This is a genomic window from Vibrio nigripulchritudo (genome assembly GCF_027924785.1).
Lineage (GTDB): Bacteria > Pseudomonadota > Gammaproteobacteria > Enterobacterales > Vibrionaceae > Vibrio > Vibrio nigripulchritudo.
Genome location: NZ_AP027050.1, coordinates 1,382,276 through 1,497,618, shown reverse-complemented (window position 1 = coordinate 1,497,618; position 115,343 = coordinate 1,382,276). Strand labels below are relative to the sequence as shown.

At 45.0% G+C, this 115,343-nt stretch carries 109 protein-coding genes (2 of these 109 running past the window's edge); 58 read left to right on the top strand and 51 right to left on the bottom strand.

The annotated features are described in order from the left end of the window. The 11 genes from QMG91_RS25100 to QMG91_RS25050 all read left to right on the top strand — a co-directional run. Positions 1 to 356: the 3' portion of a penicillin-insensitive murein endopeptidase gene (locus QMG91_RS25100; protein WP_281830726.1), read on the top strand. It extends 337 nt beyond the left edge of the window; the window shows 356 of its 693 coding nt (coding positions 338-693); its start codon lies off the left edge, out of view; it ends in the stop codon at positions 354 to 356. A 391-nt stretch (positions 357 to 747) separates the two neighbouring features. Continuing rightward, positions 748 to 1,095, top strand: coding sequence for a hypothetical protein (locus QMG91_RS25095; RefSeq protein WP_004398010.1), 348 nt, complete (start codon positions 748 to 750; stop codon positions 1,093 to 1,095). A 449-nt stretch (positions 1,096 to 1,544) separates the two neighbouring features. After that, positions 1,545 to 2,675, top strand: coding sequence for an efflux RND transporter periplasmic adaptor subunit (locus tag QMG91_RS25090; RefSeq protein ID WP_281830724.1), 1,131 nt, complete (start codon positions 1,545 to 1,547; stop codon positions 2,673 to 2,675). Further along, the gene (locus QMG91_RS25085; RefSeq protein ID WP_281830723.1) at positions 2,665 to 3,927 is read left to right on the top strand and encodes a TolC family protein; all 1,263 of its coding nucleotides are present in this window, start codon (positions 2,665 to 2,667) and stop codon (positions 3,925 to 3,927) included. Before QMG91_RS25090 ends, QMG91_RS25085 begins: the two co-directional genes overlap by 11 nt. Then, on the top strand, positions 3,924 to 5,144 hold the full coding sequence (locus tag QMG91_RS25080) for an ABC transporter permease (protein ID WP_281830722.1): 1,221 nt from the start codon (positions 3,924 to 3,926) through the stop codon (positions 5,142 to 5,144). The genes QMG91_RS25085 and QMG91_RS25080 overlap by 4 nt, the downstream gene beginning before the upstream one ends. A 2-nt stretch (positions 5,145 to 5,146) precedes the next feature. Next, positions 5,147 to 6,430, top strand: a complete 1,284-nt coding sequence (locus QMG91_RS25075; protein ID WP_281830721.1) for an ABC transporter permease — start codon at positions 5,147 to 5,149, stop codon at positions 6,428 to 6,430. 22 nt (positions 6,431 to 6,452) lie between these two features. Beyond that, on the top strand, positions 6,453 to 7,166 hold the full coding sequence (locus QMG91_RS25070) for an ABC transporter ATP-binding protein (protein WP_409351270.1): 714 nt from the start codon (positions 6,453 to 6,455) through the stop codon (positions 7,164 to 7,166). 211 nt (positions 7,167 to 7,377) lie between these two features. Beyond that, complete coding sequence (locus tag QMG91_RS25065; RefSeq protein WP_281830719.1) at positions 7,378 to 8,310, top strand: hypothetical protein; 933 nt, start codon at positions 7,378 to 7,380, stop codon at positions 8,308 to 8,310. Between the two features lie 123 nt (positions 8,311 to 8,433). Then, a complete protein-coding gene (locus QMG91_RS25060; protein WP_281830718.1) occupies positions 8,434 to 8,892 on the top strand; it encodes a hypothetical protein in 459 nt (152 codons plus the stop codon). 34 nt (positions 8,893 to 8,926) lie between these two features. Continuing rightward, a complete protein-coding gene (locus QMG91_RS25055; RefSeq protein ID WP_281830717.1) occupies positions 8,927 to 9,466 on the top strand; it encodes a GNAT family N-acetyltransferase in 540 nt (179 codons plus the stop codon). A 274-nt stretch (positions 9,467 to 9,740) separates the two neighbouring features. Beyond that, positions 9,741 to 10,250 (top strand): hypothetical protein, encoded by a 510-nt coding sequence (locus QMG91_RS25050; RefSeq protein ID WP_281830716.1) that lies wholly within the window; start codon positions 9,741 to 9,743, stop codon positions 10,248 to 10,250. 74 nt (positions 10,251 to 10,324) lie between these two features. On the opposite strand, the gene QMG91_RS25045 is transcribed toward QMG91_RS25050, so the two are convergent. The 3 genes from QMG91_RS25045 to QMG91_RS25035 form a co-directional block, all read right to left on the bottom strand. Next, on the bottom strand, positions 10,325 to 10,780 hold the full coding sequence (locus QMG91_RS25045) for an ABA4-like family protein (RefSeq protein ID WP_281830715.1): 456 nt from the start codon (positions 10,778 to 10,780) through the stop codon (positions 10,325 to 10,327). Then, positions 10,777 to 11,253, bottom strand: a complete 477-nt coding sequence (locus QMG91_RS25040; RefSeq protein WP_281830714.1) for a hypothetical protein — start codon at positions 11,251 to 11,253, stop codon at positions 10,777 to 10,779. The genes QMG91_RS25045 and QMG91_RS25040 overlap by 4 nt, the downstream gene beginning before the upstream one ends. A 188-nt stretch (positions 11,254 to 11,441) precedes the next feature. After that, the gene (locus tag QMG91_RS25035; protein WP_281830713.1) at positions 11,442 to 12,824 is read right to left on the bottom strand and encodes an aminotransferase-like domain-containing protein; all 1,383 of its coding nucleotides are present in this window, start codon (positions 12,822 to 12,824) and stop codon (positions 11,442 to 11,444) included. Positions 12,825 to 12,917: 93 nt separating this feature from the next. Here QMG91_RS25035 and QMG91_RS25030 point away from each other — a divergent pair, with 93 nt between their 5' ends. Continuing rightward, positions 12,918 to 13,808 carry an EamA family transporter gene (locus QMG91_RS25030; RefSeq protein ID WP_281870266.1) on the top strand — a complete coding sequence of 297 codons (891 nt, stop codon included), beginning with the start codon at positions 12,918 to 12,920 and terminating at the stop codon, positions 13,806 to 13,808. 99 nt (positions 13,809 to 13,907) lie between these two features. Here the strand turns inward: QMG91_RS25030 and QMG91_RS25025 are convergent, their stop codons facing one another. Further along, positions 13,908 to 14,777, bottom strand: a complete 870-nt coding sequence (locus tag QMG91_RS25025; protein WP_022591333.1) for a patatin-like phospholipase family protein — start codon at positions 14,775 to 14,777, stop codon at positions 13,908 to 13,910. 531 nt (positions 14,778 to 15,308) lie between these two features. On the opposite strand from QMG91_RS25025, the gene QMG91_RS25020 reads away from it, so the two are divergent. After that, positions 15,309 to 17,450, top strand: a complete 2,142-nt coding sequence (locus QMG91_RS25020; RefSeq protein WP_345739841.1) for an ATP-dependent nuclease — start codon at positions 15,309 to 15,311, stop codon at positions 17,448 to 17,450. A gap of 1 nt (position 17,451) precedes the next feature. Next, positions 17,452 to 19,296 carry a UvrD-helicase domain-containing protein gene (locus tag QMG91_RS25015; RefSeq protein WP_281830711.1) on the top strand — a complete coding sequence of 615 codons (1,845 nt, stop codon included), beginning with the start codon at positions 17,452 to 17,454 and terminating at the stop codon, positions 19,294 to 19,296. A 235-nt stretch (positions 19,297 to 19,531) separates the two neighbouring features. Here the strand turns inward: QMG91_RS25015 and QMG91_RS25010 are convergent, their stop codons facing one another. Then, positions 19,532 to 20,227, bottom strand: a complete 696-nt coding sequence (locus QMG91_RS25010) for a VC0807 family protein (RefSeq protein WP_004398052.1) — start codon at positions 20,225 to 20,227, stop codon at positions 19,532 to 19,534. Between the two features lie 883 nt (positions 20,228 to 21,110). On the opposite strand from QMG91_RS25010, the gene QMG91_RS25005 reads away from it, so the two are divergent. Together QMG91_RS25005 and QMG91_RS25000 are read left to right on the top strand one after the other, a co-directional pair. Then, on the top strand, positions 21,111 to 21,458 hold the full coding sequence (locus QMG91_RS25005) for a hypothetical protein (RefSeq protein WP_004398054.1): 348 nt from the start codon (positions 21,111 to 21,113) through the stop codon (positions 21,456 to 21,458). A 353-nt stretch (positions 21,459 to 21,811) separates the two neighbouring features. Further along, the gene (locus tag QMG91_RS25000; protein WP_281830710.1) at positions 21,812 to 22,696 is read left to right on the top strand and encodes an ecotin family protein; all 885 of its coding nucleotides are present in this window, start codon (positions 21,812 to 21,814) and stop codon (positions 22,694 to 22,696) included. Here QMG91_RS25000 and QMG91_RS24995 read toward each other — a convergent pair whose 3' ends face one another. Then, complete coding sequence (locus QMG91_RS24995) at positions 22,697 to 23,431, bottom strand: GntR family transcriptional regulator (protein WP_281830709.1); 735 nt, start codon at positions 23,429 to 23,431, stop codon at positions 22,697 to 22,699. Positions 23,432 to 23,535: 104 nt separating this feature from the next. Further along, the gene (gene aceB / locus QMG91_RS24990) at positions 23,536 to 25,134 is read right to left on the bottom strand and encodes a malate synthase A (protein WP_281830708.1); all 1,599 of its coding nucleotides are present in this window, start codon (positions 25,132 to 25,134) and stop codon (positions 23,536 to 23,538) included. A gap of 189 nt (positions 25,135 to 25,323) precedes the next feature. Here aceB and QMG91_RS24985 point away from each other — a divergent pair, with 189 nt between their 5' ends. Continuing rightward, complete coding sequence (locus QMG91_RS24985; RefSeq protein ID WP_281830707.1) at positions 25,324 to 25,947, top strand: TetR/AcrR family transcriptional regulator; 624 nt, start codon at positions 25,324 to 25,326, stop codon at positions 25,945 to 25,947. On the opposite strand, the gene uraH is transcribed toward QMG91_RS24985, so the two are convergent. Beyond that, complete coding sequence (uraH, locus tag QMG91_RS24980; protein WP_022592749.1) at positions 25,927 to 26,280, bottom strand: hydroxyisourate hydrolase; 354 nt, start codon at positions 26,278 to 26,280, stop codon at positions 25,927 to 25,929. The two genes, QMG91_RS24985 and uraH, sit on opposite strands and share 21 nt — an antisense overlap. Positions 26,281 to 26,529: 249 nt before the next feature. Between uraH and puuE the strand changes: the two genes are divergently transcribed. From puuE to QMG91_RS24950, 6 genes are all read left to right on the top strand, one after another. Beyond that, positions 26,530 to 27,456 carry an allantoinase PuuE gene (gene puuE, locus QMG91_RS24975; protein ID WP_281830706.1) on the top strand — a complete coding sequence of 309 codons (927 nt, stop codon included), beginning with the start codon at positions 26,530 to 26,532 and terminating at the stop codon, positions 27,454 to 27,456. An 8-nt stretch (positions 27,457 to 27,464) separates the two neighbouring features. Continuing rightward, positions 27,465 to 27,980: a 2-oxo-4-hydroxy-4-carboxy-5-ureidoimidazoline decarboxylase gene (uraD, locus tag QMG91_RS24970; protein WP_281830705.1), complete on the top strand. Its 516-nt coding sequence runs from the start codon at positions 27,465 to 27,467 to the stop codon at positions 27,978 to 27,980. Between the two features lie 48 nt (positions 27,981 to 28,028). Beyond that, positions 28,029 to 29,069, top strand: coding sequence for an allantoicase (gene alc, locus QMG91_RS24965; protein ID WP_281830704.1), 1,041 nt, complete (start codon positions 28,029 to 28,031; stop codon positions 29,067 to 29,069). Further along, positions 29,066 to 29,590 (top strand): ureidoglycolate lyase, encoded by a 525-nt coding sequence (locus tag QMG91_RS24960; RefSeq protein WP_281830703.1) that lies wholly within the window; start codon positions 29,066 to 29,068, stop codon positions 29,588 to 29,590. The genes alc and QMG91_RS24960 overlap by 4 nt, the downstream gene beginning before the upstream one ends. Before the next feature lie 71 nt (positions 29,591 to 29,661). Continuing rightward, positions 29,662 to 30,891: a urate hydroxylase PuuD gene (locus tag QMG91_RS24955; protein WP_281830702.1), complete on the top strand. Its 1,230-nt coding sequence runs from the start codon at positions 29,662 to 29,664 to the stop codon at positions 30,889 to 30,891. Between the two features lie 127 nt (positions 30,892 to 31,018). Beyond that, positions 31,019 to 31,474, top strand: coding sequence for a dCMP deaminase family protein (locus QMG91_RS24950; RefSeq protein WP_004398068.1), 456 nt, complete (start codon positions 31,019 to 31,021; stop codon positions 31,472 to 31,474). A 64-nt stretch (positions 31,475 to 31,538) separates the two neighbouring features. On the opposite strand, the gene QMG91_RS24945 is transcribed toward QMG91_RS24950, so the two are convergent. Then, the gene (locus tag QMG91_RS24945; RefSeq protein WP_281830701.1) at positions 31,539 to 32,846 is read right to left on the bottom strand and encodes a YjiH family protein; all 1,308 of its coding nucleotides are present in this window, start codon (positions 32,844 to 32,846) and stop codon (positions 31,539 to 31,541) included. A 298-nt stretch (positions 32,847 to 33,144) separates the two neighbouring features. Continuing rightward, positions 33,145 to 33,735: a TetR/AcrR family transcriptional regulator gene (locus QMG91_RS24940; RefSeq protein ID WP_045965084.1), complete on the bottom strand. Its 591-nt coding sequence runs from the start codon at positions 33,733 to 33,735 to the stop codon at positions 33,145 to 33,147. Between the two features lie 126 nt (positions 33,736 to 33,861). Between QMG91_RS24940 and QMG91_RS24935 the strand changes: the two genes are divergently transcribed. Together QMG91_RS24935 and QMG91_RS24930 are read left to right on the top strand one after the other, a co-directional pair. Beyond that, positions 33,862 to 34,905 carry an alkene reductase gene (locus QMG91_RS24935; protein ID WP_022592758.1) on the top strand — a complete coding sequence of 348 codons (1,044 nt, stop codon included), beginning with the start codon at positions 33,862 to 33,864 and terminating at the stop codon, positions 34,903 to 34,905. A gap of 136 nt (positions 34,906 to 35,041) precedes the next feature. Further along, positions 35,042 to 35,620 (top strand): DUF6151 family protein, encoded by a 579-nt coding sequence (locus QMG91_RS24930; RefSeq protein WP_281830700.1) that lies wholly within the window; start codon positions 35,042 to 35,044, stop codon positions 35,618 to 35,620. A gap of 24 nt (positions 35,621 to 35,644) precedes the next feature. Here the strand turns inward: QMG91_RS24930 and QMG91_RS24925 are convergent, their stop codons facing one another. Together QMG91_RS24925 and QMG91_RS24920 are read right to left on the bottom strand one after the other, a co-directional pair. After that, a complete protein-coding gene (locus QMG91_RS24925; RefSeq protein WP_281830699.1) occupies positions 35,645 to 36,067 on the bottom strand; it encodes a Crp/Fnr family transcriptional regulator in 423 nt (140 codons plus the stop codon). Between the two features lie 130 nt (positions 36,068 to 36,197). Then, entirely contained in the window at positions 36,198 to 36,809 is a 612-nt protein-coding gene (locus QMG91_RS24920; protein ID WP_022592761.1) for a TetR/AcrR family transcriptional regulator C-terminal domain-containing protein, read from the bottom strand. A gap of 108 nt (positions 36,810 to 36,917) precedes the next feature. Between QMG91_RS24920 and QMG91_RS24915 the strand changes: the two genes are divergently transcribed. Together QMG91_RS24915 and QMG91_RS24910 are read left to right on the top strand one after the other, a co-directional pair. Continuing rightward, positions 36,918 to 38,015, top strand: a complete 1,098-nt coding sequence (locus QMG91_RS24915; RefSeq protein ID WP_281830698.1) for an MBL fold metallo-hydrolase — start codon at positions 36,918 to 36,920, stop codon at positions 38,013 to 38,015. Positions 38,016 to 38,095: 80 nt separating this feature from the next. Beyond that, positions 38,096 to 38,344 (top strand): hypothetical protein, encoded by a 249-nt coding sequence (locus QMG91_RS24910; protein ID WP_004398082.1) that lies wholly within the window; start codon positions 38,096 to 38,098, stop codon positions 38,342 to 38,344. Positions 38,345 to 38,350: 6 nt separating this feature from the next. Here QMG91_RS24910 and QMG91_RS24905 read toward each other — a convergent pair whose 3' ends face one another. Beyond that, on the bottom strand, positions 38,351 to 38,659 hold the full coding sequence (locus tag QMG91_RS24905) for a DUF1289 domain-containing protein (protein ID WP_038124871.1): 309 nt from the start codon (positions 38,657 to 38,659) through the stop codon (positions 38,351 to 38,353). A gap of 519 nt (positions 38,660 to 39,178) precedes the next feature. Here QMG91_RS24905 and QMG91_RS24900 point away from each other — a divergent pair. Next, a complete protein-coding gene (locus QMG91_RS24900) occupies positions 39,179 to 40,132 on the top strand; it encodes a diguanylate cyclase domain-containing protein (RefSeq protein WP_022561647.1) in 954 nt (317 codons plus the stop codon). Positions 40,133 to 40,210: 78 nt separating this feature from the next. Here the strand turns inward: QMG91_RS24900 and QMG91_RS24895 are convergent, their stop codons facing one another. From QMG91_RS24895 to QMG91_RS24865, 7 genes are all read right to left on the bottom strand, one after another. Then, entirely contained in the window at positions 40,211 to 41,071 is an 861-nt protein-coding gene (locus QMG91_RS24895) for a lipase secretion chaperone (protein WP_281830697.1), read from the bottom strand. Between the two features lie 12 nt (positions 41,072 to 41,083). After that, positions 41,084 to 42,025 (bottom strand): lipase family alpha/beta hydrolase, encoded by a 942-nt coding sequence (locus tag QMG91_RS24890; protein WP_004398086.1) that lies wholly within the window; start codon positions 42,023 to 42,025, stop codon positions 41,084 to 41,086. Positions 42,026 to 42,360: 335 nt separating this feature from the next. Further along, complete coding sequence (locus QMG91_RS24885) at positions 42,361 to 43,137, bottom strand: glutathione S-transferase family protein (protein ID WP_281830696.1); 777 nt, start codon at positions 43,135 to 43,137, stop codon at positions 42,361 to 42,363. Between the two features lie 97 nt (positions 43,138 to 43,234). Beyond that, complete coding sequence (gene sigZ, locus QMG91_RS24880) at positions 43,235 to 43,780, bottom strand: RNA polymerase sigma factor SigZ (RefSeq protein ID WP_004398088.1); 546 nt, start codon at positions 43,778 to 43,780, stop codon at positions 43,235 to 43,237. Between the two features lie 102 nt (positions 43,781 to 43,882). After that, entirely contained in the window at positions 43,883 to 44,182 is a 300-nt protein-coding gene (locus QMG91_RS24875; protein ID WP_004398089.1) for a hypothetical protein, read from the bottom strand. A gap of 220 nt (positions 44,183 to 44,402) precedes the next feature. Further along, positions 44,403 to 45,428, bottom strand: coding sequence for an ACR3 family arsenite efflux transporter (gene arsB, locus QMG91_RS24870; RefSeq protein ID WP_281830695.1), 1,026 nt, complete (start codon positions 45,426 to 45,428; stop codon positions 44,403 to 44,405). 635 nt (positions 45,429 to 46,063) lie between these two features. Further along, complete coding sequence (locus QMG91_RS24865; RefSeq protein ID WP_281830694.1) at positions 46,064 to 46,750, bottom strand: aspartate/glutamate racemase family protein; 687 nt, start codon at positions 46,748 to 46,750, stop codon at positions 46,064 to 46,066. Between the two features lie 125 nt (positions 46,751 to 46,875). Here QMG91_RS24865 and QMG91_RS24860 point away from each other — a divergent pair, with 125 nt between their 5' ends. Then, positions 46,876 to 47,262 (top strand): VOC family protein, encoded by a 387-nt coding sequence (locus tag QMG91_RS24860; protein ID WP_022602522.1) that lies wholly within the window; start codon positions 46,876 to 46,878, stop codon positions 47,260 to 47,262. Positions 47,263 to 47,371: 109 nt separating this feature from the next. Further along, positions 47,372 to 47,518 (top strand): hypothetical protein, encoded by a 147-nt coding sequence (locus tag QMG91_RS24855; protein ID WP_022561639.1) that lies wholly within the window; start codon positions 47,372 to 47,374, stop codon positions 47,516 to 47,518. Here the strand turns inward: QMG91_RS24855 and QMG91_RS24850 are convergent. Further along, the gene (locus tag QMG91_RS24850) at positions 47,515 to 48,153 is read right to left on the bottom strand and encodes a helix-turn-helix domain-containing protein (RefSeq protein ID WP_281830693.1); all 639 of its coding nucleotides are present in this window, start codon (positions 48,151 to 48,153) and stop codon (positions 47,515 to 47,517) included. The two genes, QMG91_RS24855 and QMG91_RS24850, sit on opposite strands and share 4 nt — an antisense overlap. Before the next feature lie 76 nt (positions 48,154 to 48,229). Here QMG91_RS24850 and QMG91_RS24845 point away from each other — a divergent pair, with 76 nt between their 5' ends. After that, a complete protein-coding gene (locus QMG91_RS24845) occupies positions 48,230 to 48,514 on the top strand; it encodes a GNAT family N-acetyltransferase (protein ID WP_004398100.1) in 285 nt (94 codons plus the stop codon). A gap of 76 nt (positions 48,515 to 48,590) precedes the next feature. On the opposite strand, the gene QMG91_RS24840 is transcribed toward QMG91_RS24845, so the two are convergent. From QMG91_RS24840 to QMG91_RS24810, 7 genes are all read right to left on the bottom strand, one after another. After that, positions 48,591 to 49,508, bottom strand: a complete 918-nt coding sequence (locus QMG91_RS24840; RefSeq protein WP_281830692.1) for a M14 family metallopeptidase — start codon at positions 49,506 to 49,508, stop codon at positions 48,591 to 48,593. Between the two features lie 46 nt (positions 49,509 to 49,554). After that, positions 49,555 to 50,226: a hypothetical protein gene (locus tag QMG91_RS24835; protein ID WP_281830691.1), complete on the bottom strand. Its 672-nt coding sequence runs from the start codon at positions 50,224 to 50,226 to the stop codon at positions 49,555 to 49,557. Between the two features lie 124 nt (positions 50,227 to 50,350). Beyond that, on the bottom strand, positions 50,351 to 51,562 hold the full coding sequence (locus QMG91_RS24830) for an HD-GYP domain-containing protein (RefSeq protein ID WP_281830690.1): 1,212 nt from the start codon (positions 51,560 to 51,562) through the stop codon (positions 50,351 to 50,353). 346 nt (positions 51,563 to 51,908) lie between these two features. Further along, positions 51,909 to 52,310, bottom strand: a complete 402-nt coding sequence (locus QMG91_RS24825; RefSeq protein WP_022561634.1) for a hypothetical protein — start codon at positions 52,308 to 52,310, stop codon at positions 51,909 to 51,911. A 1-nt stretch (position 52,311) separates the two neighbouring features. Beyond that, the gene (locus tag QMG91_RS24820) at positions 52,312 to 52,974 is read right to left on the bottom strand and encodes an HAD family hydrolase (RefSeq protein WP_281830689.1); all 663 of its coding nucleotides are present in this window, start codon (positions 52,972 to 52,974) and stop codon (positions 52,312 to 52,314) included. A 172-nt stretch (positions 52,975 to 53,146) separates the two neighbouring features. Further along, positions 53,147 to 54,565 carry a tyrosinase family protein gene (locus QMG91_RS24815; RefSeq protein WP_045965111.1) on the bottom strand — a complete coding sequence of 473 codons (1,419 nt, stop codon included), beginning with the start codon at positions 54,563 to 54,565 and terminating at the stop codon, positions 53,147 to 53,149. Positions 54,566 to 54,711: 146 nt separating this feature from the next. Next, complete coding sequence (locus QMG91_RS24810) at positions 54,712 to 55,413, bottom strand: GntR family transcriptional regulator (RefSeq protein WP_022592778.1); 702 nt, start codon at positions 55,411 to 55,413, stop codon at positions 54,712 to 54,714. 263 nt (positions 55,414 to 55,676) lie between these two features. Here QMG91_RS24810 and QMG91_RS24805 point away from each other — a divergent pair, with 263 nt between their 5' ends. The 8 genes from QMG91_RS24805 to QMG91_RS24770 all read left to right on the top strand — a co-directional run bounded on the left by QMG91_RS24805 (position 55,677) and on the right by QMG91_RS24770 (position 63,040). After that, the gene (locus QMG91_RS24805) at positions 55,677 to 56,993 is read left to right on the top strand and encodes an extracellular solute-binding protein (RefSeq protein ID WP_281830688.1); all 1,317 of its coding nucleotides are present in this window, start codon (positions 55,677 to 55,679) and stop codon (positions 56,991 to 56,993) included. Between the two features lie 83 nt (positions 56,994 to 57,076). Continuing rightward, positions 57,077 to 57,955 carry a carbohydrate ABC transporter permease gene (locus QMG91_RS24800; RefSeq protein WP_004398113.1) on the top strand — a complete coding sequence of 293 codons (879 nt, stop codon included), beginning with the start codon at positions 57,077 to 57,079 and terminating at the stop codon, positions 57,953 to 57,955. Then, positions 57,952 to 58,767, top strand: coding sequence for a carbohydrate ABC transporter permease (locus QMG91_RS24795; RefSeq protein WP_004398114.1), 816 nt, complete (start codon positions 57,952 to 57,954; stop codon positions 58,765 to 58,767). Before QMG91_RS24800 ends, QMG91_RS24795 begins: the two co-directional genes overlap by 4 nt. A gap of 4 nt (positions 58,768 to 58,771) precedes the next feature. Continuing rightward, on the top strand, positions 58,772 to 59,497 hold the full coding sequence (locus QMG91_RS24790; protein WP_281830687.1) for an N-acetylmannosamine-6-phosphate 2-epimerase: 726 nt from the start codon (positions 58,772 to 58,774) through the stop codon (positions 59,495 to 59,497). Between the two features lie 13 nt (positions 59,498 to 59,510). Further along, positions 59,511 to 60,614 (top strand): ABC transporter ATP-binding protein, encoded by a 1,104-nt coding sequence (locus QMG91_RS24785; RefSeq protein ID WP_281830686.1) that lies wholly within the window; start codon positions 59,511 to 59,513, stop codon positions 60,612 to 60,614. Positions 60,615 to 60,850: 236 nt separating this feature from the next. After that, positions 60,851 to 61,222: a hypothetical protein gene (locus tag QMG91_RS24780; RefSeq protein WP_022561629.1), complete on the top strand. Its 372-nt coding sequence runs from the start codon at positions 60,851 to 60,853 to the stop codon at positions 61,220 to 61,222. Positions 61,223 to 61,340: 118 nt separating this feature from the next. Then, positions 61,341 to 61,817: a DM13 domain-containing protein gene (locus QMG91_RS24775; protein ID WP_281830685.1), complete on the top strand. Its 477-nt coding sequence runs from the start codon at positions 61,341 to 61,343 to the stop codon at positions 61,815 to 61,817. A 161-nt stretch (positions 61,818 to 61,978) separates the two neighbouring features. Further along, the gene (locus QMG91_RS24770) at positions 61,979 to 63,040 is read left to right on the top strand and encodes a polysaccharide deacetylase family protein (RefSeq protein WP_281830684.1); all 1,062 of its coding nucleotides are present in this window, start codon (positions 61,979 to 61,981) and stop codon (positions 63,038 to 63,040) included. Between the two features lie 26 nt (positions 63,041 to 63,066). On the opposite strand, the gene QMG91_RS24765 is transcribed toward QMG91_RS24770, so the two are convergent. The 9 genes from QMG91_RS24765 to QMG91_RS24725 all read right to left on the bottom strand — a co-directional run bounded on the left by QMG91_RS24765 (position 63,067) and on the right by QMG91_RS24725 (position 72,455). Then, the gene (locus QMG91_RS24765) at positions 63,067 to 64,254 is read right to left on the bottom strand and encodes an HAD-IA family hydrolase (RefSeq protein ID WP_281830683.1); all 1,188 of its coding nucleotides are present in this window, start codon (positions 64,252 to 64,254) and stop codon (positions 63,067 to 63,069) included. Positions 64,255 to 64,278: 24 nt separating this feature from the next. Continuing rightward, positions 64,279 to 64,962: a hypothetical protein gene (locus QMG91_RS24760; RefSeq protein ID WP_281830682.1), complete on the bottom strand. Its 684-nt coding sequence runs from the start codon at positions 64,960 to 64,962 to the stop codon at positions 64,279 to 64,281. 150 nt (positions 64,963 to 65,112) lie between these two features. Then, complete coding sequence (locus tag QMG91_RS24755) at positions 65,113 to 65,868, bottom strand: DUF3047 domain-containing protein (RefSeq protein WP_281830681.1); 756 nt, start codon at positions 65,866 to 65,868, stop codon at positions 65,113 to 65,115. Then, entirely contained in the window at positions 65,831 to 66,265 is a 435-nt protein-coding gene (locus QMG91_RS24750; protein ID WP_281830680.1) for a hypothetical protein, read from the bottom strand. The genes QMG91_RS24755 and QMG91_RS24750 overlap by 38 nt, the downstream gene beginning before the upstream one ends. Further along, positions 66,262 to 66,693: a hypothetical protein gene (locus QMG91_RS24745; RefSeq protein ID WP_281830679.1), complete on the bottom strand. Its 432-nt coding sequence runs from the start codon at positions 66,691 to 66,693 to the stop codon at positions 66,262 to 66,264. Before QMG91_RS24745 ends, QMG91_RS24750 begins: the two co-directional genes overlap by 4 nt. A gap of 105 nt (positions 66,694 to 66,798) precedes the next feature. Further along, positions 66,799 to 67,179, bottom strand: coding sequence for a cytochrome b562 (locus QMG91_RS24740; protein ID WP_281830678.1), 381 nt, complete (start codon positions 67,177 to 67,179; stop codon positions 66,799 to 66,801). Between the two features lie 134 nt (positions 67,180 to 67,313). Next, a complete protein-coding gene (locus QMG91_RS24735; RefSeq protein ID WP_022592790.1) occupies positions 67,314 to 69,020 on the bottom strand; it encodes a pyridoxal phosphate-dependent decarboxylase family protein in 1,707 nt (568 codons plus the stop codon). Positions 69,021 to 69,105: 85 nt separating this feature from the next. Next, positions 69,106 to 71,010 carry a methyl-accepting chemotaxis protein gene (locus QMG91_RS24730; protein WP_223097610.1) on the bottom strand — a complete coding sequence of 635 codons (1,905 nt, stop codon included), beginning with the start codon at positions 71,008 to 71,010 and terminating at the stop codon, positions 69,106 to 69,108. A 353-nt stretch (positions 71,011 to 71,363) separates the two neighbouring features. Continuing rightward, complete coding sequence (locus QMG91_RS24725; RefSeq protein ID WP_004398130.1) at positions 71,364 to 72,455, bottom strand: ABC transporter ATP-binding protein; 1,092 nt, start codon at positions 72,453 to 72,455, stop codon at positions 71,364 to 71,366. 286 nt (positions 72,456 to 72,741) lie between these two features. Here QMG91_RS24725 and QMG91_RS24720 point away from each other — a divergent pair, with 286 nt between their 5' ends. The 14 genes from QMG91_RS24720 to QMG91_RS24655 all read left to right on the top strand — a co-directional run bounded on the left by QMG91_RS24720 (position 72,742) and on the right by QMG91_RS24655 (position 88,674). Continuing rightward, a complete protein-coding gene (locus QMG91_RS24720) occupies positions 72,742 to 73,662 on the top strand; it encodes a carbohydrate ABC transporter permease (RefSeq protein ID WP_022561618.1) in 921 nt (306 codons plus the stop codon). Then, positions 73,662 to 74,513 carry a carbohydrate ABC transporter permease gene (locus QMG91_RS24715; protein ID WP_022561617.1) on the top strand — a complete coding sequence of 284 codons (852 nt, stop codon included), beginning with the start codon at positions 73,662 to 73,664 and terminating at the stop codon, positions 74,511 to 74,513. Before QMG91_RS24720 ends, QMG91_RS24715 begins: the two co-directional genes overlap by 1 nt. Positions 74,514 to 74,662: 149 nt before the next feature. After that, entirely contained in the window at positions 74,663 to 75,889 is a 1,227-nt protein-coding gene (locus tag QMG91_RS24710) for an ABC transporter substrate-binding protein (protein ID WP_004404376.1), read from the top strand. A 90-nt stretch (positions 75,890 to 75,979) separates the two neighbouring features. Then, positions 75,980 to 79,099 carry a beta-galactosidase gene (locus QMG91_RS24705; RefSeq protein ID WP_281830677.1) on the top strand — a complete coding sequence of 1,040 codons (3,120 nt, stop codon included), beginning with the start codon at positions 75,980 to 75,982 and terminating at the stop codon, positions 79,097 to 79,099. Between the two features lie 65 nt (positions 79,100 to 79,164). Then, complete coding sequence (locus QMG91_RS24700; protein WP_281830676.1) at positions 79,165 to 80,217, top strand: UDP-glucose--hexose-1-phosphate uridylyltransferase; 1,053 nt, start codon at positions 79,165 to 79,167, stop codon at positions 80,215 to 80,217. Between the two features lie 33 nt (positions 80,218 to 80,250). Beyond that, positions 80,251 to 81,408, top strand: a complete 1,158-nt coding sequence (galK, locus tag QMG91_RS24695) for a galactokinase (RefSeq protein ID WP_281830675.1) — start codon at positions 80,251 to 80,253, stop codon at positions 81,406 to 81,408. After that, complete coding sequence (gene galM / locus QMG91_RS24690; protein ID WP_281830674.1) at positions 81,405 to 82,418, top strand: galactose-1-epimerase; 1,014 nt, start codon at positions 81,405 to 81,407, stop codon at positions 82,416 to 82,418. Before galK ends, galM begins: the two co-directional genes overlap by 4 nt. Before the next feature lie 185 nt (positions 82,419 to 82,603). Further along, a complete protein-coding gene (locus QMG91_RS24685) occupies positions 82,604 to 84,319 on the top strand; it encodes a hypothetical protein (RefSeq protein WP_281830673.1) in 1,716 nt (571 codons plus the stop codon). Between the two features lie 259 nt (positions 84,320 to 84,578). Beyond that, positions 84,579 to 85,574, top strand: coding sequence for an Imm49 family immunity protein (locus QMG91_RS24680; RefSeq protein WP_281830672.1), 996 nt, complete (start codon positions 84,579 to 84,581; stop codon positions 85,572 to 85,574). A gap of 206 nt (positions 85,575 to 85,780) precedes the next feature. Then, on the top strand, positions 85,781 to 86,821 hold the full coding sequence (locus tag QMG91_RS24675) for an Imm49 family immunity protein (protein WP_281830671.1): 1,041 nt from the start codon (positions 85,781 to 85,783) through the stop codon (positions 86,819 to 86,821). Between the two features lie 50 nt (positions 86,822 to 86,871). Beyond that, on the top strand, positions 86,872 to 87,213 hold the full coding sequence (locus QMG91_RS24670) for a hypothetical protein (RefSeq protein ID WP_281830670.1): 342 nt from the start codon (positions 86,872 to 86,874) through the stop codon (positions 87,211 to 87,213). A gap of 66 nt (positions 87,214 to 87,279) precedes the next feature. Then, the gene (locus QMG91_RS24665) at positions 87,280 to 87,615 is read left to right on the top strand and encodes a hypothetical protein (RefSeq protein WP_281830669.1); all 336 of its coding nucleotides are present in this window, start codon (positions 87,280 to 87,282) and stop codon (positions 87,613 to 87,615) included. A gap of 382 nt (positions 87,616 to 87,997) precedes the next feature. Then, entirely contained in the window at positions 87,998 to 88,312 is a 315-nt protein-coding gene (locus QMG91_RS24660) for a hypothetical protein (protein WP_004404350.1), read from the top strand. Between the two features lie 26 nt (positions 88,313 to 88,338). Beyond that, the gene (locus QMG91_RS24655; RefSeq protein ID WP_281830668.1) at positions 88,339 to 88,674 is read left to right on the top strand and encodes a hypothetical protein; all 336 of its coding nucleotides are present in this window, start codon (positions 88,339 to 88,341) and stop codon (positions 88,672 to 88,674) included. Between the two features lie 146 nt (positions 88,675 to 88,820). Here QMG91_RS24655 and QMG91_RS24650 read toward each other — a convergent pair whose 3' ends face one another. Continuing rightward, entirely contained in the window at positions 88,821 to 89,678 is an 858-nt protein-coding gene (locus tag QMG91_RS24650) for an alpha/beta hydrolase (protein WP_281830667.1), read from the bottom strand. 448 nt (positions 89,679 to 90,126) lie between these two features. Between QMG91_RS24650 and QMG91_RS24645 the strand changes: the two genes are divergently transcribed. Next, complete coding sequence (locus tag QMG91_RS24645; protein WP_281830666.1) at positions 90,127 to 91,137, top strand: hypothetical protein; 1,011 nt, start codon at positions 90,127 to 90,129, stop codon at positions 91,135 to 91,137. A 69-nt stretch (positions 91,138 to 91,206) separates the two neighbouring features. Here QMG91_RS24645 and QMG91_RS24640 read toward each other — a convergent pair whose 3' ends face one another. From QMG91_RS24640 to nhaD, 6 genes are all read right to left on the bottom strand, one after another. Then, on the bottom strand, positions 91,207 to 93,378 hold the full coding sequence (locus tag QMG91_RS24640; protein WP_022612484.1) for a sensor domain-containing protein: 2,172 nt from the start codon (positions 93,376 to 93,378) through the stop codon (positions 91,207 to 91,209). 15 nt (positions 93,379 to 93,393) lie between these two features. After that, complete coding sequence (locus QMG91_RS24635; protein WP_004404336.1) at positions 93,394 to 93,894, bottom strand: Rab family GTPase; 501 nt, start codon at positions 93,892 to 93,894, stop codon at positions 93,394 to 93,396. 17 nt (positions 93,895 to 93,911) lie between these two features. Further along, positions 93,912 to 95,876: an OmpA family protein gene (locus QMG91_RS24630; RefSeq protein WP_281830663.1), complete on the bottom strand. Its 1,965-nt coding sequence runs from the start codon at positions 95,874 to 95,876 to the stop codon at positions 93,912 to 93,914. Further along, on the bottom strand, positions 95,877 to 96,311 hold the full coding sequence (locus QMG91_RS24625; RefSeq protein ID WP_004404332.1) for a hypothetical protein: 435 nt from the start codon (positions 96,309 to 96,311) through the stop codon (positions 95,877 to 95,879). Positions 96,312 to 96,571: 260 nt separating this feature from the next. Next, positions 96,572 to 97,576: a substrate-binding domain-containing protein gene (locus QMG91_RS24620; RefSeq protein ID WP_004404330.1), complete on the bottom strand. Its 1,005-nt coding sequence runs from the start codon at positions 97,574 to 97,576 to the stop codon at positions 96,572 to 96,574. Between the two features lie 174 nt (positions 97,577 to 97,750). Beyond that, positions 97,751 to 99,178 carry a sodium:proton antiporter NhaD gene (gene nhaD, locus QMG91_RS24615; RefSeq protein WP_004404329.1) on the bottom strand — a complete coding sequence of 476 codons (1,428 nt, stop codon included), beginning with the start codon at positions 99,176 to 99,178 and terminating at the stop codon, positions 97,751 to 97,753. 602 nt (positions 99,179 to 99,780) lie between these two features. On the opposite strand from nhaD, the gene QMG91_RS24610 reads away from it, so the two are divergent. Both QMG91_RS24610 and QMG91_RS24605 read left to right on the top strand, forming a co-directional pair. Beyond that, a complete protein-coding gene (locus QMG91_RS24610; protein ID WP_281830660.1) occupies positions 99,781 to 100,362 on the top strand; it encodes a class I SAM-dependent DNA methyltransferase in 582 nt (193 codons plus the stop codon). A gap of 92 nt (positions 100,363 to 100,454) precedes the next feature. Then, positions 100,455 to 100,835: a hypothetical protein gene (locus tag QMG91_RS24605; protein WP_004404326.1), complete on the top strand. Its 381-nt coding sequence runs from the start codon at positions 100,455 to 100,457 to the stop codon at positions 100,833 to 100,835. Here the strand turns inward: QMG91_RS24605 and QMG91_RS24600 are convergent. After that, positions 100,832 to 101,800, bottom strand: a complete 969-nt coding sequence (locus QMG91_RS24600; RefSeq protein ID WP_281830657.1) for an NAD-dependent epimerase/dehydratase family protein — start codon at positions 101,798 to 101,800, stop codon at positions 100,832 to 100,834. The genes QMG91_RS24605 and QMG91_RS24600 overlap by 4 nt on opposite strands. Before the next feature lie 98 nt (positions 101,801 to 101,898). Between QMG91_RS24600 and QMG91_RS24595 the strand changes: the two genes are divergently transcribed. Beyond that, positions 101,899 to 102,792: a LysR family transcriptional regulator gene (locus QMG91_RS24595; RefSeq protein ID WP_281830656.1), complete on the top strand. Its 894-nt coding sequence runs from the start codon at positions 101,899 to 101,901 to the stop codon at positions 102,790 to 102,792. A 21-nt stretch (positions 102,793 to 102,813) separates the two neighbouring features. On the opposite strand, the gene QMG91_RS24590 is transcribed toward QMG91_RS24595, so the two are convergent. The 6 genes from QMG91_RS24590 to QMG91_RS24565 all read right to left on the bottom strand — a co-directional run bounded on the left by QMG91_RS24590 (position 102,814) and on the right by QMG91_RS24565 (position 112,900). Continuing rightward, positions 102,814 to 104,406 (bottom strand): ABC transporter ATP-binding protein, encoded by a 1,593-nt coding sequence (locus QMG91_RS24590; protein ID WP_281830654.1) that lies wholly within the window; start codon positions 104,404 to 104,406, stop codon positions 102,814 to 102,816. 2 nt (positions 104,407 to 104,408) lie between these two features. Further along, positions 104,409 to 105,425, bottom strand: a complete 1,017-nt coding sequence (locus QMG91_RS24585; RefSeq protein ID WP_281830653.1) for an ABC transporter permease — start codon at positions 105,423 to 105,425, stop codon at positions 104,409 to 104,411. Between the two features lie 2 nt (positions 105,426 to 105,427). Further along, complete coding sequence (locus QMG91_RS24580) at positions 105,428 to 106,516, bottom strand: microcin C ABC transporter permease YejB (protein ID WP_223097566.1); 1,089 nt, start codon at positions 106,514 to 106,516, stop codon at positions 105,428 to 105,430. A gap of 64 nt (positions 106,517 to 106,580) precedes the next feature. After that, a complete protein-coding gene (locus QMG91_RS24575; RefSeq protein ID WP_281830650.1) occupies positions 106,581 to 108,395 on the bottom strand; it encodes an extracellular solute-binding protein in 1,815 nt (604 codons plus the stop codon). A 187-nt stretch (positions 108,396 to 108,582) separates the two neighbouring features. Further along, positions 108,583 to 111,735, bottom strand: coding sequence for an efflux RND transporter permease subunit (locus QMG91_RS24570; protein ID WP_022561595.1), 3,153 nt, complete (start codon positions 111,733 to 111,735; stop codon positions 108,583 to 108,585). Positions 111,736 to 111,745: 10 nt separating this feature from the next. Next, positions 111,746 to 112,900 (bottom strand): efflux RND transporter periplasmic adaptor subunit, encoded by a 1,155-nt coding sequence (locus QMG91_RS24565; RefSeq protein ID WP_004407266.1) that lies wholly within the window; start codon positions 112,898 to 112,900, stop codon positions 111,746 to 111,748. Between the two features lie 1,284 nt (positions 112,901 to 114,184). Between QMG91_RS24565 and QMG91_RS24560 the strand changes: the two genes are divergently transcribed. Beyond that, positions 114,185 to 115,343, top strand: partial view of a methyl-accepting chemotaxis protein gene (locus tag QMG91_RS24560; protein WP_022599211.1) — the 5' portion only. 470 nt of this gene lie beyond the right edge of the window; the window shows 1,159 of its 1,629 coding nt (coding positions 1-1,159); the start codon lies at positions 114,185 to 114,187; its stop codon lies beyond the right edge, outside the window.

The window sequence follows — 115,343 nt, the reverse complement described above, 5'->3', positions numbered from 1 at the left end:
TGTCGGTTGACTTCATGACACCCATGATCAACGAAGATGGGGAGTCTGTACACTTGCCGACACACCCCTTTAATAAGCTAGGTTACGACATAGAATTAGACAAAAAAGGGCGATACGACGGATTGGAAATCGACTACACCGCTTTAGCGGCACATCTGGTTGAACTCCATAAAGAATCGAAGAAACGCGGTCACGACCTATGGCGAGTTATTTTCGACCCTAAACTGCAAGCAGGGTTGTTCAAAACCACCTATGGCACCTACATTAAGGACAACATCCGGCTTTCTAAAAGACGTTCTTGGGTTCGACACGATGAACACTATCACGTTGATTTTATCGTCCCGTGCAAAGAGTAATGTGCTGTTCCCTTGTGGTTAGTACAAAGATATAGCCAAAGATAATTAAATGGGCTGTTGTGCTATTAATGTTTGTGACGGTTTGTGACTTATTACTGTAAACACTTCACTATATGTGTTTTTTGCTTTATACCTTCTTCTTTAATATTTATATCAAATAAAATTGGTGTTTATTATTACCCGATGATTTTCGCCATTACCTGACCTTATACATTACTTGATCTTTGTTCATGTTCTTATTTTTAAGACAGAAGGTAATGTTTAAATTCAGAGTCTTTTGTGTTTTATGTCTTAGATGATGAATATTCCCGTAAAATAACCACAGTATTCAACAGTGGAACAGTATCGGGATTAGACGATTTTCTCATCTTTAAACTCAGGAATTTTGACTATGCTAAAAACGGTTGTTGCTTTTACTCTTTCTATTTTCTCGATATCCAGTTATGCAGCGTCGTGGACAAATGGTGATCAAACCGTTAAAGATATTGTTTGGGCACCTGACCAGCATGGATTTTACGTTGAAAACGCACAGTTTCACGACCCTGACCGCTGCCGATGGTCTTCAAAAGAGAGCATGTACTTGTTTTCCTCCAACTTTGAAGTAACACAACCTCACACCGTCGAGCGCCTTTTCGCAATGATTTTAGACTCACAGTCCACAGGAAAATCACTTTCAGTGTTAGTGGATGGTTGCGTGGGACAACACCCTAAAATTATTGGATTGAAGCTTAACAAGTAGATACTGTTTAAATTTCATTCCAGAAAATAGGGGGGCATACCTATGCTCTCCCAATTGAATTTTTCACAGTGTGTAGATATATACAAATATAACACTTTTTAACTGAGATAAATTAAGTGTCGATTTCGACCACTTAAGCCTAAATTTCTCAAGTTAAAATTGTTGGATTTATTTCGTTTGCATTTTAGAACGTAACCTTAAATTTAAAGGGTTTCGTCTTTAAAAGCACTTTATTGGTGATTTTTAACTCTATTTTATTGAAATCTCCTTTGTAGAAAACAAGGGAAATAATTAAAGTTTGAATTATAAATCGAATTTTTATGATTTTTATTCATATAATTCGCTATTTCTTCATTCCTTGAGGATTTATTTTTCGTTTGGGAACTTAATCATTCGATTTTAGGTCGGATGAGCATCTTAATTTGTTAATTTTTCGGAAGTCATAAACAGTGAAGTATTGGATCGTATCCATCAGTGTGATTGCCCTTTTAGGGTACGGGGCACACACCTATCTCAATTCAAATCAAGATACACAAACTCTGCCTATTCTCACCGTAGAAACAGGGACCATTGAGAAAAATGCTGTGGCGGTAGGAAGCATCGTCCCCGCGCATTCTGTTTCAATCAAGTCTCAGATCAACGGCATTGTGGGGGAGTTGTATGTTCAGGTGGGAGACAAGGTCTCGGAGGGGCAACCACTGCTCAAAGTCAGACCTAACCCGACGCCTCAGGCACTAACCGATGCCTCAACAACGCTGATGCAGGCAGAAGCAGAAATGGAATCCGCCAGGCAAAGGCACGCCAACTTAAAGAGTCTGGTTGAGCAGAAGGTGATCCCTTCAAACTACGACGACTATGTGAATGCGAAATCGAATTTGAAGTCCGTCGAAGCGAAAGTACTTCAGGCCAGACAGAATCTGGCATTGATCCGCAGCGGAGAAGCGTCGGTAGGCAGTGCGCAGCTGACCTCCATTATTTATTCCCCCATTGATGGCACGGTGCTGAACAAAAAAGTGGAAGTGGGCGCGCCTATTATCTCTACCGAAGCCAGTCAGGCGGCAACGGAGATGATGTCCATTGCAGACTTACAGCAGATGGTATTCAAAGGGAGTGTAAGCGAACATGATGCCGCAATACTGCTTCCGGGAATGCCTGTCACACTGACCGTTGCTCCGTTTCCAGATACTGCCATTCAGGGTGTGCTCTCAAAGGTGGCAATACAGTCGGAGAAGCTGAATGCTCACTCAGAAAGTAAATCCAGCGGTTTTGATAACGGGTTTGAAGTGGAAGTCGGCGAGCTGACCATCCCCGACACCATAAAGCTTCGTTCTGGCTTTTCTTCTACTGCTACTATCACGTTAAAAAAAGCAGAGAACGTGCTGGTGGTGCCGGAGCGAGCATTGCAGTTCGAAGGCGAGACACCTCATGTGTTGATAGCGGATGCATCTGAGCTGGGGTATCGAACTCAGGTTGTGGAACTGGGTATGTCCGATGGCATTGTGGTTGAAGTGCTAAGCGGAGTCAGTGAAGCCGATGAGATCATCGACGCGAGCATAATGGGAGCCCCGCATGGTGAGTAGAACACTGTGGCTATTGAGCTGCATTGCGGTATTTGGTCCGGCGCATGCCCTTTCTATTGAAGACGCGTGGCAGGCGGCGAAAGCCAACAACCCTGAGCTTGAACAAGCCACGCTTAATATTGAAAAGCAGGAAAATGCCCTCGACTTAAACCGTAGTGAAAGATTGCCTTCATTGAGTGCGTCGGCTAATGCAAACTGGAATCAAAACGGGTCAAACAGCAATAGCTTAGGCGCGACGCTCAGTTGGAATATCTGGGACAGCAGTCTTTGGACTCAATTAGACAGCGCTGAAGCGAGCGTTGTGGTCTCGAAGCTTGAGTTGTCGAAAACCCGAAATGAACTCGCTAAAAAACTGATCCTGGCTTATCTCGATGTCGCCAGTGCGCAGGGTGATTTGCAACTCGCCGAAAACAAGCGGCAGGAAACACGTAAACAACGAACCATTGCAGAGCAGCGATTCCAAGCCGGAAAAGTCAAATCCATCGATGTGGAGCAAATGCTGGCTAATGAAGTGGCAGATCAGAGCCATATCCTGAATAGCCAGTCAAAACTTGCTCAGGCACAACTGGAGTTGCATGCCCTGATACTTCGTGACGTTGACACGGTGGATCAGATCCGAAATGACCCGTTGACTGAGCCTAAAAAACAGGTGGAATCTGAGTCTGACTGGATCAAGCTTGCAAAAGACAACAGCCCGGAACTGTTGGTTGCGGCTCAGACGATTCAGGTACGGGAGTTTGAGAAAGAGACCGCGAGAAGTGGCTACTACCCCAAACTGACCGGTAATCTCAGTTACAATCAGCACGGAACAGACTTATCCGACAATGACGTCACTGCTGGCTTGAGCTTAAGTATTCCGATTGATCTCAATGGCACCATTCAGAACAAAGTAGACACCGCGTCGCTCAACATCCGTGAGGCTCAGTTAGCCATGCAAATGGTGGAAATCAACATTCGCAAAATGGTGCAGCGCGCGTATTCTCAGGTCGATATTAACTGGCAACAGGTAATGGCTACTCAGGCACTGATTGATTCCCGTGAAAAGGTGCTGAAAACACAGCAGACCTTGTACAGCGCAGGAATGATTGACGCGTCACAACTTATTGATGCGCACAACGAGCTTTACACTGCCAGACACCAGCTAAAGAATAATCTGTATGAGTACTGGCGACAGAGGGTCGAGCTGCTTGCCGTTGCGGGGCAACTGGACGACGATACCATGACTCTGATCTCTCAAGCGCTAGAATCATGAGTGCGCTGTTGACTCAGACCTGGCAGACTCTGAGCGCCCACAAAATCAAAAGCCTGTTAGCCATTCTTGCCATCGCCTGGGGCGTCATCGCGGTGGTAGTGCTGATCGCGTTGGGGGAAGGGTTTTACCGACAGCAAAGCCAGATGTTTTCACAATTGGCGGATGAGACTCAGACTGTCTTTCCCGGCAGAACCAGTAAGTCATGGAATGGATTGCCTTCTGGTCGCGACATGCACTTTCAGGAAAGCGCCCTTAAGCAACTGTCAAAAGCCGCCTATGTGGAGCGGTTAGCGGTGGTGTACGATCAGTGGGAAGCGAGCATCTCCAATATGCAGGGACACCAGTTAACCCATATGCTTGTTGGCGTGGATGAGGCTTATTTTCCCTTGTCCTACCTGAAGCTTCAGCCGGGTTCTCGTAACTTCTCTCCTTTGGATCAGGCGCACCACCGCCGGGTCGCCATTATTGGGGAGACCGTTGCCATGATGGGCGGTGTCGGACTGGGCGAATTTGTCAAAGTGTCGGGCATTCTGTTTAAAGTGGTGGGGATTTTAAGCCGCGAAGACGCCACCCAGTCTTTTGGTGCTCAACGCATGGTGATGATCCCGCGCTCAACGTATCTGGATATTTGGTCCGGAAGTCCCAGCCGTGTGCTGGTTAAGCCTATCCCCCAAATCAGTGCAGGTCAGCTTCGTCAGCAACTGCTGAATTTCTTCTCTCATAGCATGAAGTTTGATCCGACGGACCATGACGCACTCCACATGCCGGATTACAGCGACAACGTTGCCACAATCAAAGGTATTCTGCGCGCCATTCAGGCTTTTCTGGGCATCAGTGGTGCGATGACTCTGGCTGTCGGGGCATTGGGCGTCGCCAACATCATGTTCTTATCCGTGACAGAGCGCACCAGAGAAATTGGCGTGCGATTAGCCATTGGAGCCACTCAGAGCGCCATTCTGATCCAATTTCTGTTTGAAGGTCTGATACTGGTGCTCACTGGTGCGCTGGTCGGTCTGCTGTTTTCGTTTGGAGCAGTGAACTTACTGGAAGTGAATCATAGCCTGTTACCTGAGTGGATTGGCATTCCTGTCATCACACCAGACTCAGTGGCGCTGTCGTCTGGCGTGGTTATAGGGATGGCTTTGCTGGCTGCGTATTTCCCGGCAAGAAAAGCGTCGAGCCTGACGCCCGTTATTGCGCTGAGTTCGAGGGGGTAGACATGCAGTTACCAATGAGACAAATCTTTCAGGAAATGGCGGCTCAAAAGTTGCGGCTCGGACTGACCATACTTGCGGTGGCGTGGGCGACACTCTGTATTGGTGTCATGCTGTCGGTAGGAGAAGGTATCCGGCAAGGCGTGATCAGCACAGCAGAGCGTGGAAACGGTCAGCTGATTTATGTGACCGGAGGAATAGCCACCGTTAGCAACAGCCAGTTCTTTCAGGGGAAGGCATTGGAGTTGGGAGAAGATGATGCCGATGTCATTGCGGCACTGCCCAGTGTTGAGCGAGCTCTGCCCACAAGCAATTGGCAGGACAAACTGAAAACGGATACACAAATGAGCTGGACTGAGCCTTTCGCGGTAAGGCCAGAGTACGCCAGCCTTGCGGGGCTTGAGGTGCTGCCGGGTGGTCGCTGGCTTAACCCCAGAGATGAAAACGAACAGCGCAATGTGATTGTCTTGGGTTACCTGACAGCGGTTGAGTTGTTTAATGAGTATGAGGAAATGAACTGGTTTGCCTCGGTGGAACTCAACACCGATCCTGTGGGCAAGACCGTTAAGGTTGGGGCACGCACTTTCACGGTGGTCGGGGTACTGGCGAAAAACAGCGCCAACGTTGAGCGGGGCGATTCGATCAATTACGCCGCCTTTGTTCCCTTGAACACCTGGAAGCGCTTTCACCCCAATGAGCCTGTTCAGGCCATCAATGTGCAACCGAAAAAATCAGCAGACAGGGTTCAGCTTGCCAGTGTGATTCGGCAGGTACTGGTTCGAAAACACGGCGCGTCTTTACTGGATGAGCAAGTGGTTCAGGTGGACGACATGTATCTGAACCAGAAGACCATGCGCCAGTTTTTAATGGGTTTGCAAAGCTTTCTGGGGTTGGTGGGGCTGATAACCCTGCTCGTGGCGGGAATAGGTATCGCCAACATTATGTACGCCATGGTCAAAGGGTCGACCCGTGACATTGGCGTGCGAATGGCGGTGGGTGCGACCCCGTTGGCAATCCGGATGCACTACCTGACTCAATCCATCATGACCATGTTGATGGGCGGTGGGCTTGGGCTGTTACTGACCTTCGGTGTGGTGACGCTATTTCGCGTGCTGGATCTGGAAGGTAATGCGTTGTACGAAAATCTGGGCAAACCCGTACCGGAACTGTCGATTGTTGTCGTGACCGTTGTCGTCACCGCTTTGATGGTGATTGGCGTGCTGGCGGCTTGGTTGCCAGCTAACCGCGCTGCCAGCGTATCGCCGTTGGAGGCATTACACAGTGAATAATAACGAGAACTTTGAGAACAAGATGTCTGATTCCCCCTTGGTAACACTGAACCGTATCTGTAAATACTATGCCAGCGGAGAAGAGACAGAAGTCAGAGCGCTGGATGGCGTGGATCTTCGCATAGAAAAAGGCGAGTACCTGTCTATTCTGGGTCCCTCTGGCTCAGGAAAATCCACTCTGATGAACGTGCTGGGGTGTTTAGACACGCCGACAAGCGGAGAATATCAGTTAGGTGCAGATGACGTGTCTTCCCTATCGCCCAATACGCTGGCAGCCATTCGCAACCAGAAGATTGGTTTTGTCTTTCAGAGCTTTAATTTGCTTGAATACGCGACGGCGTTAGATAACGTCGCGCTGCCCTTAGTGTACTCGGGGATCAGCGCGAAAGAGCGAAAGAAAAAAGCAATACACCTACTGGAGCAAGTCGGACTAGGTGAGCGTTTACATCATAAGCCGAACCAGCTTTCGGGCGGACAGAAACAGCGGGTCGCTATTGCTCGTGCACTGGTCAACGACCCTCAGATCTTACTTGCAGATGAACCGACGGGGGCTCTGGATTCCAACTCCGGAGCGGAAATCGAAAAGCTGTTTAAACAACTGCATTCTCAAGGGCGCACCATTGTGGTGGTAACCCACGATCAGGCACTGGCTCAACGGACAGAAAGGATCATCACAATAAAGGACGGACAGGTGATTTCAGATCGAGCTCCCGAAAGCAGTAAAGAGCTTGCTTAAGGGGATAAAGCGGAGAGAGTGCTGAACGATATCGACAACTGCCTGATCCGGCTCTGTTATTTCCCACCCAAAATCACAGAGTTGTTTCAGGCGTTAATATCAAGCTTTAGTCCGAGATCGCATAAGTATAATTTTCTTATTTTTGTGAGTTATTCTAGTGGGTTAGTTGTGATAGCTTCTTCTGTTCAGTTTTATAGATAGGTTAGGAACAATGCTTAAAACGAACATTCTGCTTTTTGTATCGCTAGTCATGTTGCCATTTTTCTCATGGGCGACAAAGGATTTGGTTCAGATTCCAGGTACGTCCGTGAGTATGCCGAAACCTGACGGATTTGAACTTTCAGATACCTTTGCTGGTTATCTGAATGCCAAAAACAGTTCTAGTGTCGTCGTTATGGAGCTGCCTTTAGAAGCGTTTGGTCAGTTATCTGCTCTTTTTGGTAACCTGGAAACCGTGCAGCAGAGCTTTGCCAAGCAAGGGGTCAAGGTGAATGACGTCACTTTGCTGGAAATGGACGGATACAAAGCGCCCGTTGTGATTGGTGAACAGGCGGTATCTGGTGTAAGTGTTGATAAGTACATTGCTCTTTTCAAAGGGCAGAAAACGGTGATGGTGACTTACAACCTAATGGACACCAAAACGTTCGATCACGAAAAAGTGATGGCTTCAATCAAGAGTATTGAAATTGGCAAGGCTGCTTCATTGTCCGATAAATTGGCTTTGCTTTCTTTTACATTCCAGCCAGAAAAGCCTTTCAATGTTGCTGATGTCATGGGTAATTCCACCGTATCTCTCACGACATTCGAAGGTATTGATAAGTCAGGCGAAAAGCCTGTTCTGATGATTGGAAGCTCCATGTCCAAAACCCGTTTCCCAGAGCCAGCGAAACACGCCACTGCGCTGATTAAGTCACTCGTTGGGTTTGAAAATCTAACAATCACATCTGAAAGCAAAGTTAAGTTTGCAGAGAGTGAAGGCTACAAGATAGTCGCAGAAGCAGAAGGTAAAACGGCGATTCAATTTGTCGGTTACACTAAAACGGGCACTTACATACGTTTGGTTTCTGTCGGCAATTCTGAGGAAATGTCCAAAGTAGAAGAAAAAGTTAATGCTATTGCAAAGTCAGTAGTGCCGAAATCATAATTGGGAACAAACACCGAACCTGAGTTGGCTTGGTGCAATTAGCCGAAAATATTTAGAACACAGGTTTTTGAATGTTCGTATTCACAACTTGTGTTCTTTTGTAGTTACTACACAGTTTAAGTTATGCCTTTAAAAAACAAATCCAGCACTCTCTATTTATTTGTTATCTCAAATGTATTGGCAATTTTAGGAACAGTGATCTACCTGTTCATCATTTGGTTAGGGCTGGGTGACAAGACCAGTACGTTATCCGGCTATGAAGTCTCTATATATGGGGTTCTTCTACTGGAAGCCACTCCCTCCATCGTTATATCTACGCTAATACTGCTTATTTTAAGAAACAAGGCTTCGGAGACTCCTGCCAAGATACGAAAGTTAATAGGTTACGACATGACTCTTCGAGTGGTGACCTTTCTGATTTCTTACGCGTACTTCAACCTTAAGGGCGCTTATGACCCAAGCCCGTTCTTCAATATTTTCCTTTCCTGGATTTATTATGCGTTTTGGGTTCAATACTTTACGAGCTCGAAGAAAGTCTTCGCAATCTATGGAGCGAACTCACCCAAAACTTTGCCACATTAGTGTTTAAGGCGTTTATCAGAGCGAGAAGCAAATTATGTTTTACCACCAGTGGGAGTCTGATAACCTTGTCTATTCAGAGTTTAAAGACGATGAAGTGCCTTTAGCAAAGTCTCTGTTTGATAAGAATGCCTGTTGCCAGAATGTAGACCCTACATTCCAAGTTTGGCCCGAATCAGAATACTTGGCACTTATTCAGAAAAGTGCCGCGACAAAAACAGCAAAGGACGTTGAAGCTTTCTACTTAAGAAAAATATCCACCAAAAGTGGAGAGGTGATTGGCTACATCCAGTTTGAGTTTAATGCGCCTAAGCACGGCACATTGTGGATCCCAATGTTAACCATTAGTCCAGAATTTCAGGCAAAGGGATATGGTGCTGAAATCGTAGAAAGCGCAATAGCACAAGCATGTAGGTATATGCCTATCAAAGAAGTGGGGCTCAACGTTTACGCTGAAAATGTACGTGCATTTCGGTTTTGGTATAAGCAGGGCTTTAAAGAGATTCGAGCCTTTGAACACGAAATGGAATTGGGAAAAGAGTATCACTGTCTGGTGCTTTACCGCACAACGCTATAAAAGAAAAAAGCCAGTCGCAAACTAGGGTGCGGCTGGCTATACAATTGTGAACAAATTCATTCACTAACAACGTCAGTTGGCTAGGTGACCCTCGGCTTAAAAGGGTCAAGTACTACAATACAATTCGCGTGCCAGTTTTAAACCCTTGAAAATGGAGGTTGGCAAACGTTTGCTATTTGTTTTGTTGCATATTTGCAATTTTAAATCGCAGTTTTTCGCAAATTGCATTAAGCAAGTGTGGTTTTATCAAACGTTGTTTTGGTTAGGGAGGACAATGAGAATCAGAAAAGCAGTAACAATAGTGCTGGGATTTGCACTTACAACCAGTCTTTTTAGTGCGAAAGCACTTTCTGGAAAAACAATCACCACAGACACCGTCAAAGCGAGTCATGTTCAGCAGATCTTGTCTGGTGACGTGGTATCCGGTAGTTCTGTAGACATTATTTACGCAGACATATCAAAAGTGGCTATACCTGAAGGGGGTCAGCTTCAATACAGCCCTTGGGATGATTTGTACAAATGCACCAAAGGTGGCCGCTTAAAGAGCGAGTCGATCATCATCCCTGTAGAAAATAACGTACACGTCTTACAAGCCTGCGATGCACTGGGTTTTGAACTCGACCTTGAACTGGCAGTTGTTAATGCCGACGTACTGAACGAAGAAGTATCGGATATAGAAAAATCCACCCGTCAGGTGATTCTGGTGCCTACTCCGTCTGCTAATGACACCTACTTATATTGGAATGGAAGCAAGTTTAAACTGTATGTTCCAATGCCATTCTAAAATTCTAAAGCCCCAAGCTGTATAGCCTGAGGCTTTTACTGGTTTAATGGTGAACAAAACCCAATTGGATGAAGTTATCTGACATACAAAGCCGAATCATTGGGTTTATCAAAAAGCTGAAAAACGAAATACAACACCAGACCTACCGGACCATACATAAAGGTAAGAGGCAGGCAAGGCAGCAATCGCCATCGAGCTTTACCTGAACGCTTTAAATCATCGATAATCCAGCGTCCTATAAACAGGTCAAAAATCAAAAAGTGAAGCCATCCAGTGGCGAGATTCCCCGGCGATTCAAACAGCAATCCCACACCTACCAGGCTTGAATAATTGCCCTCGGGAGCACTTCCCCAATATTTAACCAGAAGAAACAGATAAATAAGAGAAAGCAAGAAGGGGATCACTCGTCCACCACACAGCAGAAAGCCATCGCTGATCCGTTGTGAGGGTAGTGTTACCCCTAATATCAAACTCAACCATCCCAGCAAAGCGATCGTGCTGCCCAGTTCAAATGCTAATTGAGCCATCATTGAACTTCTCCGTTTGTATTTCTAGGGATGACCACAGCCTGATTACCATACTTCAACACTTCTCCACCGTGTTGATTGGCATAGGTTTGGGCTTCCTCTTCCGTTGAAAACCAGAGATTCAGTATTGAGAGTACTTTCTCATCAAAGTCGGGGGTGAAAGCCGCCCCATCTTGTTGAGCAAGCAACACAGGCTTGTACGATTCCCAGCTGTTGTAACCCGCTTCAATTGCCAGCATTCGCAGAAAGTGCTTTCGCTTTAACGTCTGGCGTTGGTTGTACAAAGAGGAAACAGACTGTCCAAAACAAACACCTGACTTTTCGACTCTGCGGATAATGGGCATGGCATCAGAAACACTGCCAGATTTAGCAACACGGTGTAATTTTCGAGCCTCACGCAACAAGGATTCAACAGCGGTATTGGTTTTTGAAGAGGTCAGTGAATTTGATTCACTAGGGGATTTTTGATTACGCATACAAACTCCATCGAGTGGTTGGTCTGTCTCGTTAGGGACCAAAGATAAGAGTCAGTAACTAAATTGTCTTATTGCACAGGTGAGTGAACTTTCACGAGCTGGGCGTCCTGCAAACCCGCGAGAAGAATAGCAACACATTGCGTGAGTTGTAAATGGGTTTGTGTGAAAGAATTCTGTTGGTGAATGACTCAACAAGCCTGCCTCACTGCATCAACCAATACGTCCAGTTCTCTCTGTACCTCTTTGGTGAGTTCAAAACCAAAGTTGATCCTGAAGCAGTTGTCGTAAAGAGACAGAGTACTGAATAAGTGACCCAGTCGAATATCAATTTTGCTGGCTTCGAGTAGTGAGGTGAACTGGGTAACGTTGAGGGTGGGGACTTGTAGCCACAGCACCATTCCCCCTTGAGGGTGGCTGATGTTCACGTTTTCTGGCAGGCGATCCGACAAATAGCTGAGATACATTTGTCTGAGTTGAAGCAGCTTGCTGCGACGACGTTTTAGCTGCTTGGCGTAGTGACCAGACTCAATAAAATCAGCCATAGCAAGCTGCATAGGAAGTGAGATCCCAAAGCAGGAAGCGGCGTGTTTCTGGCAATATTGGTCGGTGTATCGACCTGGCATACACCAACCTAGGCGGTAGCTTGGCGACAAGCTTTTCGAGACAGAACCACACCAGAGGATATACCCACCTTGATCATAGTATTTGGCGGGGAGTGGCGTATGTTCTGTATAGGAAAGTTCAAGGTAAACGTCATCTTCGATTATCGGAACTTGGTAAAAATTAGCGAGCTCTGCCAGTTTCTGTTTTTGAGCTGCCGACATGGTGATCCCCTGCGGGTTCATGTGCGAGGTACAAAATACGCCTGCTTTGACCACCCCTTTCTTCAAATGGTTTTCCAACTGCGCAAGGTCGATTCCGTCATCCAGAGAGGGGATCTCAACAATCTTTCGACCCATTTGCCCAAGCAAATCCAAAATACCGCTGAAGCAGGGAGAGCTGATTGCAATCGCATCACCTACCTGTGAACAGGATTCCAGCGCGGCTTTAATGGCTGGCATACAACCAGAGGTTATCACCAGCTCACTTGGGGTAAAGTTCAGCCCAAGTTTGGAAAAGTGATCGCTCAAGGCATTGCGCAATAAAGGCTCACCTTGAGTGTCTGGATATTGATTTAAGCGGTTGCCGATTCGTTTGCTGGCGCGTCGAAAGCTGCGTTCCAGTTCATTTAGTGACACGTCATCAATGGTAGTACTGGATACGCCAAGCGGTCCATTGTGCTGGGAATGAATCGCGAAATTTTGATTAACCGAAGACACCTTACTGACGAAACTCGCCCACTCTGGAGTGTTGTGCTTGCTTCGTTGCGGAGACACGTAATACCCCGCTTGAGGGCGTGCGTGGATCCAGCCTTGCGATTCCAGTTCCTGATAACAACTTACGGCTGTCGACATACTCACTGCTTGCTGCTTTGAGAGCTGCCTGAGCGATGGCAGCCGACTCCCTTCGGCAAGTTTTCCAGCCTCAATTTCCCGAATGAATCGGCTGGCTAAGGTTCTGTACATACTCATAAGGAACTGTACCGCTTTTTGTTGGAAAAATTGTATCTGTACCGATAACTGTACCCGAGTGATACTCTTTTTCAAGGAAAAAGGAGGACAGTCATGAAGAAAAACGACCTATTACTAGCAACCTTAGTGATGGCCATTTGGGGATTTAATTTCTCAATGATCAAGATGGGTATTACTGATGTTCACCCACTGTTAGCAACCGCTGCTCGTTTCACTTTGGCTGTGATTCCAGCCATCTTTTTTATTCGCCGACCAAACGTAGAGTGGTGCTATTTAGCTGGTTACGGTGTGGTCTTTGGCGTCGGTGTATGGGGGATGGCGTCTTGGTCTATTACGGCGGGTCTTTCGTCCGGCATGTCTTCGGTGCTTTTGTCCTCCAACGCTTTAATCAGCATGGCAGTGGGCGTGTTTATCCAGAAAGAAATAGCTTCTAAGCGCAAAGTCATTGGAGCTGTTATTGCATTGGCAGCGCTGTTGGTATTGATCTCAGCCACCAACGGCAACCTGACAGCAGAAGGGGTATTCCTAATCATGGTTGCCGCAACGAGCTGGACGATAATGGGATTGATTGTTAAGGCATCGAAAACCACTCAGGCCTTCGCTTTTAACGTATGGGGAATGCTATTTGCGCCTATCCCGCTGGTGTTATTTGCGGTGGGCATTTACGGTCCAAGTATTGTGGTGCATGCCATGGAAGTGTGGGACATGAATACCACCATCGCAGTGGCGTTTCAGGCTTACCCAACCACATTATTTGGTTATTGGGTTTGGAGTAATCTGTTGATTCGTTATCCACTCAGCACCACCGCACCGTTAACCTTACTGGTGCCCGTATTCGCGCTGATTTCTGGCTACTTTATGTATGACGAGATCTTAAGCACTGCACAAATGATCGCCTGTGTACTCTTCCTCATTGGTATTGGTTTCATCGTGAAGCCTGCGACGAGCAAAAGTGTGTTAACGCCTAAGCCTTTAGCGAATTGAAAAATCAACCGCGTTGCAGGGTTGAATAGAGTGGTGTTTTAATCGATAAAAGAAGATCTTAAAAAGGGAAGGGGACAAGAAAAGTCCCCCTCTCATTGGCTAGTTGGAAAGTAACGCCTTTATCTGTGGCATCACTTCTTTTGTGGCGAGGTAGCCCGCTTCGATCGCTTTCGCCCTGTCGTTAAACGACACATCACTGCTCGGCTCATAATTTGGTGTGATGAGCACATCTGCGCTGGCCATCTCTTGTTGCGACAGCCTACAGCTCTGCATTCTGAACGTCGCTAGCAACACTTTACTTATCGTCAATTCCGGTGCGGGTTGATTGTGGCAAAAAATATCGACCGCAATGACCTTTTTAGCGCCGAGATCTTTTGCGGTATAAACCGGTACAACACTGAATACGCTGCCATCAATTAAGATATCACCTTGGTTTTCAACGGGAACAAACGTACCTGGCACGGTGGAAGAAGTTTGTACCGCATGCCCAGGGTCGCCAGAACGAATAACAACAGTCTTACGCGTCGTCATATTGGTGGCAGTCACCGCTACAGGGATGGGCATGTCCGCTAGATCGCTATACCCGACATGCGCGTTGATCCAGTCGGATAAGCGTTTACCATTTACGAACCCTTTGGACGAAAGCACAATGTCCGTCACGTCAGATATTTCGAGTTTCTCGATGGCAACTTCCATCTCGCTAAATCGCATACCAGAGGCATAAAGCGTTGCTGCAATCGAGCCCGCAGACGCTCCACTGACCACTTCCGGTTTTATGCCTTCTTCTTCCAACGCTTTCAACACGCCTAAGTGCATAAAGCCCCGTACACCTCCGCCACCGAAAGCCACCCCAAGCTTGTGTTCCCCGGTTGCAACGGGTTCAGAAACATTCAGATCGTTATAGACGTTTGGTGATGAACAGGCCATCAACAGCAGTGATAAAGAGGCAGGAATGAGTGTTTTCAACATGGGAGGCTCGGTTTAGTCGGAAAGTTCAAAGCGTTACAGAATCCAGTCTGGCGATGTTTTTTTCAAGTGACAGGTTCTAAAGCTTGACCAGTATCTCCTGATTCATTGCAATTTCATTGAGTTTGTTGTTGCGACTGTACCGAAACAGGCAGCTTAGCTTGTTAGAACGTAAGCAAATTCCAGTGGTAGATTTAGGGTAAATAGATGTTACTCAATGTTCAGAAAGGAAGCGTTTGATCTTGGGTATTCCTTTTTTAGCAATATGATTCACTATATATGGCAAGAATTGAAAAAGAAGAGTGAGTTTAAGGAAATTTATAACGCATTTCCCCCTTCTGAGCTACGAGTCGAAACCTGCTTGATGAGCTCTCTTTTCCCAAAGTCGTGTTGTGACTCTGAGCCGAAACATAAATTTCAGTTAGCTTTTATAAAAAATTGATTCTAGTAGAAAAGCGTTCCCTGGATCTGCTAGTTACTTCTGCTGCTAGATTAAAAATAACTTAATGTGCCCTCTAGTGCATATATGTAGATATGCATAACAGTTATCTAAAGCATAGCAATATAACATCGAGGGTAACTGTTAAAGAAATTAGTGGGTATTACATGAGGTTATTAAGCTGCTCTATCAGAAACTTTCGCCGTTTAGAGTACATCTCGATCGATCTAGAACAAGACGAAACAATCTTTGTTGGACCTAACAACGCAGGCAAAACTTCTACAGCCTCCGCGTTCAGGTGTTTTAGTGGTGGCAGAACCTTTTCAATAAACGACCTATCAGTCTCCCGACTCCAATCTATCAATAAATACGGGGAAGAAGGAGACGAGAAAGAACTACCTACGATAGATATGGACTTATGGTTCTCTATTGACCCTCACAAGATTTCCTTTGGGCGAGCATTTACATTGTTACCTGAGCTATCAGACAAACTAGACAAAGTCGGTATTCGATTGAAGTATCAGCCTCGGGATCCTAAAGTAATGAGATCCGCATATATGGAAGCCTATCCAGCGTCCAAAGGAGAAAAACGACAAGTATCTTTATCTCAATTCTTAGGTATCGACTCCAACTTTAGTCGTTTTTACGAGTTGGCGTATTATTCTTTAGATGCTCGCAAGCCTGAGCTTAAAGAAACGAAACTAGATAGTTTGGATGGTAAAAACCTTTTCAAAAACTTGATTCGTGTTGATTTTATAGACGCTCAAAGAAGCGTAAATGATGATGAATCTAGCCGCAGCAGCCGTTTATCTACAGCGTTTGCATCTTTCTATAAGAGTAACTTAGAGCAAGCGGAAGCATCAGAAAGTGCTTATCAAGTTATTGATGAAAATAACCAAAAACTAACAGAGCATTATGGTAAGCATTTTAGTGATTTAATGGGGGTCATTAAAGGACTTGGTATCCCATCGGTCAATGATCGAGATCTAAAAGTAATCTCCTCTTTAAGCCCTCTAGAAGCTCTTCAAGGCAATACTGACTTAGTATATGTAGATAATAAGCGCCAGCACGAACTACCAGAAGCATACAACGGTCTTGGTTTTAAGAACCTAATATATATGGCTATTCAGATTAGTCATTACCACATCCAGTGGAGAGATACTGAGCAAAACCAACCGCTGTGCCAGATAATTTTCATAGAAGAGCCTGAAGTTCATTTACATGCTCAGGTTCAACAAGCATTCATAGGAAATATTTGGGATATGCTCTCTAAGGCTTCTAAAGATGGAGCAGTGCCACAGTTAGTTATATCGACGCACTCCTCCCATATATTGGATAGCGTAGATTTTGAGAAAGTTCGATATTTTGAGCGATGTGAGTTAGAGGGAGAAGAACGTCAAAAAGTTGATACCTTTAATGCTTCTAGGGTACATAGTTTAAGAGAGTTCAATCCTGAACCGCCTCCACAAATAGAAGATCAGCTAGAGCCAGACAAAGCGAAGTCTTTTCTTTTGCGCTATTTAAGGTTAAACCATTGTGATTTGTTTTTTGCGGATGCAGCAATCTTAATTGAAGGTTCTGTTGAAAAACTACTTCTTCCAGAAATGATCGAAAGAACCACGCCAAATCTTAGAACAAAATATTTATCAGTTCTCGAGGTTGGTGGTGCCTACGCACACCGTTTTGCTACCCTGTTGAAGTTTCTCAACATACCATACCTTGTAATCACTGATTTAGATTCAGTTAGTCCTGACGGACGTCACCCCACAGTTAGAGGTGATCATAAAGGTGCATTAACCTCTAATCATTGCTTAAAAGGTTTGTTGGGTTTAACGACAGTTCAAGAATTACTATCCCTTGACAATAAAGGAAAAGAGTGTAGAAAAAATGACCGTTTTGTCGCATTTCAACTAGGTACAGAAGTTCTTGAAGGTGACAAAGATAAGTTGGTAATGATACCTCGTACCCTAGAGGAAGCATTTGTATATGAAAACTTTGATTTATTCAGAAACCATACGCTATCTGTTGGTATTGAAATCCCAGAAAAACTAGAAGACGCTTACACCGCAGTTTATGAGAGAGTTAAGTCCTCAAGCTTTAAAAAGACCGACTTTGCATTAGAAGTCCTCTTTTCTGAGAGTAATTGGGAAACTCCTAGTTATATAAAAGAGGGACTTATTTGGCTGGATAAACTTCTAAATACAACAGCTTCTGCAGCACAACAGGAGGAGGCGTAATATGGCAGACCGAATTGAAACAGAGGCTGATATAAAAGTAGCGAATTGTTTAAGCAAGAATATCAGCTTCTCCATGGTTGCAGGTGCGGGCGCAGGAAAGACGTCTTCCTTGATTGAAGCTTTACAACTTATAAAGTCTAAATTTGGAGCTACTCTAAAGAAAAGGGGGCAGAAAGTAGCTTGTATTACTTATACAAAGCGAGCTGTACAAGTAATTTCTTCTCGTTTAGGAGACAACGATCTTTTTGTCGTATCAACATTGCATAGCTTCTTGTGGGGTGAAATTAGAAACTTTACTGATGATATTCGCAGAGCTTTGATTGAACTAAAAATCCCTAACTTAATAGAAAAAGAGAGCTCTAAAGATAATGGCGGACAGAGCCAAAAGGCAGTTAATGCGAGAAAAAAAATAGAGAGTCTTACTAACGTTCTGGAGATTTTACCTGATGTTAGCTCTTTCAACTATGACGATGCCGCATTAAGTGATTACTCAAAAGGTAAACTAAGTCATGATGACATTATCGAAGTGGCAGGGTATCTATTAGCCACTAATTCGATTTTTCAAAAGGCTTTTGGTTACAGATACCCCTACTGTTTCATTGATGAAGCTCAGGACACTTTTCCAATTGTTATTCAATCATTTCAGAAAGTTGCTGAAGGTAAAGGTTTACCCTTAGTCGGATTTTTTGGAGATCCATGGCAGCAAATCTACGATAAAAGAGCTGGTGATTTTAGTCCTCCCAAAGGTGGAGAAGAGATTGATAAAACAGAAAACTTTCGTTGCTCCACTAGTGTTATTTCTTTTTTAAACCAGTTTAGAAGTGACCTTGAGCAATATCCTGCTGGTGATAACAAAGAAAAAGAAGGAAGCGTCAAAATTACATTAATTGAAGCAGAATCCCCTTCTGAGCCAAGGAATAGGTATTCTGTGGCTCAGGTAGAAAGATCTCTCAAAAGAATGGATCTTGCCCTAGAGCTCTGGGGCTGGAATGAACGAACGGACATAATTCGATTGTTTTTAGTTAGACAAATGATTGCGAAAAGACTGGGATTTTCTAGACTTCACAACTTGTTCACTGGCAATTATGCCTCTAATACCGCAAAGGACGGCTATGAGTCCGGCGAACACTATTTGCTCAAGCCCATAATTCGTTTTATTTGGCCTCTCCTTGAATCTAGCCGATCCGATAATGTTCGAGGTTTAGTTGATTCACTTACAAGTATGAGTCCTGCGTTTAAAACGAATGGTAAGAACAAAAACCGTACACTGAAGGAGATGGTTGATCTGGCAAAAGAATCTGTCAGAGAACTAGATGAAAAGTGGCGTGATAGCAATATTAAAGATGTGTTGGTGCATTGTCGTAAAAGCGAACTGATAGAGCTTTCAGATCTCATAATACAACATTTAGATCGTGAACCAAGAACAGAGGTATATAACCAAGAAGAGTTTGGGCAAGAAAAAGGAGATTGGTTGTGCGACAAGTTTTTTGAAATGTCGACTTCAGAGCTTGAAAAATACTGTGATTTTATTCGTGACAATACAAGCTACAGTACACAGCATGGAGTTAAAGGAGAAGAATACCCTGATGTACTTGTCGTGATGGACGATATAGAAGCTGCATGGAACAACTACAACTTTTGCAAATTGCTAGCTCCTAACACTTTCGGTGAGCCTACAGACGGGCAAAAGAGCAGAGGAGAAAAATTGGCCTACGTAAGCTTTTCTCGAGCAGAAGACAATTTGAGGATATTGTTATACACAAGCAAGCCAACGGAGACTAAAGAAGAATTAATTAGCAATAAACTCTTTGTCGAAGAACAAATCTCAATCATTCCGTTGGATTAATGTATAAGCTTTTGAAATTAATTTTAAATACTTAACTGGTTTCTTTTGAACGCAAGTTGTCACTTTTTGACTCAAGGTTTAGTTATGTCTGACAGATTACTCTAATTTATTTGTGTCCAAAATGGCTTTAAACACTTCTTCAATTTCATAAACCAAAAAAATCGCCCTCAATGTTGAGGGCGATTTAAATTTATCTACTTAAACTAACCGCATTTGGTTAGCCAGAAACTCACTATCACTTAGCGTGAAAAATCTGCTCGGTTTCTAGATTGGTCATAGCGCGGATCTGACGCCATACGTAGTAGAAGATACCAAACATCATCAGCATGCTTGGAATCGCTATCGCTGGGTAGCTGTAAAGCGTCAGCTTGCCTAGTTCTTCGTTAAATTCAGGTGTGCCTGCTGGGCTGGTCACAATCCAAGTAGCGAGGAAATAGTTCATCGCTGAAGAAAATGCGAAGGTGCTGGCGAATAGATAGTTGGAAGACGTTAAACAACGCTCGAACGCTTCAGTTTTACCGTTCTCTTTTAAACGTTCGTGGATCAATGTGAGGTTAAACACGGTGTCGTTTAAAATCATCTTCTGCATAAACGGGTAGCGCGTAAAGGTAGAACCCAACACCGCCAAACCAATAAGACCTGGAATCAGAGCTTCTTTGAATGCGAGCCAACGTGTATCCAGTTCTAACAAGCCGATTCCGCCCGTCAATAAAATACTGATGAAACCCAATGCGGATATGAAGTTGAATTTCTTGTTGCGGATAAGATCCATGCCGCCGTATCCGATAGGGAACATTAGGGCGACGACGAGCGCCATGGCTGTTCCCAGATGTTCTTCACCGCTGAATTTCATCAAAATGAAAGAAGGGATGATTACATTAAAGAGGATCTCGAATAGGGGGTTCGACTTTTTCGGTGCCGTGTTACTCATAATCTCTTACTGACTCTACTGTATCGGGTACTAAAACTTCGAAGGGCAGTGTTCTACGCTTGGCGTCAGATGTAAAGGGTTAAATCGCGAGTTCTGTAACGACTTATGAAGTTGGTCGTCAATTTAACAAAGTCATTGGTGAGCTTTTGTCCAAAAAACGCAGTCGCTATATAAACTTGGTTTCTGACATTAACCAAGACGCTGTAATAACTGCCATTCCGATCATAGGTAAAACGAAGCTTAGAAATACAAAATATCTGTTATAGCCACTTAAGTGCTTTTCCAGTGGAGTTTGGTAGAAGAGAGAAAAAACGAAGGCTACCAAACACCCAACCAAAATGGTTAAAGAAATCAGACCTAGTCGTTCAATCCCAACCATCAAATTTACACTTGAAATTACCGCTATGAACGACGCAATAATCAGCCATGCTACGAATGCCAAAGGAATGGATATCAAACAGTTGGTAAACGCTTTTCGATTTAGTATGTAGGAGTAAAAAAGATAGCACTGGCTGACAAACAGAAAGGGTAAAGCGATCGCTGAAAACTGCCAACCGAACCCTCCCAGAAAACCCTGAGCAATGAAAAGTGTGGGTGACAACCAAACCCCAAAAATTAAGCTTGCCAGCCATTTGGAAGGTGATGTCATCAAGAAACCTCGGATGGTGAAAGGTGCAAATTATAAGTTCTGTCAGTGAGTTATTCTAAAGTTATTGAATTCCACTAGCGAACAATCCGATACAGTTCTTACTTAGAGGTTTTGAATCATACTTGGTAACAACAAAACCAGCGCATTTTCGCTTCGCCAGTCTGCGTCTGAATATGATTCTGTTATTATCCGTTCTGTCGGTTCTCCAAAGAAGTAACAGAAAGGAAAAACAGAATGGATCTTAAAGGTCTAGAGAAGTATTTAGCGCTGAACTATATCGATTACAAACCTTCAACAGGTGATGGTGGGTTGCTGATCAACCTGGGTTTTTTGGTGGGTCGAGTGCATGTGAAGTACGACTCTGCATCCAACACCTTCGATTTTAATGATAAACCGCGCTGGATTATTCAGATCATGCTTTTACTGATGATGCTGTATTTCTTAATCTCCAACTTTCATGTTTACTCTCCACTGCAACTGAACATGTGCATTGGGGTTACGGTGATGATGGTCGGGATATTCGGCTACAAAGAAAGCCGCATCATGCGACTTAAGAAGGCGGTTAGTAACCAAGAAAGCTAATGCTTCGACATGTTGTAAGGTTCAGACTTGAACCACATTGTTAAAGGAATCGTGGCAGTACAATTTGAATCATTAAGTGTGTTTTGTCTTTTTAATTTAAATGATATGTATTGCTATAAGTTAATATTGTTATGCTCTCGATTTATATGCAATTGATATTCTAAAGTGGCATTAAGCTCCTTATGGCACATAAATGATATGCATTTAATTCCGTTAAAAGAGTTTTAAGTATTGCTCTCTATGCTATTTGATTTGAGTTGATACTATATTTTTTCCGTTTTACATATTCGGATGACTCAGTTATTTGAGATGTCTTAATAATTAAGTTTAATAACTAGTAATTAGGAAATAAAATGAAAAAAACAATATTAGCGGTTGCACTCTCTATTAGTGCTTTTTCTGCCTTTGCCCAAAGTAATGAAAACATATTTGTTCAGCATAAATGGATTGACTTACAAACCAATTTAACTGACTTGGCACAAGTGCAAGCTGCCTGCCAGGCTCACGGCACCAATTATCACGTGCCGACTTCAGCTCAACTATCTACTTTTAGAACCGAGTATCGCGATCGAGCCCAGCGTCGTGCCTTACGCAGTTTTTTGGTTAACGCGCTATCTGGTGAAAAGGAACGCAATCGACTTACCGTTACTACACCTAAATTTTTAGTTGATTTTGGTGGTGAAGCATCTCAAGCAAGCATAGAAGCAACAGGTATTCGAGGTACTGTGAAATATCAACCATTGTTGGGTGATGGTAGCATCGAAAACTCTAATAATTCAGATGACCTATTCACTTCACTACTAGCATCATTCGTAAGCTCTGAACAAAGCAATCAACCAATTCTAAATGTGTGTGTGCAGGTAGGAGAAGTTCAGGAAGTTGTTGATGAGTATGCGGGTCTTAAGCGCCATGAATTTACATTACCATCTTTAGAAAATGAGTCTGAAAAATTAATAGACTTCGTTATAAATAAACAGGTGACCGAGACTTGTAATTCAACAGCATTAGATGGGACTATTATTAAAAAACCAGCTAATGGAATTGAAAGCACTCATTATGTTCTTCCTAGTTATGGTATTACTCAAACTCTTAAAGCCTGTACTTCTGTTTCAGAAAATAAGGAGTTATTAAGAGTAGAAAATAGCAATGTATTTTCTTACGACAGCTCTGAGCCTTTGGTTATTTACGCACCTGAAGATCTCGAAGTGAAATACTCCGTAAAAAATATTGTGCGGTAATTAATTTTTCTTTTTAATTACATCTGAAAATACCACATGCAAATCGTTCGACTTAGCTTGCCCATCAAGATTGAGTTTTGAACGAATATGATGAAGGTGCTCTTCCATAAGTTTGAGCGCCTCTTTTTGGTCCTTTTTCTCGATGGCATCGAGCAGGCAAGCGTGTTCGTCTTGAGAACAGTTTGAATTGTTGTTGCTTTCAAACTGGGCGATCAACAGTGAGGTTTGCGACACCAGACTGCGTTGGAATGCCAGCATTGGGGAGTTGTCTGCCATTTCTGCAAGCTTGATGTGAAATTCACCCGACAAGCGTAACCCGCGACCATAATCCCCAATTTCGAAGGCGCTGTTTTCCTCCGCGACCAATTCCCTACATGCCTTTATTTGAGATTCGGTGGCATTCTCTGCCGCCAGTTCTGTAATTGCCATTTCTAACACTTCACGCGCTTTAAAGATCTGCTTGGCTTCTTCTTTGGATGGGGCGGCGACCATGGCACCTCGGTTGGGGCGAATGTCCACAACCTGTTCTATGGATAAGCGATGGAGTGCGCGGCGGATAATGGTGCGGCTTACACCAAAAATGTCGGCTAATGCCTCTTCACTCAGCTTGGTGGACGGAGGAAGCCTCTGCTCCAATATGGCATCGAATATATGACAGTACACTACGTCGTCCTGAGTTTGACCGGGTACTCTGGTTTTGATTGGGTTAGATTCGTTGTCTTTCAAACTTGCCATGATGTCCTATCAGGGTGGTACAACTCGTTGTATTTTTAATTGTATACCTAAGTGATAAGCAAAATCGAATCTGACAGAAAAAGAAGTCGACATTGTTTTGAACTCTACAGCAGTGGATAGCTTGGCAGCGTTAAAAAAGACACGAATTGCTTATCGGTGGAAATTTGATAGAACAAGTCTGCCGTCTCCAGAAAACGGCGCTGATGAAATGCATCACTGCCGATCTCGCTTTCAATGGTTTTGATTTCCTGCTGTAACCAGTCTTTGAATATCGATTTGGTAAAGATGGTGCCATCGTCGAGTGTGACGCCGTGATGTATCCATTGCCAGATGCTGGCGCGGGATATTTCCGCGGTGGCGGCGTCCTCCATTAATCCATAGATTGGGACGCAACCTTCTCCCCGAATCCACGCTTCCATGTAATAAAGCGCGATGCGAATGTTCTTGCGCACGCCTTCTTCATTTCTTGGTCCCTCACTTGGCTCTAACAACGTTGCTTCGCTGATGTGGTCGACATCTGGCATAACCTTGATTTGATTGGTCTTGCCTTTTAAGCGTTCATTGAATACGTCCATTGCGATGCTCACTAAAGCGGGGTGGGCGACCCAGGTGCCGTCGTGACCGTTATTGGCTTCGCGAGATTTGTCTTCGATGACTTTGTTGGTCACTGTTTGCATTTCGATAGGATCTTTGGCAGGAATAAACGCCGACATCCCGCCCATTGCCAGTGCGCCTCGCTGGTGGCAGGTGTGAATCAACAATTTGCTGTAGGCTTCAAGGAATGGCTTGTCCATACCAACGCTGTGTCTGTCTGGCAAAATACGGTCGCCATGATTTTTCAGGGTTTTTATGTAGCTGAAAATGTAGTCCCACCGACCGCAGTTCATCGCCACGATATGGTTGCGCATGGCATAGAGAATCTCTTCCATCTGAAAAACAGCGGGCAGGGTTTCAATCAATACCGTTGCCTTAATGGTGCCTGTCTTGGCTGCAAAGTAGTGCTCGGTATAACTGAAAACATCATCCCACCACTGCGCTTCTTCCATACTCTCTAACTTAGGGATGTAGTAATAAACGCCTTCTCCTTTGGCTTTTCTGGATTCAACGTTGTGGAAGAAATAGAGCGCAAAGTCCATCAGGCAGCCGCCAATTGGTTCGCCGTTTAGCTCGATACCCCGTTCAGGAAGATGAATTCCGCGAGGTCGTGCCATTAGCTGCGCTGGGCTGTCATTGAGCTGGTAGCGTTTGTTTTTTACAGTGTCTTCAAACGCAATGTTGCCGTCATTGGCGTCTCTCAGGTTAATTTGTCCCTGAATCATATTGTCCCAGGTTGGAGATGTTGCGTCTTCAAAGCAGCACATAAAGACTTTTGCGCCAGAGTTCAGCGCGTTTATCACCATTTTCCGATCTACCGGTCCTGTGATTTCGACGCGTCTGTCTTGCAGTGAAAGAGGAATTTCGGCAACTTGCCAGCCTTTGTTATCCCGAATTTTCTTGGTGTCGTGCCTGTAGCCGGGCAGTTCCCCGTCGTCATACCGAGCTTGCCTCTGTTCTCTGGCTTTAATGAGTTGTCTGCGTCTTGGTTCAAAAGCGGAAGCCAGACTTTCTAAAAACGCTCTGGCAGAAGGGGAGAAAATGTCTGTGTACCCTGATTGGGAAAGATCGCCCACTACATTGAGTTTCGCTTGTGGATTCCGTTCCATATGCAGCTCCAGTTTTTATGATTGTATACAATATTGTATTTTTTATATTGGAATTTGAAGCGAGAAGCAAAACGTTTTTGTACATATTTTCATCTTTCTTAGTTCTGGTTCGTTTATGCATCTGAATATTGGCGTGGCATATGTTAGTCTAGATTCAATGAGTTACTTTTCTTTTTGCTAAGCTTTTTCATGTCCAGAATTCGTAAAAAAAATCACGACCTCATCATATCCGTCGCCAGCGAATGCTTTGCTCAGAACGGGTATGAAGCCACCAAAATCATTGATATTGCCAAAGCAGCCGAAGTGCCTAAAGCCAACGTGTTTTACTACTTCAGCAACAAAGAAAAGCTTTATGATGCAGTGCTTAATACCATTACCAAGCCCTTACTCGACGCGTCTAAACCCCTTGAAGAGCTGACTGATCCGGTCGAGGCATTAACTCAGTACATCCACACCAAACTCAGTATTTCTCGCGACCATCCGAATGCTTCCAAAGTGTTTGCGAATGAGGTAATGAGCGGTGGGAAGATGCTACCAAAAGAAGTGTCGGAAAAGTTGCTTCAGCAGTCGCGTGATATGGTTGAAAAGTTTTCCGACTGGGTTGAAAACGGATTGATGGATGAGGTTTCTCCTCACCATTTGATGTTTATGCTGTGGGCGTCCACTCAAACGTATGCCGATTTTAGCTGGCAGATTTGTACAGTGATGAATAAAACCGAATTGGAAGAAGCCGACTTTGAACAGGCGGCGTCATTTATCGCTCAAATGGTGATCAAAGGCTGTGGGCTCCGATCAGCTCCCGCGATAAGTTGAATACCCATATGGCGAAACCAGCAACGGCACGTGGTAGTGGCTGTCTTCGTCACTGAGCCCAAAGCGAATAACCACATCGTCCAGAAAGGGAACACCATCTAGTTCGATGCCATTTTCTTTATAGTAATGAGCAACCTGAAACACCAGTTCGTATTTTCCTGCTTTAAACTCTTCTCCCGACAGCATTGGCTCATCCGTTCTGCCATCGTTATTAGTTTTCACTGTTTTGAGCAGCATCTGCTCATTACCTGAAATGCGGTACAGCTCGATGGATATGGCGGCAGCAGGCACTCCATGGGTGGTGTCCAGTACGTGTGTCGTGAGTTTTCCCATCTCCAAAAAACCTTTTTTGTACACAATTTCGTTTTATTTAAAGTGAATCGATGCAATTCGTCAGCGAATAGTTTGTCATTTCGTGAACTCACGCAGCGTTGTAAAGCCGAATAACACACAATTTTCCGCCTAACCTCTTCAAATATAGCTGCTATTCTCAAATGAGGTGGTTAAGAATTGCACTCTTTACATTTCTATCAATGAATTGTATACAATTATATATAACACGCGATGGAAGGCGAACGATCAGTGAAAAGCAACGAATACCCGAGAGATCTGATTGGCTATGGTCAAAACCCACCAGACCCCAAATGGCCAGGTGGGGCACGACTCGCTTTGTCTTTTGTACTGAATTACGAAGAGGGTGGAGAGCGTTGCATTTTGCACGGTGATGCAGAATCAGAGGCATTTCTGTCGGAAATTCCGGCAGCACAGCCAATCGAAGGGCAACGCCATATCAGCATGGAATCCATTTATGAATATGGAAGCCGTGCTGGGGTTTGGCGGATCTTAGCGCTATTCGAAAAGTACAACATGCCACTGACGGTTTTTGCTGTTGCCATGGCACTGGAACGCTACCCCGAACTTGCCAAAGTTTTCGTCGATGCCGGGCATGAAATATGCAGCCATGGTTACCGTTGGGTCGATTATCAGGGTATCGACCCCGATCTGGAAAAGGCAGACATGCTTAAAGCCATATCGGTAATTGAAGCGCTAACGGGTGATCGCCCGCTGGGCTGGTACACCGGAAGAACCAGCCCCAATACGCGTAAGCTGGTGGCAGAAGAGGGCGGCTTTTTGTATGACTCAGACGCTTACGATGACGATTTACCCTACTGGCATATGGAAGGGAAAACACCCCAACTGGTGATTCCGTACACCCTTGATGTTAACGATATGCGCTTTGCCACTGTGCAGGGTTTTAACAGTGGGGAGCAGTTCTTCCAGTATTTGAAAGACACGTTCGACACGCTGTACGAGGAAGGCGAAAGGGCACCAAAAATGATGTCTGTCGGGCTGCACTGTCGGTTGATTGGCAAACCGGGAAGAATCGCGTCATTAAAGCGTTTCTTAGATTACGTGCAGCAGCACCCCGACGTATGGGTATGTCGACGAGTAGACATTGCGAAGCATTGGCACCAACACCACCCGTTTGAAACGTCGTATAAAAAATAGGAACAACCATGGCACTTTTTAAAGCGTGCAAACCGTCTTCTCTTTCGAAAGGCGAGTTTATTCAAACGTTTGCCGACATATACGAACACAGCCCTTGGGTGGTGGAAAAGGCGTTTGAAAAAGGCATTTCTGAGCAGGATGACAATATCGAGCACCTGCACCAAAAGATGGCAACTGCCCTGAAAGAGGCAGACAAAAGCGCTCAGCTTAAGTTGATTCTTGCGCATCCCGACCTGGCCGGAAAGGCAGCGATGAACGGCGAGCTGACTCAGGCGTCGACCTCTGAACAGGCGGGGGCGGGGATTGACCAGTGCACACCTGAAGAGTTTCAGCGATTTACCGATTTTAACGAACGCTACAAAGCCAAGTTTCAGTTCCCTTTTATCATGGCGGTAAAAGGTTCGAATCGGCACCAAATTTTAGAGTCATTTGAACAAAGGTTGGAGAACACCGCAGTCGCTGAGTTCACTCAGGCGATAGAAGAAATTAATAAGATAGCGCTCTTCAGATTACAAGACTTATAGGGTGCTACCAGAGGGCACAGTGAAGTGCCAAAGTGATATGGGACGAACATGGATATGTCTTTAAACATCGATCATTTAGTTAATCTGGCCGATCAGAAATTAGGTGCCGAAGCCATTTTCGCCACCGACGATTTTTTCGCGGATAAAAGCCGGCTGATTCGCCGAGAAGATCCGGTTTGGAAAGAAGACGTTTACGACGACAACGGTAAGTGGATGGACGGCTGGGAAAGCCGCCGCAAGCGCGAAGAAGGGCATGATTACTGCGTAGTCCGTTTAGCAATGGCCGGAGAAATTTCAGCCGTGGATATCGATACGCGTTTCTTTACCGGAAACTTCCCACCATCCGCATCGATAGAGGCGTGTTATTGCCCAAATTCTGATCCTGACGAACATACTTATTGGACTGAGATTTTGCCCTCGGTCAGCTTGTCGGGGAACAAGCAACACCTGTTTGAAATTGCATCTGGCAGTAATTATACCCACGTGAAACTCAACATTTATCCAGATGGTGGTATCGCTCGGTTAAGAGTTTATGGTTTGCCTGCTGTTGACTGGAATCAGATAGACACACTTCAGCCGATTGATCTGGCATCCGTTTCTTATGGTGGAAGAGCTCTGAGTTGCAGCGACGAACACTATGGCAAAAAGAGCAATCTTCTGGGTCCAGGGCGTGGCGAAAACATGGGTGACGGTTGGGAAACCGCCCGGCGGCGCACACCTGGCAATGACTGGGTGATCATTGCTCTGGGTCATGTAGGTAATGTAGAGAAAGTGTTGGTGGATACGGCGCACTTTAAGGGAAATTACCCCGATACTTGTTCAATACAGGCCGCCTTTGTAAAAGGAGGCACCGACGAGCAGATAGAAACTCAAAGCCTTTTCTGGCGAGAGCTGTTACCTCCGCAAAAACTTACGGCAGACGCAATACATGAGTTCGAATCTCAGATTAATCCGATGGGACCGGTTACGCATGTGCGATTAAACATCTTCCCTGATGGTGGCATCAGCCGCTTGCGAATTGTGGGAACGAAAGCTGTGGTGCCCAAAGTGAGTTCTTCCAAATCTAGTCTCATGGAAAGCAGCCAATGAGCTCCGAACCGTTGATTGTTGAACCTCTGACCAAAGACGCGTTTTCGCCATTTGGTGATGTTATTGAAAGCGAAGGCAGTGAGTTCTTCCTTATCAATAATGGTTCTACCAAGCGATTTCATCATCTGGCGCAAGCCGATACCAGCGCTTGTGGTGGCAACACCATCATCAGTATTTTTGAGGCAACGCCGCTGAGCTATCCGTTAGACATTGAGATGTTAGAACGCCATCCGCTTGGTTCTCAGGCTTTTATGCCTTTGTTTGGAAATCCTTTTTTGGTCGTAGTTGCTGCTGGTTCTGATAAACCAGACGCAAACACGTTACGGGCTTTCCTGAGCAACGGAAAGCAGGGGGTGAACTATCATAAAGGTATATGGCATCACCCTGTGCTTGCCCTGAGTTCAAACGATCAGTTTCTGATTGTAGACAGAAGTGGGGAAGGAAGTAATTGCGACGAATACTACTTTCAGGCTTCAGAAATACGGAGTTTGTCGCTCGCATCTGGTGTGTTTCCTACCTGATTGGATGGGGACACGCAAACACAGGGAATGTGTCATTCATGTACGCAAAGTACAGTAAAAAGGAGTTATAGATGGATCCACATGTAACGGAGTGGCTGAATTTGGTCATTCGCTGGATTCACATGATAGTTGGAATCGCATGGATTGGTGCTTCTTTCTATTTTGTGTGGCTGGAAAATAACCTGAATCGCATCAACCCAAAAACGGGGCTCGCAGGGGATTTGTGGGCGATACATGGCGGTGGTATCTATCATCTGGAAAAATACAAACTCGCTCCTCCTGAAATGCCAGAAAAACTCCATTGGTTTAAATGGGAGGCGTACTTCACCTGGATAACAGGGATGCTGTTGCTCGGGATTGTGTATTACCTTAATGCGGAGATCTATCTGATCGCGCCCGGTTCGGGTTTAAGTCCTGCTGAAGCAATAGGCATCGGTATTGGCTCGCTGGTTGTAGGGTGGTTTGTTTACGATTTGTTGTGCGATTCTGCCCTTGGTAAAACTCCTCTGTTACTCGGAATCATCATATTTGCACTCTTGGTTGCAACAGCTTATGGGCTGACTTTGGTATTCAGTGGACGCGGTGCTTACATTCATGTTGGGGCGATCATCGGCACCATCATGGTCGGGAATGTGTTCAGAATCATTATGCCTGCTCAAAGGAATCTGGTCAGTGCCATCGAAAAAGGTGAGGAGCCTGATCCGACTCTGCCCAAAAAGGGGTTGCTGCGATCGCGTCATAACAACTACCTCACCTTGCCTGTGCTGTTCATCATGATCAGCAATCACTTCCCGAGTACCTATGGCTCCAACTGGAACTGGCTAATTCTGGCTGGGCTGGCAGCATTCAGTATTCTAGTTCGGCACTACTTTAATACTCGCCATGGTAGCCAGAAGTTTGCTTGGACTCTCCCAGCCGCGGCAGTTGGGATGATGACACTGGCCTTTATCACTTCACCGACGAGTAAACCTGTAGTCTCTCAGGTAACGGAAACTGCAAGCACAAGTCAGGTCGAGACAAAACCCGAAACGAGCAAGACATCTGTTTTTACGAAGGTGCATTCCGTGATCAAAGAGCGTTGTACTGTCTGCCACTCAGCCAATCCAACCCATGTGGCATTTCAGACGGCACCAGCAGGAGTTGTATTGGATACAGCGGAAGAAATTAAAAACAATGTGGATCGAATTGTGGCGCAAACGGTGACCACTCAGGTGATGCCTATTGGCAACCTGACCCAGATGACGGAAGAAGAACGCACGCTGATCGGTGATTGGGCAGCGAAAGGCGCACAGATTCAGTAACCAGTGGTTGGACCTTGAGATAAATTCTGGCGAAATCGTTGATATAACAGGGCTAGACGGTTTCTTAGTTATACTAAGATGCTATATTACCTGAATATATTTTTATTTAATTAAGTGGGGGAGTGGAATGATTTCTAAATGGGCGCAGCGTTTTTTCCAGATGGCTGAACTGGTTGGTTCCTGGAGTAAGGATCCATCAACGCAAGTTGGCGCTGTGATAACAAAGCATAATCGCATTGTTTCGGTTGGCTTTAATGGTTACCCGCATGGTATTTCAGACAGCGCAGAAACCGACGAACGCGATATGAAGTATCTGAAAACACTCCACGCTGAAGAAAACGCGATTTTGTTCGCTAAGCGCGATCTTGATAACTGTGAAATTTGGGTAACGCATTTCCCCTGTCCAAACTGTGCCGCCAAAATCATCCAGACGGGAATCAAAGCGGTGCATTGTCCTGCTCAAACAGAAGATTTTCTTTCTCGCTGGGGCGATAAAATTCAGGTCAGCCAAAGCATGTTTGAAGAAGCTGGCGTAGAGGTAGACTGGCTACCACTTGAAGATTTGGATTTACTCAAAAACTAACGAATCCAAACATAGAAAAGGGCTTGATTTATCAAGCCCTTTTTTCGTTTTGTTCTCTTTTCTTCTAACCAAACAGCAGTAAAGCGGTGGGTATAGCTAGCATTAGGCTCAAGAAGGTTCGTATAAACCAAATCGAGACAAGCTGAAGAATCGTCAAAGGTATCTTTGTGGCTAATATGCACGGAATGGACGCCGAGAAGAACAGAATCGACGACACGCAAACCACACCAGCAGAGAACCGAGCAATGATATCTGCCTCTTTCATCAACAAGGCAGGCAGGAACATTTCAGCCAGACCCGACGCACTTGCTCTTGCGAGTTGCATTCCATCCTCTATGCCCCAGATTAAAGTAACAGGGTAAAAAAGGTAACCAATCCAATCAAATACAGGCGTGTATTTGGCTGCCAGCAAACCGATGACACCTACAGACATGATTGATGGCAGGATGCTTATTGTCATCACCAATCCATCTTTAAAATTGTCCAGAATGTTTCTTCCGATTGGCGGTGCTTTTTCCGCTACAGACAATCCGTTTTCAATCGCAACCTTTAAACGGCTGGTGGTGATAGCATTGGGTTCTCTATGCTCAGCGTCATTATTAATAAGGGACAAAGGCGGAAGCCTTACTGTAATTGCAGTGACAACAAAGGTAATCAATAACGTTAACCAGAAATATTGATTCCAGACAGACATTAACCCAAGTGTTTTAGCAACTATGATCATAAAAGTGGCGGAAACGGTAGAAAATCCTGTTGCAATAATGGCCGACTCGCGAGCACTGTAATGCCCAGCGATATAGACGCGATTAGTAATGAGCAGACCAATCGAATAACTGCCCACGAACGACGCTACGGCATCAATAGCGCTTCTTCCCGGAGTCTTCCAAATGGGCTGCATGAGTTTTTGCAATAAGATCCCGATAGCTTCCAACAATCCATAACTAACTAAAAATGCTAAGAATATCGAGCCTATAGGGACGATTAGCCCCACTGAAATAACCAGCTTATTGAATAAAAATGGCAGCATGTCTGGCTCTTGCAAAATCGCAGGTCCAGATTTAGTCACTGCCATGATGGCGGCAATAACCCCAAGGCACTTAAGAAACAAGAATACTTTTTCCGTTGTACTCTTTTTCCAACTCCCTGTTACTAACGGGTAAGCCGCACCAGCAATGATCATTGCGACGGCATACCATGCCGCTCCAACTCCCATATTGGTCTTTAAAAAAGTGGTCATATGATCGAGCGGGATGCTCTGTTTATCGTTAAAAGTGACGGGGACAAAAAAGATGAAGATACCGATGGCACTTAACCCTATTAGTCTGAACCAGGGGTGGTAGTTGGTCGGACTAGATTCGCTAACTCTGTTCATAGCACTCTCCTTGTGTATTCAATATAAATGTATATACAAAATAGAGGTTGAGGTTTTACTAACAGCTTAAATGTGATCTTTGTGTGAAGTTTGTTCAATTAATGTGATCTATTGACTGTTATTTGACCGATTCGATGTCTTCTAGATATATACAATTAATTGGCGGGATGCATATCTCCAAAGTTGATATGCGTGCGAGTGGTGGGGGAAATTACCTTAGAACCATAAAGAAACCCAACTGGCTTAGTTGGGTTATTGAGTGTGGTTTAACAGCTGACAAGTGGTTAGAGCATTGCAGTTACGCAATTGCTTTTTGCTGTATATGTTCAAACAACTGACTTGCAAGACGGGTTAGGGTGCCTGCAGGTGGTTTGGTATGAGAAAAGGTTCGAATTCCATAGATTCCCATTACCAGAAACTCGGCCAATTCGGAGCAGTCAGCATCGGTAGAAAGCTCGCCGTTTTTCTGTGCCAGAATCAGTTTGCCAGCGATGTTGTTTCGCCACTTTTCCATCAAGCCAGAAATCACAGCTTCCACTTCTTCGTCTTGCTGAGAGAGTTCGCTCAGAGCTTTTTGCAGCAGACAGTCTTTAACTTCTTCGCGCTCACATTCATCCACCACATGAGTGAGGTAAGACTGGAATGCTTCCAGAACAGATTCATGCCCTTCAAACTGAGCTTCAAATACTTTTGCGCTTTCAATGCCATATTGTTCTAAAGCCGCAAGCAATAATCCGCGTTTGTTGGTAAAAGCACAATAAATCGACCCAGGGTGAAGCCCTGTCGCCGCCTTTAAATCTTGCATGCTGGTTTTGCTATAGCCCTTGGAAATGAAGACTTCCATGGCAGACCGAAGAACTTCTTCACGGTCGAACTCTGCGCTGCGCATCAAATTACTCTACAAAAATATTAGTAATCGCATTCTAGAACATTTTGAACGTTCATTCAAAAAAGTACTTGAATGATCATTCAAGAAAGGCTAATTTGAATGGACATTCAAAAAAGGAATAACAAGATGACTGCGAACTTATTCGAATCATTTCAGTTGAATAGCGAAATTACTCTGCAAAACCGCATACTGATGGCTCCACTGACAAGATGCATGGCTGATGACGATCTTGTACCGACCGATGAAATGGCTGCGTACTACGGAAGACGTGCAAAATCTGGTCTGATCATTGCTGAAGCAACCATCATTCGCCCAGATGGTCAGGGTTACCCAAATACTCCGGGTATTTTCAGCCCAGAACAAATTCAGGGCTGGCGCAAAGTCACTGATGCCGTTCATGCCAATGGCGGAAAGATCTTCCTTCAGCTTTGGCATACGGGTCGTGTTTCCCACCCTCATTTTTGGAATGGTGAGCATGCATTAGCCCCTTCCGCAGTTCGCGTCGATGGATCTGTTCCTAGAATGCGTGAACTCTCTTATGTCACACCAAAACCAGTGACGAAAGATGAGGTAGCTCAACTTGTCGAAGACTATGCACAAGCCGCGGCAAATTCGATTGATGCTGGGTTTGATGGCGTTGAAATTCACGGTGCAAATGGGTATTTGATTGACCAGTTCCTGCATTACTCAAGCAATACCCGCGACGATGAATTCGGTGGCAATGCAGCGAACATGGTTCGATTCCCGTTAGAGGTTGTTGATGCAATTACCGCGCGTATTGGAGCAGAGCGCACTGCGCTTCGCGTTTCTCCAGCGGCATACTTCAATATGGATGCGGACAACCGAGATCGCGAAGTATTCGATCTGTTCCTGTCTGAATTGGACAAACGTCATCTAGCTTACCTGCATGTGGGTATCTTCGATGACAGCGCCGAGTACGATTACCTCGACGGCACGCCAACATCTTACCTGCGTAAGCATTACAAGCAGACTTTGGTTGGCAATGGTGGTTACTCAGCAGAATCTGGCAGTCAGGCGATTGCGGAAGACAAGTTTGATCTGCTAGCAATCGGTCGTCCATTTATCGCTAATCCCGACTTTGTAGAAAGAGTCGAGAAAGGTGAAGCATTGAAAGAATACTCTGAAGAAATGCTGACCACGCTTTACTAGAACTAAACATACCCAAACTGCCTTGGGTATAAACTCCTTCCTTGTTTTTTGCCATTCGTGATTTCGCGAATGGCTTTTTTATGTTTTCATGAAACAGAACCGAATACTCAGAGTGAACCTCGTAAAGGGGGAGTGTATGGAAATACTAAAACTGTCGTGCCAATGCGGTGAAGTTAAGGGTCACATCAAAAACGTTTCACCGAAACTGGGCAATCGCCTGATTTGCTACTGTGGTGACTGTCGCACGTTCGCTCACGAATTAAATCAGGATAAGGAGCTTACGCCTTGTGGAGGTTCCAGGATATTTCAGGTTCCCCTGAATCATTTTGTTATTGATACTGGTCTGGATAAAATTGCATGTCTGAGGTTATCTGAAAAAGGCGTTTATCGCTGGTACACAACCTGCTGCAACACAATGGTTGGTAACACTTTAAAACCAGAGACGATTCCTTTCATTGGTGTGCTAGAAAGCTTTTTTGCTGATGGTGAAAACACGGATCAAAAGATTGGTGTTGCTCTCGGTGGAGTGAATGTCAAAAGTGCGTTATCTGATCCGAGTCAGGAACTGGTCGGCAAGAAAGGGGAAGGTCGAATTCAGATCCGATGCCTCACCAAGTTGTTTAGCTGGAAGCTAACCGGGAAAGGTAAACCCAACGTACTTTTTGACGACGGTCCTAGGTCTAAAGCCATTGTAAAACCCAAGATTCTGCGCTGATTCGCTAAGTTTTTGCTTAATCAGTTAAGTCACGCTTTTCGATTTCGTATTCTCGAACGCTTTCAACCACGGAGTGTGGAAGGTTCGCCAGTCTTCCTCCTTTTTGAATTGCTCTCGAAATTCATTATATGTCCAAATCCAGAATTCCACCGGTGTAAGGGTTTCAATTGTGAAAGGACATGGCTGGTTGCGCAAAGATTCCGTTACTGGCCACAGGAAATCCTCATCTGAAAAATAAGCAATATTATGCTCTTGGTGCTCATTTAATGTGTAGAGCCGAATCGTCCCTGTTTTAAGCCAGATTATCGATTGCCAGTGGTCACCTGTTTCCACAATAGTCTGTTTGTCCGATAACCTTTGATGCTGTGCTATGGCGTAAATTTTGGACTGGATAGTTGAAGGTAAGCAGCACAGATGAGGGCAGTGCAATAAGTATGTGTCACCCATTCTCGCTCCTTGCTCGACGGATCCTATAAGGCTAAGTGTGACACATACTGCACGAATTTCCTGTGATATTGAGTGATTTATTTTTTACATTCGTTTGACGGTCAGGCAATCGAAGTCAGTTTCTGAGGTCTTAGCTTTGATAGCGGCACAGGAACATTTCTGCGGTTTCTTCTGCAATGGTTTTACGTTCTTCTTCAGACAGTTCTGTTCTCATTCCCATCAGCTGGGGCCAGAAACCACTGCCCTTGATCAGGCTATGCAGCTGCCCATTGGCAAACTCCGGGTCGAGCGCTTTTAGCTTTCCATCATCCATTGCCGCTTTGATCCAGCGGTGGATAGCCGTTTCCTGAGCCGAAATCTTTTCGATCTCTTTTTGCAGTTCCTCTGAGTTATAGAACAAATGCCCAAATGCCACGCGTGATAAGTCCAGATATTCGCGAGCACCAATAAAGTCGAGCTCCATTTTCAGCATCTCTGCCAGCTGTGCTTTAAGCGGTGTGTCTGGGCAATACTCAAGCTGAATATCTACCATAGCGCGTTTCCAGAGATCGGAAACCAAATGCATCACCAGGGTTTCTTTGGTCGCAAAGTGGTTATACACCGTGCGCTTTGAAACCCCCGCCAGTTGTGCGAGCTTATCCATGCTGGTGGCCTGAACGCCAAACTCCTTAAAAGCGCTGGTCGCTGCTTCTAATATGGCTTCTCGTTTCAGTTCACTTCGAGTCTTTTTTTTCTCAACCATTCTTTTGTCGTACGAAAGTGTTAATTTCAATTATTTTACACTGACCAGTTTACTTTTTGAAATGTTAAAAGTAAACTGCACCGTATAGTTTACTTTTGGTATTCCAATATGAAACGTAACATTGCAATCGGTATAGGGGTCATCGTTATGGCAGCAGCAGGATACAAATTCACATCGTCTAACAATGTAGAAGGTAAGTTCGTTAACACCGACACCAGCTACGAGACTGGCGCAGCGAATATCTGGGAAATCACTAAAGCTTATGTAAAAGCTAATCGAGTGACGCCAACACCAAGCACGCAAATTCCGGTGCTGCCAGTGACTGCCAAGCAGCTTGCAGAAAAACACGACGCAATGTTTCGTTTGGGGCACTCCACCATCTTAATGAGGTTGGATGGTAAGCTGATATTGACTGATCCGGTATTGAGCGAACGTGCTTCACCCGTTCAGTGGGCGGGTCCTAAGCGTTTTCATGAAAGCCCGATCAGTGGTGAGGACTTACCCGAAATTGACGTGGTCGTAATCAGTCACGACCATTACGATCACCTGGATAAAGACGCCATCAAATTGCTGGATGGCAAAGTGAAACAGTTCTTAACGCCGCTAAAAGTTGGTCAGCGCATGATCGACTGGGGAGTTAACCCAGACAAGGTGGTCGAAATGGACTGGTGGGATGAAATCATTGTCGATGGTATTAAGTTTGTAGCAACGCCGGCGCAGCACTTTTCTGGTCGTGGTGTATTCGACCGAGACCAAACGCTGTGGGCGAGCTGGGTCATTCAAAGTGAGCAACGCAATTTGTTCTTTAGTGGCGACAGTGGCTATTTCAAAGGGTTTAAAGAGATCGGTGACAAATTCGGACCTTTTGATGTCACTATGGTTGAAACCGGCGCATACAACGAGCTGTGGAGTGATATCCACATGATGCCTGAAGGGAGTATGCAGGCACACCTAGACCTAACCGGTTCACACATGATGCCAATACACAACGGAACATTTGACCTGTCATTACATGATTGGTACGAACCCTTCGAGCGAGTGTTAAGTCTAGCCAAAGAGAATGATGTAACACTGCTAACGCCTAAGTTTGGACAGGAAATTACGCTGGATAACATCCCACAAACTTCGCTTTGGTGGCGAGAGGTGGAAGGTGAGAAAACATGGGAAGAAGGGAAAATTGCCCAAAATACATTAAGTTTTAATTAATATTACTGGTTAGTCGTTAACCTATTGATTTGATGAATGATAATCTCCTTGTTGCGTATTCATGTGGCAAGGAGGTTTTCATGTTAGACCCAATGGCGATATCCGGCTACTTAGGTTGGTTTTTAGCCATTCTTTTCAGTTACCCACTAGTTCTGGTGGGCGTCCAGCTTGCGATTTTCAGCGAACAGAAGCGAAAGCGCGTCACCTTCTGGTTCAATATTGGTGTAGCCGCCGTACTGCTTATCCTGTTTTATTTTCACATGCAAACCGAGGTTATTTACGGTAAGTCACTGTTAGATGCCTGGTACGCGCAAAACCCTAAGGAATAGTTCGTTTTATTCCAATGGTAATTCAGAAAGGCATTTGCGGCACAGGCAAGTGCCTGTTTTGTTTAACGCACTGGTATCCCGTTTTTCGAGCTCAAAGCACCAGCAATGATTGCCACCAGCACTTATCTCACAGTAAGTTGGGCTGCCACACTTCGCGCAGGCGTGAGTTTGTTTCTCACCGGAAAGCTTATTCATGACTTCCGAGCGTTCTTCTTCCGTCTTATCTTTCCAGCCGATGATTTCATTGATTGTACGGTAGCAACCGCTGCACATACCTGCGTTATTTTTACATGCCGCAACACATGGTGACTTAATTGACATTACTCTGCTTAAAATTTCTGGGGGCTTTAGCCCTTTTTGTTTGAGCCGAGTATATCACTCTTCCGTTGCAACCTTGGGGCAACTTCAAGAATTCTCTCATTAATCAATCGAATTTATATGCATTATGTCTACTATTTGAGTAGCGCTAATATTTATATACCCAAGTAACCTTAAGATACTAGGTTCAGCGAGAGTTAACTGGTTTTCAGACAAGACACCGATTTGAAGATCTAGTGGTTCTAAATCAAGAATCGGTAACGCAGTATGAAAGCCAGTTAAACTCGCCCATGGGAGCTCATATACTGTCTCACTTCATCGTCAAAGAATTTGGAAAGGATATATCATTCCACTGCATCCTTTTCCTTGAATTGAAACAGTATATGAAGCTCTGAATCCTGGATCTTGAGGTCACTTGGGTATACGTACATAGAAATGCTTTGCTAAGACTTCGCTCGGTTCAAACGGGCGTCATGGGTATTCCCATGGACCAAATCAAAAGATGCATAATCAACGATGAAAAATACAATAAATAATCTGATATCGGATACCGATCATGAGGTTTTGAGCAGCGAGTTAAAAAAGCTGCTGCTCACTCAGGATCGTTTTTACTTTTTCCTTGCCCACACTCCGGATTTTATTTACTTCAAAAACTCAAAGCATGAATTTACTTATGCCAGTCAAGCGTTTGCCAACCTGACTCAACATCGCGACTGGAAAGAACTCAGGGGGAAAACAGACTTTGATATCTTTCCGAAAGAACACGCCAGCGTTTATTTCAAAATGGAAGAAGACGTGATCAAGAAAGGGCAATCACTCACTGAAATCGAAGAGCCTTATTATGATCTGAATGGCAACGTACGTTGGGTCAGTTCCAGTAAAAGACCAATTTATGACGAGTCGGGGGGCATTGTCGGTCTGTTTGGTATCAGCCGCGACATTACGCGAATCAAAGAACTGGAAAATGAGTTGAAAAAACAGGCGTATTTCGATGTGCTTACGCATTTGCCAAACAGAAATTATCTGTTTCAGCATGCCGACAATATATTAGAGAGGGCTGAGCAGGAAGCGCGTGATGTGTATGTTTACTTTATTGACCTTGATGGATTCAAGCAGGTGAATGATCGCATGGGGCATAAAACTGGCGATTGCGTCCTCCAGGTTGCCGCCCAGCGTTTAAGGAAGCACTTTGGTGATGTCGGACACGTGAGCCGGATTGGTGGTGACGAGTTTATCGGAATGGCACTGAGTAACGACGATTTTGAACGTAAGGTAGGCATCGCAAACAATGTGATTGAGTCACTCAACGAACCTATTTTAGTGGATGGGAAATCCATTCATGTAGGGTGTAGCATTGGCATTTCAACCTATCCCCAGCACGGGACGGACATCAGCCACCTGATTCTGATGGCAGACAAGGCCATGTATCGGGCAAAAAATGCCGGTAAAAATACGTTTCGTAGCATTTAAAGTGTCATCTTTATTTGGGATGACACGTGTTGGTTATTGTCCGGTGAGAACCGGCATACTGGAGGTGATGTTTGACTGTTAGTTGGCGTCGTGAATGCGCTCCAGCGCTTCTACCCGCCTGAATTCGGATTCTGAGAAAGACTGGTTTCTGAGTGACGCAATGGATTGTGCTTTTTCCTCTGAACTTGAGGTGGTTTGATTGATGGCATCGCGCTGGCTTAAATAAGATTTTATTCGAGAGTCAAACTCTTCACGCTGATTGTCCAGGTCGGCAAGCCGGTTCGCGGCTTCCTCTCCCACTAAATCTGCTCTTGCAAGATGTTTTTCCTGTTCAGATAAATTATTAAGGTCATTCAACTTTTCTACTAGGCTGGCGTTCTTGTCACTACGTTGTATGTAGTCTGGCTTAGACGCGAGATATTGCTGCCATTGATGGTTAAAGTCGGAGGCGCTTGTGGCTTGCTGTTGTAAGCGTAATTTTTCTAGCGCCATTTCCCGAATCAGATTTTCCTCAGCAAAATAGTTGTCGCGCTCAAGCTCATCGAAATATTCAGCTTGTACGTCCAATACTTTGGCGTGAAGATCTTGCAGCGCATTAAGGTCTAGCACTTCATAGTCGGTAGGTGCGAGTTCGTTCAGCGCAAGTTTGTATTCGATGAATTTATCGAATTCCACATCTTTGATTTTAAGATTGGGATCGAGCGGTTGAAACTGGGTGCTTTGGTTTTTTATGTCGCTTAACGGTTGTTCACCCATGGTTGCAAGAAAGTAATCAATGACCTTACGGGAAGACTCCTGATCTACCTCTGTCCCCTGTAACGAACCGAACTTCCGGTTGACTGCGTCATTGCCTTCGCCAACATTTTGGGAAAGAAAAAAGACCGCCGCCACACTCCCCGAGGCGATGATAATTGCGATAAGCAGAGCGATCTTTTTCATAGCATGTACCTTTTATAATCCCTGATTTTTAAGGCGATTAGCGTGTTGCCTGTAAATCGTGACCGGATCGGTTTCAAACAGATGATGGATTCCCAGTAACCCGTTCACTTCGTCCAAATGATTCATCTTGTAGTTATCTCGAATCACCTGACCCAGATGGCTACTGCACCTTCCAACCAAACCATCATTCGGCTCACTAAAGGCTAGTCCTAACACACCCATCACCGCATCAGAAGGGTCTAGCACGTTAGTTACGGTCGAGGTACCACTCCAAGAGTAATAATATACGCCGTTACTCGCCCGTTTCTGTCCGTTGCCACATTTTGAGGTTGGCACCCCTTCGGGGTAATGGCGGTTAAATTTTAGCGATCCTTTGGTTGTCAAAGAGCGCAGTGAAGCAAGCGGGTCTTGTGGTAAAGCACTTCCCCCTGAAAGAACACCAATCAGCGTGCTTAAACCTTGTGCCATTTTAACGGCAAGATCTTCAGAAACAGAGCCGGGCGGCACTGTTCCCCTAACGATATCTGCAATGGTAGAGCCTTTGTTGACCCCTCCGACGCTTGTCACAGACGCGACAATGTCCGGTCGAACCGACGCCACATAACGGGAAGTCGGGCTGCCGTGGCTGTGTCCGATTAGGTTAACTTTACTGGCACCGGTAACCGCTAGAACGGACTCAACCTGTGCCAGAAGCTGTTCACCTCTGGCTTCAGAACTGTTAGTGGCGGAGACCTGTGCAACATAAACACTGGCACCACTTTTCGTCAGTGCCTGTGGGACGCCAAAGAAATAGTCGACGCCAGCCAGTTTATCGAAGCCAAATAAACCGTGAACAAGCACGATAGGGTAGTGCGTTTGGGTGTAGCCAGTTTGGGTTGCCCCTCCGGCACTAGCACCAGCCCAGGTAAAGGTGCTGGCGGAGAGCAATAGAGCGAGTGTGAGAATCCTTTTCACGTCGTTTTCCTCTACAAGTTAGACCTCGGATGAGTTAATGAAATGTAGCGAAAATGTTAATGCTATTTTGGTTCAAAAATGAGAACTGTGAAGAAAACGAATATTTTCAGGTGACTGATTTATGAACAAGAAAAAGACCGGGAAAGAGTTAAGACACTAAATAATATAGAAGTTATCTTTTGAAGTGAGTTGAAAAAAGGAACATCTCATTGTTCGAAGGTTTGGGTATGAGAGCCAGAGAGTAAAGCCCACCCCCAGCATGAATGTTTAAAACAGCCAGAGATGGGTATTTGTGTGATCAGAACCTGATATTTAGTCTGAGTGGCTACACTCGATTAGCAACAATCAGGCGCACAGCAGGTAACTTTGTTAATGCTTAGCGATGGTTTGCTCTCAACGCAGCAATCGTCGCCTTCATCACAGCAGTTGCCTCGGTTTTCTTCACAACAATCTGTGTCGCAACACACTTTTCTTCCAAGCTCCGTTTCCTCGGAGAGGTAGAAGTTAGTGAATTTGGTGATGAATTCCTCTGAAACAGATTTTTCAGCAATTCCAGTTTCCATAAGCTTTTTCTGCCATTTCTGCGTTTTTGGCAGATCGCTCAGAAAGTCAAAACCCGTGTACTGTTTCACGATGTGAGCGCGATGAAGAAGCGGTAACCAGGCTATATCTACGTTACTGATCTCTTCACCACTAAAGAACGGACCTTCGCTCAGAGCTTTCTCTGCTTTTTCAAAAGCGGAGATCAGCTTGGCACCTCGTTCTTTCAGAGTCTCTTCGTCTTTACTGCGCATTGTGCTGCATTGCGTCAGGTAATGCTTGGTTGCCTGATAACTCCAGGCACGGTTAATCGCTTTTTGCTCGGGAGTCAGGTTGGGCTGAAGTGGGGTTGTGACTTCATCGATGTACTCCGCGATCGCATCGGACTCAAACAATGCCTGACCCGAGTCGGTAACTAACAGTGGCACCTGTCCGTTAGGTGAAAGCTCCAAAAACCAATCTGGCTTGTCGCTCAAGCTGATGTATTCAATGTCGTAAGGCACTTTTTTTGCTTCAAGCAAAGCGGTGACACGTTGTACAAATGGGCAGACTGTAAAGCTGATAATTTTCATTTTTTCTGTTCTCTCTTGGTGATTTGTCTATAAGACGTAGGGGCTCAGAAAAAGACGAAGAAAAAATGAAAAAGTTACCTCGAAAGAGCGACAGACTTTAACAGCTATCGCAGCTTTTTGATTTTGAATCGCAATCTATCATGCCGCCATTTTTCCCTAAGGTGACATGGCAACAGTCTTCAAACTGCTTTTTGAGCTCTTGTCTGGCTTTATGAACGCGAGACTTGAGGGTGGAGTAACTGATGTTTTCCTGAAGTGCCAGAGATTTTTGAGATTCCTGCTGAATATCAACGGCGAAAATCAGCTTGGCGCTCTGTTCTGGTAGTGTCTGAATGAAAGGAAGCAGGCAGCGAGAAAAGTCCTGTGTTGGCTCTTCTTCTGCATTGGCATACCACAGATCTCGCTCGTCTACCGAGGACTGTCGAGCTCGCTTGCGGTAAAAATCCATAATGGCGTTGTTTGCGATCTGGAAAAGCCACGACTTCAGGCTTTCCCAGTTTTGTACCGTATCCAGCTTTTCGTATGTTTTGACCAATACATCCTGAAGAATATCTTCGACATCATCTGGGCTGGATACCCGGGAATGTAAGAATGCTTTGAGGCTTTGTTGGTATTCCTGCCATACGGTCTCGAAATTTTTCATAGTGTGGTGTTCTCGTGCAATTGCGAAATCCCCAGTGACCTAGATTATCAAAGCAAGATCATTATCAAAACAACATCATTACCAAAACAACGTCAGAGCTGATTACTTTTTAAGGATGGCAGCGCATTCTGAATAGCTAGGGCTGTCGCCTTCACCAAAATCCCAAATCTGCTTAGACGCGTAGTAAGCGTAATCTTTGTTGGCGGGGTATTCTCGCTTTCGTTCTAATTTTTTATTGATGTAGATGGTTCTCATCTCCGATCTCTGATTGTAATTCAGTTCACGAGACTGAGAGCAGATGTGACTTAAACCTTCAAAAGCATAAGCCGTAATTTCTTTCTTCCACGAGCTCGCATAGCTGGTGGACGATAACAATATGAGCAATAAAACTGACTTCTTCACTTGGCTTCCAACCCTAACTCTGAATTTGCAGCTAACCTAGCAGTGCTAAGTTGATTTTTCGAGATAACACGTTGAACAATATGGTTAAAATATAAAGATTCTTTTTATGAAGTACCCGAGGGGATCACTCGGGTACTAACAATTGTAGCAACGTATATGAGCTCTGCGAGAAGAGATTTGGCTGGTGTTTTTTATGGCTCAGTTATCAGCTTGTAATTGCTCAGCTATTCGATTCAACGGGTGAAAAATCTGTTTTCGTTCTATTGGCGAAAGCCACCAGAGAGAGCATTACCGGAACTTCAACCAGCACACCAACGATGGTCGCCAGTGCGGCACCTGAGTGAACCCCAAACAGGCTGATAGCCACTGCAACCGCAAGTTCAAAGAAATTCGATGCACCGATCATTGCACCTGGAGCCGCGACACAATGAGGTTGTTTCGACTTCTTCATCCAGTAATACGCAATCGCGAAGATAAGATAGGTTTGAATAAGTAAAGGGATAGAAATCAACACAATGTCGATTGGGTTATCAAGAATGGTATTCGCCTGAAAGCCAAACAAGAGAATCACAGTACCCACTAATCCAACAATGGAAAGAGGTTTGATGGTATTTCCAAGTGCATCGACCTTTTTCTGATCTTTCAGGAAGTGCCTTGTTGCTACCCCTGCGACCAAAGGCACGATGACAAACAGAGATACAGACAGGAGCAGGGTATCCCAAGGAACAGTAATGTCGGTCATTCCTAAAAGAAGCGCGGCAATAGGGGCAAACGCGAGTACCATGATGATGTCGTTGATGGCAACTTGTACCAGGGTGTAGTTTGCGTCACCTTTCGTTAACTGGCTCCACACAAAAACCATGGCTGTACAAGGTGCAACACCCAGTAGGATCATGCCCGCGATGTACTGCTCTGCCAAATCATCGACAATCCAGTTGCCAAACACATATCGCATAAACACAACCGCAAGTAAAGCCATGGTGAAGGGTTTCACCAGCCAGTTAATAACCACGGTGATGAGTATTCCTTGCGGTCGCTGATGAACTTTTTTAACGGACGAGAAGTCTATTTGCATCATCATTGGGTAGATCATCAGCCAGATCAGAACCGCGATAACCATATTGATTTGTGCATACTGTAGCGACGCTAAATACGAGAAAAAGTCAGGGAAAACATATCCACCTAAAACCCCAGCGATCATGCCGAGACCGACCCAAACACTTAAAAATCGTTCAAAAATACCCATGGGAATCACTCTTTAATCAAACATGTCAGTTTATCTGTGACAAATGACAGCCTGATGATTGGTTAAATTTGCATATATGCATTTGCGTATATATTAGTTCGATTGCTTTCACTGTCAATCGAAAATTGAGCATCCAAATGAACGAGATCTATTGATTCAGCCTGATAGATATTGAGGTGGGAATAGGGGGGTGAGTGTCTTTGGACGATTTTTCAATACCTTGGACAATTCTGCCTTTTTGCCTACTTCGAAGGGGATAACTCGAATGATTTGAACAAACGAAAGTCTGTAATAAAAAATTCACTAAATTGAGTAAGTTGCATCCAGACCTTTTTCAATAAGGCTTTATGGTACTTAGGAGTTCAGTTCCGGCTGAAGTGGCACTGCGAGCAATATTGAAAAAAATCAGAAATGTCATTACATTGAAATCATAGTGTAACAAAACAATGGGTGAGAAGATGCAGCATCAAGAAATGATTCAACATTCACATTTCGGCGTAGTAAGCCGTACCGTATTATTTTCACTCGTATCAGTCGTTTGTATCCTGATGATTATATGAGTGTAGAGCATAAATAAGCCCCAGACTTCATTATTGAACTCTGGGGCTTTTTCTTTTTAGCTCTGCTCAATGTCACTATAAAGTGGCATATTCAATGGCGGCTCTGGCAAGCAGTCGCGTTGAATCCAGTGTTGGAATTGGCGAGTTTTCATCGCTCAGCACAATTGGCAGTTCCGTACAGCCTAAAACAACCGCTTCACACCCCTGATTTTGGAAATCTTCAATCACAGACTGCAAATATTCAATTGCCTCTGTTGGTGTCCGCCCAAGTACCAGCTCATTCATGATCAGCTCTCCAACTTTTTTACGTTGCTCTGCGTTTGGTAGTACAGCTTCAATACCAGCATTTCTCATGCTGACAGGGTAAACATCGCTTTCGGTTAGCCATTGAGTACCCAGTACACCCACTTTCTTATATCCCTTTGTTTTTGCGTGTTGTGCTACCACTTCTGCAATGTGTAACCAAGGCAGAGAGGAGTGGGGTTCGACTAAAGAAAAAGCCTGATGAATCGTATTGTCAGGGCAGATTACAAATTCTGCACCAGTAGCTTTCAGGCGCTCAACAGAATCTAGCATCAACCGTGCAATGCCCTGTTTGTCGCCTTGATTCAGAGCATCGACATAAAAAGAAAGAGACGGTGTGTGCATGCTGATATCGGGGTGCTGATAATTGCCAAATTTAGCGATACTTTCGCTACAAATCGTGGTGTAACAAAGTGCAGCACCTTCTGCCGAACACCCAACGATTCCAATCTTCTTCATTCTGTGTCTCCCTGATATTGTTTGTCCTAACTTTAAGTTACATTTGGGTGTGTCGCGTATTTTCAATACATGAAGGTTATTGGGGCATTAATCTGACGTTCTCAGTTAACCGAAGGAAGAAGAAAATGAAGCTGAAATACACCATTCTATATGTTGAAAACGTGGAACAAACTCTAGAGTTTTATGAAAGTGCTTTTGGTTTGAAAAGAGCGATGCTTCATGAAGGGGGCGACTACGCAGAACTGGATACAGGAAACACCACGTTATCACTCTCTTCGTTGGATCTGATGAATCGACTTGGAAAAGGAGCGCAGCGCCCGACTAAAGGGAAACCCAACTTTGAAATTGCATTTGAAACGGACGATGTGGCAGGTTCGCTGCAAAAAGCATTAGACGCAGGGGCAGAGCTTGTTCAACCTGTGGAGGAAATGCCTTGGGGGCAAACCACATCTTATGTGCATGATATTAATGGCTTCCTGATAGAGATATGCTCACCCGTTTCTGGTGTATAGGCTAGGTCAACAGACCCTAATTACGCTTTGGGATAAGCTCACTTTGTTCAGTTAACCCCGAACCTGATAGTATCGGGGTTAAATTTATGAAATTCAAAGTGGTTTATATATGAAAACAAAGCTGTTTCTGCTGGTTGTCGGAGTTTTAGCAACGGTTGCTAACCTAGAAGATGAACGCTATTGGGCTGCTGCAATGATATTCGCAACCATTGCGTACTACGTTATGAAGCATTTTCGCAGCAGAGAAGCGGATTAATACCCTTCATCAAACAATTGAGCTCGTATATCCTGTCTTGTCGCGAGCTGAGTAGGCGTCACACCCAACCAGTGTTTTACTTCCCGGCACATATGCGCCTGATCGGAATACTGAAAGTCGTAGGCAATATCTGAATGGTTTCCGCTCGTTATGATGGCTTTTGCGCACTGGCGAACCCGCGCCAGTCGCAGCCAGAATAGGGGAGACTGAGACGTATGTTGCTTTAAGGTTCTTTGTAACGTTCTTATACTGACTCCCAGCACAGCAGCGATACTGGTAATGTCTCCCGGCTCCTTTCTAATGCATTGAAGTAATTCCCAAACGTTGTCATTCACCTGCGTATTGTTTTCTATGTAATCCTCTAACCATGTTTCATCAAAACGCTTCTGTTTCAAAGCTGCGAGATCTAAGCCTTTAAACGAACAACCTGGCTTTAGCCTGAAGCCAAGCATCTCAGTCCCTTTTTCGATATCGACAGCAATAGTCTGAGTATAAAGTGGGGAGATATTAATGACTGGTGAAGCTTGGTTCGGTTGGACAATGATGACATCCTGACAGCCATCCGGAATCACAAACGCACGTTTGTCTGCGTCTGCCTTCGATTTCCAGATTTCGATGATATTAGCTTGATGCATAAGGTTTCACTGAACGAGCTGATTGTTTAAGATTAACACAAATTAGTTGGGTAGATTTAAACAGGAACAGAGATTAATGAGTGAAAAAATTGCTGTAGTACATGATAGCCAGACCCATGAATTCAAAATTGAAGTGGCACCAGACCAATGGGCAAAGGTAACGTATCGCCCGGATGGAGACGTATGGTATGTCGATCACTCTTCAGTGCCACAAGCACTCAGAGGTCAGGGTAAGGGTTCCGTAATGATGGAAGCGGTTTTGCCAGAATTTGAAAAACTGAACGTGAAAATTGTGGCGGAATGCAGCTATGTAAAGCACTACCTGAACAAGCATGAAAACTGGCAGCATTTGCTCAAATAACCCTAGGTCGATAGACCCTATAACGCAGCAAAATAAAAAGGATGGCGAGTTGCCATCCTTTTTGATCTTTCAGAAGTTACAAAGAGAGCAGGTAATCCAGCCCACCTTTAATTGATGCAACCTGTGCATCATTGCATTCTTCATCGGTGACTTTAGGGCTGTCGGGATACACTTCGGTGGTGGTACCGTATTCACACCCGGTAAATCCACTGCACAAGCCTAGCTTGTTGGTTGGATAATTAATCACACCATGTTGAACCACTGGCGAACCAATGATGTTGTCATCACTGTCTGGTGGAGCGATATGCGTCACCTTCTCCACGGCTTTGATAATCGCGGTCTGGAAAGCTTCATTCGGGTTTTCGGTATCGCCTACCAGATAAAAGCCGTCGGGCACAAGATCTTCTATGTATTCCAATCCATCTCTGGCTGCCAGTGCGGGGCGAAACTCAGACTCGTCGGTATCTGTTGTTTCGTGAAGGTCGATGTGAGCATAAATGCCAGTACCTAAAGATTTCACCATTGCCATGAGGTTGGCAGACTCTTCAGCGGGCGAGTTTTCATAAAATGAACGGTTTGGGTCAACAGCGTTAGGGTTCCAACGGTTAATGGTTTCGTAACCCCAAGGGCTTATGCATGGTGCGACAATCAGATTAAGGTGCTTTTCATACTCATGACCAAGTTGATCAACAAATTTAAGGGCACCATGAACACCACTGGTTTCGTAGCCATGAACGCCGCCAGTCACTAAAATTGTCTTTCGGTTGGTGTCCCAAGTTTTACTCTTGATAGCAAATAGTGGGAAGCGGTCGGTATCGTAACTCAGTGCACCGTATTGGAAGACGTCAAAGCGTTCGCGTAAAGCGTTAATTTTGGTGACAACGTCACTGTTGTAGTCACGTTTTACTGACGTCGTTTCCAGCCACGCTTTTTTCTCTTTGTCGCCCCAAGGCTGACCTTGAGTTCCGATAGGGTATTGAAATCCGCTTTTCATTGTTCACCTATTTTGCAGTTTTAGTCTCTTTCAGGTCATTATATCCTTATTCAGTAATGACTTGATAAGTTTCTAATTCGTCTTGCGTCATGTAATGCATGTCTTCTGCAGTTGCGGCTTCCAAGGTAAAAAAGTAGAAATCCTCTGGTAGCGGGAGACCGATAAGCTTGTAGAAGCGGATGTAGGGTTTGTGCTCTGAGTGTGTTTTTGGCAGGTCAGCACCTTCGTATTCGTCGTTTGACCAAGAGTGAACGCCAAGATAAGCGCCTTTATCCACAGTTCGTTTGTGACCAGAAAGAAACAGGTCAGTCCCGCCTGATGCAACCCCTCCTTTTATTACTTCACCAAACTCATCAGTTTGATTCCACTTGGAAGACACGTGCGTGTGCAGCTTTTTCGAGTGGAAAAGAGTAGCCAGCTTTAGATTGGTTTCATCGTCCACCGAGCCACCAACATCGAGAAATACAATTTTTTTCAGGTTGGGGTGATTGTCGAGCATGTCAAAAGCAGCGATTAACGTACCATCACAGATTACACCAGCAACTTCTGCCGTGTGTCCCTCTTTATCAACTGTAAATTGTGCTGCGTCTTCATTGGTGATATCAGCTTGTTCAAGTATTTCTGGGTGGCATTCTGATGAATATTGGCTGGTAGAAGCCATTGTCTGGGTAGAAGCAAGCGCAGAAAGTATGCAGGAGAGTAGGATTGTTCGAGTCATTTCTTGATTGTCAGTCAGGTAGATTTGTCTGAATTTTAGACGCTAATTGACAGAGGGTGTTACTGCTTGCATGTAAGGGTTTGTCAGGAACAAAAACGGCAGCCAGGGCTGCCGTTTTATCCAATTAGGTGTCGTAGAAAGGGGCGGGATCCACTTCAATATCTTTCGGAGAAATTGCGCCCTCGATTTTTACATTACTGTTTTTCAAATCGACATAGGAGACTTCAATAAAGCGTTTGAATTTTCTGGAATAGAAACACTTCACCACGGGTTTAAGTGGCTGCTGACTGTTTGACGTCCAGGTGATCCCGACACGACCATCACTCAATTCAACCAGAGAACCAACCGGGTATACCCCAATGCAGTTAATGAACTTGTACACCAGATCCTGATCGAGCTGGGCTGGGGTCATACTAAGAAGGATCTTAAAAGCTTCAGCAGAGCTCATGCCTTCTTTGTAGCAACGGTGTGCGGTGAGCGCGTCATATATATCCACAATGCCACTCATGCGACCATGCAGCGGAATCTCGTCGCCTTTCAATCCATTCGGATAGCCGTTTCCATCCAGCTTTTCATGGTGCATCAGACAGACATCCTGACTTACCTTGCTTAGCCCTTCAACATTCTCGATGATGTCTCCGGCATACACCTGATGGAGTTTCATGTGCTCAAACTCTTCCGGAGTCAGACGTGCAGGTTTGTTCAGAACTTTGTCGTCCACCTTGATCTTACCCACATCGTGAATGATGCCGCCAATGGCCAATTCACGAAGTAACGTCTTATCCATTCCGAGATGTTTACCGAAAGTTACCAGCAGGCATGACACGTTAACGGAGTGCTCAAGCAGGTAGGTGTCTTTGTTTCTGAGTGCCGACACGCATTTAATGGCATCGGAATCGACTAAAACCGTTTCAATAACATCGTCTGCCCAGTCTTCCAGAGCCTCAACTTCGAACGTGTTGCCTTCAAACGTTTCATTGAGCAGTTTCTGCGCCAGCCCTTTCGCTTCTGCAATCAGCTTTTTGGCCTTATTTTGTCTGATTTCTCTGGACGGCAGCTTTTTGTTTGGAGCATTCACTTCTGGCTCGTCTTGTTTCTCTGCCTTTGGTTCATCATCTAAAACGGGTTTGAATACGCAGTCTTTGGCAGAGAGTTTTTCATCTACCCAAGCAAAACGTACTCCGCTGTCTGCTAACTGTGCAATGGCTTTTTGGGACGAAACTCGCCCAGCGTTAGAGAGGTTTATTCGCTCACTGTTTTCAATGCCTGTCACGAACATCCCGATATTAAGGTGCTCAATAGCTATTTTTATAGAATTCTCAGGTTTGTATTGCATCAATTCATAACCAGTATTTGCCGCATAAATTCAAGATGGATGAGATTTATAAATATTGCATTTTTCCTTTATCTTGCACGGCGTTGCTATCATAAAAATGTCTGCCGGAACTCCTTTACCAGAGACTTGTTAAGTTTAGGTGATCTCTTGCAGTTTTGGAGAGATCGATTGCAAAAAACGAAATCTATTATGAGACCCACATCTTATTTCTCAAATATGAAATGAGCTTTAAAATAAAAAAGCAAACAATTTGAGTAATGGGTTAATTGTTATAACTGTTAATTTAACTTATGGAAATATCACATTATTTGTGGGGTAATTGCACTTTAGAATCATTTTATTAGGGTCATCTAATGTATTTTGACTGCATACTTATGTACCAATGATGAAGTTTTTCATCGTCTTTTTTGACCCATAAATCATTTCTGTAAAGCTCAATTTTTCCGGTAACAGATATGTGTAGAGAGTTGTCGTCGAAGTTATCTACCTTAATAAAAGGATCACTGGTGATAAGAAAAGGTGATTCCTCATCAATGTCTGAATCCTTGACCGTCAGGTAATAGTGATAGGTGGCATCTATTGAAGGATCGGTCGAAATGACCCGATAACCTACCAAGCGAAACGGTTCCGCTAGATCCTGCTCAAGTACTTGCTTTTCAACCTTGCTGATAGCTGGCATAAATAGCCACGCTGAAAATGCAAGCAAGAACAGTGAAACGATAGACAGCCAAATTTTTAGCGTTCGCATTTTAAGGTCTGTCCAGCGTTTTCAAGTGATCCAGCACATCGTGAAGCGATGGCATGATGTGGTGACCAAAACGTCTAACTTCGTCACAAGGCTGCACCAAATCTGGAATCTGAAAGGCGGTCATTTGGGCTGCAACTGCCGATCGTACACCGTTATTTGAATCCTCAAAAGCAAGGCATTCAAGTGGTGAAACTTTTAGGCGATTAGCTGCCAGTAAGTAGATTTCAGGGTTGGGTTTTCCGTGGGTGACTTCGCAACCCGTTGTTACATTGTCGAAAAAACCATCCAGACCGCTAAGGTTTAATTTTACCTTCGCCACTTCTTTTCTTGTGGAGGTCGCGACCGCAAGGGGCACCTGTTTGGATTTGAGCCACTCCAGAAGTTCTACAACGCCATCTTTGACCGGGATCGCCTGGTTAAGTACTACGCCATCGTAATGTTTCTTCCATTCACCATGAAGGGTGGGGTAATCAATATACTCATCGTAGCCTGCTCGCAGAGTTTGTTCGATACCAGCAGCATTCTTGCCAATGATAGAAAAATAAACATCATCAAGAAACGGAATATCGAGAGTTTCACAGGCTTGTTTGAATATGGTCATACAGACTCTTTCAGTGTCAAGAAGGAGCCCGTCCATATCGAAAATAGCGGCTTGATAATTCATAGGAGGAAATGTTAATTGGAACAGAGTGTCGTATTGTGACATAAATCATTACAAAACAGCAGGAAAAATAGTGAACGATAAACTTTCCCTATTTACAGATAAACTTCTTGTGCAAAGCGACCAAAATCAAGGCGACGATCGCCGCCTTTACTAACATCTCAGGTGATAAATCTTAGCCCTTTGCAAATGTGCGTAATGCGCATCCGTCGTATTGAATCGAATCCGACGCTACTACCTGATTTTCGCAATCCAGAATTAGCAGGTGAATCTTTAAATGAGCAATCGACTTCTTTCGCCCGATGTAGCGGCGTAACCCGCTGGTGACGTCCATGGAATAGCGGGTGTGTACATAGCGCAGAGCGTGTTTTGACCGTAGGTCGTATTTGTCTCTCGTCGCCAGGGATGGGTTACAGTGTCCGGGGGCGCCATGACATTGCCCATGACCAAATAACATGAGCCTGCCTGCGAAGCTTGGGTCATCATACCCAGTAGATTCATTGCACCCGGGATTATCGATATACGCCCGAATTTCGAAACTGTTCTTAGGTGGTCTCAGTCGCAAGAAGTCCAGTTGAGCTCTGACGAATCCCGCTTCCACACCGCCTAGATTCAATTCCTTCACATGGTGCACACCAGCCGAGAGAGGTTTCGGCGTAATGGTATCCACGGTGCCTGTATCAGCAACGGCGGTTTCTACGGAATCTTCTGAGTAGATGTACCTGAGTGTTTCTTCATGATCGATAAGGTCAGACCCAATTCGACTGTCGTAAACCACATGATCAAGAATGATCTGAGGAATATTGGTATGCGGATGAAGGGTTTGCCAGTCTGCCCAGATTTTATCGACCATACAATGGTGCAGCCAGAAAATGGGGTCATAGGATGCCGATATCACTCTGCTCATATCCCCACTGTTCGCTGGCAAAGGAGAGCTGGAATTTTGCCCGCCCACAAACACGTGAATAGCACCGTGGGCACCGCGATCTAAATCCGCCTGAAAGCGAACAAAGCTTGGATTCGTCAGGTATCGGTCAACCTCATTTTTCAGTACCGGTATGTTCTGCCTAAACTGATCTGGGTATCTGCGAGTGAATTCCTCGTCCCCGGACAAACCCTGAGAGATAACCCGATACAGGCTTTTTGCTCTTGCAAGTGGGTTATCGGTTTCTTCGCCATCGGCGTTAGTGTAAGTAAGCTCGTTGAGCAGCTTAGGCAAGCCATTTGATGCGTGGGTAGAAGTTTTAAACTGTGTCCAGTCCCAATAGGGCAGTGTCAACTCTAAGTCTGGATCTTCCCGTTTCCATTTGAGTGCGGTATTCAATGCTTTCTCAAATGAATAGACGTAAGAGCGGTGCCAGGTAAGAAATGCCCAGTCAAGATCGTGACACAAGTCCTGATCATAACCGTGAGCTCTGGCAAGGGCAGAGTAGCCACGCTTGTCGCCCACTGCCAATTCCGAAATTTCATACATGGCAGCGTAAGCATCTCGCAAGTCTTGCACATCTTCTGGATTGAGTTTTAGTAGGTTAAATCGAATTAACGGAAGTCCTGCTTGTTTCCTCCGGTAGTTAAGTTTTGCAACGGTAGTCATCCTTAACTCCTGTCGGTGTGTTTTATTGTGTTCGGCTCGATAAGTCTGGTTGCAAATAGAGAAGAAAGGTGTATTAAATGTGCGACACAGTAAGTAATGGCATATGAATCCATCGTGTCAGTCACTTTATAGACTGACACTGAGGGTCAGGATGGGCGTCGAATCTGTACTTCAAACTTATATTTGTCAGCGCGATAGAGCGTTTTACAGAATTCAATAGGCGTATCGTCGGTGGCGATCATTTTCCTTTCAATCAGTAGCCCTGCGCTGTATGGCGCGACATTTAAAAGCGCTGCTTCTTTGGGTTCAACGACGGTGGCTTCAATAAACTGGTCTGCCTGATTGAGTGACAACTGATAATCATTTTCCAGAATGGTGTAAAGGGATTCCGTAGAAAGCCTGTCTGGCGAAAAACCAGGAAGAAGATTACACGGTAAATAGACGGTTTCCATCGCCATGGGTTGCTCATTGGCGTATCGCACACGCATGATTTTGTAGACGAGTTCAGATGGGGAAAGGTTCAGCATCTGGCTGATCTTGGCTCCGGCAGACAAGGTTTCTGTTGAAATGATTCGACTGGTCGGCTTTAAGCCTTTAGCGAGCATCTCTTCAGAAAAAGATCGCAGAGAAAGCTGCTTAGTTTCAGGACGATCCGCTACAAAATTGCCAGCGCCCACTTTGCGTATGATTCTTCCCTCGGCTTCTAAGTCTAATAAGCATCGCCTTAATGTTTCCCGCGCCACATCAAAACGCTTGCTCAATTCCCTTTCAGAGGGCAAACGCATGCCCGGAGAACTGTTAGCAATAAACTTCATTAATTCGTTTTTTACGCTTGCTCTTTTTGTCATCTGGAGACCTTGAATCGGTATAGACCAATAAAGCCATCCTAATGAACGTGTGTGCATGCTTCAACCAAGAAAATCCTATTTTCAGGTCCAATGTCACTTTAAATTAACATTTGTATCAATAATGAAACAGTTTTGGTCTGGTGTTGGATTGTAAATGTAGACCATTTGATCTAATTCTATAGGTGAAATGTTGAGCAATTAATTTAAAGGAGCGCTCAATATGCAACCTACAATTAGGGTTAGGGACGAAAGGGAGAATGAAGATGATTCGTAAATCCGTAATGAGTTTTGCTGCACTTTCTATCGCTGCGGTTTTTGCCAGCCAGGCACAAGCCACTGTTACCGTTTTAGGGTGGCCAGGTGGTCCGGAAGAAACAGCATTACGTAAAGCCATCGAAATCTACAATTCAAAAAGTGGATTGAGTGACAACGACAAGGTTGAAGCTCTGTTTTTCAACCGTGAAGGGTTCTGGGACAAACTGCAGTCTGATCTTGCTGCTGGTACAACAGAGTTCGATATCAACCTGACAGCCACCTATTCACTGGGGCGTTACTCGCCTTACATGGAATCTATCACCTTAACTTCTAACGAAGCTTACGACGATAAAGTGCTGGCAACGATGCAGTATCAGGGCAAGCAATATGGCGTGCCGACTGATCTGTCTTTGCACTTTATGTACTACCGCTCTGATCTGATTGACCAGCTATTGTCAGATGACGACTGGAAGAAAGAATACCGCGCAATCGCGAAAAAGACCTTTGGAAAAGAGATGGATCCGGTTAACCCACAAAACTGGACCTGGGACGATTACAAGGTAACAGCACTGTTTTTTGCTAAGAAGCAAAACCGCAAGAGCCCGGTTCGCTACGGAACGGTTCTGCAAATGAAAAACCTCTTGTTCAACATGATGGTCTGGCATTCCGCAGCTAAAGCCTATGGTGGTAACTGGTTAGACGAAAGCGGAAACGTGGTTGTAAATTCTGATGGCTACCGCAGTGCGCTGGAGCGATACAAGTCGCTTTACGACGCAGGTTCGTCACCAAAAGATTCGCTTTCTTATGAATACGCAGAAGCCAACGCTGCGTTTGGTGCAGGTCAGGCTGCCACCATGCTGCAATGGAACGCGGCAGCGGGTGACTTAACCGATGCGAGCAAGAATCCGACCATTGCTGGAAAAGTTGGTATTGCTCCTCCTCCACAAGGTCCAAACGGACGCTTCACTCACGTTCATGGTCTGGGTTTTGGCTTGAACAAAGCCTCAACCAATAAAGAAGGTGCACGTAAGTTCCTTAACTGGCTGGCAACTGCGGAAGCCGCAAAAGCTTATGCACTAGCGGGCGGTAACCCTGCACTGAGACAGAATGTGGTTAAGGACGTGGAAAGCCAACGACCAGACCTCAAAACTCTGGGTGAGTACGCAGGAAAATACGGGTTTGTTATGAATGGTGGTACATCAGGCAATGCGCTGACGGTGTACGAAGTTCAGGCTCGTGAGTTTACCGGGTATTGGGCTGGGCAACAGAGCCTGGATCAGGCTTTGGAAAACACCGAAAAGTCGATGAAAGAGCTGCTTAAGTAGCACCTGTCGTATCAGGCTGGTCGTGCTGATTGCACGCCAGCCTTTGAACCCCCTCTCTTTAAAGCCAAGCAAGAGTGAGATGTATGATTCAGCCAACTGTAGACAAGCAAAGCAGACTGTTTACGTTGCCTTTGGTTTTATTCCTGACGTTGTTTCTGGGATTTCCTTTGGTTGCCGACCTGGTATACAGCGTTTCGCAAGTGACGTTCGAAAACCTTCGTTCCCCCAAACTTCAAGGTTTTAATAATTTTGTAGATGTCATCAACGATCCGCTGTTTTGGAAGGCAACCCACTTTTCATTCAAGTTTGGTTTTATTACCGCATTGGTTGAATGTGTACTGGGTCTGTTTCTCGCGGTGTACCTCGCACCACTATTAAAGAAACACCCTTGGTTAATGGCCATTTTGATGATGCCGATGATGGCAGCACCTGCTTTGGTGGGTCTAATGTACCGTCTGGTATTGCATGAGTTTGTTGGTCCGGTTCCGTTTTATTTGTGGGAATGGTTTGGCGACAGCCCGGCATTTCTGGACGCCAACAATGCTATTTACACCTTGATGACCATTGAGATTCTGCAATGGACACCATTCGCGGTCTTGCTGTTTCATGTCGCTTATCAGGCAATCCCTGAAGACGTGAGAAAAGCCGCCACTCTGGATGGCGCGCACGGTTTCAAGCTGTTCTGGAACATTGAACTGCCATTCATGAAACTGGCGTTGTTCACTGCTTTGTTTGTTCGGTTTATCGATGGCTTCCGCGTATTCGATAACGTCTATGTTCTGACCGGAAGTGGGGCCGGAGGATCGACGACCAGTCTATCCATCTACGTGTATCTGGCATTCTTCAAGCAAGGCAATATCGGCAAGGCGGTGGCTGCCTCTATGCTGCTGCTATTCGTCACCTTTGCTGTGTTGTTTGCTCTTAACTATTTCTCTTCGAGAAAGAAAGGAGCACAGTCATGATCGGACGTTGGATCGTTTTTGCCATTGCGGCTTTGCTAATGAATTTTCCAGTGTTGGTGACTCTGCTGACATCATTTAAATCCAATGCGGAAATTGCTTCAAATGCCAGCTTGTGGGTCGAAAGCTGGACACTGGAAAACTATGTTCAGGTTTTTGCCATCTCAGATCGTTTTGATGTGATTGCGTATCTGATGAACAGTGTCGTGGTCGCCAGTATAGGTGCCGTGTTGCCTCTGCTTTTCTGTTTCCCTGCGGCATACGTAATGGTTCGAAAGGGCTACGGCACTCGTATTCTGATGCCTGCGGTGATCAACCTGCGTGCGGTGCCTTTGATCATCTTCGCCATTCCGCTTTACATGATGTATCAGCCACTCCATTTGCTCGACAGCAAACTTGGCTTGGGTCTGATTCTGGCGATTGTGAATTTGCCTCTTGCGTTGATGATGTCGATTAACGCCATTCATGACATTCCAACAGAGCTGGACAAAGCCTCGTTGGTGGATGGAGCAAGCCCATTCACGTTTTTGGTGAATGTCGCCATTCCTATGTCGAAACCCGTACTGGCTACAACGCTTATTTTCGGTTTTATCACCGCATGGAATGAATTTCTTTTTGGTTTGATGCTAACGACAAAAGACGCCGTTCCACTCACGGTGGGCGCGTCCTTCTTCTTTGCAGCCGGAGGCGGTGGCGTTCAGTGGGGAGTGGCTGCCGCTGTCATGGTAATAGGCACGCTACCCCCAACGCTTCTGGGACTTTTGATTTATAGACAGATTGGTCAGTCCGTAATGGGCGGTGCGGTGAAAGGATAACAATATGAAGAAATATCATATGGATGCAGTACCTGTGATTGATGCGCTACATGGCGGGCTGGTGGTCTCGTGCCAGCCAGTGGAAGACAGCCCGATGGATAAAGATGACATTGTGCTGGCGTATGCCAAAACCGCCATCCTTAGTGGTGCAAAAGGATTAAGAATTGAAGGGGTAAGACGAACCGAGTTTGTCCGAAAGTATGTCGATACCCCAATTATCGGGATAGTAAAACGCGATTTTGAGCAATATCCCGTTCGCATTACCGCGATGAAAGAAGACGTGATTGGGTTGATTAATGCGGGTGCAGACATCATCGCAATCGACGCAACGTTTCGTCAGCGTCCGGAGCCGTTTGCGGATCTCGTGAGTCTGGTGAAATCTCAGGGTAAATGCGTCATGGCAGACTGCTCGACGTTTGAAGAAGGCATGGTAGCGGCTGAGCTGGGTTGTGACCTGATCGGCTCCACCCTTTCTGGTTACACCACAGAGGTGGTGCCGAAAGACCCCGATTTTAACCTTGTAGAACAATGGGTAGCGCAAGGTTTACGCGTAATGGCGGAAGGTCGTTATAACACACCCGATGCAGTTTCAAGAGTGCTGGCATCCGGTGCCTGGAGCTGCACAGTGGGTACTGCGATCACCAGACCGGAACTGGTTACTGAATGGTTTGTGGATCATGCAAAGTTAGGGCATGAACGTCATCTTGACCAACAGGTCATCACCAAGTAGTAAGGAAATTTGCATGTCGTCTCTGAGATTACAACAAATCAGAAAAACGTACCCGAATGCCGATCAGGAAACACTCAAAGGGATCAATATCGCGATTGAATCGGGCGAGTTTCTTATCCTAGTTGGTCCGTCTGGGTGTGGTAAATCCACGTTGATGAACACCATTGCGGGGCTGGAAGATATCAGCTCAGGCGAGATATACATCGAAGAACAGGAAGTCAGCCAGGTAGAACCCAAAGATAGGGATATCGCGATGGTGTTCCAGTCTTACGCCTTGTATCCCAATATGACGGTTTTCGACAATATTGCCTTTGGCTTGAAGATCCGTAAGTGGGAAAAACAGAGAATAGATGAAGAGGTCAACCGGGTTGCGGACATGCTTCAAATTTCCCATTTGCTTGATCGCAAGCCAGCACATTTGTCAGGTGGTCAGCGCCAGCGTGTGGCTATGGGGCGAGCACTAGCCAGAAAGCCTAAACTGTATCTATTCGACGAGCCTCTATCTAACCTGGATGCTAAGTTACGAGTTGATATGCGAACGCAAATTAAGCGTCTGCATCAGCAGCTTCAGACCACCATTGTGTACGTTACCCACGATCAGATTGAAGCTATGACTCTGGCCGACCGAATTGCGGTAATGAAAGACGGAGAAGTGCAGCAACTAGGCACACCGAAGGAAATCTACAGCCAGCCCAATAACCTATTTGTCGCGGGGTTTATGGGGTCACCTTCGATGAACTTTGTTGAGGTTCTAATCGAGCTGGATTCCGCCGAACAACCCGTTTGTAAATTGTCGGGTGCAGAGGGTAGTGAGAAACACCTCGCGCTCCCTTGCGCGTTAAGAAAATATGATGGTGAAAAAATAGTCATGGGCATCCGCCCAGAAGATATTCAGGTCACAGAGAACGAAGATCAGGATGGGTTACAACTGAAAGCCGAAGTACTGGAACCAACTGGACCTGATATCCTTGTCACCAGCCGAATAAACAGTACCGAAATCATCGCTCGTTGCTCCGCTGAATCTGATATTGAATTCGGAGCGCAATTCTCAGTCTTTCTGGATGTAGGGAAAGCCGTGTTCTTTGATAAATCTACCGAACTAAGAATCGATACCTGAGCCCCATTTGGGGCTTCATTTTTTAGTCATATCCAACGAAGATCCTCCAAAGACCTTTCTTTCCCATACTTATTCTAAGAATTATTATTAGTAAAATATGATTCATTACACATGGCAATTTAGGGTTAAAAAAGATAGGTTAACGTCCCTAGACTGCTGATCTTATTGCGCTGTAAAGATCTCAGCTTTGTTTGTGCTCATTACATGCTTAATTGAATACAGGAGGTTAGATAAGAATGGACAGGCATCTTGAAATTGTTGAAGCGTTGGCAAATGGAATTAACCCTCAGACTGGTGAAGTGCTACCTAGCGAATCTCCCTACAATAGCCCTGACGTGATTCGGGCACTTTTTTACACTCTCGATTTTGTTAAAAACCCACCTAAGAAAGCCACTAAAGTAAAGAAAAGTCTAGAGCAAAAACAGGAAGACAATGTTGCTAACGGCTTGCCTAAAAATGCAGGTTTACCGTGGTCGCAAGAACAACGGGATGATTTGAGGACTCAGTTTATTTCAGGGGTAGGAATTACTGTTCTGGCTGAAAACCACGGCAGAACTAATGGGGCAATAACTTCAGAGCTTAAGAAACAAGGCTTGATAGAAGATTAGCTTGCTAATTGAGCAGTCTGAAAAAACTACCCATTCTAATTTGTTCCTAAACCCCAACTGCTTCGAATTGTACTACACTCGTTGTTTGTGATTTCAAATAGATACAGCGAGTAAAAGAATGAAAAAGCGAACGTTGGCGTTACTTCTACTGACGCATGGAGTAGTGGGGTTTATTGGCTTTGCCGGTGGAATATACGCTCTGCCTATCCTTACTGCGCCACCAGCTCCAAGCGCAGAGACAATCAAAGCCAAATCGGCTGGCACTGAGTTTACCGCGAAATTTAAACGCGACCTGAAAGACAGCGATGCCTTGCATTGGGGTGAGGGTACTGTTTCGGTTGGTCCTAAGTTCATTACCTTGATGGGAACATTGGCACCGGGACCGGATTACAAGCTTTACCTGTCGCCTGAGTTTGTTGAAACAGAATCAGATTTCAATCGGTTGAAATCTTCCATGGTTCAAGTCGGTGACATCAAAACCTTTGAAAACTTCGCAGTAGAAGTCTCTTCAGAAATTAACCCGTCTGACTTCAATAGTGTGATCGTGTGGTGTGAGTCTTTTGGTCAGTTTATCACCGCAGCAAAGTATCAATAGAGCGGCTTTCCGCCAATTTCTTTGCAAGATAAATCAGTAATTATGTTAAAAGTCAGTTACATAGAGGCATGAGTGTCTGACTGAGTTTCTTTTATAAAACTTTGAATATAATCGATAAGTAACACAGGATGGTTGACGGTTATTCACACAAGGATAATACGATGACTATCAACAAGTTAACTCTTATGACGTGTATGGGGCTTGTAACAGCCCCGGTTTTGGCGACTTCTCAGCTGGACTACGAAATCGCCAACTGGAAAGGCTTTCAGGATGCCGCAGTAGTACTCGCCTTTGATGACTATTCTCCCGGTCAGAAAGATATCGCCATTCCTCAATTGATTAAACGAGACATGGCAGCAACCATCTTTGTGACGACAGATACAGCAGAGTGGTTAGGGTGGGACACCATTGTTGAAGGTCATAACGCTGGCATTGAAATGGCTAATCACACCGTTCTTCACCACGACTTTAATTACGACTACACCGACTGGCAGGGTATAACTCGTCCACCTGTCGGTCCCGATCGCTATGACGATGAAGTAAAAGTGGCGTCGGACCGTATTGAAGCCAATACAGGTAAGCGTCCTACTACCTTTGCTTTCCCGTTTGGCAGCTACAACCGCAGTATTCAACAGTACCTGCACGATACAGGCTTCATCGCAGCTCGCGGATGGGATCCGGCAAAATACGTGGTAAATCCTTACGACTTTGCTACTTCGGAAGGGGCGTATTACGAGCTGAGTTCCACCAATGCTTATATTCTGCAAGATCTGGAAAAATTTGAATTCGTGCTCGATTTTGCTCTGGATTCGGGTGGTTTATACATCCTGACGTGGCACAGCATTGTAGGACCAGACGGAGGAGCCGACTGGAGTGAAGTTGTTCCTCAGGGAATCTTCGAAAATCAGTTAGACATCGTGAAATCAAAAGACGATGCCTGGGTTACAACGTTAGAAAAAGCCATAAAGTACCACAGACAAAAAGCGGTAGCAGAAGTGGAACTGGTCAGTGTCGATGCCAAAGCCATGACGCTGAACTTAAAAGATGGCTTGGCGGATGAAGTATACGACGAGCCGTTAACTTTAAAAGTGAAAGTGCCGACACAATTTGGTGTTTCCAAGGTAGAGCAGGGTGGAAAAACAATACCATTTACTTGGGATGATCAGTCCATCATCTTTGATGCTGTGCCAGATAGTGGCGATATTGTTGTTCACAATTGGTAATTTCTGAGAAAGGGGCGTGGCCCCTTTTAATCATCACTCACTTCGGTGGAAAGTATCGTAGTGTCTACATTGTGATGTTTCGCGGAGTGCAAAACCTGGTAGCCATTTCGTAGATACAAACCAACATTGTGGCTTTCGCACTGAAGGTATAGGGTCTTGATACCCAAACGTTTCGCGTGTTGCTTGGCGTTTTCTAACATTATCGACGCTACGCCAAATCCTCTAAAATCTGCGTGAACATAGATCCCGCCCAGCCAGTGTTCATATTCCGGGTAATCTCTGTTTTCTCGGAGTTTTATTTCCGTAACACCCACTAACTGTTGTTCTAGTTTGACGATCATCATCAATGGCAGATCGAATTTTTGATGAGCGTTTTGCTGGATAGAGCGGAAAAGTCTGTCTTCGGTAAGTTCCGGTGACAGCCTTGACCATTCATTGAAGTACCATTTCGCTATTGTTTTTGCGTGTTCCGGTTCATCGGCAAGAAAATGCATCCTAATACTGGCTATTTGGTATCGCTTGATAGTGGCAAGGCAGTGATCCAACACTTCGCTCAAATGGTCGGCAGACTTAAATAATAACGCTGGAGAAGGATGGGAATGAAAACCCGAAAGCCAGATAGGGTGCATGCCCGCTTCTGCTGCACCCTGAATGTCGTTAATCGGATGATCGCCAACATAGATGCACTCTTCCGGTTTGAAACCTGCTGCTTTCGCGGTTTCAATAAAAATTTTTGGGGCTGGCTTTTTCGATTGAGCGACTTCAGAACTCACGATTTGATCAAAGCTGGTCGCAAATGACGTTGCTCTCGCAGTACGTTGTCGGCTCCATTCTTCACCGTTAGAGATGATACCCAAATGCATACCTGCGGATTTCAAGGTGGATATCAGGTCAGAAGCGCTTTCCATTTCGACCGCACATTCAGGGATGTGGTCTTTCCAAAATTGTTCGATTTCTTCAGAGCTTGGGGTTGTACGCCATTCTAAAATGACAGGAAGCTCTGCACCAAGTGCTTTGTAGATTCGGTCATATTTTGAATCCGCTGGAAGGTAGCCATCATTATCAATGCCTTTGATCGATGCAGCTATGGATTCCACGTTCGGGTTCTTCAGTCGCGTAGAAAAATGACGGACAAACTCGTGACTAAACTTGTCGATACTGGCGTTACGATCGACCAGTGTGTTATCTAAATCGAAGTAAACCGCTTTTATCATTTTATATCTACGCCTCTCTGAGCCTTAGCGCTTTTTCAGTAACGCGACGTTCTCTAACCATTGCTCAGCGGTATTGAGCCATATGGATGTTGCTTCGTTAAAGGATTCGAGCTTTTCGATGCACATATCGGCAGTTTTGATTTGCTCAGATTTTAACGAGTAAATGGAAGAGATGGAGTTAATGGTACTAGGTATCGCTCCGATAGGACTTATACCCATGGCAAGGTTAAAAGTGGTTATAGTCGCGTGCCTGCCGTAGTTTCTATCTTCACTTTTTCTTGTCTCGTCTTGAAGAGTTCTAATGAGCTGAATATATTGATCATTAATCGTGTGTTCCAATCTAGAAACATTGCCTTTATCGAAGCCTTCCTTAAGTGAAGTTACCATAATTTCTATGCTTATCGCGCTTTCTAAAAAGTGCTGCTGATTCGGGTTATGGCGTTCTGACTGCGCGTATTCGTTATTTGAGACTATTCTATTTTCAATCTCTTTATAGTGTTGGTCGTATTTGCTGCGCTCAAGTTTTTGCACTACATCAAGAAAGCGTTTAACTTCAGGGAGCGTACACTCCATTTCCAACAACTTGTCAATGCATTCGATGGATTGATCAATAGCGGTAAGTATTAAGTCTGATAAGGTCTCACTCTTTGTATTGGCAAGGTCTTGTTCAAGGCTTTCGATTTTTGATTCCATTAGTTGGACGAGCACTTATTATCCTCAGCATTGCGGTTTTGTGGTCAACGTTTGGAGGGCAATATGGCATTAAATTCGTATTGATATCAAGAATCTAAATACGATTGTTTGGTATAGGCTTAGAATACATTTCTGAATGACTAAAAAACACCCCAAAGTCAGTGCCTAGTTCGCGCTGAATGAGATATCTCCGTAATACGTTTCCGCTTTTGATTTGCTGTTATCGGTGTCTGTCATGATGGCAACAACGTCGATGTAACGATACGCCCTTTCATTGGCTCGCTCGCTGCCTTTGTCACCGAGATACGTGATTAAGTCCTGATAAACATTACGTTTTTCACTGTACCAGGTTTGCGTCAGAGAATCTTCACCACGAACTGCCACCATACAAACGTTCGAGCCGACATAAGCATTGTCCCAGAAGGTTCCTGCTTGCTGAGAACCAGACCAAACGTAGTTCAAAGAACGTGTTCTCCAAGCCATCAGCCCACCGTCGATCACAACGTAAATACGCGCGGCGTAGTCGTCGCCTTCTTTGCTTTGCTCATCCAGTTTTGGCAATGCCTCGGATACTTGCCATTTCCAGTTCAGGAAAGGGGTCTGGAGTAAATCTACTCTTTTTTTCAGAAACAGACCTGAAGCCGTGCCGTTGCTGGTCGCCTTCAATACTGAAACTCCATCAAGCACTGTAGGTTCATAATTTGTGAACCCTTTAAACGACTCCTGTTTCCATTCAGAGGCATCGCCATCTTCTAATACTTTGAGAATCTCATTGGCATTTACCGATGTGACGGCGAAGCTAATAGAAAGAAGCACAGCTGCTGTTTTCAAATAGCGTTTAAAGTGACGTGTGGTGAAATGACAGAACATAAATGGGGTCATGTTACTGGTTAAACTTACGAACGGTGAATCCGTCGCCATTTGATAAGTTCAGATTAACGACTACGGGTTTTCCACCATAACCGTGAATGTTGCACTTAGCCCGCACGGCGACTTTTGAGACGGATTCAGGAATTCTGATTCCACACTTACTGCGGGTAAAAGGTTGTTCGTTGTCGTGAGGGTGGGCAAGCGTTCGGGTACCAAGCACTTTTCCTTTCAAATCGAGCACCTGCCATTCATCGGCGTAATGATCCCAGCCCTGATCGTTGTGTCGGACAGTAGTATGGAAACACCAGCTTCCATTTTCATTCTGAACCGCTTTCACTTTTTCAACCTGTGCAAAATCTAAAGATTCAGAATAGTTTTCTATGCTCGATGCGGTTGTGGTGCTTGCAAAAAGTACGGCAGAACAAGCGAGTATCATGAAGCCTTTCATAGTGATTCCTGTGTGTCTGGCAGCTCAAAGATTGTGTCCATCCATAAAGACCGCCAACGTTGCGTTTTTACTTCAGCGGACAGCAAATGAGGTGATGCATGTGTGACCTTGATTCGCGTTTTAAGATCAGGTGGCAACGCAGAGATGTTGAGTGCTCCCTTTGTTTTGCCTTCAAAATCGTAGGTTACAGCGACCAAAGAGTCACATTGCTGACATACCCAGAATCGCGCCAAACCTGCACCTTGAGACTGGGATTTCAGGTTGGAAGAGGAAATGAATAGAGTGCCTGCTGGATCAGACAAATAAGCGGCACCACGAGGGACACAGAAATCGCATTGGCACGCTCTGGCTTCGTAACTTTCAATAGGTTTAGGTAACCTTGCAAGAATGCGGTTTGAACCGCATTCACATGAACCTGTATATTCCATCCCGTTTTTCGTACCCGCTACTAGAGAACCAAGGCTTTAATATATAGGTTAGCTGAACGTAGCGGTGAGACAGAATAGATTGTTTCTGGTTTATCGATGCAAGGGTTAACCAAACAGGGTCGACCAGATGCTAGGCTTTTTCTTATCGTGGTACTCTTTTCTTAGGTCATCGATTTCGCGCAAAATAGTTTTTGCTCCGTCCAGATCCCCTTCATCCAGCTTGGTTTCAATACGCTCTACCGCATTGGTGAGTTTGCTGAATCCACTTTGGTAGAGTTCTTCGCGCTCAGGCGGGTAGCTGCCATTGGCGGACAAAATAACAAGTTGTTCAAATTCTTCGATGGGTGTTCTCATGCCTTCAATGGTTGTCGCTTCTGCTGCCTGATTAAAAGCCAGCTTCATTTGCTTCATATTGGCAGAGAGATCGGTTTTGGCGAGGGCACTGAATGCCAGTAGAGAGGTGAGTAAAACGACGGTTGTCTTCATTGCTTATCCTTATGTTTTGAGAGGATTCTAGCGAAAGTTGTCGCCAATTTCTTGCTGAATTTTGAATGTGTTGGGCGTAAAAAAGCCGGACGAATCCGGCTTAGATTTAAAAGTGTATTCGATGTGAGGTCGGTTTACTTGCCACTTGCGTAGTACAAACGCTCAAGGAACTGATCAATGTGCTCACGTTGTGTCGCCGGGTTCATGAATACCGCTTTTTCTCCCGGAATGTAAGAGTAGATACCACGACCTACGTAGTTAGAACGTGAAATAAATTCTACCCAGTTGGTGTACAGGCCAAACTTACCACGGTTGTTGAAGATATGGCGGTGATACTCGGTGTTGCGTTCCATTCGGGCTTTTATGGTTTCGTTGTCGGTACTATGGCGCTCAATTTCAAACTCTTCTTCTGCAAATTTTACGAAATCGCGGTTGTACAAACGGAAGGTTACACTTGGACCTTGGTTTTCAGGCACCACGACTTTACATGCAGAGTCCTGCATTAACTGGTGGCGCATGTAGTTTGCATTCTGAAGGCTGTGTGCAATCAGAGTCTGGTAGCCCTCAAGACCCATATATTTCAGAGCAGAGTAAGCGCCAAACAGACCTGTTGCACCACGAGAACATTCAATCGTCGACTGCAGGTGCGTGTCTTCCTGAAGATCGTTTTCGAAGTAAGAGAAGTTTTTCGGATCGTTTTTCAGTGCTTCCATATCCTGCTTGTTTTTGATCATCACAAGGCTGGACGTGTATGGAACATAACCCCACTTCTGGAAATCGACGGTGAATGAGTCGGCATACTTCAGCTCACGCAGGCGTGCCGTTACGCTTTCGATCCCTCTTAGGGTCGCTTCGTTAATACCAATTGGGTTACCGGCGAAGTCGTAGTCGATAAAGAACATCATCGACCAGCCTACAGCGGCATCAACGTGAATGTGTGGCTTAACCTGAATGCCGTATTCTTCACACAGGCGCTCGCGCAGGTCGTAAACTGGCTTCACCTGATCAATGGCGAAAGTATCCGTCGTACCCATAGTCAGCATAATGGTTGGCACAACCGTGTTCACGTCAAAGCACGCACGCATGCTGCGCTCCAGATCCACTAAGTCTATCTCGTGGCTTTCTGTCACTTTAATACGGATTGTTTTCTTAGTGATGTCGACACCCAACAACGACAGGTTTGTCATATTGGAGTAGTGGCCACCCTGCGAGTTAAGAATTCGGTAATCCTGTGAAGAATCCAGACCTTTAAAGATGGCTTCAGGCAGAGATTTACGAATACCCAGCAGGTAACCATAAAGGTTACAGAAAGTACCGCCCTGAGTGAAAAGGCCGGTAGACTCATTCTGGTCGTAACCGACCACGTTAGCGATCTGGCGAACCACATTCTTTTCAAGCTGCTCCGCCATTCCTGCGTATTCGCTGTACACAAGGTTAGGATTTGCCAGCGTTCCCATCATTGCGCCATAGATGGCCGGGTCAGAAGGCATTGTGATCACGTTTTCTACCGAGGAAGGGTTTTCCCAGTCTTTTGATAACGCCGCAGCAAATGCCAGTACGTCTTCCGGTTGACCTGTTGGTTTCATTCGCTTCGCGGGCATGTGGTTTTGAGACAGCAAAGCTTGGTGCAGGTCGTTGCTGTTTGTGAAGGCACTCATGCGCTCGTGAGGGTGTAGGTGTTTGGCACGGAACTGGTTCAAAGCCGCAAAGCCAGGATCTTTGTAGATAGGCCAGAGGTTTTCATCACGCGAAAAGAAATCGCGAAAAACCTCGTTATAAAGCTTATCGAACTCAGAAGTTGTCTGGTTAGCCTGCTGATTTTTCAGTAAAGAAATGTCCATGATTTTTTCTCTATTTTATAGATATACAGGGTCTATTGACCTTTTGTTACATTAAAAAGGGCATCAATCCTGATGCCCTTTTTGTTTATTGCACTTTAAATTGTGCGACCAGTTTCTCGAGCTGAGAATTGGAGTTTGAAAGTGATTGAGTTACGTTGACCGTATCGCGACCGCTGTTGACCAGCGATTCAACGATGTCCCGTATCGCCAGCATATTGCGCGAGATTTCTTCTGATACGGCGCTTTGCTCTTCCGTTGCGGTAGCAATCTGGCTGCTGATGTCATCAATTTGGTTTACCGAGTTAGACACCACGTCCAGGCTGCCGGAAACTTCAGATGTTTTCTCAGCTGTGATCTGACAACGAGATTTGGTGTTCTCCATTGCGTTAACGACTTTTTCTGTTCCATCGAGCAGGCGCGTCAGCATGTCGGAAATTTCGGTTGTGCTGTTTTGGGTGCGCGCAGCAAGGGCACGAACTTCGTCTGCCACCACGGCAAACCCACGACCTTGCTCTCCGGCACGTGCTGCTTCAATTGCAGCGTTCAGCGCCAACAGGTTGGTTTGTTCAGAAATGTCACCGATAACAGAAAGAACGGCACTGATTTGATTCGCGTCTGTATTCATTACCTGAATGCGCTCTGCCATTTCTTCCACTTCGTCCACCAATGAACGAACCGTCTCAACAGCATTATTTACAATGCCTTTCGAGTTATGTGCTTCAACGCTGGTGGCTTCTGTTACCTGAGAGGACTGCTGAACACTTTCGGCAACCGAGCGTGCGCTTTCACTCATTTCAGTAATGGAAGTTACTACCTGTTCCGTTTCAGAAGAATGCGAAAGCAGCATTTGTTCATTCTGGCTGGCAGAAGAGGTCAAGGTGCGAATGTCTTTTGAAATCTGAACACTGGAGTCAGCGATATCGCCAATCATGCGTTGCAGGTTAGAAACGAACTTATTAAAGCCCTCTGAAATCTGACCCAAATCGTCATTTTGCTCGACTTTGAGGCGTGCAGTTAAGTCGCCATTACCGTTAGATAGGTCAAGCACAGCGGCTTTTAGCTTGTCGAGCGGGCGGAATAGCTGGCTGATGACAACAAAAATAATCACGGTAGAAACAGCAAGCAAAAGGAAACCAACCAGAATGGATTCTTTAATCGCACTGTTCACTTCGGTTAGCGCTGTGTTTCGATCAACGAAAACCATCAGAGTCCAGTAGTTCTCGCTGTCAATTCTGATGCGCTGGAAGTAACCATCAAAATCGATACCAAGATAAGGGAAGTGCACCAGGCCACTCTGACCAGAGCGGAAACCGTTCTCGATCACCTGGAAGCTCGGGCTCACCTGAGAAGGCGTTTTACCGATGTCTGTTGGATCATCACTGGCAAAGAATTTGTGATTGCGGTCGGAAAGGGTAGCAGCACCGCCAGCGAAGCGCATGGAGCCAACTTGCTCGACGATGTGATCAAGGCGAACGTCGCCAATCAGCACCGCAATCAGTTCACCGTTTTGGTAAACCGGAGCAGAGATACTGATCACTTGCTTCTTAGTCACGATATCCTGATAGATATCGCTGGTGATGGTTCTGCCTTTCTGAGCAGTTTCTGTAAACCAAGGACGAGTAAGGTATCGGTCTGTTTCTTCTTTGATACCGCCGTCGTCAGACATGTAGTTACGACCGTCTTTGTACGCGATCATTACCGCCGAGATTTTAGAGGTTTCTGTAAGAAGAAGTACTCGGTCAATATTTTCCTGATCGCTCAGTTCGTTGGTGAAGTGGAGAGCGCCTTGATGGATGGTCCGAATTTTGGACTCCATGTCGACTTCAATTTCTTTTACATGGCTATTGAGCTTTTGTTGAGTAATGGACTGAAGCCCGGAAGTCATTTCTTTTTTGAGGTTGATGATGCTTATAGTTGCCAACACTGACAGAGAAACCGCAACCAGCAAGACAACGCTAATGTTTATTCGCGTTTTAAAACCTAATCGCATAATTATCCTCATACGCTAGTAAGTGAACTGGGTTTTGTTGACCGAATTGTCAAAGTGATTTGAACAAATGTTTCGACAAACTCTGATTAACTTAGAGTTATGTTTTATTGTTTTAATTTATTCCGAATTAATATCCGGCGGATTATGCCATAGTAATAAAACTATCGAGGAGCGGTTTCTATGCAGTGGTGTGCGCAAATGTGATATTCATCACGCTAAATATGAGCTTATTTCATAAGATTCAGAAGTGAGAACTTTGCTACCAGTATAAACAGGATTTTATGCTGGTTTCTGAAATAAATATTTACAGGATTTGTAACGGAAAGAAGGGGCTTAACGCCCCCAAAATATGTTTAGGAAGCGTTGACGTGTAACCCATTTGCATAGAACAAATGTGCATCCTCTGCTCGGCAACCAAGTGTGAGAGTTTGATACTTGCTAACTTCCTGATCCCCTGGGGAATGTACTGTAAACCCATCAACGCCTAAAGCCTGACCAAAAAGATAAGTGCTGTTACCCAGGCGCTCAACCACCTCACTGTCGAACTGGAAACTTATGGCACTTTCTTCGCCAATAAGCAGATGCTCTGGTCGAATTCCAAAAGTCAGTTTATCGCCTGGCTTAGCGGTAATTTCTCCGTCATATGGTAACGATATAATGGAATCGTCAGGTGTTTTTAGTGTGAGAGTTTGAGCTGAAAGTGAAATAAACTCTGTCGGAACGAAGTTCATCTTAGGAGAACCGATGAACCCTGCAACAAATTCATTTTTCGGATGGTGATAAAGCTCCAGTGGCGTACCAACCTGTTCGACGTTTCCTGCTCTGAGCACCACGATCTTGTCTGCCAGTGTCATCGCTTCCACCTGATCGTGAGTCACGTACACCATGGTGTTTTGCAACTCTTGATGTAACTTAGCGATTTGCAAACGCATTTCGACCCGCAGTTCGGCGTCAAGATTGGACAGAGGTTCATCAAATAGAAAGACTTTAGGGTTTCTGACAATGGCGCGACCAATTGCCACCCTCTGCCTTTGACCACCTGAAAGCTCCTTAGGTTTACGCTTAAGAAGCGGTTCCAACTGAAGCGTTTTCGCCGCAATCGAAACTTGCTTTTCTATCTTCTCTTTGGGATGCCCGGTCATTTTGAGCCCAAAGCCCATGTTTTCTTCTACTGTCATATGCGGGTAAAGCGCATAAGACTGAAATACCATGGCCACGCCACGCTCGGCAGGGTCAACTTCGTTTACGACTTCGTTCTCTATTTCTATTGTGCCACCTGAAATCTCTTCCAGACCCGCAATCAACCGAAGCAGTGTCGACTTACCGCAACCTGATGGACCAACAAAAACGACGAACTCTCCGTTGTTGATCTCCAGATCCACACCGTGAATTGTCCGGATATCACCATATTCTTTGATGACGTTTTGTAACGTGATGTCTGCCATTTTGGACTCCCGAGCACAAGCAGTAGTAGTAACTGAAATTTAAAATACGTGAACACGCAAACATTGTTAGTGACTTGTTAATAATAGTTGATCGTGATCAACTTAAAATGCACCAATTGAGTGATTTTTGTGGAAACGTTTACACTTTGAGTTTTATACTGTGCAAAATTTCTTCAACGATCCTATATTGAACGTAGATGCAAAGAGAATAGAAGTGTTTTTGCTCATCTTAGTGCCCCATCTTGATGCAGGGATTTGAGTAAAAAGTAAAAGGGAATGCATAAAAATGGAACAATCTGTGAAAACGATATACCCAGGAAATCGGATGCCTTCTGCCAGAAAGAAGCGTTCGACCATGCGACAGCTTACGCCTTGGTTTTTCCTCTTTCCCGCCATGGTCATCTTTGTGGTTTACGTTATTTACCCAATCATCGACAGTATCTGGCTGAGCTTTTATCAGTGGGACGGGCTAGGGGATAAAACTTGGGTCGGGCTTGATAATTACGTCGAGCTGTTTGAATCAGATGCGTTTTACACATCGCTCAAAAATAACTTTCTCTGGCTGGTGTTTTTCATGATTGCACCACCAGCGGGGCTGGCTATCGCTCTTTTCCTCAACCAACAGGTGAAAGGGATTCGGGTTGTGAAGTCACTCTTCTTTTTCCCGTTCGTTATTTCACAGGTAGTGGTTGGATTGGTCTTTGCCTGGTTTTATGACCCGACTTTTGGATTATTCAACATAGCTTTAAATGGATTAGGGCTTGAACCGATCGCCATCCTTTCGAACGAAAAGTACGTGACCTACGGAATCATCGCTGCTGGGCTGTGGCCGCAAATTTCCTATTGCATGATTTTGTACCTGACAGGGCTAAATAATCTGGACCCGGAACAAATAGAAGCCGCGCGCCTTGATGGTGCAAAGAAATGGCGCATGCTCTGGTATGTGGTGCTGCCTCAACTTCGTCCTGCCACTTTTATTGCCATCGTGGTTACCGTTATTGGTGCACTTCGATCTTTCGACTTGGTTGCAACCATGACGGCGGGTGGACCTTGGGGCAGTTCGTCAGTGCTGGCGTATCAAATGTATGAAGAATCCATTTTCAATTACCGAATGGGCTTTGGTGCCGCAGTGTCGGTGGTTCTGTTTCTCATTATGGATGTGTACATCGCTTACTTCTTGTGGCGTATGTTGAGGAGTGAAAAATAATGTATCCGCAACCGATTCAAAAGGCAGGACGCCTGACCAATATCAGCTACCGCGTTGCGTTGCCTATTTCTATCCTGATGTGGCTGCTGCCACTGATAGCGGTGATGATGACTTCAATTCGCTCGATAGAAGACATCAACAAAGGCAACTACTGGGGTATACCCAGCGATATTCAGTTTTTCGAAAACTACTCTCAGGTGTTTACCTCTACCCCTATGGGGCAGTACTTGCTAAACAGCCTGATGATCACCATTCCTGCCGTGGCAGGTGCGGTTGCGCTCTCAACGCTTGGGGGCTATGCACTGGCAAAATACAACTTCAAAGCCAACATCTGGATTTTTGCCACCTTTATCGCGGGTAACTTCGTGCCGTTTCAGATTCTGATGATTCCGGTTCGCGACCTGACTATTACCTTTGGTTTGTACGACACCCGCTGGGCGTTGATCTTCTTCCACATTGCATTTCAGGCAGGGTTTTGCACCTTGTTTATGCGCAACTTTATCGTCGGAATCCCCGATGCTCTTATCGAAGCGGCAAGGGTTGAAGGGGTGAGCGAATGGAAGATCTTCTGGCACGTGGTGCTGCCGCTTGTGCGACCTGCATTGGCAGCGTTGTCAGTGCTGGTATTTACTTTTATATGGAACGATTTTTTCTGGGCGCTGGTACTTGTGCAAAGTGACGAAGTAAGACCGGTAACGGCTGGCTTGAGTGCTTTGCGTGGGCAATGGCTTGCTTCCTGGCAGTTTATTTCTGCCGGTGCTGTGGTCGCGGCTATTCCACCAGTGGTTCTGTTTTTTACGATGCAACGCCACTTTATCGCGGGTCTGACCCTTGGGGCGACAAAAGGATAAAAGCATTGAACACAGAACATCAGCCTAAACAACTGACTTTGGCGATAGCAAATAGATAATAAAAAACACCCACAGCTTCGATTTTTGAAGTTAACGGGGCTTAAAAAATTTGGACCACAAGAGCAAAGCTCAACAACAAGGACCTTATTATGAAATACGTGAAACACTTAGCTGCATCAGTCTTGCTTGCTGCAACTGTCGCTGGTTCAGCAGTCGCGGGAACATTGGTGATTAACTCCAATGCCTCAGATGCTGCACCAAAACAGGCATGGGACGAAGTGGTGTCGCGCTTTAAGGCAGCGAACCCAGATGTAGAGGTCAAATACAACCTGTACGACCATGAATCCTACAAAACGACGATTCGAAACTGGCTGGCAACGTCGCCACCGGACGTCGTATTCTGGTTTGCAGGTAACCGCATGAAAACTTTTGTGGATCGCGGACTTCTTGAAGATGTGAGTGACCTGTGGGAGGCCAACGGAATGAATCAGGACTTTGCAGCCGCAGCGCCTGCGATGTCCGTAAACGGTAAAAAATACGGTGTGCCATACACTTATTACCAGTGGGGCGTTTACTACCGCAAAGATATCTTCGATAAATTCGGTATTGCAGAGCCTAAAAACTGGGACGAATTTAAAGCGGCGGCAGCCAAGCTGAAAGCAAATAACGTTGCGCCGTTTGCCATCGGAACCAAGTACCTTTGGACGGCTGCGGGATGGTTTGATTACCTGAACCTTCGTACCAATGGCCTGGATTTCCACATTCAGCTTATGGACGGTAAAGTCCCTTACACCGACGATCGTGTTAAGAAAACATTCGCCAAGTGGAAAGAATTGGTCGAGCCGGGGTACTTCCTGGACAACCACGCGTCTTATTCCTGGCAGGAAGCGCAGCCATTCCTGTACAACGGTCAGGCGGCGATGTACCTAATCGGTAACTTCATCACACCAAACTTCCCACCTGAAATGGACGGCAAAATGGGTTTCTTCCAGTTCCCGGTTATCGACCCATCGGTTGGTCTGGCGGAAGACGCACCAATGGATACCATCCATATTCCAAGCAAAGCGAAGAACAAAGAAGAAGCACGTAAGTTCCTTGCCTTTGTCGCAACGCCTGAAATTCAGAAGCTGATCAACGACAGCATTCTGCAAATCCCAACCAACAACAAAGCATCGGTTAAGGATGATCCGTTCCTGAACGTGGGTGTGGAAATGTTGGGTAAAGCAGTAGGTACGGCACAGTTCTACGACCGTGATACCGATCCTGCAATGGCGAAAGAAGGGATGAAAGGGTTCCAGGAGTTTATGGTTCACCCAGATCGTCTGGACAAAATTCTTCAGCGCCTGGAAAAAGCGCGCCAGAGAACATTTAAATAACTCTGGTTTTAACCAGTTTGCCGCAGTGTAGGGCTGCGGCATTCTTTTTCAAATGACAGCTAACAAACAGCGGCTACAGCGAGTAAGGCTATGAGAACGTTTAAAGACATCTTTTCAGCATGTGAATGGGAAAACCACCATGTCACTCATCACAATGTGCTCAGTGCTCATGCTCCGTTATTTAGCTTTAAAAATTCCCAAGATGCGTTGAATGCAGGAGAGGGGAGCCGCGTATGTTTAAATGGAGTTTGGGCATTCAACCTGTTTTCCAAGCCCGAAGAAATCGAAGAACAGCAGGTCGCCAGAAATTTTGACGATTCAGGCTGGGACAACATTGATGTTCCCGGTAACTGGCAGATGCAAGGTCACGATTTCCCAATCTACACCAATGTAAAATACCCGTTTGCGGACAACCCGCCTTTTGTCCCGAAAGACAACTCGACAGGCGTATATCGCCGGGCGTTTTCTCTTTCTGAAAATGAGTTAAAAGAGCAGATTCGAGTTGTATTTGATGGCGTTAATTCAGCCTTCCATCTCTGGTGTAACGGTGAATGGGTAGGGTACTCACAAGACAGCCGTTTACCTGCCGAGTTTGATCTGACCGATTTCGTAGAAGCGGGCGAAAACCAGCTCACCGTTGTGGTATTTCGTTGGTCTGATGGCAGCTATCTGGAAGATCAGGATATGTGGTGGCTGAGTGGTATCTTCCGCGATGTATACCTGCTGAAAAAGCCCAGACTCTGCATTGCAGATGTCACCATTCAAACTCATTTAAATGCCTGTTATCGTGATGCTACTTTACGTGTCGAAACAACGCTGAGTCAGGTTAATGAAGACGCTTACACCTGTATTGAGCTATTTGATGTGAACGGTACAAGAGTGCTGGAATCACGCCCAGAATTCACCGGACGAGTATTCATTGATGAAAAAGGTGGCTGGGCAGACAAAACTCATCACGACTTGTCTGTACTTGACCCACAGAAGTGGAGTTCAGAGTCGCCTTACCTCTATCGCTGTGTGGTATCACTCAAAGACAAACAGGGGAACCTGCTTGACTGTGAAGCCTATGATGTTGGTTTCCGACAGGTAGAGATTAAGAGCGGACAACTGATGATCAACGGTAAACCGCTGTTGATTCGAGGGGTGAACCGACATGAGCATCATCCCGAACGTGGTCACGCTGTAACGCGTGATGACATGTTAGAAGATATCATTCTGCTTAAGCAAAACAACTTTAATGCAGTCAGAACCTCACACTATCCTAATCACCCAGAATGGTATGAGTTATGTGACCAATACGGTTTGTATGTGGTCGATGAAGCTAACATCGAATCCCACGGGCAGTTCCCAATGTGCCGCCTGTCAGACGATGTTTCATGGCTGCCAGCTTATATGAGACGCGCCAGCCGGATGGTCGCGCGAGATAAAAATCATCCGAGTGTGATTATCTGGTCGCTGGGTAATGAGTCTGGCATTGGTGGAAATCACCACGCCATGTATCAGTGGATCAAGATGTCCGATCCGACAAGACCTGTTCAGTATGAAGGTGGCGGGGCAGATACCACGGCTACCGACATTATTCCTCCCATGTATTCGCGAGTCGACCGAGACGAGTATTTTCCTAATCAAAAGGACGAGATCAGCCGACGTGGCATTAAAAAGTGGATATCACTTCCAGACGAGAACAGACCGCTGATCTTATGTGAATACGCCCACGCAATGGGAAACAGTTTAGGCAACTTCCACAAGTACTGGGAAGCGTTTCGTGCCTACCCGAGACTCCAGGGGGGATTCATCTGGGATTGGGTTGATCAGGGAATCACAAAGTTAGACGACAAAGGACAACCTTATTGGGCGTATGGCGGGGATTTTGGTGATGACATCAATGACAGACAATTCTGCATTAACGGATTATTGTTCCCAGACAGAACACCACATCCGACGATTCATGAAGTGAAAAAGGCTCAGCAGTTTTTTCAGTTCAGCTTAGCCGATACAAACCCCCTAACCGTGGAAGTCACCAATGAGCATCTGTTCGAATCCGGTATCCCGCTCAATTTGCACTGGCAATTAGTCGAAGGCGACACGCTGGTGGAGCTAGGGCAACTGCCGTTACAAGTGTCTGCCGACAGTAAAATCGCATTGGTACTTTCAGAGACTGCCATCTCGGAAACTGCTAAAGCACCGCGTTATCTGAACCTTCACGTGGTTACCGATACCGAGTTAGCTTGGGCAGAAGAAGGGTTTGAAGTTGCCAGCGAACAGCTATCAGTTCCTTCGTTAGTGCCTCTTACGTCTTATGCTGAAGAAGCGCCAAACGGCGATGTAATGCTTCACGCAAACGCTCAGATTATCGAAGTTCAGGGTGAAGGGTTTGTGCTCAGTATCAACAAAAACACCGGGTTGATTGAGAACTGGCGAGCTGGCGACAATGAAGTATTTAAACGAGCACCAAAAGACTGTTTCTACCGCGCCCCTATCGACAACGACATCGGAACCAGCGAAGCGAACCGCGTGGACCCGAACTCATGGGTGGCGCGTTGGCAGCAGAGTGGGCTGTGGGATATGACGCCGCAATGCGTCAGAGTTGATGCGACCAATCTCGCGAGTAAAGCCATCATACAGACAATGTTTGAGCACCAGCACAATGGGGTTTGTCTGATCAGAACGTGTTGGACGTATGAGGTGAGTTCTGACGGAGCGCTACAAATCGACGTCAAGGTCGAAGTTTCTGAAGGGTTGCCGCCGTTGCCAAGAGTTGGATTTGATTTTGTGTTGGTCGATGAAAATCAGTCTGTCGACTGGTTTGGGCGCGGTCCCCATGAAAACTACCCGGACCGAATTTTGTCGGCGCATTTTGGACACTATCAACTTGCTGCGAAAGACTGGTTTACGCCGTATATTTTCCCTAGCGAATCCGGCTTGCGATGCGATGTGTCTACGGCGTCTGTCGGAGACTTGAACATCGCCGGAGTGGGAGGACAAGCCTTTCACTTAGGCATTAGTCAGTATGAACCAAGGCAGGTTAGCCAAGCCATGCATACATGCGACCTGACATTGAGTGGTCAGCTCTATGTGAATGTTGATACAGCACATATGGGCGTTGGTGGCGATGATTCCTGGACGCCAAGTGTCCATCAGGAATTCCAATTGAAAGAGAAACACTTTCACTATCAGGTGATGTTAAAGCCCAATACTTCAAAAAATTAGTTGGCAACAGACCCACTGAGAAGTCATTGATTTAAAAATGTAAACGTATACACAAGGAAAGAATAATGAATTCTGGTCAATTTGACCCAAAAGAGCATCCGCATAGAAGATATAACCCACTGACTGGTCAGTGGATTTTGGTGTCACCACACAGAGCGAAACGCCCCTGGAGCGGGCAAAATGAAGAAGTCGAAGAAAGCAGCTCAAAATCTTACGATCCTGATTGCTTTCTGTGTCCGACGAATACCCGAATTTCTGGCGAGAAAAATCCAGATTATAAAGGGTGTTACGTGTTTCAGAATGACTTCGCCGCCTTAATGCCAGACTCTCCGGGACCAGAAAAATCTTCCGACCCGCTGTTTCAGAGTGGTCCAGCGAACGGATTAAGCCGGGTTATTTGCTTTTCGCCACATCACAGTAAAACCCTTCCAGAATTGAGCGTGCCTCAAATTACCGAGGTGATTAATACCTGGGACAAACAGGTGACGGAACTGGGGCAAGAGTATTTATGGGTTCAGGCGTTTGAAAACAAAGGCGAACTGATGGGGTGTTCCCAGCCTCACCCTCACGGACAAATATGGGCAAACAGCTTTTTGCCAAATGAAATAGCACGTAAAGACGGGCTGCTTTGGGAATATCAGGATCAGCACGGTAGCAATTTGCTGTTGGATTACGCAGTGAAAGAACAAGTGTTACAGGAGCGAGTGGTTGTTGAAACGGAATATTGGATTGCGGTCGTGCCTTACTGGGCTTCCTGGCCATTTGAAACGCTCTTGCTTCCCAAGTTTTCAGTCACTCGGTTCAACCAGTTAAACAAAGAACAGCGAGTCGACTTGGCGCAAGCTCTAAAGAGGCTAACCACGCGTTACGACAACTTGTTTAACTGCTCCTTCCCTTATTCCATGGGATGGCACTTTGCGCCATTTTTCAAAGACGAGCGCAACATTGAGCACTGGCAATTGCATGCTCATTTCTATCCGCCACTGCTAAGAAGTGCCACTGTGCGGAAGTTTATGGTCGGCTATGAAATGCTGGCTGAGTATCAAAGAGATTTAACGCCAGAACAAGCGGCAGAGCGCCTATCGCAGTTGAGCGATGTGCACTACAAGGAAGCTTGATGGTCGGTAGAAATAGGTAGTTGGAGAGAAAACATGAACGCACTGGTTTATTTCGTTAATGAATCATTTACAGAGGTATTCAAAGAAGCCCCGTCGCATCTGATTCAGGCACCGGGACGTGTAAATTTGATTGGAGAGCATACCGACTATAACGACGGTTTTGTTCTGCCCTGTGCCATCAACTATCAAACCGTGATTGCCGCCAGAAAACGAGATGACAACCTGTTGCGTGTTGTTGCGCTGGACTATGGCAGTGAGATGGATGAGTTTGATGTGTCGGGTCCCATTCATCATGAACCAAATAAAATGTGGGCAAACTACATACGTGGTGTCGTTTTACATATTCGTCAGCGTGGCTTTCAGTTTGGTGGCGCGGATCTGGTTGTTTCTGGCAACATTCCTCAGGGCACGGGTCTTAGCTCATCTGCTTCTCTTGAAGTGGCGGTAGGTAAGACCATGACAGAACTCTACGGTTTAGGTCTTGATAATCAGTCGCTCGCATTGATAGGTCAGGAGGCGGAGAACCAGTTTGTTGGTTGTAACTGTGGAATTATGGATCAGCTTATCTCGGCCAAAGGGGAAGGGGGAAGTGCGCTGCTTATAGATTGCCGCTCGCTTGAAACTCAGCCCATTCATTTACCATCTGAACTTACCGTGCTTATTGTTAACTCGAACAAAAGCCGAGGCTTGGTCGACAGTGAATACAATACGCGCCGAGAGCAATGTGAAGCCGCCGCCGCGTTTTTCAATGTTAAAGCGCTAAGAGACGTGACGATTGAACAGCTCGAAAATGCCAAGTCAGAAATGGACGATGTGGTTTACCGAAGAGCAAAGCACATCATCACTGAAAACGCCAGAACCCTAGCAGCCAGTTCAGCACTTAAGCAAGGCAATGTTTATGAGCTCTCTGAACTGATGCGCCAGTCCCATCTTTCAATGAAGGATGATTTTGAAATCACGGTACCAGAAATTGACTTTCTGGTAGATAAGATTGATGAACTCATTGGGCACAATGGCGGTGTTCGAATGACTGGTGGCGGATTCGGTGGGTGTGTTATCGCATTAGTTCCTGAAAGTGCTATTCAAGTCATTCGCGAGAAAGTCTTACCCGTCTATTATGATCAATATGGATTGCAAGCAGAGCTTCATGTTTGCTCTGCACAGGTTGGGACTTCTTTGGTGGATTTATGATAGGAAAGGCAAGCGACGGCAAACCGCCGATAGTAGTGAGATTGGAGAACGAGCACGGGCTTTCAATCGAACTGATGGATATTGGTGCAACCTGGCTTTCCTGCAAGCTCCCCTTGTCTGAAGGGGCGAGAGAAGTACTGCTTGGCGTCGATAATATGGACGATTTCTATCGGCAAAGCGCTTACTTCGGAGCAAGCGTAGGTCGCTATGCCAATAGAATAGCCCAAGGTCGTTTTGAACTTGGAAATAGAACCTATCAGGTCTCGCAAAATCAACCTCCCCACTGTTTACACGGTGGGGAAAGCGGTTTTGACAAAAGGCGCTGGACGATTGCTCGGCAGGATAATCAATGCGTGGTCTTTACGCTCACGTCGTCAGATGGTGATCAAGGCTTTCCTTCTGAACTTTCAGTTAAAGCCAGATACGAGGTGACGGACGACAACCGAGTGGTGATTGAGTATTCTGCATCCGCTCAATCCGACACAATCGTAGCGCTGACTAACCATGCGTACTTTAACCTCGATGGTGAAGGGGATGTTCTTGAACATCATTTGCAACTTTCTGCCGACAGCTACCTTCCCGTTGGAGAAGATGGCATTCCAGAAAGTGGTGTGACTCCTGTGGTAGGAACTGGGTTCGATTTCCGAGCCGGTAAAACCATTATGGAGGATTTACTCACAGACGAAGATCAGCAGAAGGTTGGGGGATACGACCATTCATTCTTGTTATCTGAGAATGAAAATTTCGACAACTCTCAATGCCAGTTAATATCTTCTGACGGAATTGTCTCCCTTGGCATTGCCACTAACCAAGAAGCCATTCAGGTTTATACGGGTAACTTTTTGGCTGACGAGCCCAGTCGCGATGGCACTTATCACCGACACGACGGTGTTGCGCTAGAAACCCAATGCTTGCCGAACTCTCCCAATACCAATCTGGAAGCGTGTCTACTCAAAGCTGGGGATCTTTATCTCAACCGCACAGAATTCCGGTTTTCATTCAAACGGTGATTACCCGCTGTTTTAAATAATATTTATGTCAATTTAACATCCTTGTACATAAACTGCGCACATATGGTAATGCGAACAATTCTCTATATCCTTCTGCGCATTACTCATTCTTGAATTATTCAGCGCTTTCAGGTCATTAATCAATGACTTGAAGGCGAATTAGTTTGTGTATATAGGGTAATTACATGAAAAATATTGCCATGATGGCATTTGCTGGTGTGTTGATAGGCTGCGGTGGTGGAGGTTCTGATTCCAAAGACCCAACGAGCCCGACAATTCCAAAAGCACCTACACGTGGAATCACATCGGCAGGTTCTTATATTTCCGTTGATCACGAGAGTTACTACGCCTTACCTGCTGGGGCTAAGGCAACCAAATCTGTTCTTGCTGGGCAGTGGTTAAGGTTTATAGGTAATTCCTCGGTTGCAAATATCAAATCCAATGAATGGGTACACACCAAGCCAGATGGAACCATCGTCAATGGTGCTGACGAGAGACGTTTCACTGTCACCTTTACAGAAGTGGGTAATCATAGCCTTTCTTACTGCGCGACCCATGAAAATCAAGGCAACACGAGTCGCTACCCAAGATGTGTGGACATGCAAATTCAAGTGAATGATGCAGCCCCCAAGTTCACATACAATGTCAATGAAGATGCCACTCTAAATGTAAACGCCAGCGAGTTTTTTAATGGTGATGCAGCGACTATTGAGATGGTTGGTCATACATTCAAAGGTGGATTGTTTGTGGCTGGCAACAGACAATCTCTGGCTTACGATCCTGGAGGTTCGTACCAATATCTGAGTGCGGGTGAATCCGGTTCAATTACAGTACCTATCAGAGCAAAATCTGCTACTGAGTACTGGCACGGTAACATTCAGATCACCATTGATGGGGTCACTAATGCGAATGAATGTACCGATGCCAACAGTCGCACTATTTCACCGGTGACTGTCGGGTCTGATCCAGTAGATGTCAACGATGGCGAATGCATTAAGATTGATTCAAATGAGACATCGTCATTAAGCGGAACCTGGGCTCCTTATGAAGGCGTTAACGGTGGTGCATTAGTGAGCTTTTTTGAGCAAATTGGCGCTAACCCAGCGGCAAAAGTGCTGTACTTCAAAATGCCTGCCACAGGTCAATTACACCTGAACTGGTGCCCGACAAGCACACGAGAATGTGCCCCCAAACGTTGGCAACTGAAAAACACCAAAACAGAAACGGCGAAAGAGCCCTCACTCGAAAACTGGGTTTCGACCAGTACGCATAATATCAATGACAATATTGTAATTACAGCCACACCGTCTGCACACGTTGTCAACCCTACATATCGTTGGTTTGTTTTCGACCAGCACAACGGTCACCAGAAAATCATGGATGTGATCACCAAATCCAACCAGTTCACCTTGGGTAAAGTGGGCACGGCGAAAAACTATCGAGTAGATGTAATGGTGGACAATAACATCTACGAGTTTGCATCAGGCTTCGTCAGTTCGGTACATGGACGGGTTGTTCCAGTGGGTAAACATAAGATTTATAACTCATGGGCTTATATTAGAGGCGATGAACCCAACCCACCAAAAGCGATTGTGAAAGTGAATGGTGTTCGCTACGAACCTAAAGATATGGCAAGAAGCCTGATCATTGTCGATATTGAGGGGACAAATTCCGTCAAACTGGATGCGACAGACTCAATCTTCAATGCCAATGACCCAATGTTAGAATTCCAATACTGGGACTACGAAAACGGACGCCGTGAGCTTGTTTCATCAAGCACAACGTACGATTTCGAATTCGGTTCAGACAAATCCCGACATGTCGATTTCTGTATAAGAGGCGAGTTCCCTTGGAACCAATTCGAAAACCCCTGCTTAGAATTCTTTATTATGAAAAAGTAACTTAGAAAACTTGGTTATTTTTAAAAGCCAGCTTGGGTATCAAGCTGGCTTTTTTGATGGATGGGAGTAATTTCTGGACTACTCAATTCAAAGAACCGGTTAACAACATGTTGGGCACGATTCTAATAATGGTACCTCAGAAAAATCTCAAGCTATTCAAACTCATTCATCAAACCATGCCAAATAACAAGTTGGGTCAAGTGAAACTGGAAGAGTATGATATGAGCAATGTTAAAATGCCGACGTTGGACAACTAAGAATGATAAATATATATAATCACCACAGAAGAGAGTACCTTTCAGATGATGCTGCTTTTGAACGCCGTCAGGTTGAATATCTGTTAGAAGATATTAGCGATGCAAGTGATCTCGAGTACGTTTGGAATGTGGAAAAGTTTCAGAATTCTTGTTCATTTTGCTCAGGCAAGTTTCGAGATATGTGGGCTAAGTCCCTTATCTTGAAATATCCCTTTACTCACGGCCGCTACCTGTTGGCTTATTGGGGGGAATGTTGGTATCAAAATGCGCGAATGCACATCCGAGAGGCACCATTGGATGTTGAGTTTATGGGGCAAACACTGCATTTCCCGCAAGGTACCTTGGGAGAACTCAGAACGTCCACCGTCTTGCACTGGCTAGACGGTGTAGCTGCGGCGGCGTTAAATCGTAATGCCGAAGCACTGAATGAAATGGCAAGTTATGAGGAGAGGCACTTTCACGGCGAAGCCCCTCATCTTTATAATGACATTGAGCGAGCTTACTTTTATTTGTTCAAAGCGTTTGTTCAAAACGAACAAGACAAAAGCGTTAGGCAAGCGCTTGCCGATAAGGTAACACCAACATTGACGGCGGGGGTTATTACTCACGCCGTGAACCGCGATGTTGAAAAGGTGTATTACCACCGCCTTGAACCTCTGGCGAGAATTGTACTTCATCTTTGGGGTTTGCTGCCTTCAAGCTTAGATGAGCTAGCTCGGCTTGCGATAGAGAGGCAGTATGATTACTTTGCTAACATACTCCCACGCAGTGATGAACCTCGTGGCAGTGAGTCTCTGGAGCTGGGCTTGCCAGAAACTTACTTGGCGCTTCACGCCATGGCATTGCTTTCACTCCACCACCAGCGAAATGGTGAAACGGTGACATTTGACTCACCTTATATGCCACTATCTATCATCAAAGCCGAAGATTCCACTCGAGAGGAAGTCCTCGCCAACCCACCCATATTCGATCTGGAACACGTATTAGAGACCAAGTAAAAGATAAGAGCCGTGCAGTCGAGAGCCTCTTTTCAATAAACTGATTGGTGAGAACAATCCGAAAGTCATTCGATCCTATGAGCAGATGATAAAAGCGTGGCGAGCTGTAAAGTTGCAGTATAAAGTTGTCCACCAAAAGATTAAGACTGACAGCGGCGCGCTGGATGGCGTGAAGGTGACCGATTTTGCACAAGGTAAGTTATAGAATGTCTAACGAAGATACGTTAAATCTAAAAGTAAGACCTCATCATCTCGAGAATTTTCGTAGCCCGGATTTAATACGGGAATTTAGTGAGATAGAGGTTGACGCTATTTTAGACCGTTTACATAGCCAAGCTGATGAAAACCTTTCATCGAAGTGTCAACATTTTGCCCCCAAAGCTTCTGAGTATTGGTTAGCATTATATATATCGAACAGCATCTTAAACCACTGGCCTTGCGATCACGGTATGTTTTTGTTAGCTCAGTCAGCCGAGCTTGCTCGCATACACTGGCTTATACATCGCCATCAAGGTGAAACGCTGGAAGTCAACTTATTTGACAAGCAATTCCAGGTAGAAACCTGCATAGAACGTCGTGATCTAGATAATTCAGAGGACAGGTTAACGGCGTGGCTAACCAATATCAGTGTCGCCATTTTATGCAATGACCAAGCTGCGCAGCAGGAGATGTTTAAAGTCGAACACAAAGATCTTTGCCAGAGCTTTGAGGGACAACCGATACGCGACATCGAACTGGCATTTTTTGATTTATTCCATGCCTTTTTGTTAGGTGAAAGTGACAAGCAACGACAAATTCAATTGATGAAAGTGGTGATCCCAATTCTTACCGATGAAAATTTAATTGAGGCGTGTGGCGGTAACGACTACTGGCCAGACTTTTATCAGTGGCTGCGTTTTCCTTTGTATAGCATCATATCCGTATGTTGGGGCTATGAAGACACCTCATTGGATGAAGCCGTTATTGCCGCTATTGACGCCAACTACGAGTTCTATTCGGAAATAGAGCCTCGACATAACGGCAGACCGACAGGTGATAGCTCACCATGTTTGTTGGCTGATGAATCAATTTTTCATACCATCACTACAGCGTTTTTAACCGCACACTACAGGCGAACAGGGCAAACAGTCAGCTTTGATACCCCCTATGTTCCGCAATGGTTGATCAAAGGCGAAGGCCCCACCCGTGAGGAAGTCTTAGCCAATCCACCAGTATTCGATCTGGAACACGTATTAGGCAACCAATAAAAGGAAGAAGAGGCTTGTGACAGCAAGCCTCTTTAATTTAAGAATAGATAATGAAAAAGAGAATACTCGCAACGGCTTTGGTTGCGTGTGCTTTTACGGCTCAAGCACAAGTAAAAACGGGTCCGGAAATAGAAACGCTTTATCCGGTTGGATTCCATCATGATCAAGGTGATGGTCTTTATATTGAATTTCAGTCAGGTGCAATGCCAGGTTGCTATGGAGATAAGGGGGGGCGGCTCAGTAAAAGTAATCCTAATTATAAAGAGTATTACTCATTGCTACTGACTATGATGACCACAAAAAGCTTTAAAGGGTTAATTCGATATGAGCATACAAACCATACAGGGTGGTGGAGCAGCTCAATAGAAGGGATACTTGTTTATCCAAAATAATAAACATTTTTCTCAATACAAACTGATAAGTAGAATTAACTTTCTTAAATTTAAAGAGTAATAGTTGTGAAAAAAACTCCAATCATTTTATTGGCGTTAAGCTTTCTTGCGCCCGTTGTTAATGCAAAAGATATCGGCTTTGGTACGTTAAAATGGGTTAAGGTTTACGATTTTAAAACAGACAAATCTTTGCGTATTTATTTCAGCGATAGTGCTACCCATTTAAACCAAGACTGTAAAGGTGTTGCCTGCTTTACTTTTAGTCGCCACAGCTCTGAGTTTATCGATAAAGTTTTAAGTGTTGCAATGGCTGCACAGATTTCTGGTAAAAAGGTCCGAATTCACTCGGAAGAAGGCAGTTGTGAAGGGGCATTTATTGCACTTCAAGAAACGCGTTTTTAATTAATGTATCAATTGTTAATAAATGAATATTTATTATATTGCAATAGGTATTTTTGATAATTGCGAACGGAATTACCTTTGCGCATTATAATTCGAATTTGGTTGGTGTTCTTAAAAAAATTTGGATTTTCGGATGGTAAAAAAATATATTTTACGTTAGAAAGTAAACCTAAACCTCACCCAGATTGTTAATCTAACTATTTTGTTATTCCGTATACGATACTGAGCGACAGAAAACAAATGTTACTTTCTCGATTTTTAACGGATTATGCATCAAAAGAGAAAGTGAATATAGGATTTGGTGTGAGAGGAGATTGTGTTCACGGGTATATTCGTGTTCATCGCGCTGGTTAAATATATGACACATTAATAAGGGGATTTTATGAAAAAGTTGGCTTGGCTCGTTCTATTGTTTCTACCGTTTGGCGCATTTGCTTCCGGTCATTACAAGTCGGGCAAAATCAGTAATCTTACTGCCGTGACTTCTGGAATTTTGATTATGATGGATTCAGGGTTACCTTCGAAATGCGCAGGTTCACCCTACGGCTGGATGATGATCAAGCAGGAACATACAGCACTGACTTCTGTGGTACTAACTGCATGGGCAGCAGGTAGAACATCAGGAACCGTTTATGTGGCTGGTCGGGAAAATGGAACGGGATACTGCTTGGTTACACAGTTTGACCCAGCAGGTTAAAATTGACGTCAATTAGGAAAATAGAAATGAAAAAGTATTTGTTAGTCTTGTTTGGTTTATTGTTTACATCTTCAGTGTTTGCTGTTGGAAATAGCCAAGGTGGAAAGATTGTCCATATTGCTTCAGTCAATGATGCGATCTTGTTTAAGATAGCTGGAAACTCTGAATCGAACCGTCCATCTTGTGCCACTACTGGGCGCTTTTCTGTTCACAAAGATAGTGTACATGCATCTCTTGTTCTCACTGCGTTTGCAGCTGATAAAACACTAGCGAATGTCAGAGGGTTAGGAACTTGCCACCTATGGGGTAATTCTGAAGACTTACGTTGGATTGAAGTCTGTCCGTTAAATGGTTGCCCTTAGAAACACTAGTGGTAGGAAATTGAATACGTCTGTTTCACCTAATTGCGAAGTATCTTATGTAAGAGTGTATATGTAAAACAGGTGTGTATCGTAATTGTAGGAAGCCCCATTACATATGGGGCTTCTGCGTTATTTACCGTCTTATATTACTTCACACAAACTTCTGGGTAGCATTGGAATACAGCTCGAATGCCATTATATAGGCTGCTGTATACGATGCTTCTGTGTGATTCTGTTGTTTCTATCTGATAAGTTGAACTCAAAGGATATTGAGCTTCAATCACTTTAGAAACCGTGTCAATTCCGCCGATGTGGCTGATGTACAAATCCATAAACTCAGGTGGAATGTTCTCTTCCCATGCTGCGGAAATGTAGACCATATGCTGGTTAGACTGGATGTTGGTTGCCGCTGTCGTCACACGCTCTATCATCACCTGATTGTCCCACCAAAGGGAAGGGTCCATTGCTACATAGCCTTCAAAGACGGAGTTTGCTGCTGGTGAAATCAGGCTGGACACCACAAATAGCCCACCTAAAGAGTGACCTGCGATAACCTCGAATCCATCAGTGCGATAGTTCGTGTTCACCCAAGGTACAAGTTCTTCAACGATAAACCTCTCAAACTGTGCACTTTGACCCGTTACGGCACCCGGTGGTGAAAACTCATTGGTATATACGGTTGGAGTTAAATCGCGAGCGCGAGTGTTATCTGGGTTTTCAATGGCAATTAAAATGGCTTCTGGGACATCAGCACGAGTATTCAATGCCCACATGGCACCTTGAATATTTTTAATGAGATAAGAACCATCTGTAAAGTAAATAACCGGGTACTGAGCATCTGGGTTGTTGTGATAGTTACCGGGTAAAGAAACCCAGACTCTACGTTGTTCTTCCAGTACCGTGGAAGTCAAAGTGTGCGACTTTATTTCAGGCCACTGCAGTAAGCCTGAAGCGTGCAAACTTGATGCCCAAAATGTAGCAAGAAAAATTATCCATTTTTTCATGGGTTAAGCCTCTTAAATTATGAAACATTACGCAAAAACAGAGACTCGAATGAGAGGTCTCTTGGATTTTATAATTTATGTGAGTGAGAGTTCATATGACATTTATTTAGAGAAGTTTTGAGTAAAAATAGAAAATTTGCGGCTGGTTTTGGATATCTTGATGTAAGTGTTGATGAATTAAATTAACTTGTTGATTTGATTTGGTTATTGTGATTTCAGTTTGAAGCTGAAGGTCAAAGGATAAAGTATCGAACAATACGAAAGTAATTCACTAGTTTAGAAAGCTAACTCCAGTGATGAGCTTAGTTGTACTAAGAAATGATTCATATTGGTAGTTTTATAAAATTAAGGCTCATTTTATTACTATTTTGACGCCCAACTATGCAAGGCCATTCATTCTGAATTTATGATTCTGGTGACATAAACTAACACTTATGGAAAGGGAATTATGATCAGTTCATTTATTGGAACAACCAACATAGACGGTACCGGTAGTGCTAACGACCTCAACGGCGATAACGCAGCCGCCTCAGTCGTAGGTTTTGATAGTTGGTCGGGCGATGGAGTTTCCATTGAACACCTCGATGACTCAAGTCAGTCTGTATTTATTCGCTCGGATTCTTGGAACAAACAGGGTTACAAAGAAGCAAAAGTCGAAGGCGAAAGCCAGTCGGTTTTGATCAGTAACTTTGTCGAAATCGATGTGAATCTGACGAACAATACGGGTTCAGAAGTCGTAATTGAAAATGCCAAGCGTGGCGAAGTCACAACAGGCGATGGGGCGGATATCATTTCTATTTCTGCTTATAGCAGCAATGCTCTCTGGAGTAATCTGTTTACTATCGATTCTGGTGCCGGAAACGACCACATTGTATTTACGCATTCTAAAAATTCACAGTTTACGGAGTTTGATATAAAAGCGGGTTCTGGGGATGACATTGTCGATATATCGGACCTGAGCTCTCCTGCCACATGGATATCACGCCCATCAGATGCGATTTACGAAGAACTGTTTGGTCCAAACGAACCTGGAACACCGCCACAGATGACTCGTAACGTCGATGGTGGTTCTGGGTTCGATGTATTGAAGTTAGGGAACAATCGAAATGAACATTCAAATTTCGAAGATCATGTCATGTACTCCAACTTCGAAGCCATTGTTGGCGTCGGGGATGATGTGAATTTAATTCTGAATAACGAAATGTTGACTCACAACAATGCCGCAAATGAAACGGGCTTCGGGTTGATCATTTCTAATGCGGGCACTTGGATGGAAGAGTGGTCGCCATACTTTCAGTTTTCATTGATCACAGAAGCGCGTGCGCTAACGGCAGAGGAATCGGAATATCTAGAGTCTCATAGTTTCGCTGCTGACGAGTTTATCTCTTTGACCTTCGAAACATCGACCGATACGTTTCAGGTCTTTACCGACAGCGATTACGACGCCACCTATGTTTAGGAAGGGTATTTAGCTGTTTATTTGGCTTCTAAAACTGAAGATAACCGCCAACTGTTCAACCAGAGGCGGTTATTTTTTGGGTAACACTATTCGTTTTTCTTCCGTTTCAGTCTTGTACGCTAGTTCTAGTTGGCTAAAGGGCAATGGCTTGTAAAAGTAGTAGCCTTGAATGTAGTCGCATTCCACTTTGGTCAGGCAGTTGAGCTGTTTCAAAGTCTCAACCCCTTCTGCAATCACCTTTAGGTTTAGGCTGTGCGCGAGTTCTATCAGCGAGGTAGTGATCAGCATGCTCTGATTATTAGCAGGCAGTTCGTCGACAAACTCTTTATCGATCTTAATGAAGTCGACGGGCATCTGCCGCAAATAGTTCAGGGAAGAAAAGCCTGTACCAAAATCGTCCAGAGCAACAGTGACGCCAAGCTGTCTCACTTTGCCCAGAACATCAAGAATAGAGTCAATGTCGGCGAGCAGACCGCTTTCGGTGATTTCAAGTTCAAGATGGTGGGATGGCAATCCACTCTTTTCTAAAGCTTTGTTTACATGGTTATAGAAGTCAGGGTGTTTCAACTGCTTGGTTGATACGTTGACCGCCATACGAATATTAATGCCATCATCGAGCAGGGATTTTGCATCATAGCAAGCCTGATCTAATACCCAACGCCCAAGAGGAATGATCTGACCGGAATCTTCTGCAATCGGAATAAAATCATTAGGGAAAATAGTGCCTTCGGTGGCATGCTCCCAGCGTACCAATGCTTCTACATTGAATTCGTCACACGGTTCAACATTCACTTTAGGTTGGTACAGCAAGTGGAAGTCGTCGTTTTTAATCGCATCGTGAATATCGTGCTCACGCTGTAAGCGGAGTGAGAAGGTAAGATCGAGCTGCTCTGTGTAAATTCGGCATTGGTTTCGTCCAAGCTCTTTGGCAGAAGACATGGCAAGATCGGAGTGCTTTACAACCTCAACAAGGCTGACTTTATCCTCTACCGTGGCAATCCCGATACTGGCTGTAATGCTCACGGATTCTCCGGCAATCAGAACAGGTTCGCTGATGGAACGACGCAGGCGATCAGACATGGGTTTGAGCTGTTCTGCTGCCCCAACTGCGATGATTGTGAATTCATCTCCGCCCAGGTGAGAGACAAAATCTCGTTGTTTTACGCAGCGCGAAATTCTTGAACCAATGAGCTTGAGTACTTTGTCACCCTGCTCAAAACCATACTTGTCGTTAATTCGCTTAAAGTAATCTAGGTCGATATATAGAATCGAGTACGTATTCTTGTTCTTTTTCGACGCTTTTACTGTGTCTTGCAGTTTGCGCCAGAAGTAGCGTCGGTTTGGCAACTGAGTGGTGTATTCGTAGCCAGTATAATTACTGTCGTCATGTTTATCGTCCAGACGAAGTTCGGATATGTCGTGAACAATACAAACGAAATGAGTGACCTGCTGGCGCTCATTTTTTATCGGCGCGATATTCAGGCGGATAAAATGTTTTTGGTTCTGAATCGTTTTGGTCGAAAACTCACCTTCCCAGAAAGAACCAGCGGTGAGCACACGGTTCATCTCGGGGTAAACGGGTTCGGCTTCGTTACACCAACGCTCAAGCAAAGCCAGTGATTGGGAGCTCGCCACGTCTTCAATATGAAAGAGCTTTTTAAACTCGTTGTTGACACTCAGTACTTTGCTCTTGCAGTTGAAAATAATAACGGCCGCAGACTCCGATTTTACGGAGTCGCTGATTTCTTTCATGCTGGCGTTTTCGTCAAATAGCCGGGCAATATCGGATTGCAGATTACGCTGCCTGTGGTTGAGCTCAGTTACCAGTTTTTCATTGAGCAGGGCGATGTCTCTGGCTTTTTGCATCATGTCCTGTTCGAACTTAAAGTGCTCAGTCCGATTTTCGATGATCAGCAAGCTCTCACCAGCATTATTGGAAGCAATTGCTGTGAGCTGAAGTTCTTCACCTTCGGCGTCTGATTCTGTCCATACCCCAGAGCTTATCGATTCTTTGGACTCTGGCTCTCCCCAAACCGTGTCTGCATCAATAATGAAGTTTTCAATGAAAGGAAAGGCTAAAGAAACATCCAGTTTCTTAGCGCTAAAGGTTGCGCCTGTTTGCTCGCAATATAGTTGCCTGAACCATTCAGCTTCCGGTGTCAGTGAGCAAAATGACTGATCCTCATTTCTGACCAGTACAACGTAGTTCAGTGAGGTGAGAACGGCTTCCAAATGGTTCATCGCTATTTCCCTATATCAGTCTCGCTCAAGCATGATTTCAGCAAGCTTCTGGAACGCTTCATCAACGTTTTGCCCGCTTTTTGCACTGCATTTAAAAACGGCGGAAGACTTTTCTTCTAACCGGGTGATTTTGTCGTTTCCGATTGACCATTGATCTTCCAGATCGCACTTGTTCAGCATCAATGTGATCGGTATATCGCCACAATTGTCCACAATCAGAGTTCGTAGCTCATCGGCTACATCCAGGCTGTCTGGGCGTGTGCCGTCTACCACAAGCATGGCTCCCGATGCTCCGCGCAAATAGGAGGTATTAATGTTGGTGTATACGTCTTTCCCTTCCAGATCCCAAAGCAGAAGCTGAACAGGTTCGGGGCTAAGGTCGACATATTTCTTGGAAATTTTCACCCCAATTGTGGTGTGGTACTTATCGGTAAAAATGCTTTCAACGTATCGTCGCACTAAGCTGGTTTTCCCAACTGCAAATGCGCCAATCATGCAGATTTTTTTGGCTTTCATGCGTGCCCTCTAATCCTTCACAAATCCTTGTTAATCACATCAATGGTGACTCTTCTTAATGCGGATGAAATGCTTTCTGATGACTCAATATTGCTAATGTTTAAGGTAATGATGTGGTTGGCATTGATGCCATTTTCTACCATTACCTGTTTCACGTTCTCAGCCCTTTCTTTACTGAGCTGTATGTTTCGTTCGACAGTCCCTACATCGTCTGAAAAACCGGTCACAATGAATATCGGCGTCAGACGCGGCGACAGTTCCTGTCCGAGGCTGACCAGAGATTTTGCCTGACTGACAAAACGCGCTACGTCCTGATTTCCGCCTGTCGGAGAGACCAAGTTAACGTCGTACTGAAACTTGGTCTGACTCAGGTTGTGAGCAAGCTGATTGTACTCCTGAGTTTTGTTACGAATGACAGGCGTCACTTTGAGCTTTTGAGAAATGATCGATAGTTCAGGTGCGGATCGCTCCAGATAACTGCGTATCTGGCTCTCTGTGGTTTCAGAGATTTCACCTTTTAGCTCAATTTTTTGATTTTCAATTTGAATTGCCAGTGACTCACTGCTGCCAATCATGGACTTGATGTCGCTGACCACTATGGCATTGCGCAGTCGTTCTGGCTGTGAAATCTCATCTGGAAGAAGCTGGAGCTTACTGGAATCTATTCCCAGGTCGCCATCTACCTGTTTTATGTAATGGGTTAGCCCGGCTAAAGTTGAAGGTTTTAACTGTCCTGAAAGCTTAACGTCTCGGTCGGATACCCATACTCTTACTGATTCACTTTCACTCAAATTCGCCAGAATGTTGTGACGTATGATGTCAGTAAGAGTGAGTTGATATCTGGGTATTTCACCGGACTCGTTGAAGTCGACGACTTTGTCTTCAATATCCTGAGTGGTATGAAGGTAGCTGATATTGTTAAGAATCTCAGAAGGTTCACGCGAGCCGGGTTTGCGTAAGACTGAAAGGGTAATGTTCTCGTCTTCAATGACGGATTCAACAACCAGATAGTTAGGTTCGAACTCGAAAATTTGTCTGGTGACGTCGTGTTCATTGCTCACATTGATGTGAACAAATAACTTGTAGAAACCAAAAACAATAAACAGCAGAAGAATAACGAACAGTCTCCACGGGAATCGCTCTTTGGCGTTTTCTTCGAGCGAATTTCCAATCAGACATTTTTCAAGCAGTGGCTGGGACTCGGCGTATTCTGAATTGTCCCCATTGAAGTTGGACAGTCGTTCACCGTACTTTTCTTCAATGCTTTCTACAGTGGTATCTATGGTTACGTCCAAATGCTGGTTTGGAATGCCTCGCACAGCGGCTGCCAGAATAACGTGTGGAGCAACTTCGATTTTCAGAACCAACTCACCCAATCGAACGCCCTCAAGCGTGTCGTCACTGTTTCCTCTGAATGAATCGGAAACAAAATCGGTGATAGCCGTAAGCATACTGGATACCAGTTCAGGATCGCTGGTTTCAGCACCTTCAAATGCCACGGAGTTGAGTAGCAGACCCGTTTCCCGATGAATCAAAAGCACCTGTTCAACTTGAAAAACGGAGGTTTTCATTAGAAGAAACTGAGCATAGCTGATTCCCTGCCGCCATGCCTGATAACGCCATTTAATCGACTTTAAGCTGAAGTTCTGGGTAAGCACCTGATTTAACGAAGCGATCAGCTGATTGAATGTGGCACTGACGGATTTTCGGACCGCCGCTCCAATCACAGGGTAAAGAATGTCTGCAAACTTCTGAGTGCTGTTATTTATGGAAACTTCAATAGCACTATTGATGATAGGAGAAAGCTCTTCGGTGACTTCGTTGTTCTTTTTGTTTCGCGCTTTAATTGCTTCAACAATGACTTCAGCGACACGTTCAGTGTCGCTGTTTTTGTCTAAATAGTCTTTGAGAGCACGTTCGTACTGCTCTCCGAGCACCAAAGAACGGAGTTCCTCGATCTGCGAGTCGTCCCGGCTGATCATTTATTGTCCGTCGAGGTCGTCTGCCATGGTTGAAAGTAGCGTTGCCAACGTTTTTCTGTCGGCTTTATTCTTTCTCAAGTCTTCAGAGACGCTATCGATTTTGCTCAATGCTTCTTCGTGTTTATCGTGCAGTTGTTGCGACAGTTCGCCAACTTCCTGTGTGAAGTGCATCTCTAGGCTAGTGTTATTTTGCTGGCTGGTTTCAGCGAGACCTTCGAGTGAATCTGCCAGCTTGGCAATCTGAAGGTTGATGGAATCGAGTTTTTTCTCTAACTGGATAAAGGTCTGGTTGGTTTTGTCTGATAGCTCTTCGATAGCACTTTCGATGGATTCAGCGCGTTCCCCAAAAAGCAGTTGCTGTATTTGTGTTAGTTGATCCGCACCGTTTGTTTGAGGCTCAATTTCAACATCTGAGCTCTTTGCTTGCTTAGTCATACCATTTCCCTTTCATTTTCAGGTCGCATCCAGCTAGTCAGCTTTATCAATAAGCGTATGTGGTGATTAAGATTTAATCAAATATTGTGCTCAGAGATTTGGCAATTTGTGGAATAAATGAGACGGGAAAAATTCTTAGGTACGAACGTGAGCTTCAGGCGATATAGAAACGACCTGATTACGAAATAACCCTGCTTTTTTAGGGTATTAGAGTTTGTTGATATTTCTAAAAAAATTTAGCCAATACAAGTCAGCGAACGCTAGTCTCGTACCTTATCAACGGAGTTTCGTCTGACCAGAGTGGGGGAAAGAACCACAGATTCACTGTCGATCTTCTCACCATCTGCCAATGCCAGCGAAAGCCTTGCCGCTTGCTCTGCCATCATTTGTATCGGATAACGTATCGTGGTGAGTTTTGGGGAAAGGTATTTGGCAATAGGACCGTCGTCGAAACCGATCATGGAAACATTTTCAGGTACATCCAATCCGTTTTCTTCAAGGATGGACATTGCGCCAGCCGCCATGTAGTCGTTGTACGCAAAGACAGCGGAAATAGGTAAAGACTGGGTAAGCAGGTGAGTCATGGCATCTTCACCACCTTCACTGTCTGGATTTCGATGAACAATGTAGCGATCAGACAGTTCAATGTTGTGATCGCGCAGTGCCGCAAGATAACCCGAAACCCGCGCATCGACGTCTTCAATGTGGTGGGAAGAAGAGATACAGGCGATGTTTTTGTGCCCATGCCGAATCAGGTATTCGGTGGCAAGATAAGCGCCTTTGTAATTATCCAAAGCAATGCATCGGTGAGCGATAGCGGGGATGTGACGATTGATTAGCACCATGCCTGGTACTTCCTTTGTGTAAGAAAGCAGTTCTTCGTCGGTCAACCCTTTGGCGTGAATAATCAAGCTTTCGCATCGGCTATTTACCAGCAGTTCAATGGCTTCTCGCTCTTCATCGGCATTGTGATAACCGTTTCCGATTAGCAAATGCTTTCCGCGGGTATGAGCGACGTCGTCTACTGCCTTGATCAATGTGCCAAAAAAGGGATCGGAGACATCACTGACCAGAACACCCATGGTGTTTGTCGACTGGCTAACCAATGCTCTGGCATTAGCATTAGGACGGTAGCCAAGTTGCGCCATAGCCTGACTGACAGACTCTATCGCTTTTTGACTGGCTTTCGGTGAGCGGTTGATAACTCGGGAAACGGTGGCGACGGATACACCAGCCGCTTTTGCGACGTCCTTGATTGTTGCCATTGATGGGATCCTGAAAAAAGTGACCCTTTACTGTAACCGTTAGTGAAAACAAAAGGCAAACTTCACGTATAGATCAATGATCCAGTGCACTAAGGTAATGAATTAAAGAAACAAAATGAATGGAAAGCGTTTACATTTTCAGCGGCTAAGTGGTTAGCCGCTGAAATCATAACTCTAAAACAAAGAACCGTTTATCATCATATGGATAGCAATACTGATGGCGTATCCAATACCAATAACAGGTGCCCATTTTAGATGCCCGAAGAAGGTGTATTTCCCATGAGCTGCCCCCATTAATGCCACGCCAGCCGCACTACCAATAGACAACAAGCTACCACCCACACCAGCGGTCAAAGTTACCAGTAGCCAGTTACCGAGTGACATATCGGGTTGCATTGTCAGCACCGCGAACATCACCGGAATGTTATCGACAATAGCGGAAAGTATTCCCACCATGACGTTAGCCCAAACCGGATTCCATTGGGTGTACATGATTTCTGAAACCAAGCCGAGATAGCCGATAAGGCTAAGACCGCCCACGCACATCACGACACCATAGAAGAAGAGCAGGGTATCCCACTCGGCGTGAGACACACGGCGGAATACATCAAATGGAACCACGGAGCCTAAGCGTTTTAGTGCCTCTTCATCGTGTGATGCCCGAGCTTTAGCTCGTTTCTTTGCCAGCGACATAGGGAGAGTTTTTCTCAGGAAGAAGCCGAAGAACTGCAGATATGCCAGCCCCATCATCATGCCGATAACAGGAGGGAAGTGCAGGAAGCCGTGGAATGCAACGGCGGTTGCTATGGTAAGCAAGAAAAGTACAACGATTCGCTTGGCACCGCGTTTTAATTCGACCACCTCTTTCACCGCATCAGGTTGTTCTTTCGGAATAAAGAAAGACATGATGAGCGCAGGTGCTACGTAGTTAGCAACCGAAGGAACAAACAGGGTCAAAAACTGGCTGAAAGAAACCAGCCCTGCCTGCCAGACCATTAAGGTGGTAATGTCGCCAAATGGGCTAAATGCGCCGCCCGCGTTAGCCGCAACCACAATGTTGATACAGGCAAGATTAATAAACCGGGTATTGTCCCCGCCAACTTTCATTACGACAGCGCACATCAAAAGGGCGGTTGTGAGGTTGTCGGCAATCGGAGAAATAAAGAAGGAGAGAATCCCAGTAATCCAGAACAGAGTACGCAGGTTGAACCCTTTATTCACCATCCATGCCTGTAAAGCATCAAATAGACGCCGTTCTTCCATGGCGTTGATGTAGGTCATTGCCACCAACAGGAAGAGCAGCAATTGGGCATACTCTAATAAGTTATGCTCCAAAGCATGCTTAGCCACTTCTATTTCGCCATTGGCTTGAAACGCAAAACCAATCATTAGCCAGATAATACCGGCGGCCAGCAGCACAGGTTTGGACTTTCTGAGCTTTAAATATTCTTCCCCCATCACTAAGCAGTATGCGAGCCCAAAAATAATGAGCGAAGCGTACCCAACGGTGGAGGTGGTGTAACTTGTGGATGACTCAGCAGCTAAAACGGGAATAGAAAAGAAAGAAGAAAACACAATCAGCAGGCGTAAAAAAGCACTCATCACTTACTCGACTCCTTGAGGTTTAATTTATCCTAAAATATCGACTGCATCTTATGGCAGCTATACATCACTGAAGTGTTTAAATCAGGAATTGATTGACCGAGTTCCGGAAAGGGCTGAGAAAATTTGGTGACCTCTGACAATCGTTTACACATTCAAACAAAGTGATGTTGCGGGTATTTTATACAACTTAGACACGTATAAAAGTGATGTAGCTTGGGTATCCGGCTCCGCTTCCATGAAAATCAGAGTTTTATGTCCGCTTGACTTCGTTAAGGGATTTTTGACGGGTATAAATTCCATAGAACGACAAGAGTTGTATTGGTTTTGGTAATGTGGATACTGATGAAATACTGAATAAAGTTTGGTGACAGTGCGCTGTTTTTAACCGAACTCAAAGCGGAGAAGTGAAATAATCTCAACAGGCAGTTGATACAATTTAGACTTAACGCCCGATTTTATGAACTTTTGTCGTGCTTTGTGTGTATCTACAGTCGCTTTGGTTTAGTCTATACGCGTTTTCGCCTGCGCTTATACCCAAGTATCTTGAATACCTTCAGGTTATTTGGGTATAAGTTTGAAATATTTTGGGGGAAAACACCATGTCCAATGAATGGGATGAATACGCAGAAAAATGGGAGCAAGATGCTTCTACTGCGATTTATGCTCAGAAGGCTTTCGAAGAGCTCGAAAAGCTGGTGAGCCTTGAGGGACTTAAAGTCTTGGATTTTGGTTGTGGCACAGGGTTGTTGTCGCAGAAACTTTCACCGTTGGTTAAGGAAATTGTCGCGCTTGATTCGTCCGAGAAGATGATCGAGCAACTAGACGCAAAAGAATTGCCGAACGTCGAGCCCGTCGTAGATGAGCTCACGCGTGGTTTGGTCGCCTATCATCCTGCCTTTAGAGGTCAGTTCGATATTGTTGTTGCGTCTTCCGTATGTGGATTCCTTGGCAACTTTGACGAAACCGCCAAGGTCATTCAATCGCTATTGAACGAAGGTGGTTTATTTGTTCACTGGGACTGGTTGGCTGAAAACGACAAAGAAGACCACGGGATAACCATTAAGCGAGCTAAGAAGACACTGGAAACTTCTGGTTTTAGCAGCGTGACAGTCGAGACACCATTTACAATTGAATCCCAAAAAGGCGATTTGTCGGTTCTGATGGGTGTAGCTCAAAAGTAATTTGAGCCGATCCTATTATTCAGAGTAGGTGCGAAGAATCCGTTTGAAGAATCTGCTAAGCTGTCAGAGTTTATAACGCATAAAGAAGTGAAATGGGACACAGTATTTCGACTCAGACTCGACAGTATTACCGATTGAGATACCCAAAAACCGAGCGACCACGTATTAAAGCGTGGGGGCAGCAGTTCCCCGTGACTGAGATTTCTGAGAAAGGGCTTCGCCTACTGTTCTCGTCTGAAGTAAAAGTAGGGCGAGGAACAGAAGTGGAAGGAGTCGTTATTCTAAGTAGCGGCGAATCCGTCGAAATAAAAGGCGAAGTGCTTAGACTCGATGGTGCTGAGCTGGTGATAAAACTCGCAGAAGGTCCGAGCTTGAAACACATGACTGCTGAACAAATTCGGATTCGGAAAAAATATCCGGGCTTTTTCGACTCAATAAAAACGAAAAATGAATCAAACAGGCAAGCCGACTAGGCTTGCCTTTTTAGTTCGAGATCCGCTATCACTTCATCTAATGAACGCTGTAGTACTGTGCCTTCGAGTGCGTTCTGTAATTTCGTGTCATCAAGAGCCAGTGGCTTTTGCCATAAATACCTCATTTCGCGTACTGCTCTCATTTGGTATGAAAATAGCCCAATGATCGCCAGTGCCCACCATGGAAAGCGTTTGGCTTTCACCGGAAGTCCACGAACTTTCTGTAAGCTTCTCTCAATCTCTCTGAAAGTAATATTCAAGCCTGCATAGTGGTATGTCTCTAACCTTTGAGTCTCTTCTCGTTCGAGTAGCTTCGTGACAACATTGGCGAGATCGGGCAGGTAAGCCCAAGAGTGTGTTATGGAATCATCCGCTGGTAACTGCAGAATGGTTTTATCTTCTTTCATTTCGACCAGGAAGTTAAACCATGCACTCGGCGCATTTTGAGCGATAAAATCTCCAGTGCGAATCAGTAGAGCGTTTCCACCAGCGTCACAGAAATCTTTGACCTGGTTTTCCATCTCCGCCCGCAGTTGTCCTTTGCTGGATACGGGGGAAAATGGCGTTTTCTCGGAGATAGTGGGCGATCTTTCTGGGTCATAATTGTAAACATTGGCGGGAAAAACCAGCTTTAGCCGATGTTTTAAAGCGACTTCTAAAGATGTATTAAGCCACTGTTTACAATACTTGCTCCAGAGGTGATATTCGGGGTTCAGCCCGTAAACCAGTACATCCTGTCCATTTGCAATCTTCGAGAGAAACTCAATATCGGTTGCGTCTCCTTCTACAATGTTGAATTGCATCAATTCTGAATCCAGCTTTGCCTTAGAACGTGTGATTCCGGTTACCGCCCATCCCTCGTTTTTTAGCGCCAGCGCGACATATCGCCCAAAGCCTCCTGTGATTCCGAGTACCAGAGCGCTTTTGCCATTCTCTGCATTTTGATTATTTTTTGATTTGTCCATAATCCATTTCTACCTAAAGATGTTTGTCGGTTGAAAGTGATTATTGCTATAGTATTTTGAATTTAGAATGGATGTATTTCTATATCAGGTATTCATAAATGAATATTGATTGGCAGTGGATTCACCATTTTCTGGTGGTAGCGGAGCAAGGCAGTTTATCTAAAGCGGCGGAGTTGCTTGGGCTTTCTCAACCCACGCTAACAAGGCAGGTACAAAGGCTTGAAAAGGAGTTGGGCTATGCGTTGTTCGAACGATCAACACAAGGTTTGAATCTGACGGAAAATGGTCACGCCTTGATCCAGTCGGCTCAGGGGATGTCAGATGCTGCGGATCACTTTCTTCGGTCTGCTCAGGGAAATAAAGAAGAACTTAAAGGAACGGTTCGCATTAGTGTCAATGAGCTGTTTGGTCACTTCTTATTACCACCAGCATTGGTGGCATTTCGTGAACATCATCCATCGATAGAGTTTGAAATTGTCATCTCGAACGAGGCATCTAACTTGTCAAAGCGAGACGCGGATATTGCCGTCAGGATGTTCAGGCACAAGCAACACGATCTGGTCTCTCGAGTTCTACCCTCTATCCCATTAGGTTTCTATGTCCATCAAAGTTACATTGAGAAACACGGCTTGCCAGATTCATTGCAGACTTTGAGCGAGCATCAGATCATCGGTTTTGATCGCTTCACTAGCTTTATTGACGAAGCTCGGCTCCATGGTTTTGAATTATCTCCAAGTGATTTCAGCTTTCGCAGTGACAGCCTGATGCAACATTGGCAGCTTCTAAATCAAGGTGCTGGAATTACAGCTACCCATAAAGGGCTGGCAGAAAAGAATCCTGACCTTGTTCGGGTGCTACCAGATATGCCCATTTCAGAATTACCTTGTCACTTGATGGTTCATCAGGATATTCAAACCAACACTAAAGTGCGTACCTTATTGAACTTCCTCGGAGACTGGTTTGAAAAACACGGTTATAAATACATTGACTAGACCAACAAATACGAACAAACCCTAAAGTTTCGATAAATTCACTAACTGACGAGTGTATTCGTGCTCCGGCGCGTTGAACAGTTTCGCGGTATCACCTTGCTCTATCACTTCGCCCTGTTTGAGCACTAAAGTGTAGTGACAAAGCGATTTAACGACATTTAAATCGTGGCTGATGAACAAATAGGTTAGCCCGTACTTTTCCTGAAGCGACTTGAGAAGATCCAGTACCTGCGCCTGAACGGTGCGATCAAGTGACGAAGTGGGTTCATCAAGCAACACAAATTCAGGTTTAAGGATAATGGCTCGTGCAATCGCGATGCGCTGTCTTTGCCCACCTGAAAACTCATTTGGATAGCGATGGCGAGTTTCTGGGGCTAGCCCGACTTCACTCATGGCATTGCAAATTCTGCTATCGAGCTCATTTTCAGGCAGATCTTCATGCACTTTAAGCCCTTCGCCAATAATTTGAGCGACCGACATTCTGGGATTCAATGCAGAGAAGGGGTCTTGAAACACAACCTGAATGCGCTTTCTTAGCGGCAACATTTGTTGGCGTGAATAGCTGTTGATTTTTTCGCCATCAAAGAGAATAGTACCCTCACTATCAAGTAAGCGTAGGATAGCCATCCCAGTTGTGGATTTACCCGAGCCGCTCTCACCGACTAACCCGATGGTGTGCCCTTTCAATAATTGAAAATTTACGTTGGTTACTGCTTTTACATGAGAAACCACACGTTTGAATATACCGCCTGTGATGGGGAACCAAACTTTTAGCTGCTCTGCCTTTATCAGCTCTTCTGATTCTGGATTTACCTCTACTGGTAGACCTTTTGGATCGGACTCAATGAGCAGTTGAGTATAAGGGTGTTCAGGGTTGGCAAAGATGTCTTCACATCGACCCGTTTCAACTAGATTTCCGTGTTGCATGACCGCAACTTGATCCGCAATTTGTCTGACGATACTTAGGTCGTGAGTGATGAACAGCATAGCCATTCCCAGTTCTTCCTGAAGTGATTTCAACAGATCCAGGATTTGCGCCTGAACGGAAACATCCAGTGCCGTCGTTGGTTCGTCTGCAATCAAAAGTTCCGGTTCGTTAATCAGCGCGAGAGCAATCATGACGCGTTGCCTTTCTCCCCCTGAAAGTTCATGTGGGTAGGCGTCGATTTTAATGTCCGGATTTCGGATCCCCACTTTGTTAAGCCATTGCAATGCAAGCTCTCTGGCTTGATTGGAGCGCATTCCTCGATGGACTTCCAATGTTTCGACCAGCTGCCTTCCAACCTTGTGTAATGGGTTTAGCGACACCATGGGTTCCTGAAAGATCATGCCAATTCGACCACCACGTACTCCTCTTAGGTGCCTTTCACTGCAAGTAAGGAGATCTTTATCATCAAACAGAATGCTGCCGGAAAGGTAATGCGCGCTGCCTTTAGGGAGCAACCTGAGTATGGCATTAGCGGTAACCGATTTGCCTGAGCCACTTTCACCCACTAAAGCCAATGTTTCGCCTTTACGAATGGATAAGTTTACGGAATGAGTGACGACTTCGACGTCATTTCTTCGCCCAAACCCGACGGATAAATCACGAATTTTCAGAATCGTTTCAGTCATGGTTACCTCTGTTGGTGGGGGTCGAAGGCATCACGTACCGCTTCACCAATAAATACCAGCAGGCTTAACATGATAGAGAGCACGACAAAAGCAGATATGCCAAGCCAGGGAGCTTGCAGGTTGGCTTTACCCTGAGCCAGCAGTTCTCCGAGTGAAGGGGAGCCGACTGGCAGCCCGAACCCAAGAAAATCCAAAGATGTTAATGTGGTTACGGAACCAGACAATATGAACGGCATCATGGTTAAAGTCGCCACCATGGCGTTGGGCAGCATATGTCTTAGCATGATCCGTCGATCGCTGACGCCCAAAGCGTGAGCAGCTTTTACATAGTCGAAGTTTCTGCCTCTGAGGAATTCAGCCCGGACAACACCGACTAACCCCATCCAGCTAAAAAGCACCATGATGCCGAGTAACCACCAAAAATTAGGCTCCACGAAGCTGGACAAGATGATCAGCAAAAACAGCGTAGGCATGTTTGACCACACCTCAATGAAACGCTGACCGAACAAATCCAGACGCCCACCGTAGTAGCCTTGAGAAGCGCCGACCACGACTCCAATCACGCTGGAAACAATGGTCAGGGCAAAGCCAAACAACACAGAGATTCGAAAGCCATAAATAATACGAGACAGTACATCTCGCCCCTTATCGTCCGTGCCTAGCAAGTTCACGTCGTCAGGCGGGGAAGGGGCGGGGTGAGTGAGGTCGTAATTGATAGTATCGTAGTGAAAAGGGATCCAAGGCCAGATTAAGTAGCCTTTTTCTTCGATGAGATCTTTGACATATGGGTCGGTGTAATCGGCTTCGGCTTCAAACTCTCCACCAAAATTGGTTTCTGCGTACTCGAAGGCGACAGGGTAGTACCATTGCCCGTCGAAACTGACCAATAGTGGTTTGTCGTTAGCAATGAGTTCTGCAAACAGGCTCAATATAAACAGGAAGCTGAACAGCCAAAGCGACACCAGACCACGTTTGTTGGCTTTAAAGCGTTGCCAGCGAATTTCATAAAGTGGACTCATGATTACCTCGCTTCAAAGTCAATTCTTGGATCAACCCAAGTGTATGTAAGATCGGAGATAATACTGAGCAGTAAGCCAAGCAGCGTCATGATGTACAAAGTGCTAAACACCACCGGATAATCTCGCTGAATGGTCGATTCGAAACCAAGTAAACCAATGCCTTCCAAAGAAAACATCACTTCGATAAGCATGGAGCCAGTAAAGAAGATGCTGATAAAAGCGCTAGGAAAGCCTGCGATAATGATGAGCATGGCATTTCTAAATACGTGCTTGTAAAGAATGCTCTGCTCGTCCAACCCTTTGGCACGTGCCGTAACCACATACTGTTTATTGATCTCATCCAAAAACGAGTTTTTGGTCAGCATACTAAGGGTCGCAAAGCCACCAATGACCATAGCTAAAGTGGGTAAAGCCAGATGCCAGAAGTAATCGATAATCTGCTGATACCAGGTTAGCTGATCAAAGTTTGAAGAGACCAAACCACGCAGCGGGAACCAACTGAAGTAGTTGCCACTGGCAAACAGGATGATCAGAAGAATGGCGAACAGAAAGCCGGGAATTGCATATCCGACAATCACCACCGCACTGCTCCAGATATCAAAGCGAGAGCCATGGTGGATGGCTTTTAAGATACCGAGTGGAATCGAGATTAAGTAGATGATTATTGTGCTCCACAGCCCCAGTGATATAGAGACGGGAAGGCGATCAACGATAAGGTCGATTACGTTGCCACCTTTAAATAAACTGTCGCCAAAGTTGAAGGTAGCGTAGTTAATAAGCATGTCGAAATAGCGTTCGTGGAGTGGTTTATCAAAACCAAACTGCTTTTTGATTTCCTCAACCACTTCTGGGTCCAGCCCGCGAGAGCCACGGTAGTTGCTTCCCTGATCATCGGCAGGCAATGATTGCGCGACTTCTTGCCCGCCCCCGGTAAAGCGTTCCATGATCCCTGATTCCAGCCCTTGCATTTGCGCTAGCGCTTGTTCTACAGGTCCACCCGGTGCAATTTGAATAACAAAAAAGTTGATGGTGATGATTGCCCACAAAGTTGGGAGCACCAACAAAAGTCTTCGAATAATATAGGCTGTCATAGATCCATTACTACTTTGGTCTGAGCGCCAGCCTGTTGGCTGGCACTTGTTATTATTTTTGGTATTAACGACGCTTTTCAGGCAGTTTTTGGGCTTTTTCCGTATCTATCCACCAGGTATCTGCACCTAAATCGTAGGTTGGACTTTTTTCCGGTCTTGCGAATTTATCCCAGGTGGCAATTCGGAACATGCCTGTGTGCCATGAAGGAATGGCGAGGAAATTCCACTGCAATACGCGATCAAGTGCTCGACCAAGGTAGATAAGTTTTTCTGGATCGTCCTGACTGGCGGCGATTTGCTCTGTCAGTGAATCGATGCTGCCATCGACTAAACCGGGTCGGTTGTAGGTACTGTCCAGATAGCTACTGTGCCAAACTAATTGAACATTTGGGTTAGGGTAGTTACCCGAGGAGATTGAAGCGAAGACCATGTCGTAGTCTCTGTCACGATAGCGTTTCAGATACTGAGTGGTATCAATGGTTCGAATTTTCATCTCTATCCCCATTTGCTTCATATTCTTCTGAATAGGGATAGCGATGCGCTCGGTGCTCGGGCTGTAAATCAAAAGTTCAAACGCCATGGGTTCACCCGTTTTGACGTTGGTCATGACTTTATTCTTGAGTTCCCAGCCCGCGCTTTTCAGTAACTTGAATGCGGTGCGCATCTGGCTACGAATTCGTCCACTGCCATCAGTTGCTGGTGGAGCATAAACCTCTGTGAATACACGATCCGGCACTTTTCCTTTGAAAGTGGAAAGGATTTTCAGCTCTTTTTCATTTGGTAAAGCTTTCGCCTGATATTCGGTATTCTGAAAGTAACTGCTGGTGCGAGAGTATTGGTTGTAGAACAGGTTTTTGTTCATCCACTCAAAGTCCATGGCATAAGTCAGAGCTTCACGAACACGAGCATCCTGAAAGACGGGGCTTTGAACGTTGAAAATAAAACCTTGCATGGCTTGCGGGATGGAATGGGTAATTTCTTCTTGCTTGATATAGCCTTTATCGAAGTTAATGCCGTTGTATGCTGTTGCCCAGTTTTTGGCGATGGTTTCCCGACGAAAATCATATTCGCCTGCTTTGAAGGCTTCAAGCATCACGGTATCGTCACGATAATAGTCGTAGACGACCGTATCAAAGTTATTGCGTCCAACATTTACAGGCAGCGACTGAGCCCAGTAGTCTTTCACACGGCTATACGTAACACTCTGCCCAGACTTGTAGTCTGTTACTTTGTAAGGACCACTTCCAACTGGCGGCGTGGATAAAGGCTCTGAGAAATCTTTGTCTTTCCAGAAGTGCTCGGGCAGAACAGACGTACCACCGCCTAGCGAGAACAAGACTTCTTTGTTTCCATTGTTCAGCTCAATTCGAACCGTTTTATCGTTAAGTGCTTTAACAAATTTGACGTCTTTGTAGTAGGTGCGGTACTGAGGGACACCTTTAGTCATGAAGGTTTGGAACGTGAATTCTACATCGTGGGCAGTGATCGGCGTGCCATCGTGAAACTTCGCGTCAGGGCGTATGTCCACTTCCATCCAGTCATAGTCTTTGGTGTAGCGGGCTTTTTCTGCTATCAGAGCGTAGGAGGTATTGAGTTCATCTGTAGAGCTGTAAAACAGGGTATCGTATAACTCTCGGGTGTAAGCTGCCGGGTCCCCGCGTGAAGCAAAACGGTTGAAGTTGTCATAGGTGCCAATCACTCCATAAGTCACTTTTCCGCCTTTGAGGGCATCTGGGTTAACGAAATCAAAGTGCTGGAAACCCGCGGGGTATTTAGCCTCTCCAAAACCAACCAATCTGTCGGTCTCGATAACTTCTGATGAAAAAGCCACTCCCCAATGAAGAGCCAGACCTAATGCAACCGCTATTTTCTTTTGCATCCACATTCTCCCTGTCTAGATCCACCGATCTACGCTTAAAGTCTTTGTTTTGATTAAAAAACCGTCGTCCTGTATAGATTTTTAGCAGCTATGTGCTGATTTGAAAAGAGGATATACCTTCTAATGTGACCTGTTTTTTCGTACAAAGTGCAATAAAAAACGCAGCGACTAAGCGCTGCGTTTGGTTTTATGCGTGTGTTGTTTCAGTGGGTTTCCGCCTTTGAAAGAGCGATAAGGCTTTGTTCTTTATCCACTTTAGGATGTTCCCGATGTCTTGCAGAATCAGGTAGAGACAAGGAACGAGCACCAGGGTCAGCAATGTAGCAAAAAGAACTGCAAAACCAAGTGCAACCGCCATAGGGATAACAAATCTGGCCTGTAGGCTTGTTTCGAACATGATGGGTAAAACGCCCGCAAAGGTGGTGATGGACGTGAGCAATATGGCTCTAAATCGTGCGCATCCCGCTTCGATCACCGCTTCTTTCACAGACAAGCCTCTTGCTCTTGCTTGGTTGACGTAGTCCGTCATGACAAGTGAGTCATTAATAACCACACCGGCAGCAGCGATCAACCCGAACGTTGACATCATGCTGAGATCTAGCCCGAACCAGTAGTGCCCCCATATCGCGCCAGTCAGACTGAATGGAATGACTGACATGATGATCAGAGGTTGAGAATAGCTCTTCAAAGGCACGGCAAGCAGTATGTATACGATGATCATACCGGCGATAAAGAAGGCGATCTGTTCATTTTGCTGAGCCTGCTGTTCTTCAATTGAGCCGCCTAACTGCGTTTTTACCCCGGGGTATTTTGCTAAAAGATCAGGGAGTAGTGTCTCTCGAACTGTGCCGACTACTTCATTAGGCTCGACAACTTCTTCGTCAATTGAGCCATAGACATACACAGTTCGATATCCACCTTCTCGACGAATGCTGCTGATACCCGGTTTTTGATCTATGGTTACCACGTCACCTAACATGACTTTCTTGCCTTCAGGTGTAGTGATCACTGCATATCGTAAAGATGAAAACGCTTCACGTGTTAGCTGAGGGTAGCGAACCATGACTTTGACTTCTTCACCGTCACGAATGATTCTCTGCGCTTCTCCACCGTAGAAGCTACCACCAACCTGAAGTGCGATGGACTGGAGATCCAAACCCAGGTCATAGGCGACAGGGGCAAGGGAAAGCAGAACTTCTTTGCTGCCCGTGTCTATGGACGAAGATATATCGTACAGACCAGTCTGCTGCTGAAGTTTAGTAATTAACTCACGACCAGCATCATTCAATACATCGATATCAGAGCCAAAGAGCAGGTAACCAAATTCATCGCCACCATCGCCGCCATTAACGTCATCTTGGATGGTGATGGTTTTCAGTCCCGGAATAACAGGCAGACGTTCACGCCAGAGCCTGGAAAGTTCAAACGTATTGAAAGGCCTCAGCTCTTCATCGACGAGTGGAATAACGAGTCGTCCACCAGTTCGACCGCGGCTCATTGAGAGCAGGTCTTTGATCATACCCTGACCGTGCTCTTTGATGGTTTCATCTTCCACTTTCCAGATCACTTGCTCAATAGTTTGCAAAGCTTCAATGGTCTGTTCATCGGAGACGTTGTCATTCATCTCGATTTTGATACCCGGGAAATCGTGTGGAACCTTGGGAGACGGAACAACGCGTACATGATTGGAGAAAACCAGAGCGAGACTAATAGCCAGAATACCTGCAAAGGTAGCCAGCACCGACCAGCGCCAGTGTGTGCAGGTTTCCACAAATCGACGGTATGGACCATTAACAAATCCGAAGAATCGCTTGTTAAAGCGGTCTCGCCAACTGCCTTCTTTAATTGGTGTGAAGTTTGTGTGAGCAAGGTGAGCAGGCAGGATCAACTTGGATTCAATCAAACTGAATATCAGACACAAAATAACAACAGAAGCGATGCCAAAGAAGAATGCACGTTCCGGCCCGGTCGACATAATGAATGGTGCAAATACAGCGATGGTGGTAAGTACGCCAAATGTTGCAGGTGTCGCAACCTTTTTCACGCCTCTGACGACGTTGTTGATTCCCCCGCCGTGTTTTTCGATTTCCGAATAGGCACTTTCCCCCATGACGATGGCGTCATCAACGACGATACCAAGCACCATAATGAAGGCAAACAAAGAAATGATGTTAATACTGACGCCAACCACTGGCATCATCATCATGGCGCCCAGGAAACAGACCGGAAGACCGACCATTACCCAGAATGCCAGTTTCACTCTCAGGAAAACACTGAGCATGATGGCAACCAATACCGCACCCTGAAGCAGGTTTTTCAACATCATGTCCAGTCGGGCGTTCAGATAGTAGGTCATGTCGACCAGCGTTTTTATCTGCATGCCGTCAGGTAGTGTTTTGTTTTTCTGCTCTATGTATGTCTTTACCGATTCGGCAACTGGGATAATGTTTTGCTTTTTGGTGGCGTTAACGGACAGATAAACCGCATTTTGCCCAGAGTATTTGAAGTGGCGCTTACCTTCTGTAAACCCGTCTTTTATTTTTGCTATGTCCTGCAGATAGACTTTCGCACCGTTGTCGCCAATCTTAACCGGAATATTACGGAACTCTTCTCCACGGTAATATTGGTTTTCAATACGTACGGAAATCATGCCTGTATTCGTACGGACTTCACCTGCAGAGTAGTTTGCCGAATAGCGCTTAATGGCTTCGGTTACGTCATTAAGCGTTAAGTCGTATTTCCTTAACGTGTCTGGGTGAACCTCTATTGCGATTTCTTCACTTGGCGCACTAAGCTCCACTAAAGATACGTTTCCAAGCTGGAGTAACTCGTCTTCGATTTTTTTGGCAAGAGGTTTAAGTTTGCTGATCGGCATGTCGCCCACCAACGCAAGTTCAATTACTTCCTGCTGCCATTCAACCTGATAAACATTTACAGGTTCCATAGCGGCAGGGAAGGTCGAAATGGTGTCGACTTTCTGCTTCACTTTGTCGAGCACGTCTTTGAGGTCTTGGTCGACGTCAATCTCTAACGACAGGTGAGCACTTCCGCGTGACGCACTGGAAACCGCTTTCTTAATGCCAGTGACATCTTTCAGCTGTTCTTCGATCTTGATGAGAATGCTTTCTTCGATTTCCTGAGGCGAAGCTCCGGGGTAAGACGCACTGATATTAACGTAGTTGACTTCAACGTTAGGAAACATCTGTCTCTGGATGAAGAAATAACTCACGACACCCATGATGATGATAAAGACCATCAATAAGTTAGCTGCTACTGAGTTATTTGCAAAGTAGGCTATCAACCCGGTTTCTTTGGGTTGGTTTGATGTATTCGAATCCATGAATCAGTCCTTACTTAGCCAATTTTGCAGATTCTGTTCCCGACTGAGCGACTTCTACACTCATGCCTTGTTGCGGGTATTCAGGGACAGTCAGTACAACCTGATCCGTTTCTTCAATGCCGCTACCAATCAAGAAGAATTCGCCTTCTTCACGCAATACACCAACCGTTCTGGGTTCGAGGTGATTGTTTTCATCGACAACCCATACCGTTCGGTTCTTAACTAATTCTTGCGGAAGGCGATAGATGTGTTTCAGCTCTTTTCCTGCAAAACTCACCTGAACGTAAGAACCAAATTTCAACGCGGGTTCTCCAGACTGAATGCCATATGGGTCATCAAGTTGTACGACCAGGTTCACCATACGTGTGCTGCTGTCAACTAAACCCAAATCACGTGCGATATAGCCTTCTCGCTGGATGGAGCGAATACCGTTTTCTGTGATGGATGCTTTGATGCCTTTCGGTTGTTCAGGCAAGAATGAGCTGTCAAAACCGGCGATAGGGATACTCACTTCTGCGGCTTCAATATTGTTGAGTTCTGCCACCTCTGAACCTGCGGAGATGAACTGACCGACACCAATATTTCGGGAGACAACCAGCGCGTCATAAGGGGCATAGATGGTGCAATTTTCTAGGTCACGTCTCGCTCGTTTTAACCCAGCCTGAGCGGATTTAACTTGCGCTTTCGCACTCAGAACCTGCGGCTTACGCAGGTACAAATCCGTCACTTGCTTGTTGTTGAGCTTTTTCGCTTGCTTCTCGGCTACTTTGGCTTTTGCCTGCTCTTCTATCAGAGAGGCCTTTGCGCTGGCCAGGGTTGCTTCTGCTTGCAGCACCGCGGCTTCATAGTTGTCTCTCTCTATTTGAAATAAGACTTCACCACGTTTAACGATGCCACCTGCAACGAAATTAGGGTGCCAACTGATGACCTCACCCGAAACCTGTGCTGACAATCGCGTTTTCTCGACAGGGGAAATTTCACCAAAACTGGTGATCACCACCTGATGATCGCTTGGGAATATGTTTTCAGCCTTAACTGTGGGAATGCTTAAGACTTCTTTCTTTTCTTCTGGCTCGGGACCGTTTGCCGCAATGACACTGAATGCGCCATAAGCGCCACCTAGAATGACGACAGGTGCCAACCAACGAATGGATTTACCTAACATTTGATTCCCTTTTGTGTTCAAAATGCTTCTCTAAATACGAATTTGTTTATGTTCTGGTTTTGTTCTTAAACCAGAGACACTCAAAGCCCAAAAACGTTCACACTATCTATATTTGTAGGTGATACATTTTAAAGCTAAATAGCAAGCAAGGTGCCAGCTTTATATGCTTTAAAAAACAAATGGTTAAGTTAAAGCTCTGTCTGAATCTGAACGCGATGTGGTGCAATAAACCACATGTTAGCGACATCCGCCAATCTTAATATGCTAAGCATCAGACAAGTGCGCTCTATTCAACAATCTCGTAGTGATTCTGCTCCTTCCAGCATTAACAACTTGTTAGAGCCTTAGAACTTATCGACTGTTTCTGACCGGCGGTGGAGCGTTTTACTTATAGTAAAATTTATGTCTAAAGCTCAGTAAACTTTAAGCAAATACTTGGCTAGAGCTCGATTTTTAAAGCTGTACTGATGCCATTATAATTAGATAACGTAAAGAAAGAGTGACAGTTTGTGACCACTGTTTTCTATTAACACTGTGTGATGTCTAGTTTGAAAAGCAGTCAAACAAATAAATTATGACTAGAGATGAAGAGTATATTTATATCTATATGTGTGAGATGCATTCAGACTTTATTTTATGGTAATGGTTGACGAAGTGAATAAAACGATATTTAAAGAATAAACAGGCGAATTTGTTTAAACCTTTCCATCCAAATAGTTCAGTTATTTATAAAATTAACATCTAGTTTAAAATTGTAATAATCATGAGTTAATGAAAAGAATTATCATTTTAATTAATGTTAAATTGAAAAAGATAAGCCAAGGTTAATCGTAATGGCTGATTGGCTTTTCACCGAAAAACTCAGTTTCGATTTTCTACTTATAAAAAATATTTATCCATTTATAACAAATAGTTATGATTTCATTGGAAATTTTAATTTTTAGTGGAAGTATAGATGTCTAAATGGCGCTTATATATTGAAATTTCGACTTGTGATTCGAAAATTTCCCAAAAAATATTAGTATTTAATGGCTGTTAATTTTCTGTAACAACCTTTAATAATTCTATCAATTATTTTTTATTGTCTGTTATTCGATATAAAAATATACAGTTATTAATGGATCGCCAAATAACTGACTGCAAGTCAAATTAATGGCTCAATAATTAACCAGTTAATTTATGTAAAACGTATTTTTATTGTGGACAAAAATGTGATGAATCTCTATATTTCACCTTTCTATAAATGACCAGCAAGGATGCAGTGAAAAACTGTATGAGGTGTCTATGCCATTTTCTTTGAAAAATATATCAATTCGAGTCCAGATTCTTATTCCAGTATTGATTCTTGTGATTTCTCTTTTCGGTTCACTTTGGGTAACGAAATTCAACCTAGAGGCAGAACAAAAGGACATGGCAGACAACGTCAGTTCGCTGGTTTTTTACAAAGATACGTTAGCGAAGCTGGACGACACCATTTACCCACTTCGTATAAGCGCGGTATACGCCATCTACGATCCAAGCCGTCGTGACGATTTTCAACAGCATCTGCGTGAAAACAGTCAAATCCTCACCACTAATCTTGCTCAGTTAGAGAAAACAACGGTTTTCCAACATGAAGTTGAAAAAGTAAAGAACGCTATTTCAGCTTATGTCGATTACTCGCACCGTGCTGTTCCTGTGCTCGACAAGCACGATGAGGGCACGCTTTCTGATGCGGAGTTTGATGCGTTTATTTCTCAATACCGCACCGTGGGTAATGACATGGTTGAAGAAATCAACTCGCTATCAAAGCGTGTTAACGACTACGCGATGGAGCACCTGAACGACAGCCTGCAACGCAATGAAGACGTTAAAGCCAATGCGACTTACATTTTGCTGGTGGTATTTGCTATTTCCTTAGCTCTGGCTTGGTGGCTATCGGGGCTAATTGTGGAACCTGTGACCAAACTTCAGAGTGTGATGCGTAAGTTGGCAGAAGGTCATCTGACTGTGCGCGCTGAACAAGACGGTGAGAACGAAATTGCAAAACTGGGTGCAGACGTGAATACCACAGTTGCACAGCTTCATACGACTGTTGAGTCTCTGACTCGAATCAGTGAAGACGTTGCTTCAGCATCTACAGAGCTTGCGGCTGTAATGACTCAGGCAGAGCGCAACGCGCAACAAGAACAGAATGAACTGGATCAGGTTGCTTCTGCAGTGACTGAATTGGCTAGCACGGCTGACAACGTTTCTGACAATGCAACAGCAGCAGATTCAACGGCAAAACAGGCTGATCATCTTGCCAAGGCTAGCCTTGAAGTCTTCCGCGAAGCGGGTGATGCAAACTTGCAAATGTCATCTGCGTTGAATGATGCAGCTCAGGTTGTGACGCAACTTCAGGATCAGTCAGAACAGATTAACAATGTTGTTGAGGTAATTCGCGGAGTTTCAGAGCAAACTA

Excerpts from the sequence above, each read along its gene's own strand:
- QMG91_RS25015 (WP_281830711.1), top strand. The coding sequence starts at position 17,452 with ATGGCAGACCGAATTGAAACAGAGGCTGATATAAAAGTAGCGAATTGT.
- QMG91_RS24925 (WP_281830699.1), bottom strand. The coding sequence starts at position 36,067 with ATGGGTGACACATACTTATTGCACTGCCCTCATCTGTGCTGCTTACCT.
- QMG91_RS24605 (WP_004404326.1), top strand. The coding sequence starts at position 100,455 with ATGGGACACAGTATTTCGACTCAGACTCGACAGTATTACCGATTGAGA.
- uraH (WP_022592749.1), bottom strand. The coding sequence starts at position 26,280 with ATGGGAAAACTCACGACACACGTACTGGACACCACCCATGGAGTGCCT.
- QMG91_RS24860 (WP_022602522.1), top strand. The coding sequence starts at position 46,876 with ATGAAGCTGAAATACACCATTCTATATGTTGAAAACGTGGAACAAACT.
- aceB (WP_281830708.1), bottom strand. The coding sequence starts at position 25,134 with ATGGAACGGAATCCACAAGCGAAACTCAATGTAGTGGGCGATCTTTCC.
- QMG91_RS24715 (WP_022561617.1), top strand. The coding sequence starts at position 73,662 with ATGTATCCGCAACCGATTCAAAAGGCAGGACGCCTGACCAATATCAGC.
- QMG91_RS24985 (WP_281830707.1), top strand. The coding sequence starts at position 25,324 with ATGTCCAGAATTCGTAAAAAAAATCACGACCTCATCATATCCGTCGCC.
- QMG91_RS24845 (WP_004398100.1), top strand. The coding sequence starts at position 48,230 with ATGAGTGAAAAAATTGCTGTAGTACATGATAGCCAGACCCATGAATTC.
- galM (WP_281830674.1), top strand. The coding sequence starts at position 81,405 with ATGATAGGAAAGGCAAGCGACGGCAAACCGCCGATAGTAGTGAGATTG.
- QMG91_RS25055 (WP_281830717.1), top strand. The coding sequence starts at position 8,927 with ATGTTTTACCACCAGTGGGAGTCTGATAACCTTGTCTATTCAGAGTTT.
- QMG91_RS25005 (WP_004398054.1), top strand. The coding sequence starts at position 21,111 with ATGGATCTTAAAGGTCTAGAGAAGTATTTAGCGCTGAACTATATCGAT.
- QMG91_RS24815 (WP_045965111.1), bottom strand. The coding sequence starts at position 54,565 with ATGACTACCGTTGCAAAACTTAACTACCGGAGGAAACAAGCAGGACTT.
- QMG91_RS24670 (WP_281830670.1), top strand. The coding sequence starts at position 86,872 with ATGAAAAAGAGAATACTCGCAACGGCTTTGGTTGCGTGTGCTTTTACG.
- QMG91_RS24620 (WP_004404330.1), bottom strand. The coding sequence starts at position 97,576 with ATGGCAACAATCAAGGACGTCGCAAAAGCGGCTGGTGTATCCGTCGCC.
- QMG91_RS25050 (WP_281830716.1), top strand. The coding sequence starts at position 9,741 with ATGAGAATCAGAAAAGCAGTAACAATAGTGCTGGGATTTGCACTTACA.
- QMG91_RS24740 (WP_281830678.1), bottom strand. The coding sequence starts at position 67,179 with ATGAAGACAACCGTCGTTTTACTCACCTCTCTACTGGCATTCAGTGCC.
- QMG91_RS24835 (WP_281830691.1), bottom strand. The coding sequence starts at position 50,226 with ATGACTCGAACAATCCTACTCTCCTGCATACTTTCTGCGCTTGCTTCT.
- QMG91_RS24565 (WP_004407266.1), bottom strand. The coding sequence starts at position 112,900 with ATGTTAGGTAAATCCATTCGTTGGTTGGCACCTGTCGTCATTCTAGGT.
- QMG91_RS24580 (WP_223097566.1), bottom strand. The coding sequence starts at position 106,516 with ATGACAGCCTATATTATTCGAAGACTTTTGTTGGTGCTCCCAACTTTG.
- QMG91_RS24950 (WP_004398068.1), top strand. The coding sequence starts at position 31,019 with ATGATTTCTAAATGGGCGCAGCGTTTTTTCCAGATGGCTGAACTGGTT.
- QMG91_RS24830 (WP_281830690.1), bottom strand. The coding sequence starts at position 51,562 with ATGCAATACAAACCTGAGAATTCTATAAAAATAGCTATTGAGCACCTT.
- QMG91_RS24820 (WP_281830689.1), bottom strand. The coding sequence starts at position 52,974 with ATGAATTATCAAGCCGCTATTTTCGATATGGACGGGCTCCTTCTTGAC.
- QMG91_RS24660 (WP_004404350.1), top strand. The coding sequence starts at position 87,998 with ATGAAAAAGTTGGCTTGGCTCGTTCTATTGTTTCTACCGTTTGGCGCA.
- QMG91_RS24790 (WP_281830687.1), top strand. The coding sequence starts at position 58,772 with ATGAAGAAATATCATATGGATGCAGTACCTGTGATTGATGCGCTACAT.
- QMG91_RS25070 (WP_409351270.1), top strand. The coding sequence starts at position 6,453 with ATGTCTGATTCCCCCTTGGTAACACTGAACCGTATCTGTAAATACTAT.
- QMG91_RS25040 (WP_281830714.1), bottom strand. The coding sequence starts at position 11,253 with ATGCGTAATCAAAAATCCCCTAGTGAATCAAATTCACTGACCTCTTCA.
- galK (WP_281830675.1), top strand. The coding sequence starts at position 80,251 with ATGAACGCACTGGTTTATTTCGTTAATGAATCATTTACAGAGGTATTC.
- QMG91_RS24900 (WP_022561647.1), top strand. The coding sequence starts at position 39,179 with ATGAAAAATACAATAAATAATCTGATATCGGATACCGATCATGAGGTT.
- QMG91_RS24945 (WP_281830701.1), bottom strand. The coding sequence starts at position 32,846 with ATGAACAGAGTTAGCGAATCTAGTCCGACCAACTACCACCCCTGGTTC.
- sigZ (WP_004398088.1), bottom strand. The coding sequence starts at position 43,780 with ATGAAAAATTTCGAGACCGTATGGCAGGAATACCAACAAAGCCTCAAA.
- QMG91_RS24935 (WP_022592758.1), top strand. The coding sequence starts at position 33,862 with ATGACTGCGAACTTATTCGAATCATTTCAGTTGAATAGCGAAATTACT.
- QMG91_RS24630 (WP_281830663.1), bottom strand. The coding sequence starts at position 95,876 with ATGATCAGCCGGGACGACTCGCAGATCGAGGAACTCCGTTCTTTGGTG.
- QMG91_RS24575 (WP_281830650.1), bottom strand. The coding sequence starts at position 108,395 with ATGCAAAAGAAAATAGCGGTTGCATTAGGTCTGGCTCTTCATTGGGGA.
- QMG91_RS24805 (WP_281830688.1), top strand. The coding sequence starts at position 55,677 with ATGATTCGTAAATCCGTAATGAGTTTTGCTGCACTTTCTATCGCTGCG.
- QMG91_RS24825 (WP_022561634.1), bottom strand. The coding sequence starts at position 52,310 with ATGCGAACGCTAAAAATTTGGCTGTCTATCGTTTCACTGTTCTTGCTT.
- QMG91_RS24910 (WP_004398082.1), top strand. The coding sequence starts at position 38,096 with ATGTTAGACCCAATGGCGATATCCGGCTACTTAGGTTGGTTTTTAGCC.
- QMG91_RS25075 (WP_281830721.1), top strand. The coding sequence starts at position 5,147 with ATGCAGTTACCAATGAGACAAATCTTTCAGGAAATGGCGGCTCAAAAG.
- QMG91_RS25095 (WP_004398010.1), top strand. The coding sequence starts at position 748 with ATGCTAAAAACGGTTGTTGCTTTTACTCTTTCTATTTTCTCGATATCC.
- QMG91_RS24705 (WP_281830677.1), top strand. The coding sequence starts at position 75,980 with ATGAGAACGTTTAAAGACATCTTTTCAGCATGTGAATGGGAAAACCAC.
- QMG91_RS24585 (WP_281830653.1), bottom strand. The coding sequence starts at position 105,425 with ATGAGTCCACTTTATGAAATTCGCTGGCAACGCTTTAAAGCCAACAAA.
- QMG91_RS24625 (WP_004404332.1), bottom strand. The coding sequence starts at position 96,311 with ATGACTAAGCAAGCAAAGAGCTCAGATGTTGAAATTGAGCCTCAAACA.
- QMG91_RS24735 (WP_022592790.1), bottom strand. The coding sequence starts at position 69,020 with ATGGACATTTCTTTACTGAAAAATCAGCAGGCTAACCAGACAACTTCT.
- QMG91_RS24685 (WP_281830673.1), top strand. The coding sequence starts at position 82,604 with ATGAAAAATATTGCCATGATGGCATTTGCTGGTGTGTTGATAGGCTGC.
- QMG91_RS24915 (WP_281830698.1), top strand. The coding sequence starts at position 36,918 with ATGAAACGTAACATTGCAATCGGTATAGGGGTCATCGTTATGGCAGCA.
- QMG91_RS24725 (WP_004398130.1), bottom strand. The coding sequence starts at position 72,455 with ATGGCAGACATCACGTTACAAAACGTCATCAAAGAATATGGTGATATC.
- QMG91_RS25010 (WP_004398052.1), bottom strand. The coding sequence starts at position 20,227 with ATGAGTAACACGGCACCGAAAAAGTCGAACCCCCTATTCGAGATCCTC.
- QMG91_RS24600 (WP_281830657.1), bottom strand. The coding sequence starts at position 101,800 with ATGGACAAATCAAAAAATAATCAAAATGCAGAGAATGGCAAAAGCGCT.
- QMG91_RS24680 (WP_281830672.1), top strand. The coding sequence starts at position 84,579 with ATGATAAATATATATAATCACCACAGAAGAGAGTACCTTTCAGATGAT.
- QMG91_RS24755 (WP_281830681.1), bottom strand. The coding sequence starts at position 65,868 with ATGGCGACGGATTCACCGTTCGTAAGTTTAACCAGTAACATGACCCCA.
- QMG91_RS24855 (WP_022561639.1), top strand. The coding sequence starts at position 47,372 with ATGAAAACAAAGCTGTTTCTGCTGGTTGTCGGAGTTTTAGCAACGGTT.
- QMG91_RS25065 (WP_281830719.1), top strand. The coding sequence starts at position 7,378 with ATGCTTAAAACGAACATTCTGCTTTTTGTATCGCTAGTCATGTTGCCA.
- QMG91_RS24675 (WP_281830671.1), top strand. The coding sequence starts at position 85,781 with ATGTCTAACGAAGATACGTTAAATCTAAAAGTAAGACCTCATCATCTC.
- QMG91_RS24570 (WP_022561595.1), bottom strand. The coding sequence starts at position 111,735 with ATGGATTCGAATACATCAAACCAACCCAAAGAAACCGGGTTGATAGCC.
- QMG91_RS24745 (WP_281830679.1), bottom strand. The coding sequence starts at position 66,693 with ATGGAATATACAGGTTCATGTGAATGCGGTTCAAACCGCATTCTTGCA.
- QMG91_RS24640 (WP_022612484.1), bottom strand. The coding sequence starts at position 93,378 with ATGAACCATTTGGAAGCCGTTCTCACCTCACTGAACTACGTTGTACTG.
- nhaD (WP_004404329.1), bottom strand. The coding sequence starts at position 99,178 with ATGAGTGCTTTTTTACGCCTGCTGATTGTGTTTTCTTCTTTCTTTTCT.
- QMG91_RS24940 (WP_045965084.1), bottom strand. The coding sequence starts at position 33,735 with ATGCGCAGCGCAGAGTTCGACCGTGAAGAAGTTCTTCGGTCTGCCATG.
- QMG91_RS24895 (WP_281830697.1), bottom strand. The coding sequence starts at position 41,071 with ATGAAAAAGATCGCTCTGCTTATCGCAATTATCATCGCCTCGGGGAGT.
- QMG91_RS24840 (WP_281830692.1), bottom strand. The coding sequence starts at position 49,508 with ATGAAAAGCGGATTTCAATACCCTATCGGAACTCAAGGTCAGCCTTGG.
- QMG91_RS25045 (WP_281830715.1), bottom strand. The coding sequence starts at position 10,780 with ATGATGGCTCAATTAGCATTTGAACTGGGCAGCACGATCGCTTTGCTG.
- QMG91_RS24800 (WP_004398113.1), top strand. The coding sequence starts at position 57,077 with ATGATTCAGCCAACTGTAGACAAGCAAAGCAGACTGTTTACGTTGCCT.
- QMG91_RS24885 (WP_281830696.1), bottom strand. The coding sequence starts at position 43,137 with ATGAAAATTATCAGCTTTACAGTCTGCCCATTTGTACAACGTGTCACC.
- QMG91_RS24650 (WP_281830667.1), bottom strand. The coding sequence starts at position 89,678 with ATGAAAAAATGGATAATTTTTCTTGCTACATTTTGGGCATCAAGTTTG.
- QMG91_RS24795 (WP_004398114.1), top strand. The coding sequence starts at position 57,952 with ATGATCGGACGTTGGATCGTTTTTGCCATTGCGGCTTTGCTAATGAAT.
- QMG91_RS24720 (WP_022561618.1), top strand. The coding sequence starts at position 72,742 with ATGGAACAATCTGTGAAAACGATATACCCAGGAAATCGGATGCCTTCT.
- QMG91_RS24850 (WP_281830693.1), bottom strand. The coding sequence starts at position 48,153 with ATGCATCAAGCTAATATCATCGAAATCTGGAAATCGAAGGCAGACGCA.
- QMG91_RS24730 (WP_223097610.1), bottom strand. The coding sequence starts at position 71,010 with ATGCGATTAGGTTTTAAAACGCGAATAAACATTAGCGTTGTCTTGCTG.
- QMG91_RS24960 (WP_281830703.1), top strand. The coding sequence starts at position 29,066 with ATGAGCTCCGAACCGTTGATTGTTGAACCTCTGACCAAAGACGCGTTT.
- QMG91_RS24780 (WP_022561629.1), top strand. The coding sequence starts at position 60,851 with ATGGACAGGCATCTTGAAATTGTTGAAGCGTTGGCAAATGGAATTAAC.
- QMG91_RS25035 (WP_281830713.1), bottom strand. The coding sequence starts at position 12,824 with ATGAGTATGTACAGAACCTTAGCCAGCCGATTCATTCGGGAAATTGAG.
- QMG91_RS24645 (WP_281830666.1), top strand. The coding sequence starts at position 90,127 with ATGATCAGTTCATTTATTGGAACAACCAACATAGACGGTACCGGTAGT.
- uraD (WP_281830705.1), top strand. The coding sequence starts at position 27,465 with ATGGCACTTTTTAAAGCGTGCAAACCGTCTTCTCTTTCGAAAGGCGAG.
- QMG91_RS25030 (WP_281870266.1), top strand. The coding sequence starts at position 12,918 with ATGAAGAAAAACGACCTATTACTAGCAACCTTAGTGATGGCCATTTGG.
- QMG91_RS25025 (WP_022591333.1), bottom strand. The coding sequence starts at position 14,777 with ATGTTGAAAACACTCATTCCTGCCTCTTTATCACTGCTGTTGATGGCC.
- QMG91_RS24775 (WP_281830685.1), top strand. The coding sequence starts at position 61,341 with ATGAAAAAGCGAACGTTGGCGTTACTTCTACTGACGCATGGAGTAGTG.
- QMG91_RS25080 (WP_281830722.1), top strand. The coding sequence starts at position 3,924 with ATGAGTGCGCTGTTGACTCAGACCTGGCAGACTCTGAGCGCCCACAAA.
- alc (WP_281830704.1), top strand. The coding sequence starts at position 28,029 with ATGGATATGTCTTTAAACATCGATCATTTAGTTAATCTGGCCGATCAG.
- QMG91_RS24655 (WP_281830668.1), top strand. The coding sequence starts at position 88,339 with ATGAAAAAGTATTTGTTAGTCTTGTTTGGTTTATTGTTTACATCTTCA.
- QMG91_RS25060 (WP_281830718.1), top strand. The coding sequence starts at position 8,434 with ATGCCTTTAAAAAACAAATCCAGCACTCTCTATTTATTTGTTATCTCA.
- QMG91_RS24710 (WP_004404376.1), top strand. The coding sequence starts at position 74,663 with ATGAAATACGTGAAACACTTAGCTGCATCAGTCTTGCTTGCTGCAACT.
- QMG91_RS24995 (WP_281830709.1), bottom strand. The coding sequence starts at position 23,431 with ATGGCAAGTTTGAAAGACAACGAATCTAACCCAATCAAAACCAGAGTA.
- QMG91_RS24920 (WP_022592761.1), bottom strand. The coding sequence starts at position 36,809 with ATGGTTGAGAAAAAAAAGACTCGAAGTGAACTGAAACGAGAAGCCATA.
- QMG91_RS24765 (WP_281830683.1), bottom strand. The coding sequence starts at position 64,254 with ATGATAAAAGCGGTTTACTTCGATTTAGATAACACACTGGTCGATCGT.
- QMG91_RS24930 (WP_281830700.1), top strand. The coding sequence starts at position 35,042 with ATGGAAATACTAAAACTGTCGTGCCAATGCGGTGAAGTTAAGGGTCAC.
- QMG91_RS24700 (WP_281830676.1), top strand. The coding sequence starts at position 79,165 with ATGAATTCTGGTCAATTTGACCCAAAAGAGCATCCGCATAGAAGATAT.
- QMG91_RS24635 (WP_004404336.1), bottom strand. The coding sequence starts at position 93,894 with ATGAAAGCCAAAAAAATCTGCATGATTGGCGCATTTGCAGTTGGGAAA.
- QMG91_RS25000 (WP_281830710.1), top strand. The coding sequence starts at position 21,812 with ATGAAAAAAACAATATTAGCGGTTGCACTCTCTATTAGTGCTTTTTCT.
- QMG91_RS24955 (WP_281830702.1), top strand. The coding sequence starts at position 29,662 with ATGGATCCACATGTAACGGAGTGGCTGAATTTGGTCATTCGCTGGATT.
- QMG91_RS25020 (WP_345739841.1), top strand. The coding sequence starts at position 15,309 with ATGCATAACAGTTATCTAAAGCATAGCAATATAACATCGAGGGTAACT.
- QMG91_RS24590 (WP_281830654.1), bottom strand. The coding sequence starts at position 104,406 with ATGACTGAAACGATTCTGAAAATTCGTGATTTATCCGTCGGGTTTGGG.
- arsB (WP_281830695.1), bottom strand. The coding sequence starts at position 45,428 with ATGGGTATTTTTGAACGATTTTTAAGTGTTTGGGTCGGTCTCGGCATG.
- QMG91_RS24595 (WP_281830656.1), top strand. The coding sequence starts at position 101,899 with ATGAATATTGATTGGCAGTGGATTCACCATTTTCTGGTGGTAGCGGAG.
- QMG91_RS24770 (WP_281830684.1), top strand. The coding sequence starts at position 61,979 with ATGACTATCAACAAGTTAACTCTTATGACGTGTATGGGGCTTGTAACA.
- QMG91_RS24810 (WP_022592778.1), bottom strand. The coding sequence starts at position 55,413 with ATGACAAAAAGAGCAAGCGTAAAAAACGAATTAATGAAGTTTATTGCT.
- QMG91_RS24750 (WP_281830680.1), bottom strand. The coding sequence starts at position 66,265 with ATGAAAGGCTTCATGATACTCGCTTGTTCTGCCGTACTTTTTGCAAGC.
- QMG91_RS25085 (WP_281830723.1), top strand. The coding sequence starts at position 2,665 with ATGGTGAGTAGAACACTGTGGCTATTGAGCTGCATTGCGGTATTTGGT.
- QMG91_RS24610 (WP_281830660.1), top strand. The coding sequence starts at position 99,781 with ATGTCCAATGAATGGGATGAATACGCAGAAAAATGGGAGCAAGATGCT.
- QMG91_RS24785 (WP_281830686.1), top strand. The coding sequence starts at position 59,511 with ATGTCGTCTCTGAGATTACAACAAATCAGAAAAACGTACCCGAATGCC.
- QMG91_RS24865 (WP_281830694.1), bottom strand. The coding sequence starts at position 46,750 with ATGAAGAAGATTGGAATCGTTGGGTGTTCGGCAGAAGGTGCTGCACTT.